This is a genomic window from Stenotrophomonas sp. Bg11-02 (genome assembly GCF_002836635.1).
In the GTDB taxonomy this organism is placed as follows: domain Bacteria; phylum Pseudomonadota; class Gammaproteobacteria; order Xanthomonadales; family Xanthomonadaceae; genus Stenotrophomonas; species Stenotrophomonas lacuserhaii.
On the sequence record NZ_PJAY01000062.1, the window covers coordinates 1 to 103,869 of the forward strand.

Consider the following 103,869-nt stretch of genomic DNA (forward strand, 5'->3'; position numbering starts at 1 on the left):
TGGAAGGCGACGTCGCCGGATCGGAGCGGCCTGGGGTCGAGCAAACCCCACCCGGCCGACGCCCTGACACATTCCGGGGGCTGCCGATCCGCGTTGAAATAAAAGAGGGTGCTGTGGTGGGTGACGACCGTTGGTCGTCACGCTGTTGCGGGCACAAAAAACGCCGGCTTCGCAGCCGGCGTTCTTCAGGATCGCGAGGGTTTTCAGGCCTTCTTGATCAGGTAATCCTCCACCTTCTTGCCCTTGCTGGTCAGCTCGGCCAGCCAGCGCGGCTGCTTGCCGCGGCCGGTCCAGGTTTCCTTGGTGTTGGCCGGGTTGCGGTACTTCGGGGCAACCTTGCCCAGCTTGCGGCCGGCGGTCTTGGACGGTGCCTTGGTCGCGGCCTTGCGGGCGCGCGGTGCCGGTGCGCCGCCGAACAGTTCTTCGATGCTGTAGCCCTCGACCTTGGCCAGCTTCTCCAGCTGGGCGCGGACCTTGGTGATCGGGCGACGCTTGGCGACGATGGTCTGCTGCTTCTTGGCGGTGCGGATCAGTGCACCCAGTTCACGGGCCGACAGACCGGTCAGATCAATACTCATGCAGTGCTCCAGGCAATATGGAAAGGGTCTGCCAGTCCTTGGCTCGGGCCCAAGAGTAATGTGCATTTACTTCAAGCACAAACAGGAAACAGCACATTTGGGGCCAACAGCAAAAGAAAAGCCGGGATTAACCCGGCTTTCAATCTTTTTACCCCAGCAGTTTGCGCATCAGGCTGTCGCGATCCAGGCTTTCGGCCTCGCTCGCGCTGCGTGAGCGATATTCGAAAGTGCCAGCGGCCAAGCCGCGTTCGGAAACCACCACGCGGTGCGGAATGCCGATCAGTTCCATGTCGGCGAACATGGCGCCGGGGCGCAGGCCACGATCGTCCAGTGCGGCATCCAGCCCGCCGGCACGCAGCGATTCCAGCAACTCGGCAGCAGCGCCGGACACGGCGGCGTCTGCCTTGGGATTGATGACGCACACCACCACCTGCCACGGCGCCATTGCCTCGGGCCAGACGATGCCGACCTCGTCGTGGTTCTGCTCAATGGCGGCGGCGACGATGCGCGAAATACCGATGCCATAGCAGCCCATGCTCAGCACCGCGGCCTTGCCATTCTCATCAAGCACGGTGGCATTGAGTGCCTTCGCATACTGGCGGCCCAGCTGGAAAACGTGGCCCACTTCGATGCCGCGGGCAATCTTCAGTTCGCCGCCGTCGCGGGCGCGGTCACCGGCCTGCACATTGCGGATATCAGCGATTTCCGGTTCCGGCAGGTCACGGCCCCAATTGACGCCGGCCAGGTGGAAACCTGCCTCATTGGCACCGACGACAAAATCGGCAAGTGCGGCGACCTCCGGGTCAGCCACGACACGGATCGCCCTGGCCGGACCCACCGGGCCCAGGAATCCGGGCACGCAGCCGAGGTATTCACTGATTTCCGCCTCGGTGGCAAACCGGTGGTCGGACAGGCCGGGCACCTTGGCCAGCTTGATCTCGTTGACCTCGTGGTCACCGCGCACCAGCGCCAGCACGAAGGTCTCCCCGGCCATCAGCGCGACCGATTTGACCGTGCGCTGCAGTGCCAGTCCGAGCAGGGCGGCCACCTCTTCGCAGGTCTTCTGGGTCGGGGTTTCAAGCTTGCGCATCGCCTCGCCGGCGGCCGCACGGGCGGCGGGCTCGGCGGCCACGGCCGCTTCCATGTTCGCCGCATAATCCGAGCCGGTGGAAAACACCAGCGCGTCTTCGCCGGAATCGGCGATGACATGGAACTCCTGCGAGGCGTCGCCGCCGATCGCGCCGGAATCGGCCTGAACCATGCGGAAATCCAGTCCCAGTCGGGTGAAGATCCGACTGTAGGCAGCCTTCATGTTTTCGTATTCGCGGACCAGGTCTTCGTCGTGCAGGTGGAAGGAGTAGGCGTCCTTCATCAGGAATTCGCGCGCGCGCATCACCCCGAAACGCGGCCGGATCTCGTCGCGGAACTTGGTCTGGATCTGGAAGAAATTGACCGGCAGCTGCTTGTAGCTGGACAGTTCCTGCCGCGCGAAATCAGTCAGCGCTTCTTCGGCGGTGGGGCTGTAGCAGAACTCCTGCTCCTTGCGGTCCTTGATCTTCAGCAGCTGCGGGCCGAATTTTCCCCAGCGCCCGGTGGCTTCCCACAGCTCGCGCGGCTGGATCGTCGGGATCTGCAGTTCGACCGCGCCGGCATTTTCCATTTCCTCGCGGACGATGCGCTCGACCTTGCGCAGCACGCGCAGGCCCAGCGGCGACCAGATATACAGGCCGGAGGCGAGCTTGCGGATCATCCCCGCGCGCAGCATCAGCCGGTGGCTGGTCAGCTCGGCGTCGCTGGGGGTTTCCTTGGTGGTGTGCAGGTGGAACTGGGACAGGCGCATCGTCGGCATCATCTAACGGCGGAAGCCGTTATTCTGCCAGCCCGGCGCCTGTCGTGGGCGGCGAGCGGGTTTCAGGCCTGCGGGCAGTAGGCCTTGGCGGCCGCTTCGGCGAGCGCCCGCTGGTTGGCGCGCTGGGTGTCGTCCAGCGCGGTTTCGGCCGTGCCGTCACCATTGGTGTCCTGCATGACCGGACCGCTGCCATCGAGCAGCGCCAGGTTGGCCCGCGCGGTGACGCATTGCGGGGCAAGCGGGGCGTCGGTGGCCGCCGCTGCCGGCGGATTGCCCGGGTCGCGGGTCTGCTGCCGGGTTTCAAAGGCCTTGCCGGCCGGCGGGCTCTCCGAATACTGGGTCACGCCGTTGGCGTCCTTCCATTTGTAAACCGGACCGGCAAACGCCGATCCGCTGGCCAGCAGCAGGAAACTCAAGCAGAACAGGGTACGCATGGAGACTCCAGGCCTGACCGGCGGGAAAGCGTGATTGCAGCACCGCAGCCGTCGGCTGGCAAGTCGATTAAACTCGGGGGATGGATCCCATCACACCGCCGCCGCCGCGTTCGCGCACCATTTACCTGCTTCCCAACCTGTTCACCACGGCGGGCCTGTTCGCCGGGTTCTACGCGATCATCGCCGCGGCGAACGGTGATTTCGTGTACGCCAGCATCGCGGTGTTCGTGGCTGCGGTCATGGACGGGCTGGACGGCCGGGTCGCGCGCCTGACCGGCACCAGCAGCGAGTTCGGCGTGCAGTACGACTCGCTCGCCGACCTGGTCAGCTTCGGCATGGCGCCGGCGCTGGTGATGTACCACTGGGCCCTGTCCTCGCTGAAGTACGACGGTGAGCTGCTGGGCCGCGTTGGCTGGGCGGTCGCCTTCCTGTACGCGGCCTGTGCCGCGCTGCGCCTGGCCCGCTTCAATACCCAGGTGGCGGTGGTGGACAAGCGCTGGTTCGTCGGCCTGGCCAGCCCGGCTGCGGCCGGCCTGATGATGTCCTTCGTCTGGGCTTTCGCTGATGGCACCCTCGGCTGGACCGGTGAGCAGCTGCGCTACGTAGCGCTGGGGGTCACCCTGGTGTCGGCCCTGCTGATGGTCAGCCGGATCCGCTTCTGGAGTTTCAAGGGCGGTGGTGCGAAGGGACCGCGTGCCGACCGCGTGCCGTTCTTGGTGTTGGCTCTGCTGCCGATCGGCATCGCGATTGCGGTGATCGACCTGCCGCGCGTGTTGCTGGCGGTAGGCGTCATCTACGCGCTGTCCGGGCTGGTCATGTGGACCATGCAGCGCCTGCGCAAGCGTCCGGACGCGGCGTGAGTGCCGACCTGCCCGTCCTGTGGACACCGGCCCAGCAGGCCTGGCTGCAGGCGATGGGCTACAGCGTGCTGCATGAAGGCGCGCTGGCGGCCGAGCTGGAGGCCGCGACCGCTGCGGCGAAGGCGATCGAGCCACCTGCGGTTGAACTGAGCGTCGCCCCGGTGGCATCGCGCCCGGCAGTGGCCCGGCAGGCGCCCCCGGCACCGCGCACCGCGCCGGAACCGGTGGCCCCGCGCGTGCCGGTGGCCCCGCGTCCGGCTGGCGTGGATACGATCGGTGCCGCCAGCGATAGCGCGCCGCGCACGGGCACGCTGCGGCGGCCATCGGTCCGCCTGCCGGACCGCCTGCAGATCGCCTTGCTGCGTGCCTCGGGCTGCAATCCCAATGATCCGCAAACACAGGCCTTGATGGACAGCTGGCCACTGGACACGCTGCGCGCCGATCCGGCCGCCAAGCGTGCGCTGTGGCCCGTGCTGCGTGCGTTGCGCAGGAAAGGGCGCGGCGCATGAGCGCGGTGGCCCGTCCCGTGCAGGCCAGCGTGCGTGCATTGCGCGAAAGCGACCTCAATGCGGTCATGGTGATCGAGGAGCGGGGATACCCGTATCCGTGGACGCGTGGCATCTTCCTGGACTGCCTGCGTGCGGGCTATCCGGGCCTGGCGATGGAAGAAAACGGCCTGTTGGTCGGCTATGCACTGTTGAGCATCGCCGCCGACGAAGCGCACCTGTTGAACATCTGCGTGGACCCGCTCAACCAGTCACGCGGTCGCGGGCGGCAGTTGCTGCGCGCCATCGTGGGCCTGGCGCGCGATCGCGGCGTGCAGCGCGTGTTCCTGGAAGTGCGGCCGACCAATACGCCGGCGCTGTCGCTGTACCACAGCGAAGGATTCAACGAGATCGGTCGTCGTCCGCGTTATTACCCCGCTGCCGACGGTCGCGAGGATGCGCTGGTGATGGCCATCGAACTGGTGGCCGACGACATCGACCGGATGCCGCCGCTGTAAGCGGGGGCACATGACGCCCAGCGGCCGTCACTACCGTAGCGGTGGTCAGGTAGCGCCGAGCCATGCCCGGCGAGCGCTTCAGGCCCGATGCTCGTCACCCACCCGATCCCGGGCCCCTTCAGGATGCAATCCGCAGCAGAATCACGCCGGTGACGATCACCCCGCCTGCTGTCCATCGTCCGCGCGGCACGCGTTCGCCGAGCAGGAATGCTGAGATGAGCAGCGCGAACAGGATCGAGGTTTCGCGCAACGCCGAGACCATCGCGATCGGCACCAGGGTCATCGCCCATAGCGCGATGGCATACGACGTCGTCGTGCCGATGCCACCGATCACGCCCAGTCGCCAATGCGCCGCCGCATAGGTACGTAACGCGCCACGCCGGTGGATGAGCGCGCGCACGGTCAGCGGCAGGCCCGACAGCAGGAACAGCCACAGGGTATAGCTGAGTGCATTGCCGGACAGACGGGCGCCGTGAGCATCGACGAGCGTATAGGTGGCAATCATGCCGGCCGTCAGCAGCGGCATTCCCCACTGCGCCCTTCGGGTTCCCAGCGCCATGGCCAGAATGCCGATGCTGATCAGCACGATGCCACTCCACGCCGTCAGCGCAAGCTGCTCACCGAGAAGAAGGCCCACCAGAGCCACCAGGATCGGCGCACTACCGCGCATTAGCGGGTAGGCGACACTCATGTCGACCTGCTGGTAGCAGCGTGCAACCAGGGCGTAGTAGGTCGCCTGCAGGGCGACCGACGCCGCCAGCCATGGCCAGCTGGGCGCATCGGGCAAGGGAAGGAAGGGCAGCAACGCCGCCGATAGCATGGCTGCGCTGCCGGTTACCAGTACCGTCCCCAGCTGTTTGTCGGGCCCGCGTTTGACGATGGCGTTCCAGCTGGCGTGGAGGGCCGCAGCGAGCAGTACCAGCAGGAAAATCGAGAGAGGCATCGCCGGGATGATGCCATGGCCCATCGGTAGCGCCGAGCCTTGCTCGGCGAACGCAGCGGTCCGCCCGAAGCGCGTGACGACCAACGGTCGTCACCTACCCGACGTGACGGCCAGCGGCCGTCACGACCCACGCCGCGCGTCAGAGCTTGGCGCGCTGTTCCTGCAGGCCAGCCAGCTGGGTGGTCCATTCGAGCAGGCGCACGCGTTCCTGCTCGACCACCGCCGCCGGTACCTTGTCGGTGAACTTGGCCAGCTTGGCTTCGCTCTTTTCCTTTTCGCCCTGCACGCGGGCCAGTTCCTTGTCCAGGCGCGCGCGCTCTGCATCCAGGTCCACCAGGCCTTCCAGCGGCACCAGCAGCTTCAGCTCGCCGACGATCGCCGGAGCAGCCGGCGGCGCGATTTCGCCATCGGTCAGCCACTGGATGGTTTCCAGCTTCAGCAGGAACGACAGCGAGGCGGCAAAGCGCTCGATGCGCACCCGGTCCTGCTCCAGCCCGGCCTGCAGGCGCAGCGGTACCAGTCTGGACGGGGCCACGTTGAGCTCGCTGCGCACACGACGCACGGCGCTGATCACCGCCTTCAGCCACTCCACGTCCGCTTCGGCCTGGGCGTAGTCACCGGCGAACTCTTCGGCGCTGGGGTAGGGACGCAGCGACAGCGAATCGCCGCCGATGCCCAGGCGCGGTGCAACCTGCTGCCACAGCTGTTCGGTGATGAACGGGGTCAGCGGGTGCAGCAGGCGCAACAGCGCTTCCAGCACGTACAGCACGGTGTGGCGGGTGCTGTCCGCATCGGCCGCATCGGCGCCGTTGAGGGCCGGCTTGCTCAGCTCCAGGAACCAGTCGCAGAACTCGTTCCAGGCGAACTCGTACAGGCACTGCGCCAGCAGGTCGAAGCGGTAGGCGGCGAAGTGGGCCTGCGCTTCGGCAGTGGTGGCCGCCAGGCGCGCGAGGATCCAGCGCTCGGCATCGGTACGCGGCTTGGGCGCGCCGTCGAACGCAGCGCCTTCGGTGTTCATCAGCGCAAAGCGGCTGGCGTTCCACAGCTTGTTGCAGAAGTTCTTGTAACCCTCGGCGCGGTTCATGTCGAACTTGATGTCACGGCCGTGGGTGGCCAGCGCGGCGATGGTGAAGCGCAGCGCATCGGCACCGTGCGCGGCGATGCCGTCCGGGAATTCCTTGCGGGTGGCCTTCTCGATCTTCTCGGCGGCGCGGGGCTGCATCAGCCCACCGGTGCGCTTGGCCACCAGGTCATCGAGGGAAATGCCATCGATGATGTCCAGCGGATCCAGCACGTTGCCCTTGGATTTGGACATCTTCTGGCCTTGGCCGTCGCGGATCAGGCCAGTGAAGTAGACGTCCTTGAACGGCACTTTGCCGGTCAGGTTGTCGGTGGCCATGATCATCCGGGCAACCCAGAAGAAGATGATGTCAAAGCCGGTGACCAGCACCGACGAGGGCAGGTACCGGTCGAAGCCGCGCTCGGCCATCGCCTGTTCGTTCGGCCAGCCCAGCGTGGAGAACGGCCACAGCTGCGAGGAGAACCAGGTCTCCAGCACGTCGCTTTCCTGGGTCAGTGCCACCTCTGCGCCCAGCCCGTTGGCGGCGCGCACTTCGGCTTCGTCGCGGCCGACATAGCAGGTGCCTGCCTCATCGAACCACGCCGGAATGCGATGGCCCCACCACAGCTGGCGGCTGATGCACCAATCCTGGATGTTGGTCATCCAGTGGCGGTAGGTGTTGATCCAGTTCGGCGGCACGAAGCCGATCGCACCCGGCTTTCCATCGGTACCTTCCACCAGTTCCAGGCCACGCCGCGCCAGTTCGTCCATCTTCACGAACCACTGGTCGGTCAGGTAGGGCTCGATCACCTGGCCGGTACGGTCGCCGCGCGGCACCTGCAGCTTGTGCGGCTTGGTTTCCACCAGCACCGCCAGGTCTTCCAGTTCGGCCAGCACGGCCTTGCGCGCGTCGTAACGGTCCAGTCCGCGGAAGCGTTCCGGCGCATTGTCGTTGATCGCCGCCACCGGGGTGAACAGATTGATCATCGGCAGGTTGTGGCGCAGGCCTACCTGGTAATCGTTGAAATCATGCGCCGGGGTGACCTTGACCACGCCGGTGCCGAAGGCACGGTCGACGTAGTCATCGGCGATCACCGGCACGCTGCGGCCGGTCAGGGGCAGGGTCACGCTGCGGCCGATCAAATGCAGGTAGCGCTCGTCTTCCGGATGCACCATCACCGCGGTATCGCCGAGCAGGGTCTCCGGGCGGGTGGTCGCCACGACCAGGTAATCGCGGGTTTCGCGCAGCGTTTCCACGCCGTCGGCATCGCGCTCGATGTGCTCGTAGGTCAGCCCGTCATCGAGCTTGTAGGCGATCGACCAGAGGAAACCGTCTTCCTCGGCGCTCTCCACTTCCAGGTCGGAAATCGCGGTCTTCAGCACCGGATCCCAGTTGACCAGGCGCTGGCCGCGGTAGATCAGGCCCTGTTCGTGCCAGCGCACGAAGGCCTCGATCACCGCCTGCGACGGCTGCGGGTCCATGGTGAAGGTGCTGCGCGACCAGTCGGCCGACGTGCCCAGGCGGCGCATCTGCCGTTCGATGGTGTCACCGGACTGCTGCTTCCATTCCCACACCTTGCCGATGAAGGCTTCCCGACCCAACGTATCGCGGGTCTCGCCGTTGCCTTCCAGCGCCAGGTTGCGGCCGACCACCATCTCCGTGGCGATGCCCGCGTGGTCGGTACCCACCTGCCACAGCGTGTCGTAGCCGCGCATGCGGTGGTAGCGCACCAGCGCATCCATCAGGGTCTGCTGGAAGGCATGGCCCATATGCAGCGTGCCGGTCACGTTCGGCGGCGGCAGCAGGATGGTGTACGGCTCGCCCTTGCCCGACGGTTTGAAGTGGCCAGCCTTTTCCCAGGCATCGTAAGTGTCCGTTTCAAAGGACGTCGGGTCGTAGCTGGAGTCGAGTCGGGTCATGCGGGGCAACCAGAAGATGTTCGGGGGGAATTCAGGGCGATCGGTCGGCGCATCAAGGGCAGCGCACATCCGGCGCCCGCTTACATATCGTGCTTGGACAGATCGTAACCAGCATCTTTGTACTGCCGCCAGCGCTCGCGCAGCGGCTCGCGCGCGTCCGGGTCGGCCGGGACGACTTCCAGTACGCGCTCGCATTCGCCCATCCAGGGCGTATCGCGCAGGTTGATCACCAGCGGGCGCGCCGGTTCCACGCCACCGGGAACGGCGATCAGCACCATGGCTTCCTCTTCATCCATGTCCTCGCCGGCGATCTGGTGCGGGATGTAGGCCTCCGCATCGAAGGACCACAGCAGCTCGTCCAGCTCTTCGGCCTGGGCCAGGTCACGCGCCAGCACCAGGGTGAACAGCCCGGCATCGTTGGCCTTGCGCGCCAGCTCGCAGACCAGGCGCAACGGCTCGGTCAGGAAGCGGGGCTTGGCAATCAGGTAGAAATCAGCGCGGGGCATGGCGGGGTCCGGGTTGCGGGCGAAGACCCGGTCGAAACCGGGTCGTGTCATGGCCGGCACGGATGCCGGCCACAGAGCGACAGTGGATCAGGCGCGGCCGACCTGGTCCAGCAGCCACTGGCTCAGCAGGCCGACCGGGCGACCGGTGGCCATGCCGCGCTTGCCTTCGTCGCTGGCCACGCCGGCGATGTCCAGGTGGGCCCAGCGCTGGCCTTCGGTGAAGCGCGCCAGGAAGCAGCCGGCGGTGATCGCACCGGCCCAGCGGCCGCCGATGTTGTAGACGTCGGCAAAGCTGGAATCCAGCATCGGCTGGTATTCGTCCCACAGCGGCAGGCGCCAGGCGCGGTCGAACACGTGCTCGCCGGCGGCCAGCAGCTCGTTGGCCAGGTCGTCGTGCTTGGTCATCAGGCCGGCGGTCTGGTGGCCCAGGGCCACCATGCAGGCGCCGGTCAGGGTCGCCACGTCGACCAGCGCGGCCGGCTCGAAGCGCTGCGCATAGGTCAGCGCGTCGCACAGGATCAGGCGGCCTTCGGCGTCGGTGTTGCCGACTTCGATGGTCTTGCCGGACATCGAGGTGATGACATCCGACGGGCGGTAGGCATTGCCGTCGATGGCGTTTTCAACCGCCGGCACCACCACCACCAGGTTCAGCGGCAGCTTGGCCTTGACGGCGGCCACGAAGGTCCCGATGACGTTGGCGCCACCGCACATGTCGTACTTCATTTCCTCGATGCCGCCCTGGGTCTTCAGGTTGACGCCACCGGTATCGAAGGTGATGCCCTTGCCGACCAGCACGTAGGGCTTGGCGTCGCCGCCGTTGCTCCACTTCAGCACCACCAGCCGCGGACGGTTGGCCGAGCCGCGGGCGACGGCCAGCAGCGAGCCCATGCCCAGCGCTTCCATCTGCGTCTCGTCCAGGATCTCCGCTTCGGCGCCGTCGTGCTCGCCGGCGAACTTCACCGCCACGTCGGCCAGGTAGGCCGGGTTGCAGAAGTTCGGCGGCAGGTTGCCGAGCTCGCGGGCGAACTCCACGCCGCTGGCGATGGCCTGGCCCTGCAGCAGGGCCTGCTCGTCACTGCCGGCGATGGCCAGCTGCTGCAGGCCGGCGTCTTCGGCTTTCTTCTTGCCGAAGGTGGCGGTGTAGCGGTAGCTGGCGTGGTCGGCGGCGATGATCGCCTGGCGGATCGCCCAGGCCGCGTCGCGGTCCTTCACGGGCAGGTCGACCAGGGTGAACAGCGCGCTGCGGCTGGCGCCGGTCTTCAGCGCGCGCACGGCGTCGCCGATGGCCTTGAGGTACTGCGGGACGCCGAAGCGGGCGGCATCGCCCAGTCCCACCACCAGCACGCGCGGGGCGCTGACGCCCGGCAGGTCGTGCAGCAGGGCGGTGGCGCCGGTCTTGCCGGACACATCGCCCCGCTGGGCCAGGGCGGCCAGGCGACCGCCACTGGCGGCGTCCAGCGCCTGCGCGGCGGGCGACAGGGAAAGATCGGCGAAGGCGCCGACGACCACGCAGTCGACCCCGGCAGAGGTCGGCGACGCTTGGTTCAGGGTGAATTGCAGGGCCATTGATCAGATTCCGTTGGCATATCCGTACAATCGCGGACCGTTTACGTCCAGCCGGTAGACTGGGCGGACCCGCGAACGAACCTGAGAGTTTAAACCACGGCCCATGTTGAAGCTCGACCGCTATCTATTGGGCGATTTCGTCCAGAGTTTCCTGGCCACCCTGATCGTCCTGCTGGTTGTCAGCGTGGGCGGCGTGCTGGTGGATATCCTTGGCAACATCGCCGACGGGCGCCTGCCTGCCCGCCTGTTGTTCTCCCAGCTGGGCCTGCAGTTCATCGTCTACATGCCGCTGATCCTGCCGTTGGCGCTGATGCTGGGCCTGCTGCTGGCGGTCGCGCGGCTGTACCGCGATTCGGAAATGGCGGTCATCACGGCCATTGGCGTGGGCCCACGCCGCCTGCTCAAACCCTTGCTGCTGCTGGTGCTGCCGGTGGTCGGGCTGATCGGCGCCTGCTCGCTGTGGCTGGGTCCATGGGCCGACCGCACCAGTGAGCAGATGATCGACCAGGCCAACCGCAGCGTACTGATGGCCGGGCTGGAGGCGGGGCGCTTCACCAACCTGTCCAACGGCGGGGTGGTCTATCTGTCTTCCATCTCCCCTGACGGCACCGGCCTGGGCCGGGTGTTCATGAACCGCGCCCGCGAAGGCCGGATCGAGGTCGTATCGGCCGCCAGCGGCAAATTGTTCTTCGAAGGCAAGGACCGCCGCTACCTGCAGCTCAACGATGGCCACCAGATCGAAGGCCCCGCCGACGGCGGCAAGGGCTACCGGCTGGCGACCTTCGCGCGCAACGACGTGGCCATGCCCGACGGTGCGCAGACCCGCCAGTCCAACGATCCCGAACTACTGCCGACCAGCCAGCTGATCGGCGATGAGCGGCCCGAGGCGAAGGCGCAGCTGCACTCGCGCATCGCCCCGCCGCTGATCGCGTTGGCCTTCGCCCTGCTGACCGTGCCATTGGCGCGCAGCTCGCCTCGCCAGCAGCGCTACGGCCGGATGATGCTGGCCTTCCTGGCCTACATGGTGGGCATGAACCTGATGTTCATCGGCACCGGCTGGATTGCCGATGGCAAGGTGCCCAATGGGCTCGGCCTGTGGTGGCTGACCCTGCCGCTGCTGGCGTTGGCGATCTGGATGTACCTGCGTGACGGCCACCTGTCGCGCCCGAAGAGAGTGACCGCATGATTCCGCGTCCGATGCGTTTCGATTACTACCTGGGCCGGGCGGTGTTCGGCACCGTGCTGCTGACCTGGGCGGTGCTGGTGGGACTGGACGTGGTGATGGCGTTCTCCGGCGAGTTCAAGGATGTCGGCAAGAACGGATACACCTTGGGCCATGCGGCGGCCTGGGTGCTGTATACCGTGCCACGCCGCGCCTATACCTTCTTCCCCACGGCGGCGGTGATCGGCTCGCTGATGGGCCTGGGCCAGCTGGCGGCAACCTCCGAACTCACTGCGCTGCGTGCATTGGGCCTGTCACGTCGTCGCCTGAGCCTGTCGGTGGCGGTCGCGCTTTCGCTGTTGACCGGCGCAATGGTGGTCAGCGGCGAAACGATCGCACCGTGGGGGCAGGAACGTGCCGACAACATCCGCATGAGCGCCAAGCGCGGCGGTGACATGTCCGTCGCCCGCTATGCCGGTGTCTGGGCCCGCGAGGGCGATACGTTCCTCAACGCACAGGGTGGTGAAGAGCAACTGGTGGAGGGCGGTGGCACGCGCCTGGTGCTGCACGACGTGCGCATGTACCGCATCGGCCCGGAAGGCGAGATCGTATCGCTGACCCATGCCGCCACCGCCGAACACGATGCGTCCGGTTGGGTGCTGAAGCAGGTGCGCCGGGACATTTTCGGCGAGCGTTCACTGACGCGCGAGGAAGCGCCGAGCGAGAAATGGGATTCGCAACTGGATGCGGCGGCGCTGGCCACCGGTATCTCACGGCCGCGCAACCTGCGCGCGGCTGACCTGCGCACCAGCATCGAATACCGCGAGCGCAACGGCCTGGATGCGCGTGACTATGAAGATGTTTACTGGAGCCGCTGGTTCTATCCGGTGAACGTGCTGGCGTTGTGCCTGGCGGCAGTGCCGTTCGCGTTCGGTTCGCTGCGCAGCGGCGGCATGGGCAAGCGTTTGTTCCTGGGCATCCTGTTTGCCTTGGGGTTCTGGCTGCTGCAGCTGTTCTTCGGGCGCATGGCCGGTGCGTTGAAGTTTGATTACCGGGTGGCGTATGCGTTGCCGCCGATTTTGATGCTGGGTATTTCGGCGATGCTGTTCCGACGCAAGTCGGGTTGAGTGTGTTTGATTGCCGGGCTGCGCCCGGCACCTGCCGAAGCAACGGCAATTGCAAAGGCAACAGCTGCAGGGCTGTTGCGTTGGCGGGGCGGGTCTGCGGGGGCCTTGGTAGCGCCGACCCATGGTCGGCGGAATGTTTCCGCCAACGGCCCGCTGCGCTCGCCGACCATGGGTCGGCGCTACCAGAGCGCCGTGCCGTGTCGGGTGGAGGGAGCCCCTGAGTCAGGGGCGGCCGCGAAACGAGGCACGCAGGATGCAGTCCTTGCCGTCCCCCGACCAGCCCCGCCGCCCGGCACTAAACCCGTAGCCATGAGCAAGCTGTCAGCCGCGAGGGGGTCTCACCCGTTCGACCCACCCACACCCTGCGCAAGCGCCATGAAGTTCGCCTCAAGCGGAAGCCGCGGCGCAGGGCACAGGCCATCCGGGGCAGACACGTCGCGGGACATCCAGTCATCCACGATGCCGCCCAGCAGATCGATCCGCATCGGCAGGGTGATGTGGTCCTCGCCGCGCATTTCGATGTAGTGCGCACGCGGACTGGCCTGGGCCAGCCGGCGTCCCTGGTCCACGCGGATATGCTGGTCCTGGTCACCGTGAAGCAGCAGCACGCAGGCGCGGCTGGCGGCGACCGCACGGCTGACATCCACCTGGTCCAGGTCCACCCCCAGCCGCCGGTTGGCTGCGGCGATCACCGCGTCCATGTCCTGGTCGGCATACCGCCAACGGGCGTACGCCGCCACCGCCTGCGCCTGCCAGCCGTGCGGCTGGCTGGCCAGCAGGTGCGGGATCATGCTGCGGATCGCATCGCCGGCGTTGGCGAAGGATTCCATCGCCACCACGCCCTGCACGTCGCCACCCAGTTTCTCGGCAGCAAACAACGCGGTCGCAGCGCCGTAAGACACCCCGAACAGATACAGCGGACCCTGCACTTCACCGCGGGCACGCAAGGCACGGATGACATCGATCACCTCGTCCGATTCCACCGTTCCATAACCTGCGGGGCCACCGCCTGAGTGACCGTGGTTGCGCAGGTCGATGGTGATGACGCGGTAGCCGGACTGGGCCAGCTGCAGCGACCACGGCAGCATCGCATCGCCGCTCATCATCCAGCCGTGCAGCAGCACCACGGTGCCGCGTGGCGCACGCGCATGGAACGGCCGCGGTGGCTCCAGCCGCAGGTCCATGTCCAGCGGCTCGCCGCCTTCATGGCGCGGGCGCGCATAGCGGTAGCGCAGCCCGTAGTCGCCTGCGTCGAAGGCGCGCCAGAACAGGCGCACGTCCTCACTGCTGGTCACGTAGCCATTCCGGTTGGGCAGGGTGGCGATGGTGGCTGCGATGTGCGCCTGGTCGAGCAACGGCGAGGCACCGCCGGGCGATACCAGACGTTCGCTCAGCGAGGTGGAAGCAGTAGGGGAGCAGGCGGCCAGCCACAGGCACGCGCAGGCCAGCAGCAGGCGCATCATCATCGGGGCATCGAACGGATTGGCCGCACAGGCTACGCAGCGCCCCGGTGTGCGATCTATCGTGGATCGATGACGGCTTGATGACAGTGCGGCGTTGGTTCAGCTACGCGGCCCGGACTCATCGCTTGGAACGGCGGATCATCCGGGTGCCGCTGGCGCGGTCGTGCCAGGTCAGCCGGTCGCGGTCGATCAAGGCCCACCAGAAGCCCAGCCCGGCAAGGCCCAGGGACACGCTGGCAACGGCGTAGCGAACCCACAGCGAGGGAAGCGACGGCGGCTGCACATCATCGCCGGTCACCGCGATCCGCCACGGCCGCATGCCCAGCGTCTGGCCGCCACGGCGCCAGCTCCAGGTGGCATACAGACCGGTAAGCACCCAGCAACACGCCCACAACGCCCACTGCCAGCCGCTGAACGGAGCGATGTTTTCGTGGGTTGTGTGGCCGTTGATGGTGAATGCAACCACGAACAGCGATGCGGCCAGCATCCACAGCGCAAGCGCCGGGAACAGGTCGTACAGCAAGGCGAGCAGGCGCCAGCCAAGCAGGGCAGCAGGGCGCACGGCAGCGGCAGCGGCGGCAGGGGCATCATGCGGATCAGCCATGCGGGGAAGCATACGCAATGCTGGTGGGATGCGCAGCGTGCGGCGTATCCTTCGCCCATGTCCGTTGCTTCCTCGCCTGCCGAACGCCGCCAGCTGATCCAGGCGCTCCCCGAACTCGACGCCGCAGATTCGGTGGCGATCACCCGCTTCCTTGATGCGGCCTGGGCCGAACATGGCCTGGCGCGCGCCAGCGTGGACAGCTACCGGCGGGACCTGGAAGGGTTGGCGCGTTGGCGCAGCGGGCAGGCCGGCGGCCTTGCCGGCGTCGATCGCGCCGGGCTGTTCGACTACCTGGCCTGGCGTACCCGCCACGGGTGGTCGCCGCGCAGCAACGCGCGCCTGCTGTCGGCCCTGCGCGCGTTCTTCGCCGACAGTGTCCGCCGCGGTGCACGCAGCGATGATCCGACCGCCTTGCTGGATCCGCCGAAACTGCCACGGCTGCTGCCCAAGGCGCTGGCGGAAAGCCAGATCGACGCGCTGCTCGCGGCCCCCGACGTCGATACGGCGCTGGGCCTGCGCGACCGCGCGATGCTGGAATTGATGTACGCCGCCGGCCTGCGCGTAAGCGAACTGGTGGGCCTGCCGGCAACCGCGGTGAACCTTCGCCAGGGCGTGCTGCGCGTTACCGGCAAAGGCAGCAAGGAACGGCTGGTTCCGCTCGGCGAGGAGTCCCAGCATTGGCTGGAGCGCTACCTGCAGGAGTCACGACCATCGCTGGCGAACAAGCGCAGCGTGCCGGCCGATACCGGCGGCCAGGTGCCGCTGTTCATCGAGCCGAGCCTGCGCCCGCTCAGCCGCCAGGCATTCTGGCATCTGGTCAAGCGCTATGCGGTGCTGGCCGGGATCGATCCGGTACGGATCAGCCCGCACGGCCTGCGCCACAGCTTCGCCACCCATCTGCTCAACCGGGGAGCCGACCTGCGCGCGTTGCAGATGCTGCTCGGCCACAGCTCACTGTCCACCACCCAGATCTACACGCTGGTGGCGCGCGAGCACCTGCAGAAGCTGCATGCCAAGCATCATCCGCGGGGGTGACCGGCTAGGCGCTGCTGCTGGAGCCCCCGCGTTGCGCGGCAGATGCCGTCCCGGCCCGGTACAGCAGCAGGCGGTCCACGGCTTGCCGTTCAAGTCGAACGGCGTGCTCCTCCCATAACGAAGGCAATGCGTGGTCATTGCAGCTGCGGGGTATGAGGGCGTTCTGGTTGACCTGCTGCCTGATGTACTCCAACAGCTCGAAGGTGCACTGGCAGACCTGTTCGGCGGGTTCGACGTCCGGCTCCCGCAGCGCCAATGCGTCGGCAACTGCGCATTCCATCGTGTCGCGGAACACCTCAAAGCTATTCGGAACCCCACTCCCGCTCCGGGCATGGGCGGCGAGCTGCGTCCATGAAGGGGGTACCGGCCGGACGCTGTCAGGCTCGGCCGGCAGCAACGCAGAGGCCGCGCTGCCCAACATCCGGCGGACAGCATGCCAGGCTTCATCCGGCCCGTCCGGCTGTTGTTCCGCGACGAAGTGCAGGATCTCGCGTGCCGCGCGACGTTCGAGCTGCACCATCTGGTCCAGCGGGCAGCCCGAATCGACCGCTTCCAGATGCGCCAGCCGGCGGACCTGGGCCAGCAGGTCGTCGGAACGGGTGATATGGCCCAGCCATACGGCGTCAGCCAGCATGCAGCGTGCCCGTGCACGAACCATGGCCGGTGCCAGCAGCGCGCCCAGCGCCTGCTTCCTGTCTTCGGTTGCCGCGCAATAGGCGCGTACCAGGACGCTCCGGAATGCCGACGCTGTGGCCACCGGCTGGCGTGCCACCGCCTCATGGCAATCACTGTCGGGCCGCAGCCGTGTGTTGAGCAGCACGTCCTGGCTGGCAAGTCGGCTGGCTTGGCGGTACAGCTGGCCAACGCTAAGGCGTCCTTGGCTGAAGCGGTTGGCGAGCTGTTGCTCCCGATTGCCGATGCCGGTCAAGGCGGCACTGAATCGGGAGGGAGAATAGTGCGCACTGGCCAGCCTGACCTTGGCGGCAAGCTGGTTGAGGACGGTCGCCCGGAACATCAATCCGAGCTGGTTGAGGATCTGCATGAAGCGGCCCGTGGTGTTTTGCAACGAGCTTGCGGCAGGCCTTTTGTGAAAGCTTCCATCAATCGCTCAGGCGATTGCGACACCAACAGCCCATCGCACGAGGCTCAGCCCTGCTGTGCGAGAATCGGGCTCCTTCTGATCCTGCGGGCCCCCGATGTTACGAGTCCTTACTGCCGCGCTGTTCGGCATGCTCAGCCTCAGTGCGTGTGCGCAGCCCGCGCCGCCCGCCGCCAAAACGCCCGCAGCCCCCGCCGCATCGTCACGCGGTGGTGCCGAGCAGAGCGTCCGTGCGGCCTTGACCCAGCTGGATCCCAACTTCAAGCCCGACTACATCGGTGCCGCCCCGTTTCCCGGGTTCCGCGAAGTGGTGGTATCCGGCCAGGTGCTGTACGTGTCCGATGATGGCAAGTACCTGATGCAGTCCCAGCCCTACGACATCCAGGCCAAGGCGCTGGTCAACAGCGAAGGCCTGCTGGCGTATCGTCGCGGCCTGCTGGAGAAGGCCAATCACGGTGACCGCATCGTGTTCGCCGCACCGAATGCCAAGCACACCATCAGTGTCTTCACCGATATCGAGTGTGGTTACTGCCGCAAGCTGCACCAGGATATCGCCGAGCTCAACCGCAATGGCATCACCGTGGAGTACCTCGCCTTCCCGCGCATGGGCCTGGGCAGCAAGGACTACACCGACATGATCTCGGTCTGGTGCGCCAGTGATCGCCGCAAGGCCCTTACCGCCGCCAAGCAGGGCAGCCCGGTACCGGCCAAGAACTGCACCAACCCGGTGGCGATGCAGTACGCACTGGGCCAGCAGCTCGGCGTCAACGGCACGCCGGCGATCTTCGCCGCCGATGGCACCCAGCTGGGTGGCTACCTGCCGCCCGCGCAGCTGAAGGCCGCGCTGGACCGCCGCGCGCGCTGAGCCGATGTTTCCGCAAAGGCGCCGGCCGGTCCGGCGTCTTGGCGGAATCCGCTGCAGTAAACATGCAAGCCGGCGCGGTGAGGCGCGTGCAGGGTAGAGGCCTTCTGCTGGAGATTGCCTCTCATGCTGCCGCGCGCTTCTGCTTCCTCCGTTTCACCGCCCCGTCCGCTGGGCCGATCGCCGGCCCCGCCGCCGAGAGTGCCCATCGCCACCCGCCTGGCCGGCGCTGTGCCGACCGCGATCGCCAACCTGCCGCCGCGACCTGCCACGGCGTGCACGAGGGATACGCGGGACACCCGCCGTGACGACGCCGCCACGGCCATCCGCCGGGTGTCCATCTGCAGTGACGATTCGGATAGCTGGCCGCTGGGCAGCAGCGATGACGCGCTGTTCCTGAAAGCACCCTCGGGCAGCTGGCCGCTGCCGCCGGCCAACGTGTCCCACCTGCGGCCGGCGAAACCTCTCTGATGCTCCGTAAAGCAGACGACGACTCTCCGCAGTGTTCGCGGGGAGCCGTCGCTGGTCTTACTTCAGGCCATCACTGATGCTGCGCGCCAGCGTGCCCTGCGTGTCGTCGCCAGTGAACTCCCAGAAAAACGCCCCGCCCAGTCCCTGGGCTTTGACATAGGTCATCTTGCGGGTCACGTTGGCGGGAGTGTCGTAGCTCCACAGCGTGCTGCCGTTGTAGGCCCAGGTGGCGCCGGCGGTCGTGTCGGTATAGGTCGGCCAGCCCAGGTTCTTCAACACCTTCCAGTCTTCGATGCCGGCCTCATAGGTGCCTGGCGCAGCGCCCGAAGCGGTCTGGTACATGCCGTTGTTGCCGCCGCCCACGCCGTTCCAGCCGCGGCCGTAGAAGCCGATGCCGAGGTTCAGCTTCGACGCCGGAACACCGCGCGCGATGAAGGCTTCGATGGCGTCATTGCTGTTGTACTGCAGCTGGTCGCCAGTGGACGGGTCGGCAGCGGCATTGAACAGCGCCGAGTGATGGTTGGTCCGCGGATCCCACGCGCCGTGGAAGTCGTAGGTCATCACGTTGATGTAATCCAGGTACGGATGATAGGCGGCTGGATTGGTGACCCGGATCTTGTCGATGCCGGCGCCCACGGCGACCGTCAGCAGCAGGCCCGGCCGCACCGCATCGAGCTGGCGGCGGAACTCGGCCAGCAGCGCGGTGAAGTTGGCGTTGTCTTCCGGCGCACCGCAGGCGATGCCGCAGGCGACCGGATACTCCCAGTCGATGTCGATGCCATCGAACACGCCCAATGCTGCCGCCGTGCCGCCCGCGCCATCGGTGACCGGCAGGTTGCCGCGGATGTAGGCGTCGATGCACGAGGCCACGAAGGCCTGGCGGTTCTCCGGGCGGGCGGCGCTGGAGAAGCCGCGCGACCAGGTCCAGCCGCCGAGCGAAATCAGCGCCTTCAGGCCCGGATGCTTGGCCTTCAGCTGCTTCAGCTGGTTCCAGTTTCCACGCAACGGCTGGTCCCAGGTATCGGCACTGCCACTGACGCTTTCGGCGGCGGAGAACGATTTGCTGTAATCGGCGAAGGCATCGCCACCGGCGCCGGTATTGGGGTCCGAAGGCTGGGTGACGCCGACTTCGCAGCGATTGTTGCGTACGTTGCCGAAGGCGTAGTTGATGTGGGTCAAACCCGCTGCCGAGCCGCTGCTGTCGATGTTCTTCACCCGGTAGTTGCGGCCATAGATGCCCCACTGGGTGAAGTAGCCGATGACCCGCTTGCCGGTGGTGCCCCCATCGCCGGCCAGGGTCGTTGCGCTGACCGTACCGCCCTGGGCCGACGCATTGCCGGCATTGTCGCGCGCACGGACCCGGTAGCTGTAGCTGGTGGAGGGCGCCAGTCCGCCATCGATGTAGGACGCGCTGGTGGGTGAGCCGACCAGGCTGCCGTTGCGGTACACGTCATAGCCGGCCACGCCGCTTCCGCCGTTGTTGTCGGTGGATGCGTTCCAGCTGAGGGCAACGCTGTTGGCGGTGCGGGTACCTACGGCGAGCCCGCCAGGCACGCTGGGCGCGGTGGTGTCGCCACTGGCCGCGTTGACGGTGATGGAGATCGTGGCGGTGCTGGCCGTGGCGTTGTTGTTGTCGGTGGCCACCGCGCGCACGGTGTGGGTACCGGCGCTGGCATTGGCCCAGCTGGCACTGTAAGGCGCGCTGGTGTCGATGCCGATGGAGCTGCCACCACGGAAGAACTCGACCTTGCTGATGCTGCCATCGGTGTCGCTGGCGTTGGCGCTGACGTTCACCGTGCTGCCGGCGCTGAAGGTGGCGCCGTTGGAAGGCGAGGTCAGGCTGACCACCGGCGGCTGGTTGCTGCCGCTGCCGTCGCAGGCGCCGAGGTTGGTGTAGTACGGGGCGCCGGCGGGGTGGTCCGGCGGGGCATTCCAGATGTCCTGTTTGGCCTGGTACAGCACCCCGCCTTTCTGCAGGGTGTCGCCGGCGCGGTAGATCTTGGCTTGGTCCCATTGGCCCACGCCCGCGCAGTTGGCGGCTTGCGCCAGCCCAGGCAGGGCGCCACTGATGGCCAGGGCAAGAAGCCACCCGGGGCGGTGCGGGAACGAGCGGGCGGGACGAGCGGCACTGCGTGCAATCGGGTCATGCATGGGATATCTCCGATCGAATCAGATTTTCGCGCGGGTCACGATGACGCCGCGCGTGACGCAGGTCCGCGCGCCGCAGGCAGGCGGCGGAGGGGAGCGGACGACACCGCCACCCTGGGGTGGTCGGTGACGACAACGTTGTCATCAATGCACACCGCAAACCGTGATCTGGTTCCCTGTTTGTGTGTGAAGGTGGTTACGCCTACATTCGCGAGGATTACAGGCGGAAAGTCTCCCGGTGAGGTCGCGCCGATTCACGCCGTGTCAGGTCTGCAGCATTTGCCACGCGGACGATGTCCCAACAGGCATTGATGTCCTCGGTGACGCGCTGCTCGTGCTTGTCCAGCAATTCACTCGCGCGGATGCCTGTCAACGTGTCAAGCATCTCCTTGATCACGCCCTGTTTGATCTCCGCGTCCCTGGTAAAGAGTTCGGCTTCATCAAGCCCCGCGGGATTGTCGGTGAGTACCTGTTCGATTCTTTCGACGTAGTGTTTCCAGGCCGTCTTAAGTGCGGCCCGGATCCGATGCTGCAGTGTCGTATCAACGGCATCCAGCATCCCGGCCACTGACTCCACCAGATCGTTGACCGTTGGTTCATGGATCGAAGACAGAGCCTGCGGAGCGTAAACATCCGTGGCAAGGAGGTCGTCTTTCTCGAACATGTAGTCGTCCGGCGCGACCGAGCCGATGGTGCGCTGCTCGGTCAGCGGACCCTCAACGGCGGTCAGGAGCTGCAACGCATCCTGTCGGGTCCAGAGATGCTCCGCGAGCTGTTGGCGCAGGGCCAGGTTCGACGCCGCCATGTCGGGGCTGTCCAGTGCCTTGGACAGGCAGCTGAAGAAGCAGTCGCCATCGGCCGCGACGTCATCGACGACCGCATCCCGGTCGCGCCGCAGCAGGCTGAAATGACGGTCGTGGCGCAGCAGGATGATCTCGTCGTCCTCTACCTCGGGCAACTCCCCGCCGCCCGGGTAATGATATGCCTCGGGTTGCCCGGGGCGGTAAAGATGGATCGCGTCATTGTCGGCATCCACGATGCGCAGCGCGCGGCCTTCGGGCCAGTCCGCGCTGTCAACGATGAACGGAACCAGGTCGCCAGCGCCTTCGTTCCACACACGCGGTTGCTGGAGCAGCTCCAGGGAGAGGCCGACGCAGAGCAGATCTCGTTGCTGATCGGTGAGCTGTGCCAACCGGGGACAGCCCGGACCAGGCATGCGAACGGCATCGCGAATGTCGCGCAATGTATCCAGCGACACGCTGGCCGGCTGGATGCCAAGTTCCTGGGCAAGCAGCTCGAAGGCGTGTCTGCTGATGGGCGCATGCACAGGCGCCGTTGCAGCCTGGCTGAAAGCGAGGAACGCGGGATCCCGCATGCCGGTGAGAAGCTCGCCGTTGCGTGGCGGCTGTGCGGTGGGTTCTGCGCCGTTGCGGATAGTGGCCACCGGGAATCCGAAATGGCCACTTGAACGCGGGCGACGTATGGCCGGCGAGGTTACCGTTACGGGTAGCGACGTAACGCGCGGCGCCGACAGGTTATCGGGAGAGGTGGTTGCAGGCACGGCGGGCGGATTCCGAAAAGGAGAGGCGTGCGGCAGGCTTCAGCCGTCGGCGTTTCGCGCCTGGGCGATTTCTGTGCTGATGCCCTGCACGGCGACGTCCGCGGTCCGCGTGGCAGCGGTCGCGTTTGCCTGTGCTGCGTAGTGCCCGCTCTGCCACTTCAACCTGATCGTGGCGATCCTGTCCAACGCGCGATCGCCTGCTCCTTCCCCCGGCCTGCTGACCGGCTGCGACGCGGTTGGCGCGCCGGCCGGCACCACCGCTTTCGCAGGTTGCGCCTCGTTTCCTGCCGCCCCGGTGGCGGCTGCGACCAGCACGCCAAAGGTCGATCGCGGCAACGACGCACGCGCGGCGTCGCCGGCCGGACGCTCCATGGCGGTGCGCAGGCCGGGGCCGGCGTTACGCCTGATGGAGGTGAGCGCTTGGTCGGGATCGAACTTGCCGTTCTTCAGGGTGAGGTCGGTGAATGCGCACAGTTTGCGCGTGCTGGCGGGCAGGGTTGGCCGCGCGCTCTGCTCAGCAGCGACCTGCTGCGCAGGGATGAGAAACGAAGACGATTTCGGCCCCCAGGCCCGCATGCCTTGCGCGTAGTTGACCAATCGGTGGGGCACCAGGGGGGTGCGCTGCGCCGGCGATGCGGCCTGCACGGCTGCGCTGGCCTGTACGGTACGCGGCAAGGGTGCAATCGCGCAGTGCATGGGGGGAGGGCTGTAGACGACGCGGATCATGGGGCTTTCGCCTGCAAAGGGAAGGTGGCGCCAGCTTGGCCGCCACCGCGCCGGGACGCTGTCGGAAATCGCGCAGCTGCTGGCTCGCCACGGTCATGTCCGGCCATCGCGGCACCGACCAGCTTCCGATGGATGCCGTAGGGATGCAGTTCGCTTTTCTGCGGGCGCGTGGGATAGCTGTGCGGGGGATGGGGGCAGTGCACCGATGGCCTCGGGATCAGGCCACGCAGCAGGTCGTCAAGGCGTTGCATGTCCGGGCAGTCGCGGCGCCGCGCGGCCATCTGCCGTGCGCAGGCAACGGCCTCTGCGGCCAGGTCCTCCCCATCGGAAGCGCACAGTGACAGGCCGCTGTCGGGTGAGCCGGGCATGCCGTGCAACGGACCCGTAATGGACTTCCACGCACTGGATTCACCCCCGGCCGCGGCATCCCGCGCCTGCTTCAGCGCGACCGCGCGCGCCACCGTGCCACGCACAACGCTGGTGCTGGTGCGGCTGGGCCAGGGCTCGCTGCCGTGGCTTGTATTGCGCTCCAACAGCGGCAGTCCCTGCAGGCTGAGCAGGCCCAGCGGATGATGCTCCTCGCGGCGCACCACGATCTGCTGTTCGCACAACCAGCTCTCCAGATCCAGGCTGGGCTCGAAGCGCTTGCGCACGGCCTCGACGATCCTCGGCGGAGCCGACACCTGCGGCCTCTGCCAAGGGCCGCAGCGGGCCAGCGCGAATACACGCGACGGAGGCAACGGGAGGGCGCCGTACAGCGGCCGGGGCGGTTGAGGGTGCGCTTGCGGTCGCTGCGGCGAGGGTGCGGGGCGTACCAGGCTGAGCGGGTCCGGCTGCCCTTGCCAGAAGCGCATGGCGTTTTCACGCACGGCGCGAAGCCCACCCAGGTCCAGCTGGTGATTGGCGATCCGGCCCGGCCGGCAGTTGACGACATGCCGGGGCACGGGGGCGGGGGCCAGCCCGGCCGCGCTGATCTGGCGCAGGCCTTGCCGCAGCAGGGCGGTCGAGGACAGGCGTCCGGGTGTAGTGGACAGAGTGGTCGCGGAAGCAGGAAGCATGGCAGCGTGCCTGTCGGGAAAGGGGCGATCACCTTCGCGCGTGGTCCGCGCAGCGGCCTCCAGTAATCGGCCATCCGGGCCCGCCGCGCCGCTTCCGGTACACTATCGGGCCCGTTTCCCAACCACGGTTCCCCGGACATGATGGTCCTCGAGGGCGCGCCCGCCCTGTCGGCGTTCCGCCGCGAACGTCTCGAATCCCGCCTGCAGTCCATTGCCGCCGATCTGCGCATCAGCGGAGCCTGGCAGGTCTACTTCATCCAGCCCGACGGGCAGGGCGTGGCCGATACCGCCACGCTGTGCCGGATCCTGGAGGCGCGCGAACGGGCCGAGCCGGTGGCCGAAGGCGCCACCCAGCGCTTCGTGGTGCCGCGCCTGGGTACCCTTTCGCCGTGGTCCAGCAAGGCCACCGAACTGGTACGCGGTGCGGGCCAGCCGGTCAGCCGGGTGGAACGCGGCCTGCGCATCGATGTGCTGGGCTGGCCGACCGACGCGGCGGTGCAGCAGGCGTTGGTGAAGGCGCTGCATGACCCGATGACGCAGTCGGTACTGCAGACGGTGGAGCAGGGCAGCACGCTGTTCTCCACCCCGGCGCGCGGCGAACTGGAACGTGTGGCACTGGATGACCTGGAAGGCGCCAACCAGCGCCTCGGCCTGGCCATGGCGCAGGACGAGATCGACTACCTGCGCGAGCGCTTCGGCCAGCTCGGGCGCAAACCGTCTGACGTGGAGCTGATGATGTTCGCGCAGGCGAACTCCGAGCACTGCCGGCACAAGATATTCAACGCCAGCTGGACCATCGACGGCCACGAGCAGGATCGTTCGCTGTTCCGGATGATCAAGAACACCCACCAGCAGACCCCGCAGCACACGCTCAGCGCTTACAGCGACAACGCTGCGGTGATCGAGGGCCATCCGGCCGCGCGTTATCGTCCGGATCCGGCCAGCGGCGAGTACCGCAGCGAAGCGGTGCTGCCCAGCGCGTTCCAGATCAAGGTGGAAACCCACAATCACCCGACCGCGATCGCTCCGTTCCCGGGCGCGGCGACCGGTGCCGGCGGTGAGATCCGCGACGAAGGCGCGACCGGCCGCGGCGGCAAGCCGAAGGCCGGCCTGACCGGTTTCTCGGTGTCGCACCTGCGCATCCCGACCCTGCCGCAGCCGTGGGAGGCGCCGCGCGCGCTGAACCCGCGCATGGCCCCGGCGCTGGACATCATGCTCGACGGCCCGCTCGGCGGTGCCGCGTTCAACAACGAATTCGGCCGGCCGAACCTGCTCGGTTACTTCCGCACCTTCGAGTTGGCCGAGGGCGGCATCACCCGCGCCTACGACAAGCCGATCATGCTGGCCGGCGGCCTGGGCGCCATCGATCGGGTGCAGGTCGACAAGATTCCATTGCAGGCCGGCGATGCGGTGATCGTGCTGGGCGGCCCGGCGATGCTGATCGGCCTGGGCGGCGGTGCCGCCTCGTCGGTGGCCTCCGGCGAAAGTGCCGAAGACCTCGATTTCGCCAGCGTGCAGCGCGACAACCCGGAAATGGAGCGTCGCTGCCAGGAAGTGATCGACCGCTGCGTCGGCATGGGGCTGGACAACCCGATCAAGTTCTTCCATGACGTTGGTGCCGGCGGCCTGTCCAATGCCATCCCGGAGCTGCTGCACGATTCCGGCGTGGGCGGGGTGATCGACCTGGGCAAGGTGCCCAGCGATGATCCCTCGCTGTCGCCGATGCAGCTGTGGTGCAACGAATCGCAGGAACGCTACGTGCTGGGCGTGGCCCAGGAACGGCTGGCCGAATTCGCCGCGCTGTGCGCGCGCGAGCGCTGCCCGTTCGCCGCCGTGGGCGTGGCGACCACCGAAGAACACCTGGTGGTGGCTTACGGTGCGACGCCGGGCAACATCCCGGCCGACGCTCCGATCGACCTGCCGATGGACGTGCTGTTCGGCAAGCCGCCGAAGATGCATCGTGATACCAGCCACCCGCCGGCGCCGCGCTGGCCGGCGTTGAAGACCAGCGGCCTGGACCTGCATGAAGCCGGCCTGCGGGTACTGGCGCACCCGACGGTGGCGGCGAAGAATTTCCTGGTCACCATCGGCGATCGCAGTGTCGGTGGCCTGACCGCGCGCGAGCAGATGATCGGGCCGTGGCAGGTACCGGTATCGGACGTGGCGATCACCTTGACCGGCTTCGATGGCGTGGTCGGCGAGGCGATGTCACTGGGCGAACGCACCCCGTTGGCCCTGCTGGACGCCGCCGCATCGGCCCGCATGGCTGTCGGCGAGGCGATCACCAACCTGTGTGCCGCCCCGGTGGATGCGCTGGATGAGGTGAAGCTGTCGGCGAACTGGATGGCCGCGGCCGGCCATGAGGGCGAAGACGCGCTGCTGTACGACGCGGTCAAGGCGGTGGGCATGCAGCTGTGCCCGCAGCTGGACATCAGCATTCCGGTTGGCAAGGATTCGCTGTCGATGCAGGCGCAATGGCATGACGCAGGCGAGGCGCACAAGAGTGTGTCGCCGGTGTCGCTGGTGATCACCGCCTTCGCCCCGGTGCTGGACGTGCGCCAGCAGCTGACCCCGCTGCTGCAGCGGGACCTGGACAGCGAGCTGTGGCTGATCGGCCTGGGTGCCGGCAAGCAGCGCATGGGCGGTTCGATCCTGGCCCAGGTGCACGCCGACCACGGTGGCCTGCCGGCCTTCGGTGGCACCGCGCCGGACCTGGATGATCCGCAGCGGCTGCGCGCATTCTTCGAACTGATCCGCGATGCGCGCCGTGACGGCCTGCTGATGGCCTACCACGACCGCAGCGACGGCGGCGCGTTTGCCGCACTGTGCGAGATGGCGTTTGCCTCGCGGATGGGCCTGGACATCCTGCTCGATGCCTGGGGCGATGATCCGTTCCGCAGCCTGTTCAACGAAGAGCTGGGCGCGGTGGTGCAGGTCGCGCGCGAAGACCGGGCGGCGTTCGCCGACCTGGTGGAACGACACGCCCTGACCGAGTGCGCGCAGCGCATCGCGCGGCCGACCACCGCACCGGTGGTGCGTGTATCGCTGCACGGCGAAAACGTGGTCGAGTGGCGCTGGGAAGCGCTGTTCGATGCCTGGTGGTCGGTCACCCATGCCATGCAGAAACTGCGTGACAACCCTGAGACCGCCGACCAGGAGCGCGAGGTGGCACGTGCGTTCAATGCGCCGGGCCTGAAGCCGAAGCTGGGCTTCGACCTGGATGAGGACATCGGTGCGCCGTTCATCAACACCGGCATCCGGCCGAAGGTCGCGATCCTCCGCGAGCAGGGCGTCAACGGCCAGATTGAAATGGCGAACGCCTTTGAACGTGCCGGCTTCAGTGCGTTCGATGTGCACATGAGCGACCTGATCGAAGGCCGCGTGGACCTGCGCGATTTCACTGGGCTGGCCGCCTGCGGTGGCTTCAGCTACGGCGACGTGCTCGGTGCCGGGCGTGGCTGGGCGACCTCGATCCTGGAGCGCAACGCGCTGCGTGATGCGTTCGCGGCGTTCTTCGCGCGCGAAGACAGTTTCTCGCTCGGCGTCTGCAACGGTTGCCAGATGATCAGCCAGCTCAAGTCGATCATCCCGGGTGCCGAGCACTGGCCGCAGTTCCGCCGCAATGCCAGCGAGCAGTTCGAAGCCCGCACCGCGCTGCTGGAAGTGGTGGAATCACCTTCGATCCTGCTGCGCGGGATGGCCGGTTCGCGGCTGCCGGTGGCGGTGGCGCACGGGGAAGGCCGCGCGGTGTTCGACACCGCCGTGGACCAGGCCGCGGCACGGGTGTCACTGCGCTATATCGACGGCGACGGCAACGTGGCCGGCCAGTATCCGCTGAACCCGAACGGGTCCCCTGAGGGCATCACCGGCCTGACCAGTACCGATGGCCGGGTCACGATCATGATGCCGCATCCGGAACGCACGCCACGTGCGCTCAACCTGAGCTGGGCACCTGCTGAATGGCAGGGCGACTCGCCCTGGCTGCGGATGTTCCGCAACGCCCGCGCATGGTGCGGCTGAACCCCGTTCAGTGATGCAGAGCGCCAATTCGCAGGCGTACTGAGAACCCGCCGGGCAGCCGGCGGGTTTTTTCTTGCGGCGCGCCCAATGGACGACGTTGGGCGCCGATGGGTGACTGAACGGGCAGCCTTGCGCCCCATGGAAGCAGGCCGCCTTCTTCACATGAATGCACTGAACCGAGAAGGCAGTCACGTCATTTCTTTTTTCTTCGTCAAGCTATTGACGTTGAGAAAAGTTCACGTTAAACCTTTAGCTCGTTCTGGAAACATTCAGTCAGCCACACCCGCCGGACCGCACGCACCGCTTCACGTTGCACTGCGCGCCGTTCGGCAACTGCAGTAAATCACGCGAACAAACGCCCTCAGGGGACGTTGGGCCATCGGGCCCGGCGGTGGCGTTGCTTTGCCCGAAAACCAGTCCAACCAGGAGTCGTACGCAGATGAATCGGATTTATCGCAAGGTCTGGAACAAAGCACTCGGACAGCTGGTCGTGGCCTCGGAACTGGCCTCTTCCGACCAGCCCGGCAACGTCATCGACAAACGCCGCCGAGGCAGTGGTCCGATCCTGGTGGGCGCCTCGTTGGCGATGGCCTTGGGATGGGGAGCGGCCATGCCGTCGGCCTTGGCCCAGTCCGTTGCAGTCGGTGGCACCGAAGAGTGCACCCTGGCGGACGGCTCGCTGGCGCAATGCGCGGTGACCGGCAACGCAGTGGTTTCCGGTGCGACCGCGGTTGCCGTGGGTGACAGCAGCACCGCCACCGGCCTGTACGCCGTGGCCATCGGCGCCGACGCCATCGCCGGCAAATCGCTTGCGTCCGCCTTCGGTGGCGGCGCGCAGGCCACCGCGACCGGCAGCACCGCACTCGGTGCAGGCAGCGTGGCATCGGCCAGCAACAGCGTGGCGCTGGGCGCGGATTCCATCGCCACCCGCGCCGACAGCGTGTCGGTCGGCAGCGCCGGCAGCGAACGCCAGATCACCAACGTGAAGGCCGGCACGGCCGACACCGATGCGGTCAACGTGGCCCAGCTGGACGAAGTGGCTGCCGTCGCCGACACCACGGCGAAGTATTTCCAGGCCACCGGCAGCGACGATAGCGATGCCGGCGCCTTCGCCGCCGGTGCCAATGCCACCGCCATCGGTGAAGCGTCCAATGCGCTGGCCGATGGCAGCACGGCCCTCGGCAGCGGTGCTGCCGCCGTGGCCAGCAATGCGACGGCGGTCGGTTTCAACGCGCTGGCCAGCGGCCAGAACAGCGCCGCCTTCGGCAACAACGCCCAGGCCAACGGCCCGGGCAGCGTGGCGGTCGGTGGTGCGGCAGTGGACGCCGATGGCAACCCGCTGATCACCAACGGCGGCGTGCCGGTGGATACCGGCGCCACCAGCGCCGGCGTGGGCGCCACTGCGGTCGGCGCCAGCGCCGAGGCAAGCGGTTTTGCGTCGTCTTCGTACGGCCTGGGTGCCTACGCCGGCGGCGCGCAGTCCTCCGCTTTCGGTGCGGTGTCCAATGCGATCGGCGATTACTCCACCGCCATCGGCACCGAATCGGTCGCCACCGGCACCAGCAGCGTGGCCATCGGCGGACCGGCGGACCTGATCCCGGGCCTGGGCTACTTCGTGCAGACCCAGGCCAGCGGCGAATCGGCCACGGCCGTGGGCGCCGGTGCCATCGCCAGCGGTGACCTCAGCCTGGCCAGCGGCACGCTGAGCGAAGCATCCGGCGAGCAGGCCACTGCTGTTGGTTACTTCGCCTACGCCCCCGGCGACCGCGCCAGCGCGCTCGGCGCGCAGAGCTGGGCCAGCGGCGAAGACAGCACAGCGGTCGGCTTCTACAGCACGGCACGGGGGGCCAACAGCGTGGCGCTGGGCGCCAACTCCGAGGCAGTGCGCGCCAATTCGGTCGCGGTCGGCAGCGTCGGCAACGAGCGCCAGATCACAGATGTAGCGGCCGGTACCGAGGCCACCGATGCGGTGAATCTCGAACAGTTGGACGCAGTGGCTGCAGTAGCCGACACCACCGCCAAGTACTTCCAGGCCACCGGCAGCGAAGACAGCGACGCCGGCGCGTTCGCGGCCGGCGCCAACGCCACCGCCATCGGCGAGGCGTCCAATGCGCTGGCCGACGGCAGCACCGCGCTCGGCAGCGGCGCGACCGCCGTCGCCAGCAATGCGACGGCAGTCGGCTTCAACGCGCTGGCCAGCGGCCAGAACAGTGCCGCCTTCGGCAACAACGCCCAGGCCAACGGCCCGGGCAGCGTGGCCGTTGGCGGTGCGGCAGTGGACGCCAATGGCGACCCGCTGATCACCAACGGCGGGGTGCCGGTGGATACCGGCGCGACCAGTGCCGGCGTGGGCGGCACCGCCGTTGGTGCCAGTGCCGAAGCCAGCGGCTTCGCTGCCTCGTCGTACGGTGTGGGGGCCTATGCCAGCGGCGCGCAGGCATCCGCGTTCGGCGCGGTGTCCAACGCCACCGGTGATTTCTCCACCGCCATGGGTACCGGCAGCGCAGCCACGGGCAACAGCTCGGTTGCCGTGGGCGCCGATTCGGTGGCCAGTGGCGGCTACAGCACCGCAACCGGCCAGGCCAGCATCGCCAGTGGCACCAACAGCGTGGCCGTCGGTGGGGCGCTGTTCGGCCTGCTCGCCACCGAAGCCTCCGGCAATTTCTCCACCGCCGTCGGTGGCGGTGCCTGGTCACCGGGTGCCAACAGCACCGCGCTCGGCAATGCGGCCGAGTCACGCGGTGACAACAGCGTGGCGCTGGGTGCCGACTCCATCGCCACCCGCGCGGACAGCGTGTCGGTCGGCAACACCGACCTGCAGCGGCAGATCACCAACGTGGCCGCCGGTACCGAAGGCACCGACGCGGTCAACCTGGACCAGCTCAATGCGGTCGCCGCAGGTGCGGAGAACACCAGCAAGTACTTCCAGGCACAGCCGGAAACCGGCACCGACATCGGTGCATGGGCCGAAGGTGAAGGGGCGTTGGCGGCCGGTTCGGCCAGCAACGCCATCGGTGACGGCGCCGTCGCACAGGGCGCAGGTGCTGCTGCCGTCGGTAACGACAGCGTAGCGGTCGGCCGCAACACCAGTGCTGGCGGCGAAGGTGCGGTGGCCATCGGTGGCCTCGGCCAGGCGTATGACGAATACAACTCGCCGATCTTCAACGACGACGGAACCGCGGTGCTGACCGGCACCAGCGCCAGCGCGGGTTCCACTGCGGTGGGCAACGCGGCGCAGGCTACCGGCCTGGTCAGCAATGCCTTCGGCTCCGGTGCACAGGCCACCGGCGACAACAGCTTCGCCGGCGGCAACAAAGCGCGCGCAACCGGCGGCTACAGCGTGGCGATCGGTGACAGCGCGTGGGCCAGCAGCGATGAAAGCACGGCCGTAGGTGGCTACAGCTTCGCCACCGCGGCAGGTGCAACGGCGTTCGGTTCCAGCGCATGGGCGACGGCGACCAATGCCTCCGCGTTTGGTCCGGCGGCTTGGGCCAGCGGCAGCGGGTCGACCTCCATCGGTTACAACAGCTGGGCCGATGGTGCCAGCTCCACGGCGGTCGGCCGCGGTGCATTCGGCTACGGTGACTACAGCGTCGCCCTGGGTTACCAGGCGCTCGGCAACACCATTAACAGCATCTCCATCGGCACCAATTCCGAAGCGCTGGGCGAGAGTGCCATCGCGGTCGGTGCGGGCAGCAGCGCCGCCGGTGACAACAGCGTGGCGCTGGGTGCAGGTTCGATCGCTGATCGCGAACGCAGTGTCTCGGTCGGCAGTGCCGGCAGCGAGCGCCAGGTCACCAACGTGGCAGCGGGTACCCAGGGTACCGACGCGGTGAACCTGGACCAGCTGGAAGCCGTGGCGGCAGCAGGCGAAACCACCAGCAGGTATTTCCAGGCCAGCGGCAGCGCAGACAGCGATGCGGGTGCTTTCGTCGAAGGCGAAAACGCCTTGGCCGCGGGCGAGGCCAGCAATGCCATCGGCGATGGCGCCGTTGCACTAGGCAGCGGCGCGACAGCGATCGGCAGCAATGCCGCCGCGGTGGGTTTCAATGCCTTGGCCTCGGGTGAAAATGCCAGCGCCAGCGGCTTCAACGCACAGGCCACGGCGGCCAACGCCATCGCCAGCGGCGCCAACGCCGTGGCATCCGGCGAGTACGCCACGGCCAATGGCGCAGAGAGCCTGGCGTCGGGTGAAATGAGCGCCGCTTTCGGCGCTGGCAGCATGGCCACCGGCGCCGGCAGCACCGCCAGCGGCGTACTGGCTGAAGCCAGCGGCGAAGAAGCCGTCGCCGTAGGTTACTTCAGCACCGCCGATGGCAGCGGTGCCACCGCAGTGGGTTCCGAAGCGGTCGCCATCGGCACGACCGCCGCCAGCTTCGGCTTCGCCGCTGAAGCGACCGCCGGCTACAGCACGGCGGTGGGCGGTTACGCGCAGGCGTCGGCGTTCAACGCCACGGCGCTGGGCAGCTTCGCCGATGCATCGGGCGCGAACTCGGTGGCGCTCGGCGGGGACTCGGTGGCCAGCGGTGCGTACAGCACGGCGGCCGGCCAGGCCAGCATCGCCAGTGGCACCAACAGCGTGGCCGTCGGTGGCGCGCTCGGTGGGCTGTACGCCACCGAGGCATCGGGCAACTACTCCACCGCAGTCGGTGGCGGCGCATGGGCGTCCGGGGTCAACAGCACCGCGATCGGCAATGCGGCGATATCCGCAGGGCTCAACAGCGTCGCGCTGGGTGCAGACTCCATCGCCGACCGCGACAACAGCGTGTCGGTCGGTGGCGGTGGCGCCACCCGGCAGATCACCAACGTGGCCGCCGGCAGCGAGGCCACCGATGCGGTGAACCTGGCCCAGCTGGAAGCCGTCGCCGCGGCCGGTGCAACGGCCAGCAAGTACTTCGCCGCCAGCGGCAGCGAAGACAGTGACGCCGGTGCGCTGGTGGACGGCGAGAATGCGCTGGCGGCAGGCGAAGCCAGCAATGCGCTGGGGGACGGTGCGATCGCGCTGGGCAGTGGCGCGACCTCGGTGGGTGCCAATGCCTCGGCAGTCGGCTTCAATGCCCTGGCGGCAGCAGCGAATGCCACCGCCAGCGGTGCCAACGCGGCCGCATCGGCCGAGTACGCTACCGCCAACGGTGCAGAGAGCGTGGCATCGGCTGAAACCAGCTCGGCGTTCGGTGCCGCCAGCGTGGCCAGTGGCACCGGCAGCACCGCTGCTGGCGCCTTGTCCGAAGCATCGGGCGTGGAGTCGGTGGCAGTGGGCTACTTCAGCAGCGCCGCCGGCGATGCGGCGACGGCCGTCGGTGCGGAGAGCAGCGCCAACGGCAGCGTGGCCGCCAGCCTCGGCTTCCGTGCCGACGCCAGCGGCGACTTCAGCACGGCAGTCGGCGGCCTCTCGCAGGCCAGCGCCTTCAACGCCACCGCGGTCGGCAACTCGGCCGTGGCCTCCGGTTCCGGCTCGCTCGCCCTTGGCGGTGACGCGCTCGCCAGCGGCGCACGCAGCGTCGCACTCGGTGCCGGTTCTCAGGCGCTGGAAGCGAACGTGGTGTCGGTCGGCGGCGGCAACGGAGCCAGTGCACCGGCGACCCGTCGCATCGTCAACGTGGCCGATGGTCGCCTGACCGCCGACAGCAGCGATGCGGTGACCGGTTCGCAGCTGAGCACCACCAACCAGCGCGTGGGTGCGGTGGAAACCAAGGTCAGCGATATCGACAACCGCATCGGCGGGCTGCAGACCACCCAGGCAAACACCCTGGCCTACGATGACTCCGAGCACGGCAAGCTGACCTTCGGCGGGGCCCAGGGCACGGTGGTGGACAACATCGCCGCCGGCAGCATCAGCGGCGACAGCCGCCAGGCGGTCAACGGTGGCCAGCTGTTCCAGTCGCTGGCCAATGCGGCCAGCATGCTGGGCGGTGGCGCCAGCGTCGGCCTGCAGGGCGTGTTCGTCGCGCCGAACTACATCATCCAGGGCAGCACCTACAACAACGTCGGCGACGCCTTGACCGCGCTGGACAGCCGGGTTTCCAACCTGGGCCAGAGCCTGGCTTCGGGTACGCCGGTCAGCACCGCACCGTCGCCGGCCGCCGGTGGCAGCGGCCCGTCCACGGCCGCCGGCGGCACATTGCCGGTCGCCACCCCGAGCGCGGACGTCAGTGCGCAGGCGGTGGTGGGCCAGGGCGCGCTCGCCAGTGGTGCAGGCGCCACGGCGATCGGCCTGGGGGCAACGGCCTCGGCGGACAATTCGGTGGCACTGGGCCAGGGCTCGGTCGCAGACCGCGCCAACTCGGTGTCGGTCGGCAGCGTTGGCAACGAACGCCAGGTGACCAACGTCGCCGCCGGTACCCAGGCCACCGACGCGGTCAACAAGGGCCAGCTGGACAGTGGCGTGGCCTCGGCCAACAGCTACACCGATTCGCGCGTCAAGTCGGTTGCCGACAGCTTCGACGTGTTCAAGGGCGATGTCGACGGCAAGCTGCGCAACATGGACCGCCGCATCGACCAGCAGGGCGCGATGAGCGCGGCGATGCTCAACATGGCCACCAGTGCGGCCGGTGTGCGCACCCAGAACCGGGTCGGCGTCGGTGTCGGCTTCCAGGGCGGCGAGTCGGCTTTGTCACTGGGCTACCAGCGTGCGGTCAGCGACCGCGCAACGGTGACCTTCGGCGGCGCGTTCAGCAGTGATGACAGCTCGGTAGGCGTCGGTGCCGGCTTCGGCTGGTAACGCCTGGCCGAGCGCAGAAACAACGCGGCGACCGTCCGGTCGCCGCTGGCCAGTGAAGCCTGAGGGGGCGGGTCACGGCAACCCTGGCGAGGCCAGCCAGGGGTAGTTGCAGGGAGTAAGGCCGCAGGTTTGGTTCCACCATCGACCCAGAAGAGGATTTCGACGTGATCAACAAGCAGAACCTTCGCATCAACGTACTCGCCGCTGCCGTACTGTCGCTGACCGCAGGCGCGGGCATGGCCCAGGCCGCCGACCTGAAGGTCAGTGCGCCGCAGCAGGTCCCCACCGCGCAGCAGCAGGCGGCGAACGGCATCATCGTCAAGTACAAGGCCGGCAGCAGCGCGGCGAGCAGCAGCGCAGCCAAGGTGGCGGTCGTCAATGGTGCGCTGTCGCGTGCCACGTTGTCCGGCAACCGCGGGACCGCCAGCGCCCGCGCTGCCGCGTTCAGTCCGCAGCTCGCCCGCCGGCTCGGCGTGGGAGCCGACCTGATCCGCCTGAAATCCCGCCTGGCCGGTGCCGACCTGGACAAGGTGCTGGCGGAACTGCGCGCCGACCCGGCCGTACAGTACGCCGTGCCGGACGCACGCATGTATGCCATCGACGCCGGCACGCCGGCGCGCGCGCGCGCCGTCGTACAGGCTGACGCAACGCCGGCCCTGGTGCCGAACGATCCGTACTACGCGCAGTACCAGTGGCATCTGAACAGCGCCACCGGTGGCATCAATGCACCGGCTGCGTGGGATGTGGGGGCCGGCGAAGGCGTGGTGGTGGCGGTGCTGGACACCGGCATCCTGCCGCAGCACCCGGACTTTGCCAGCGGCGCGCTGCTGCCCGGCTACGATTTCATCAGTGATGCGGAAACGTCGCGTCGTGCGACCGACGAGCGCGTCCCCGGTGCGCTGGACATGGGCGACTGGGTCGAGAACGACAATGAATGCTACGACGGCTCGCTGGCCGAAGACAGCTCGTGGCACGGCACGCACGTGGCAGGCACCATCGCCGAGGCGACCAACAACGCGCTCGGCATGGCCGGCGTGGCGCACAAGGCCAGCGTGCTGCCGGTGCGCGTGCTGGGCAAGTGCGGTGGCTACCTGTCCGACATCGCCGATGCGATCACCTGGGCATCAGGCGGCACCGTCGCTGGCGTTGCGGCCAATACGACCCCGGCCGACATCATCAACATGAGCCTGGGTGGCGGCTCGGCCTGTGATCCGCTGTACCAGGATGCGATCAATGGCGCAGTATCGCGCGGCACCCTCGTGGTGGTCGCGGCCGGCAATTCGGCCTCCAATGCGGCCAACTTCCGCCCGGCCAGCTGCAGCAACGTGATCGCGGTCGGTGCGAGCCGCATCACCGGCGGCATCGCCTCCTATTCCAACTTCGGTACGGTCGTCGACCTGTCCGGACCGGGCGGCGGTGGCGGTGTCGATGGCAACCCGGGCGGCTACGTGTGGCAGGCCGGTTACAACGGCACCACCACCCCGACCTCCGGTGCCTACAGCTACATGGGCATGGCCGGCACCTCGATGGCTTCGCCGCATGTGGCCGGCGTGGCTGCCCTTGTGCAGGGCGCGCTGGCCGCTGCGGATCGCGATCCGCTGACCCCGGCAGAGATGGAGACGCTGCTCAAGCAGACCGCGCGTGCGTTCCCGGTCACCATCCCGGCCGGTACGCCGATCGGTACCGGCATCGTCGATGCAAAGGCGGCCCTGGATGAAGCATTGAAGGAGCCGTGCACCGAAAACTGCGCACCGCCTGCCACTCCGCTGACCAACAAGGTCGCCGTGGCCGGCATCGCCGGCGCCAGCGGCAGCGAGAAGCTGTACAGCTTCGTCGCCACGGCCGGCAAGCCGGTCAGCTTCGTCACCTACGGCGGCACCGGCAATGTGTCGCTGCACGTGGGCGCGGACACCGGCACCTCGACCGTGGTGTACACCGCCAAGTCGACACGTGCAGGCAATGCCGAAACCGTGCGCATCACTGCGCCGGTGGCTGGCACCTACTACGTGAAGCTGGCCGGTGACGCGGCGTTCTCCGGTGTTTCGCTGCTCGCCACGCAGTAAGTCATCACGTTGACCTGGACGGCCCGCCAGCTTGCTGGCGGGCCTTTTTATTTGACGCAATCGAGATTTTCCCGCGCTGAACGGCTGTGACCGATGGCGAACTGCTAAAGTCTGGACGATTGCAGGCGAGGCACTTTGTGAACGCAGTAGCCGACCAGGTCAACGTGGACACCATCGAAACGTCGCTGATCGACGCGCTGCTCCTGCGCGGACGGTTGAAGGATGCCGATCTGGTCCGCGCCCGCACCCTGCATGCCGAATCCGGTGGCAGCCTGCTGTCGCTGCTGGTCCGCCTGGGTCTGGTGTCCGAACGCGACCAGGCGCAGGTCAGTGCCGAGGTGCTCGGGGTGCCGTTGCTGGAGGCACGGCAGATGCCGGAAACACCCCCGTCGTCGCTGGTCGACGCCTTGCCGGTGACGCTGCGCTTCCTCAAACAGTTCCACGTCTGTCCGGTTTCGCTGGATGAACAGGGCCTGCTGCTGTGGCAGGCCGACGTGCATGATCCGTATCCCTGCCAGGCCATCAGCCTGGCCATGGGCGTGGACGTGCACCCGCGGGTGGGCCAGCGTTCGGAGATCGACGACCAGATCGAGCGCTGGTTCGGCCAGGGCCGCAGCGCCATGGGCGCGATCGTTGAAACCGCAGATGGCGAAGGGGCGGCGGTGGATGACATCGAACACCTGCGTGACCTCGCCTCCGAAGCACCGGTGATCCGGCTGGTGAACCTGGTCATCCAGCGTGCGGTGGAACTGCGCGCCTCGGACATCCACGTCGAACCCTTCGAAACGCGCCTGAAGGTGCGCTACCGCGTCGACGGCGTGCTGATCGACGGGGAAAGCCCGCCGTCCAACCTCACCGCTGCGGTGATCAGCCGCATCAAGATCATGGCGCGTCTGAACATCGCAGAACGTCGCCTGCCGCAGGATGGCCGCATCATGCTGCGCGTGCAGGGCAAGGAGCTGGACCTGCGCGTCAGCACCGTGCCGACCGCGCATGGCGAAAGCGTGGTGATGCGCCTGCTGGACCGCGAGACCGTGGTGTTCGACTTCCATCGCCTCGGCTTCACCGATGAATTCCTGCCGGCATTCCGCAAGGTGCTCGAGCAGCCGCACGGCATCCTGCTGGTCACCGGGCCGACCGGTTCGGGCAAGACCACCACGCTGTATACGGCGTTGAGCCAGCTCAATACCGCCGACGTCAAGATCATCACCGTCGAAGATCCGGTCGAGTACCAGATCGAAGGCATCAACCAGATCCAGGCCAAGCCGCAGATCGGGCTGGACTTCGCCAATGCGCTGCGAAGCATCGTGCGCCAGGATCCGGACATCATCATGATCGGCGAAATGCGCGACCTGGAAACCGCGCGCATCGCGATCCAGTCCGCGCTCACCGGCCACCTCGTGCTGTCCACGCTGCACACCAACAACGCGGCCGGTGGCATCACCCGCCTGCTGGACATGGGCGTGGAGGACTACCTGCTGACCTCCACCATCAACGGCATCCTGGCCCAGCGCCTGGTGCGCCGGCTGGAGCCCACCCATGCCGAACGGTATCCCGCCTCGCCGGAGGAAATCGAACGCTTCGACCTGCGTCGGCTGCAGCCGGAAGGCACCATCCATCTCTACCGTCCGCGGCCATCGGCGCTGGCGCCCACCGGGTACTTGGGGCGCACCACGATCGTCGAATTCCTGGTCATGAACGATGAACTGCGGCGCGCGGTGATGCGTCGCGATGGCATGGGTGAAATCGAACGCATCGCCCGCAGTGGCGGCATGCGCACCATGTACGAAGATGGCCTGCTGAAGGCGCTGGCCGGCCAGACCACGCTGGAAGAAGTCCTGCGCACCACCGAGGAAAGCTGAGCATGCCGGTGTTCCGATACAAGGCACTGGATGCGCAGGGCGAAGTAGTGGATGGCCAGATGGAAGCGGCCAGCCAGGCCGAACTGGTGGTCCGGCTGCAGGAGCAGGGCCACCTGCCGATGGAAACCCGCCTGGCCAGCGAAGGCGGCCTGGAGGCGGGGCGCCTGCGCGGCCTGTTCAAGCAGCGTCCGTTCCAGGGCGCCGCGCTGCTGCAGTTCACCCAGCAGTTGTCCACGCTGCTCGGTGCCGGCCAACCGCTGGACCGCGCCCTGACCATCCTGCTGAGCCTGCCCGAAGACGAACGCTCGCGGCGCGTGGTCAGCGAGATCCGCGACACCGTGCGCGGCGGCGCTTCGCTGTCCAGTGCGCTGGAACGCCAGCACGGACTGTTCTCGCGCCTGTACATCAACATGGTGCGCGCAGGCGAAGCCGGTGGCAGCCTGCACGACACGCTGCAGCGGCTGGCTGATTACCTGGAACGCAGCCGCGCGCTGCAGGGCAGGGTGGTCAATGCGCTGATCTACCCGGCGATCCTGCTGGTGGTGGTCGGCGGGGCGCTGCTGTTCCTGCTCGGCTACGTGGTGCCGCAGTTCGCGCAGATGTACGAAAGCCTGGATGTCACCCTGCCGTGGTTCACCCAGCTGGTGCTGCAGATGGGCCTGCTGGTGCGTGATGGCTGGATCTTCTTCATCGTGGTGCCGGCGCTGCTGGCCTGGCTGGGGGAACGCAAGGCGCGGCAGCCGGCGTTCCGGCTGGCGCTGGATGGCTGGCTGCTGCAGCGCAAGGGTATCGGTGGCCTGCTCGGCAAACTGGAGACCGCGCGGCTGGCCCGCACCCTGGGCACCCTGCTGCGCAATGGCGTGCCGTTGCTGGCGGCGCTGGGCATCGCGCGCAACGTGCTGGGCAACCGCGCGCTGGCCGCCGACATCGACCTGGCCGCCGATGAAGTCAAGAACGGCAACGGCCTTTCCGCCGCATTGGCACGTGGCAAGCGCTTCCCCCGCCTGGCGCTTCAGATGATCCAGGTCGGCGAGGAATCCGGTGCACTGGATACCATGCTGCTGAAGACCGCCGACACCTTCGAGCAGGAAACCGCACGCAGCATCGACCGCATGTTGTCGGCGATGGTGCCGGCGATCACCCTGGTGCTGGCCTCGGTGGTGGGGCTGGTGATCATCGCCGTGCTGGTACCGATGTACGACCTGACCAATGCCATTGGCTGACCCTGTTTTCCCCGTGGAAAGGAACCCCTGACGATGCGACACCGTCCCCTGAAAGCTTTTACCTCCGCTCGCCGCCAGTCCGGCATGAGCCTGCTGGAGATCATCATCGTCATCGTGCTGATCGGCGCGGTGCTCACCCTGGTGGCCAGCCGCGTGCTGGGTGGTGCCGACCGCGGCAAGGCGAACCTGGCCAAGGCCCAGGTGCAGACCGTTGCCAGCAAGATCGACAACTACCGCCTGGACACCAATCGCCTGCCTGGCAAACTGGATGAACTGGTCACCGCGCCCAGTGGCGTGAACGGATGGATGGGCCCCTACGCGAAAGCATCGGACCTGGACGATCCATGGGGCCGGCCGCTGGATTACCGTGCCCCCGGCGAGAGCCAGGACTATGACCTGATCAGCCTGGGCAAGGATGGCAAGCCGGGTGGCACCAGTTTCGATGCGGACATCCGCTACGAACAGTGATGCAGCCAAGGGCCCGCACATGCCGGGGCTGAGCCGCCTGCGCCTGCAGCCGATGCCCGCGCGCCACCCGCGCGTGGGCGGCATGTCGCTGCTGGAAATGCTGCTGGTCATCGCGCTGATCGCACTGGTCGGGCTGGTCACCGGCGGCATGTTCGCGCGTGGCATGTCCGGCGCCCAGCTGCGCAATGCCGGCAAGGAGCTGGCCAGCCAGCTGCGCCTGACCCGCGCCGAAGCCATCGCGCGTGGTTCCGTGCAGCGCTTCGTCATCGAGCCGCGTGCGCGCCGCTGGGAAGGAGCGGGCGGACGCAGCGGCAGCCTGCCCGAATCTCTGCAGGTGAGCTTCGAGGGGGCCGCGCAGCTTCAGCCGGGCGCGGGGCGTGGCGCGATCGAGTTCCATCCCGATGGCGGCTCCAGTGGTGGCCGTATCGTGCTGAAGCGAGGAGACGCCCGGTGGCGCATCGACGTGGGATGGCTGACCGGCGAAGTACGCTCCGCTCCGGATGCGGCCCCGTGACACGCGCCCGGTACGCAATGCGGGTACGTCGCCGCGCGGGCGGTTTCACCCTGCTCGAAGTACTGGTGGCGTTCGCGCTGCTTGCCATCGCGTTGACCCTGCTGTTGGGCACCCTGTCCGGCGCCGCGCGACAGGTCGGGCAGGCCGATGTGCGCACCCGCGTGGTGCTGCACGCACAGTCCCTGCTGACCAGCGTGGGCATCGAGTCGCCGCTTCGCGAAGGCCAGCAGCAGGGTCGCTGGGAGCAGGGCCGCTACCAATGGCAATTGCAGGTACGTCCCTACGTGGAAGCACGTGATACGCCCGTGCCGCCCGCACAGGCGCAGGCATCGGCCGGCCCGCGCCTGGTGGAGCTTGAACTGCAGGTGCGCTGGACCCAGCCGCGCGCCGGTGAACTGCGCTGGCGCACGCTGCGCCTGTTGCCGCCGATGCTGGAGGCAAGCCCATGAATCATCGCCCGTCAGGCTTCACCCTGATCGAAGTATTGCTGGCCACCGCGCTGTTGGCTGCCGGGCTCGCCTTGGCCTTCGTCACCGTGCGTTCGGCAATGACCATCAGCCAGCGTGGCGAAGCGGTGGCCGCCGACAACGAGCGCATGCGTGCGGTGCAAGGTCTGTTGCGACGGCAGTTGAGCCAGGCGCTGCGCAGTCGCATCGAGCCAGCCGATCCTGCGCGGGAACCGCTCTATTTCATTGGTGAAGCACAGCGCCTGCGCTTTGTTTCCGAGGTCCCGGGCTACCTCGGGCGCGGTGGATCCTACGTGCATGACCTGCAGGTGGTGCGCAGCGGGCAGGGCGTTCGGCTGCAGCTGGGGCTGGTGATGGTGCAGGACGGCGTGCAGATCCAAGAGCGTCCCGCGCGCGCGCCGGAGCCGCTGGCCGATGGCCTGCGCCAGGTAACGCTGCGCTACCGCGGCCGCGACGAAACCAGTGGCGGATTGAGCGATTGGGTGGACACGTGGCCGGATACGCGCCGTCCGCCGTTGCTGGTTTCCGTGCAGGTGCAGCCGCTGCGCGGACCGGCGTGGCCGGAGCTGCGCGTGGCGCTGGAAAACGGCGGCCAGGAGCAGGCGCGATGACCGCCGTGCCAGCCCGTCGCCAGCGCGGTGCGGCACTGGTACTGGTGCTGTGGCTGATTGCCTTGCTGACCGCGCTGGTCGGCGCCTTCGCCTTGTCGGCGCGTATCGAGCAACTGCAGCAGCGGGTGCAGGACGACACCGGTCGTGCGCAGGAAATCGGCCGGGCGGGGGTGGCGTATGCCATGTCCCGGCTGCGCGCCGATTCCGCACGTCCCCCTTGGCAGCCCGATGGACGGCCGTATCGTTGGCAGTTCGACGGTGCCAAGGTGGATATCCGGATTGAAGACGAAGGCGGCAAGATCAACCTGAACCTGGCCGACGCCGCCTTGCTCGAGGGTTTCCTGCGCGCGCTGCAGGTCGACCCGCAGCAGGCAACGCAGCTGGCCGGTGCGATCATCGACTGGCGCGACGCCGATGACCTCAGTCCCGCAGGAGGCGGCGCTGAGCTGGGCGACTATGTCGCCGCCGGCCTGCCGTACGGCCCGCGCAACGCCCGCTTCGAGACCCTTGGCGAGCTGCAGCGGGTGCTGGGAATCAGCCCGGCGCTGTACCGCCAGATGCGCCCGATGTTGACCCTGCACAGCCGCCAGTCACGCCCGGACGGACGCTTCGCGCGCGGCCCGGTGTTGACCGCGCTGGGCCTGGATGCCGCCCTGGTGCTGGCCCAGCGGGAGCAGGAATGGAGCGGCGCCGACGATCCGTCGCGTCCCGCCTCTATTGCCACCGGCAGTGGCACCTATAGTATCGACTGTCGGGTCACGGATGACCGGGGTCGCATCGCCAGCAGCCGGGCCGTGGTGCGCAATGCCCAGAGCGTGGCGATGGGGCGGGCTTACACAGTGCTTGAATGGGAACAGGGAATGGCATCGCAATGACAGCGTGGCAGCAAGGATTCAGGCAGGTAACGACGCAGGTAGCGCCGCGAGCCAGCCATTTCCTGCACTGGTGGCGGACTTCACTGCTGGCCTGGTTGCCGGCCCGCTGGCAGTGGGCACTTGGCTGGGCGCCAGCGCGGCTGCTGCTGCGGCAACAGGATGACCAGTTGCACCTGGAACGTGAGATCGGCACCCAGCGGCTGGCGGTGGCCACGCTGCCATGGCCGTGCCAGGCCGCCGCGCTGGCCACTGCACTGCCGCCGCGCCTGCAGCGTCTGCCGCGTTACTGGCTGTTGGATGGCGGCCAGGTGCTGCGCCGCACGCTGCGGGTTCCGGCTGCTGCAGCGGGTCGCCTGCTGGACGTGATGGGTTTCGAAATCGATCGGCAGACCCCATTCACCGCCGACCAGGTGAGCCACGACGTACGCCTGTTGGGTGATGCCGGCGCCGGCCAGCTGGATGTCGAGCTGGTGGTCCTGCCACGCGCGCGCCTTGAGCAGTGGCAGCAGGAGGTGGGCAGCTGGGCCGATGCAGTCAGTGGCATCGACGTGATGGATCGCGCTGGTGAACCGTTGAAGGTGAACCTGCTGCCGCCTCCGTTGCGCCGACACATGCGCAATCCCCAGCTGCGGCTGGAGCTGCTGCTGGCGGTGGCCGCGCTGGTGATGTTGCTGCTGGCGGGCAGCCAATTGCTGCATAACCGCGAACAGGCCGCCGATACGCTGCGTGCGGAAGTCGAGCGCAGTGCGCGCAACGCACGTGGCGTGGCCGATGAACGCGCGCGCCTGCAGGCGCTGGTGGATGGGGCACGCTTCCTTGACGAGGAGCGCGACAAGCGACCGACGATGCTGGCGGTATGGAATGAACTGAGTCGGAAGCTGCCCGATGGCAGCTTCCTAGAAAAGATCGGCGTGGAGAACCAGCAACTGCAGTTGATCGGGCTGAGCCGCGAGGCCAACCAGCTGGTGCCGCTGCTGCAGCAGTCAGCGCTGTGGCAGCGGGTGAACCTGACCGGCGTGCTGCAGGCCGATGGAACCGCAGGCGGCCGTGACCGCTTCACCTTGACCGCCGAGCTGCGTGCTTCGGCCAACGCTGCCGCCGCCATGGCGAAGAAGGGAGCGGCCGATGCCGGTGCAAACGACGCCCCGTGACCGCTGGCTGGCGCTGGCGCTGCTGCTCGCCGTGCTGGTGCTGGCCTACCTGCTTCTGGTCCACCCCTTCTTTACCGTGCCGTGGCGCGCGATCGACCAGGAAATCGTCGCATTGCAGGAACGCCAGCACCGTGTGCAGGTACAGATCGACCAGCGACCGGAGGTGAGCGCGCGCCTGCAGCAGGTGCAGCAGGCGTTGCGTGAGCGTCCTGGCTTCCTGCCCGAAGCCACCGCCGAGGCCGCGGCGGCGGCATTGTCCTCGCGCGTCCAGGACGCGGTGCTGTCCGCCAGCCCGGGCAACCGCGGCTGCGTGGTCAGCAATCGCACGCCGATGCCGGACAACCGTACCGAGGCCAGCTATGTCCGGGTCGCCTTGCAGGTCAGGTTGCGCTGCGGCGTGGATGAAACGGCCAGCGTGCTGCACGCGCTGGAAACCGGGGCGCCACGCCTGTTCGTGGAAAACCTCAACATGCTTGCGCAGCGCTTCCAGCAGTCCACCGAGGAAGCCGGTACCGGCCTTGACGTGTCCTTCGAGCTGATCGGTTATCTGCAGCCGGGAATCGCCGATGCCGGCGCGGCCCCTGGCTCTATGGGAGATGACGAAGCGGCAGCCGCGGCAACGGAGGCGGCGCCCGCGCCGGCCACCGCCGAGGTCGATGCCGCCGACAGCCCGCCTGCCGACGTGGAGCAGACCGATGCAGAGTGAGCGCTTCAGCCTGCGCGGCGCGATCCTGCTGGGGCTTGCCCTGCTGGCGGCGGCGGCCTGGTTGGCCACGGTGCTCGGTGCGGGTACCCGCATCCGTGGCCAGGACAACAGCGAGGTGGCGGCGCCCCGCCTGCCAACGCTGCCTGATGCTGCGGCTGATCCGATGGCCGCACCGTCCAGTTTCAGCGCCATCACCGAGCGTCCGGTATTCGCCGAAGACCGCCGGCCGCATCCGTTCCGCCTGGGGGGGCAGCAGCAGGCTACGCCCGGTGGTGCATTGCGCTTGACCGGCGTACTGCTCAGCGGCAGCTTCGGCATGGCCACGCTGTCCGGCGACAACAACCGTTCGCTGCGCCTGCGCCTCAATGGCGAGGCGCTCGAAGGCTGGCAGCTGCTGGCGCTGGAGCCGCGCCGCGCGACCGTACTTGGCCCCGACGGTGCGCAGGTGCTGGAACTGGCGGTGTTCGATGGCCAGGGCGGGCAACCGCCTACCCAGCTACGCGATCCGCGAGCGCCCGCCGGCGCGGCACGGCCGGGCACCGTCGTGCCGTCCCCCGCCGCCGCTGCGGCACGCGCAGGGCAGGGGAGCCCGGCGGCGGTTCCTGCAGCTGCCGCGCCCACGCCTGCCGCCAATGGAGCGCCTGCCAACCAAGGGCCCAGCGAAGAGCAGATGCGCGCCATCCGCGAACGCATCCGTGCCCGCCGCGAGCAACTCCAGCAGCAGCAACAGCAACAGCAACGCCAGTCGACGCCGCCCCCCGGCGGCGCTGCCAACCCTTAGAGTGAAAGCATGAACCTGCGTTTCCCCAGCTGCTCTTTCGCCCTCGCCCTGCTGGTCGGATGCACGACGGTGCCCACGCCGGACGTGCAGCGCAAGGCGCGTTTCGATACCGGCATCAGCACCCCGACCGAGACCCTCGAGACGGAAGAGCAGGGCGCGCCCAAGGCCGTGATCCGACGCGGCACCGGCACGATGATCAACCGGAGTGCCGCAGCGGCGCGGTCACCTGCGCTGGCGCAGGCCAGCAACGGCGATGCCACGTTCAATTTCGAAGGCGAGTCGCTGCATGCGGTGGTCAAGGCCATCCTGGGCGATCTGCTGGGACAGAACTACGTCATCGCGCCTGGCGTGCAGGGCACGGTGACGCTGGCCACGCCCAAGCCGGTGTCCGGCGCGCAGGCGCTCAACCTGCTGGAGATGGTGCTGGGCTGGAACAACGCCCGCATGGTCTACAGCGGCGGCCGCTACAACATCGTCGCCGCCGACCAGGCGCTTGCCGGCACGGTGGCGCCGAGCACCGCGCCAGCGGCCAATGCGCGTGGATTCGAAGTGCGCGTGGTACCGCTGCAGTACATCTCCGCCACGGAGATGAAGAAAGTGCTGGAGCCCTACGCCCGGCCCAACGCGATCGTGAATGTTGACAGCGGACGCAACGTCATCACCCTGGGCGGCACGCGGCAGGAACTGGAAAACTACCTGCACACCGTGCAGATCTTCGACGTCGACTGGTTGTCGGGCATGTCGGTGGGCGTGTTCCCGATCAGTTCCGGAAAGGCCGAACAGGTCTCGGCCGATCTGGAAAAGATCTTCGGCAAGGACAGCGAGACCCCCAGTGCGGGGATGCTGCGCTTCCTGCCGCTGGAAAATGCCAATGCCGTGCTGGTGATCACCCCGCAGGTGCGCTACCTGGACCAGATCCAGCAGTGGCTGGATCGCATCGATACCGCCGGTGGTGCGCCGCGGCTGTTCTCCTACGAACTGCGTTACGTCAAGGCGCGCGATCTTGCCGAACGGCTGGCAGAGGCCTTCGGCAGCAGCGGTAGCAGTCGTGGAGGCGACAGCGGCGCCTCGCTGGCACCGGGTGGCACCAGCTCGCGGATCGACGGGGGCGACAGCCGCGCGCAGGACGCCGGACTGGACAGCAGTGCGCTGGGTACCTCCGGCAGCGGCGCCGGCCAGGGTGGTGCTTCGATGAACCTGCCGCAGCGCCAGTCAGGCAACGCCAGCGTCACCCTGGAGATCGCCGGTGACACGGTCGGCGTGTCCGCCGTGGAAGAAACCAACACCCTGCTGGTGCGCTCCACGCCGCAGGCCTGGCGATCCATCCGCGAGGTGGTGGAAAAGCTGGACGTGATGCCGATGCAGGTGCATATCGAAGCCCAGGTCGCCGAGGTCAGGCTGACCGGTGAGTTGAGCTACGGCGTGAACTGGTACTTCGAGAACGCCGTGCAGGGCGCCGGGTATACCGGCGCGGCGGTCGGCGCCACGCTGCCCAATGCGGCAGGCCGCGATATCTGGGGGACCTTCTCCGGTGCGGTCACCGGCGGCAGCGGACTGGGCTGGACCTTCCTCGGGCGCAATGCCGCCGCGGTGGTCAGCGCGCTGGACAAGGTGTCCGATGTCCGGCTGCTGCAGACGCCCTCCATCTTCGTCCGCAACAACGCCGAAGCGACCCTCAACGTGGGTGAGCGGGTGCCGATCACCAGCACCTCGTTCAACAGCGGCGTGGGCGGTGGGACCTACGGCCAGGTGCAGTACATCGATACCGGCGTGATCCTGAAGGTGCGGCCACGGGTGACCCGCGATGGCACGGTGTTCCTGGATATCGTGCAGGAGGTGAGCAACGCCGAGGCGGTCGCCAGCACCTGCGACCAGGCCAGCGGCGGCTGCAATCCGCGCATCACCACGCGCAAGCTGGCCACCGAAGCGGCGGTGCAGAGCGGCGATACGATCATGCTCGCCGGACTGACCACCGACTCCGGCACCGACAGCAGCAGCGGCATCCCCGGCCTCAGTCGTATTCCGGTGCTTGGCGCACTGTTCGGCAGCAAAGGGCGCAACAGCGGGCGCTCGGAAGTCATCGTGCTGTTGACCCCGACCATCGTCCGCAACGGCCAGGAATCGCGCGACCTGACCGACGAATACAGCCGTCGCTTCCGTGCGATGGAGCCGATCAACGCCCCGCGCGCGAAGTAAATCACGACAAGGACGGTCGCATTGCGGCCGTCTTGCTTGCTACGCTGGCCGCACATGGCTGTGGCAACCGCCCGCCGTGCATCCACCAGCGGAGGCGGGATGGGGGCGATCGTGTTGTTGCCGTTGGGCGTGGACGACGCTGCGTTGGACCGCAGCCTGGCGGCCTTGGATGCAGCCACCCCGCCCGGTACCGCCGTATGGCTGGCCGACGACGCACAGGCCGGACCGCGTGCGCAGGCCGTGGTGGAACATTGGCTGGCCCACACGCCGCTGCAGGCCGAGTACACGCGGCGTGCGCGGCCGTTGGGTGAAGTGGCCCATCTGGATGAGATGCTGCGCGCCTGCGCGGGGCTGGACGTGGCAGTGCTGGCGCCGGACAGCGTGCCGGGACCGGGCTGGCTGGAGCAGCTGCAGGCCTGCTTTGCGCGCGATGCCTCGATCGCCACGGCCACGCCGTGGTGCAACGCCGGCGAGACCGTTGCATGGCCGCGGATGGGAGAGGTCAATGCCATGCCCGACGCGCTTGAAACACTGTCCCGGGCATGTGCCGACATGCCGCCCAGGTATCCGGAACTGCCCTCGGCGGTGACCCACGCGGTGCTGGTGCGGGGCACGGCGCGGCAACGTGCGGGCGGACTGGACGCGGACAGTTACGGCGGCTGGAGCGCGGCGCTGATCGACCTGGGATTGCGCATGGCCGGACTGGGTTGGCGCAACGTGCTGTGCGAGACCGCCTTCGTCGCCCGCGCCGACGAGGGCGGCCACGCGCCGGGGGACCTGGAAGCGCTGGCCAGTCGCTGGCCGGCGTGGACGCCGCGGCTGGCCGATTTCCTGATGCACGATCCGCTGCGTGCTGCACGCGAGGACCTGCAGCTTGGCTACCAGCGCGCGATAATGCCGAAGGCGCAGGGCGATCTGTTCGGCGTCGCCCCGCCGCCGCAGGAGCCGCCCGCTTGAACCCCGCCATCGTCGCCGTCGTCGTCACCTACCAGAGCAGCACGACCATCGAGGACTGCCTGCAGCGCCTGCGCGACGCGCGCGGCATCGCCGAGATCCGCGTGGTGGACAACGGATCGACCGACGACACGGTGGATATCCTGCAGCGGCATGCCAGCCATGACCCGCGCGTGCGCTTCATCGCCAACCCGGACAACCCCGGTTTCGCTGCCGCCAACAACCAGGGCGCCGGCGATTCCAGCAGCCCGTGGCTGGCCTTCATCAACCCTGACGTGATGGTGGAAGCGGAGACCCTGGCCCTGCTGTGCGAGCGCGCGCAGGCGCTGGGCGACTGCCTGCTGGGCGTGGAGCAGGTCGATGAGAACGGCCGTGCCGACGATGCGGTGCGCCGTCGCGACCCAGACTTCCTGGCCATGCTGCGCTCGCCCGGGAGCGGGTCGAAGCTGGCCATCGCACGTGATCCCAGCGTGGCGATGCAGCGCGTGCCGGCGATCTCCGGTGCGGTGATGCTGATGTCGCGCGTGCTGTTCGAACGCATCGGCGGTTGGGATGCCGGCTACCGGCTGCACGCCGAAGACCTTGACCTGTGCCGTCGCGTGCGCGAGGCCGGCGGCGTGGTGGCCATCGCCAACGACCTGCAGGTGCTGCACGTACGCGGCGTGTCCAGCCGCTCGCGGCCATTCTTCGTGGAATGGCACAAGCATCGTGGGCTGTGGCGATACTTCCAGCGCTTCGAAGCGCGGCAGCGCAGCCTGCCGGTGCGGGTGGCGGTGTGGGGGGCGATATGGGCGCACGCGGTATTGCAGGTGCCCAGGCTGCTGCGAGCGGCGTAGCCCCTCGTGGTGGCGGTTGCTTCAGGTGGCCGGGTTGGCGCCGGGTGGTGGGGCTGGGCGGGGGACGGCAAGAGCCGCTCCTGCGGGCCTCGTTTCGCGCCATCCATGGCGCGGGTACACGTCATCGCATTCGCGCTGCCGCTCCCACGGTTTGCTGCGCAAACCATGGGCCCCTCCTCACCAACGCCCACACCCCGCCGCTTCGCGGCCGCCCCTGACTCAGGGGCTCCCTCCACCCGACACGCTACGGGGCCCCGGTAGCGCCGAGCCGTGCTCGGCGAGCGCAGCGGGCCGTTGGCGGAAACATCCCGCCGACCATGGGTCGGCGCTACCAGGACCGCATGGTCCAAGGCGGCCATGGACCTGTCGAAGGTGGGGCGGGGTGGGTTGGCGGGAACGCTCATCCGCATGGATGCGGATGGCGAGCCTCCAAGGACGGATTCACGGCGATTCCCACCCATCCACCCCGCCCCACCAACGCAACAGCCCTGCAGCCATTGCCGTTGCCCTTGACGTTGCCTCTGCGGGCGCAGGGCCGCAGGCCCGGCACCAACCCCCGCACGCGGCGCATAATGGCGGCATGATCATCCAATCCCTGCTCGACACCGACCTGTACAAATTCACCATGATGCAGGCGGTGCTGCACCAGTACCCCGGCGCCACGGTGCAGTACCGGTTCAAGTGCCGCACGCCAGGCATCGACCTGGCGCAGTTCATCGGCCAGATCGACGAAGAGATCGACCACCTGTGCAGCCTGCGCTTCAGCAGCGAAGAACTGGATTACATGCGCGGCCTGCGCTTCGTGAAGCCCGACTTCGCCGACTTCCTCGGCCTGTTCCACCTGGACCGCAAGTACATCAGCCTGCGTGCCTCGGACAGCGTGCCCGGCGAGATCGAGCTGGACATCACCGGGCCCTGGCTGCACACGATCATGTTCGAAGTGCCGCTGCTGGCGATCATCAACGAGGTGTGGTTCCGCAACACCACCACTGCCGACATCGCCGAAGGCGAACGACGGCTGCAGGCCAAGGCGGCGCTGCTGCGTGACACCCCGGGTTTCGAACACTGCCGCGTCGCGGACTACGGCACGCGCCGGCGCTATTCGCGCGATTGGCATGCCCGCCTGCTGCCCTTGCTGCGTGACGCGCTGGGAACCCAGCTGGTCGGCACCAGCAACGTACATTTCGCCCGCCTGTACGGCATGACGCCGCACGGCACGATGGCTCACGAGTACCTGCAGGCGTTCCAGGCGATCGGTCCGCGCCTGCGCGATTCGCAGGTAGCCGCGCTGGAATCATGGGCGCGCGAATACCGCGGTGACCTTGGCATCGCGCTGTCCGACGTCGTCGGGCTGGATGCGTTCCTGCGCGATTTCGACATGTACTTCTGCAAGCTGTTCGACGGGGTGCGGCATGATTCCGGCGACCCCTTCGACTGGGGTGACCGCATGCTGGCGCATTTCCAGCAGCGCCGCGTCGATCCGCGCAGCAAGGTACTGGTGTTCAGCGATGGGCTGGACATCGAAAAGGTCATGCGCCTGTTCGATTACTTCCGTGGCCGCTGCCAGGTCGCCTTCGGCGTCGGTACGCACCTGACCAATGACCTCGGTCCGACGCCGCTGAACATCGTGATCAAGATGGTCCGCTGCAATGGGCAGCCGGTGGCAAAGCTGAGTGATTCGCCCGGGAAAAGCATGTGCGACGACCCGGGTTACCTGGCCTACCTGCGCCAGGTTTTCGAGTTACCGCCAGCGCTCTGATCCGCGCGGACTTCCGCTGCGCTCGCCGAGCATGGCTCGGCGCTACCGAGGGGGTTGGGATCGCCGAGTAGCGCCGAGCCATGCTCGGCGAGCGCAGCGGCAATGCGGTCACTCCAGCGCGTAACGCAGCACGAACAGGCCGGCCACCAGCCAGACCGCGGGATGCACCTCGCGCCAGCGCCCGGTGCCAGCCTTCAATGCGGCGTAGGCAATGAAGCCGAATGCCAGCCCATTGGCAATGGAGTAGGTGAACGGCATCGCCAGCGCGCACAGCGCCGCCGGCACCGATTCGGTGAGGTCATTCCAGTCCACCTCCACCAGCTCGCGCAGCATCAGGCCAGCCACGAACAACAGGGCAGGGGACGTGGCATAGCCGGGCACCATCGCCGCCAACGGCGAGAACAGCAGGGCAGCCAGGAACAGCGCGGCGACCACCAGCGCGGTCAGTCCGGTACGCCCACCCACCTGCACGCCGGACGCGCTCTCTGCGAAGGCGGTGGTGCTGCTGGTGCCCAGCAGCGAACCGGCGACGATGGCGGTGCTGTCGGCCAGCAGCGCCCGGCCGAAGCGCTTCTGCGCGCCGGGCAGTTTCAGCAGGCCGGCCCGGCCGACCACGCCGTACAGCGTGCCGGTGGCATCGAAAACTTCCACCAGCACGAACACCAGCACCACCTGCAGCAGCACCGCCAGCGGCGCGCCGCCGTCGTGGTGGAGCAGGCCGGGCAGGTCCAGCTGCAGGAAGGTCGGGGCCAGGCTGGGCGGCAACGAAACCAGCCCCTGGTACTGCACGCTGCCGAGCAGCCAGCCGGCGCCGGTGACCGCCAGGATGCCGATCAGGATGGCGCCACGCACGCGGCGTGCCTCCAGCACGGCGATCAGCAGGAAGCCGGCAAGCGCCAGCAGCGGCGGGGCGGTGTTGAGGGCGCCCAGCGCCACCAGCGTGTCTTCGTTGCCGACGATCACCCCGGATTTCTGCAGGGCGATGATGGCCAGGAACAGACCGATGCCGGCCACGATCGCTGAACGCAGCGATGCCGGTATGCCCGCCACCAGCCAGGCGCGCACGCCGGTCAGCGACAGCACCAGGAACACCAGCCCGGAAATGAACACCGCCGCCAGTGCCTGCTGCCACGGCAGGCCGGCGGCACCGACCACGGTGAAGGCGAAGAACGCATTCAAGCCCATGCCCGGTGCCATGCCCACCGGGAAGTTGGCGGCGAAGGCCATCACCAGCGAGCCCAGCGCGGCGGCCAGGCAGGTGGCCACGAATACCGCGCCAGCATCCATGCCGGTGGTGGACAGGATGTCTGGATTGACGAAGACGATGTAGGACATCGTCAGGAATGTGGTCAGGCCGGCCAGCAGCTCGGTGCGCACGGTGGTGCCGTGCTGCTGCAGCTGGAACAGGCGTTCGAGGAGGGCCATGGAAGTCTCGTGACGATAAGGTGTCACGACCAACGGCCGTGACCTGCCGGAATGTAAACGGCCGCGCAGTGCGCGGCCGTTTTTCCTTCTTATTTAAGCGCCTTGAAGCGCAGGCGCTTGGGCGCAGCGTCGTCGCCCATGCGGCGGCGCTTGTCTTCTTCGTACTCGCGGTAGTTGCCCTGGAAGAACTCCACGTGCGAATCGCCTTCGAAGGCCAGGATGTGCGTGGCGATGCGATCCAGGAACCAGCGATCATGCGAAATGACGAACGTGTTGCCGGGGAACTCCAGCAGCGCGTCTTCCAGCGCACGCAGGGTTTCGATGTCCAGATCGTTGGACGGTTCATCGAGCAGCAGCACGTTGCCACCCTGCAGCAGGGTCTTGGCCATGTGCAGGCGGCCACGCTCACCACCGGACAGCGAACCGACCAGCTTCTGCTGGTCCTGGCCCTTGAAGTTGAAGCGGCCGATGTAGGCGCGCGACTGGATCTCCACGCCGTTGATGTTGAGGATGTCCAGCCCGCCGGCGATTTCCTGGAAGACGTTGTGGTTGCCCTCCAGCGCGTCGCGGCTCTGGTCCACGTAGGACAGCTTGACGGTCGGGCCGACCACGATCTCGCCGGTATCCGGTTTTTCCTGGCCGGTGATCATCTTGAACAGGGTCGACTTGCCGGCGCCGTTGGGGCCGATGATGCCGACGATGGCGCCGCCCGGCACCAGGAAGTTCAGGTTGTCGAACAGCAGGCGATCGCCGAATTTCTTCGAGACGTTCTTGAACTCCATCACCGCATTGCCGAGGCGCTCGCCCGGCGGGATGAAGATTTCATTGGTCTCGTTGCGCTTCTGGTAATCGACCGACTGCAGTTCTTCCAGGCGGGCCAGGCGGGCCTTGCCCTTGGTGCGGCCGCCCTTGGCATTCTGGCGCGACCATTCCAGTTCCTTCTGGATGGCCTTCTGGCGCGACTTCTCCTGGTTGTCTTCCTGCTTCAGGCGCTCGTCCTTCTGGGTCAGCCAGTCGGTGTAGTTGCCCTTCCACGGAATGCCGCGACCGCGGTCCAGTTCCAGGATCCACTCGGCGGCGTTGTCCAGGAAGTAGCGATCATGGGTGACCGCCACGACGGTGCCGGTATAGCGCGCCAGGAACTGCTCCAGCCATTCCACCGATTCGGCATCGAGGTGGTTGGTCGGCTCATCGAGCAGCAGCATGTCCGGCTTCTGCAGCAGCAGGCGGCACAGTGCCACGCGGCGCTTCTCACCACCGGACAGGGTGCCGACGATCGCTTCCCATGGCGGCAGGCGCAGTGCATCGGCGGCCACGTCCAGCTGGTTTTCCAGGGTGTGCGCATCGCCGGCGGCGAGGATCGCCTCCAGGCGCTCCTGTTCCTTGGCCAGCTTGTCGAAGTCGGCGCCTTCCTCGGCATAGGCCAGGTACACCGCGTCCAGCGCGGCCTGTGCCTGCAGCACCTCGCCCACGCCTTCCTCGACCGATTCACGCACGGTCTTGGTCGGGTCCAGCTCAGGTTCCTGCGCCAGGTAACCGACCTTGATGCCGGCCTGCGGGCGGGCCTCGCCCTCGAAATCGTTGTCCACGCCGGCCATGATCTTGAGCACGGTGGATTTGCCCGAACCGTTCAGGCCCAGCAGGCCGATCTTCGCCCCCGGGAAGAACGACAGCGAGATGTCCTTGATGATCTGCCGCTTGGGCGGAACCACCTTGGACACGCGGTTCATGGTGTAGATGTATTGCGAGGACATGCAGTCTCCCAGAGGGTCGATCCACCGGACCGAGAGCGCTGGCCGGCGGAAAACGGAATATTTGACCCACGATTATCGCCGATCCCCCCTTTCACTGCCATGGCAGGCGGCGGGGGGTTCAGCCATGGGGGAGCACCGACGGGGCAGGGGCCGTAAGGACCACACCTGAAGGCCGCTATCCCGACTGTGGCAGACCGGGGCACCGATCAGGCTGGTGGCTCCAACCCATGGAAATCACGCATGAACCTCATCCGTACGTTGTTGATCACCGCCCTGCTGCCGCTGTCGGCTGCCGCCCAGGTGGCCCCGCCGCTGCTGCCATCGAGCCTGACGCTGCGGGATCTGGAGCTCGCCTCCGGAAGCCTGCGTGAATTCGAGATCGAGGTGGCACGGACAGAAAAGTGGTTGCCCTATGAACTGGTCGCCGCAGCGGACAGCGCCGGTCTGTCAGGCACCCTGCTGATCTCGCACGCTGATGGGCAGCCGCTGCGGGAGGTCGTGCTGGATGGCAAGCGCATCGTCGGCGGCCTGGTGACGCTGCCCTCCAGTGCCTCCGCGCGTCGGCTGCGGGTCAGCCTGCGCGGCGGCGCGGAGGACATGCGTGCCGACCTCGCGCTGACCCCGCAGCGCCCCCAGCTCAAGTCCGGCCAGGTCGTCCCGGTATTTCCCCGTCGAATGGCAGCGGATTCCTTCGCCGAGACCCTGGAGCTGCGGCTGACCAAGCCCTCCGATGTGGACCTGCGCACCTGGGGAGGCAGTGCCGCGGTGACATTGCAGGTGAAAGGAGAGGCGATGGGAGGCGGCTTCCCGGTAGCGGTCTGCAAGGATCAAGGAGATGCGTGGCGGCGTTGCCTGTTGCCCCGCCTCGGGCCGGGCGTGTACTGGGTATCCGTTGAAGGAACCGGTGCACCGGTCAACCTGCTCGGAAGCTGGACGGCAAGCCAGGGCGAGGAAATACCTGCCGGAATCTGAACAGGGGTTCCGGCTGACGCATTGGTAAGCGTTTCCAGCCGGAATACATTCAGATCGCATGGGCAATATGGACATCACCCACCCACCCAGCAGAGGTAGACAATGCGCATCAATCGATTCCTGGCCGGTGCCGTTGCCTCCGTACTGGCCTTTGCGGCGGTCAGCCCGGCATTCGCCGATGACAACCGGCATCGTGGCCATGATCGTCGCGAGTGGCGCGATGACCGTCGCGATGATCGCCGCGACCACCGCAATGATCGTCGCCAGGCACGGCACGACTGGGGTGACGACCGCCGACATGACCGCCGCCATTGGCGCGATGACCGGCGCCATCCCGGCTATTACCGCCCGGCCCCGCCACCGCGCGTGGTCTATCGGCCCGCCTATCGTCCGGCGTATGGACCGGGCCCTGGCTATGGGTGGAAAGTCGGCCACCGCTATCGCGATTATTACCGTGGCCCGATCTACGTGGTGAACGACTACAACAGCTATCACGTCCGTCGCCCGCCACGCGGTCACCATTGGGTGCGGGACGACCGCGGCAACCTGTTGCTGGTTGCCATCGCCACCGGGATCCTGGCCGACTTCGTGATCAACGGCCGCTGATAGCGCAGGCCCGGGCAGGGAAGCTGATACGCGACGGCGCCGATGGGGCGCCGTCGTCGTTTGTGGGGAAGCCGGCATTGGCCCCCCTCCCGGCGCAGGCACTACAATTGGCAGCCTTGCTGTCCCTTTCCTGCCTGCCCCCGGAGAAACCGATGTTCCCGCGCGACGTCCGAATCGAAAGCTACGATCCCGAACTGGCCAAGGCCATCGCCGATGAGTCCCAGCGCCAGGAAGACCACGTCGAGCTGATCGCCAGCGAGAACTACGCCAGCCCGATGGTGATGGAAGCCCAGGGCAGCCAGCTGACCAACAAGTACGCCGAAGGCTATCCGGGCAAGCGTTATTACGGTGGTTGCGAATACGTCGATATCGCCGAACAGCTGGCCATCGACCGTCTCAAGCAGCTGTATGGCGCCGACTACGCCAACGTGCAGCCGCACAGCGGATCGCAGGCCAACCAGGCGGTTTATTTCGCCCTGCTGCAGGCCGGTGACACCATCCTGGGCATGAGCCTGGCCCATGGCGGCCACCTGACCCATGGGGCCAAGGTGAACGCTTCGGGCAAGCTGTTCAATGCGGTGCAGTACGGTGTGAACGACCAGGGCCTGATTGATTACGACGAAGTGGAGCGCCTGGCCGTCGAGCACAAGCCGAAGATGGTCGTCGCCGGGTTCTCGGCCTATTCGCAGGTCGTTGATTGGGCGCGTTTCCGTGTCATTGCCGACAAGGTCGGTGCGTATCTGTTCGTCGACATGGCGCACGTGGCGGGTCTGGTCGCCGCCGGCGTCTACCCGAGCCCGCTGGAGCATGCCCATGTGGTGACCTCCACCACCCACAAGACCCTGCGCGGTCCGCGTGGCGGCATCATCATCGCCAAGGGCGCCAGCGAAGAACTGGTCAAGAAGCTGCAGTCGATCGTCTTCCCGGGTATCCAGGGCGGCCCGCTGATGCACGTCATCGCGGCCAAGGCCGTGGCGTTCAAGGAAGCGCTGGAGCCTTCATTTGCCGCCTATCAGCAGCAGGTGGTGAAGAATGCCCAGGCGATGGCGAAGACCCTGATCGCACGTGGCTACAAGATCGTTTCCGGCGGCACCGAAAACCACCTGATGCTGGTCGACATGATCGGCAAGGACGTGTCGGGCAAGGACGCCGAAGCGGCCCTCGGCAAGGCCCACATCACGGTCAACAAGAACTCGGTCCCCAACGACCCGCGTTCGCCGTTCGTGACCTCCGGCCTGCGCCTGGGGACCCCGGCGGTGACCACCCGTGGCTATGGCGAACAGGACTGTGTAGACCTGGCCAACTGGATCGCCGATGTGCTGGACGCACCGGCGGACGACGCGGTGATCGCACGCGTGCGCGAGGCGGTCAGCGCGCAGTGCCGCAAGTATCCGGTGTACGGCTGAGCGATCGGGACTTCCGCGGTCGGGCGATGACGCCTGACCGCGCGCCTGCCTCACGCCATGGGCAGCTCTTGTTTGCTGCTCATGGCCTTCTCAGGTACCGTTGCGACGCCGCCATGTCCATCGCATGACGTTTCCGAGACTCAAGGCGCCCCATGCATTGTCCGTTCTGCCAACATGCCGATACCCGTGTAATCGATTCGCGCGTCTCTGAAGACGGCGCGACGATTCGTCGTCGGCGTGAGTGCGAGGCCTGCAGCGAGCGCTTCAGTACGCTGGAAACCATCGAGCTGAAGCTGCCGACCATCGTCAAGGGCGATGGCAGCCGCGAAGCGTTCGAAGCGCGAAAAGTGCGTGCCGGCTTCGACCGCGCGCTGCAGAAGCGTCCGGTGCCGGAAGACAAGATCGAAGCGGCGGTGCGTTCGGTGATCCACCAGCTGCGCATCTGCGGCGAGCGCGAAGTGCCCTCCATCCGCGTCGGCGAGTTCGTGATGAACGAACTGCGCAAGCTCGACCATGTCGGCTACGTGCGCTTCGCTTCGGTCTACCGCAGCTTCGAGGATGTCGCGGACTTCCGCGAAGAAATCGAGAAGCTGGAGCGGGATCTGCCGGCCAGCACCGGGCAGCTGCAACTGCTGGGGGATGTGATCGCCCTGACCAAGAAAAAGAAAGGCTGACGCGCACCGCTGCGCGCCTGCGCCCAAGGAGCACCGATGAGCGCCTTCTCCGCGCTGGACCACCTGCACATGGCCAGTGCCCTGCGGCTAGCCGAACGCGCCGCCTATACCACCCGCCCCAACCCGATGGTCGGTTGCGTGATCGCCCACGGCGAGCAGGTGGTCGGACATGGCTGGCATCAACGCGCCGGCGGTCCGCATGCCGAAGTGTTCGCACTGCGCGAAGCGGGCGAGCAGGCGCGTGGCGCCACCGCCTACGTCACCCTTGAACCGTGTGCGCATTTTGGCCGCACGCCACCCTGTGCATTGGCACTGATCGAAGCCGGCGTCAGCCGCGTCGTGGCCGCTCTGCGCGATCCATTCCCGCAGGTCGATGGTGGCGGTTTCGATCTGCTGCGCGCAGCGGGGATCGAGGTCCATGAAGGGCTGATGGCCATGCAGGCACGGGAACTCAACCGCGGTTTCCTGTCGCGCGTCGAGCGCGGCCGCCCGTGGGTGCGGGTCAAGCTGGCCGCCAGCCTGGACGGCCGCACGGCGATGGCAGATGGCAGTTCGAAATGGATCACCGGGCCGGCCGCGCGCGAGGACGTCCAGCATTGGCGGGCGAGGGCCGGTGCGATCCTGACCGGTGCCGACACCGTGCTGGCCGACGACCCGATGCTGACCGTGCGCCTCCCCGGGGTCGACGTGCAGCCGCCGTTGCGCGTGGTGCTCGATGCACGGCTGCGCTCGCTGGAATGTACGCGGGTGCGGGAAGGCGGAGCGCCGACGTTGTACCTGCACGACCCCGCCATCACGGCCCCTGACGCAGCCGATGCGCAGTTCGCCAGCGTGCCCAGCGTGGGGGGGCGGCTGGACCTGGGCGCGGTGCTTGCCCTGCTCGCAGCGCAGGGCGTCAACGAAGTGCACACCGAAGCCGGTGCGACGCTTGCAGGTGCCTTGATGTCCGGCGGCTGGATCGACGAGCTCCTGCTTTACCAGGCCCCGACCCTGCTCGGCGAGCAGGGCCTGCCGTTGTTGTCAGGACTTGGCATCCAGGCCATGACGCAGCAGTTGCGCATGCAGGTCATTGAACAGACACGGGTGGGAGAGGATCAGCGTGTTCTGCTGCGTCCGCAGTCGCGTTGACGCCAAGGGGCATGTGCCCGTCCGGGGCGCGGCTTGACGTGCCGCGGGGAGACGTGGCTTTCGAACGTCCGACCAGCTTCCTGTTGTTGCGCCAATCATTCCCGCTGACTTTGAACACCAGCAGTTCGCGGTCCCGGGGATTATAGAAAGCAGTGAGAAATGTCTCGCGGGATGCTGCGCCGCTCAGGTACACCGGAATCGTGCCGACTGTTTTGTATTTTCCCGCCGAGCCGTGCAGATGTCCGGCGAAAATGCCGAGAATGAGATCTTCATTGTCCTTCATGAGCTGCCGGAAGCGCGGACTATTGGGCGACTGCCAGTCTGCATAAGGTGGTTTGTGCATGTTGAGGATGACATCCTTGCCTGCTGCGCGCGCCCACTTCAGCTCCGTCTCGAGAAACCCAAGCGAGTCGTTGATGATGAACGTCCTGCGAGCGGATTCGTACCTCACGCTGTAGGTCGGTTCGTTCTGCAGCTGGATCGCCAGGATGTCACCCAGAACCAGGGAGTAAGCCAGGCTGCCACGATGCATTTCCCAGCCGTTGTCTTTGACCGAGTAGTCGAATGCGCGTGTGGGGTAGCTTCTTGCCCAGCCCGCCATGTCCTTGTACATGTCCCGCGCGCAGCCGTTGTCGGCGCAGTCGTTCACGTTGTTCTGGTAGTCGTGGTTGCCGAGATTGGCGTAGAAATTCCGTCGATAGAAGTCCTTGAACGGGTGGTTGTACATGTAGTCCCGTTCCCCGCCATGGCCGAATGCGGTGATGTCACCGTTGAGGAACAGCGGTACGTTGTCCAGCCCGCCGAACTTGATCCGGTATTCCATCGTGGCCAGTGCCTGGCGGTTGATGAAGAGTTTGGAACGACGCACCGTCTCGTCGTTGCTCTCAGGCTCGCCAGAGTCCGATTTTTCGGTCCACGGATGTTGCGTGTCGGAGATGAAGACGAAATCCTGCAGCACCGGCTCGGAGGATGAGACCGGGAAGGGCAGCAGGCAGGCAAGAGCGGCGGACAGAAGCCAGCGGACGTTGCCGTGCGGGAGAGGCAAGGACCAGGAAGCGCTGCAGGACATGGCGGTACTCCTTCGGGGATGCCGTCCATCAGACACGCGCTGGCAAGGCACTGCAGTCGGTGGAATGCCCGCGCGGCCTGGAGGTCGCAGGTGGGCAGGCTGGCCGCGTGGCGGCCCGGACAGGGCCCACCGTCATCGTGGGTCGCAGATGGCCCGGATGCTGTCGGCACTTCCGCACCCTTCAACACGAGCAGAAAAAAAATGGGCTCCCGAAGGAGCCCATCATGTCCAGCCTGGAGCGACAGGATCAGAAGCTGGCGCGGACGCCGGCCGAGTACTGGGTCACGTCTTCGATGACCTGCACTTCGCCCACCACGCCCCACATCGGGGTGATGTTGATCTGGCCGCCGACGTTGCCGACCCAGGTGCCGTCCATGTCGCTGCCGTCCATGTAGCCGGCTTTCAGCCAGGCTTCGGTGCGCGCCGACGGCTTGCCGCGCACGCCGAAGGTGCCGCGGGCGGCGTTGAAGTGGTCCTTCTGGCGTACGGTGGCGAAGCCGGTTTCCTTCAGGGTCAGTTCGGCGTTCTGGCGGGTCCAGGCGATGTCGGCGGTGAAGTCCACGCGGTCGCTCATGCCCATGTGGTAACCGATACCGAACTCGGGCTGGTCCAGTTCCAGCTTCAGGCTGCCGCCATCGAAGCCGTAGGACTTGGACACCTGCGACCAGGCGCCGAACAGGTAGACCTGCGGTGCGATCGCGAACGAGCCACGGATATAGCCGCCGTCGACCTTGGGGTCGTCCAGGAAGTCATCGTTGACCTGGAACTGGGTCCAGCCTGCCTCGACGTAGGTGTAGCTCAGATCGTCGGCGGCGAAGGCCGACAGCGGCGACAGGGCGAGCAGGGAGGCGGCCAGCAGCATCTTGCGCATGCGTGAATTCCTTGAGGTTGCGTTCCATTGCAGGCAGCCGGTCCGACCGCCCGGGGCGACGTCGTTGTCGCACTCGGCGCGGATTCTAACGAAACTTTCACAAAAAGCGAGCCTTCAGCCTCATTTGTTACACTAGGCCCGCCGGTTCGCCGGTATACAAACGTCTTCAGGGCGGGGTGCGATTCCCCACCGGCGGTAGGTGCCCGACACGGCACGAGCCCGCGAGCGCTCCGGCAGGGTCATCCCGGCAGGAGGTCAGCAGATCCGGTCGGATGCCGGAGCCGACGGTCATAGTCCGGATGAAAGAAGACGGTGCCACGGAACCTTGCGGTGCCGTGCGTGCCTGTTTGCCTTGCGGCGTTTTTCGCTCACTCCTGCGGAGAACGTTACTTGTTTACTGGAATCATTGAAGGCCTCGGCCACTTGGCCGCCCGCGAAACCCTCGGCGGCGATGTCCGCTTCACCTTCCACGTCGGCAGCCTGCCGTTCGACAACGTCCAGCTGGGCGAAAGCATCGCCATCAACGGCGTGTGCCTGACCGTGATCGCCTTCGACGCGCAGACCTTCCAGGCCGATGCATCGACCGAAACGCTGGGGCTTACCACCCTGGGCCAGCTGGCCGAAGGCGCGGTGATCAACCTGGAGCGCGCCATGCGCCCTACCGACCGGCTAGGCGGACATCTGGTCAGCGGGCATGTCGATGGCCTGGGGCAGGTCCTGTCCATCCATGACGACGCACGCGCGCAGCGCTGGCGCTTCGCCGCCCCGGCCGCCCTGCGCCGCTACATCGCAAAGAAGGGCTCGATCTGCGTCGACGGTGTCAGCCTGACCGTCAATGAAGTGGACGAGGAGGGGTTCGACGTCGCCCTGATCCCGCATACCGTCTCGCACACTGCGTTCTCCAACACGGCGGTCGGCAGTGCGGTGAACCTGGAAATCGACCTGGTCGCCCGCTACGTGGAACGCCTGCTGGGCGAAGGAGCACGCGCATGAATTTCGCCCCGATCCCCGAGATCCTGGAAGACATCCGCCAAGGCCGCATGGTGGTCATCGTCGACGACGAAGACCGCGAGAACGAAGGCGACCTGATCATGGCCGCCGAGCTGGTCAAGCCCAGCGACATCAACTTCATGGTGACCCACGGCCGCGGACTGGTGTGCCTGCCCTTGACCCGCGAACGGGCAGCCGACCTCGGCCTGGCGCCGATGGTGCAGGCCAATACGGCGCAGTTCCAGACCAACTTCACGGTCAGCATCGAGGCCGCCGAGGGCGTGACCACCGGTATTTCCGCGTATGACCGTGCCCACACCATCCGCACTGCGGTCAAGCCCACCGCCAAGGCCAGCGACCTGCACCAGCCCGGCCACATTTTCCCGCTGATCGCCCAGCCGGGCGGGGTGCTGACCCGCGCCGGCCACACCGAAGCCGGCGTGGACCTGGCGATGCTGGCCGGGCTGGAACCGGCCGGCGTGCTGGTGGAAATCCTCAACCCGGACGGCAGCATGGCGCGGCGGCCGGAACTGGAAGTGTTCGCCCGCGAACATGGCCTGAAGATGGGCTCCATCGCCGATCTGATTGCCTACCGGCTGGCCACCGAAAAGACCGTCGAGCGCGTCGATGAGCGGGAAATCGACACCGAGTTCGGTGCCTTCACCCTGGTCACCTACCGCGACCGCATCGCGCATGACCTGCATTTCGCGCTGGTCCGCGGCACCCCGGATGCCGATACCCCCACCCTGGTGCGGGTACAGGTGGAAAACCCGCTGGCCGACCTGCTGCACTGGCGCCGTGATGATTTCGGCGTGGCCGCGACCGATGCGCTGCGCGCTATCGCCGCGGCAGACAGCGGCGTGATGGTGGTGCTGTCGGCACCGCGCGATGGCGAGGCCCTGCTGGCACGCCTGCGCCAGCAGCCGCAGCCGATCGCCCCGGGCAAGGACAAGGATGTAAGCCAGTGGCGCCGCAATGGGGCCGGTGCGCAGATCCTGTCCGACCTCGGGCTGGGCAAACTGCGCGTGCTGGGCACGCCGCGCCGCCAGGTCGGGCTGGCCGGCTATGGCCTGGAAGTGGTTGAAACGCTGGGCTGCTGAGCCCGGCATGGCGCGGGCGGGCTCACGGAGGACCCGCCCACAGCCCGCGCGCGGTAAACTTGCCCTCTCTTACGTACCCCATACCCGCACATGAGCCATTTCGAAGGCGATCTTCGCTCTCCCGGATCGGCGCGCCTGGCCATCGTGGCCAGCCGCTGGAACGCCCGCATCACCGACGCGCTGGTCACCGGCGCGCGGCAGAGCCTGGCCAGCAATGGCATCAGCGAAGAGGCCGTGGATGTCATCCGGGTGCCCGGCGCCTGGGAAATCCCGCTGGTCGCCGCGCGCCTGGCCGCTGCCCATCAGCATGCTGCCATCATCACCCTGGGCTGCGTGATCCGTGGCGACACCCGTCATTATGAACACGTGGCCGACCGCTGCGCCGAGGGCCTGATGCGCGTGCAGCTGGACTTCGGCGTGCCGGTGCTGAATGGCGTACTGGCGGTGGAACGTGCCGAGGATGCCGAAGCACGTGCTGGCGGCAGCCATGGCAACAAGGGTGAAGAGGCCGCCTTGGCGGCCTTGGAAATGATCAATCTTCTGGAGCAGCTGCCATGAACAACCATTCCCAGGGCAGGCCGTCCGGCAGACCCGTACGCCGTGACGGCGTCGATCCCGTGCTGCGTTCGCGCGCACGTCGCCGTGCCGTGCAGGCCATCTATGCCTGGCAGATCTCCGGCGGAAATGGCCAGTCACTGGTCGCCCAGTTCGCCCACGAACAGGCGCGCGAAGTCGCCGACCTGGCTTACTTCGAGGCGCTGGTGCACGGCGTGCTCGACAACCGTCGCGATATCGACCAGGCGCTGGCGCCGTACCTGGACCGCACCATCGAAGAAGTCGATGCGATCGAACGGGCGGTGCTGCGGCTGTCCGCCTACGAACTGCGCTTTCGTGCCGACATTCCGTACCGCGTAGTGATCAACGAGGCCATCGAATCGGCCAAGCGCTTCGGCTCCGAACACGGCCACACCTATGTCAACGGCGTGCTGGACCGTGCCGCCGTCGAGTGGCGCAAGACCGAAAGCGGCCACTGACCCGTGATGGCGGCGGACGACGTCCGGCGCCACGGACACCTCGTATGTCCCTCGCCGAATTCGCCCTGATTGACCGTATCCGCGCCCGTAGCAAGGGGCGCGATGACATCGTGCTGGGCATCGGCGACGACGCGGCGCTGCTGCAGCCGCTGGCCGGACACTGGCTGGCGGTGACTGCCGACACACTCAACAGCGGCGTGCATTTTCCGCCGGAAACACGCCCCGCCGACATCGGCTGGAAGACCCTTGCGGTGAATCTTTCCGACCTGGCGGCGATGGGCGCCACCCCCGCGTGGGGCACGCTGGCGTTGTCCCTGCCGGAAGCCAGCGCGGCGTGGATCGATGCCTTCGCCGACGGCTTCTTCGCACTGGCCGATGCGCATGACTGGCGGCTGATTGGTGGCGATACCACGCGCGGCCCGCTTTCGTTGTCGGTGACCGCGTTCGGCCAGGTACCGCACGGGCAGGCCTTGCGGCGCGGTGGCGCGCAGGTGGGCGACGACATCTGGGTGAGCGGCACGTTGGGTGATGCGGCCGGTGCGCTTGCGCTTTGGCAGCGTGGTGAGCTGGACGTCACCCGGCCTGCGGCGGATGCGGAGACCGAGTTCCTGCGCCAACGCCTGCTTCGGCCTGTGCCGCGCGTGCAGCTGGGGCTTGCGCTGCGCTGTATCGCGACCGCTGCAGTCGATGTGTCCGACGGATTGATGGCAGACCTGGGGCATATTGCACTACGCAGTGGCGTGGCGGCCCATGTCGACGCCCATCTGCTGCCTTGCTCGACGGCGCTGCAGCGTGTGCTGGGTAACGAGGCTGCGCGCTCCTGCGCACTGCAGGGGGGGGATGATTACGAGCTGTGCTTTACTGCGGCCGTTACCAGTCGGCAGCGCCTGTTGGCGCTGTCCGGTGAGCTTGGCATATCGCTGACGCGCATCGGCGCGATGCTGCCGGGCGAAGGCGTTCACTGCCCAGGATCAGGAGCGGTACACGGCTACGTACATTTCCTTTCCCCGCCCATGGCGGCCGGCGATCAGTCGTAGTCAGCGGTCAGTATCGCTTTCCCCTGCACGCTACCGGGCGTCAACGCACCTGCGATCCGAACGTAGCGTGCGGTCAACTCGATGTTCTGATCACCGGCATGCGGGCCTGCATGCGTCCATTGGTTGCCAAAGTGCACAGGCTGGCCATTACGCAGCAACTGCACCGCAATGCCTGTGCCGCTGTGGGATGGCGTCGGCGTAAGGATGCTGCCTTGGTTGCCGGCGTCCAGCGCATCGTGAAGCGTCAAGTTGACTTTGATGCCATCGCGCGGGCAATTCATCAGTACGTTCAATGGTGTGTCGCCGGTCGACGCGCCCACCGTGGGGAATTGGTCTGCCGACGCTGGGCTCAGCTGCAGGGCGGTATCGAACAGGACACAGGTGCGCGCGGGAATCACCAGGCTGAATGACAGGCTGTGCTGCAATGAGCCATTGGCGGGGAAACTCGGCATCGTGGTGACGGCGCTCAGGGTTGTCGGAGCGACGTTGGTCATCGCCCCGCCGCGCGAATAGATGTAATAGCCCAGGCCGAGGTTCATGTTCACGTCGCCGCCGTGGCCGCTCTTCACCTGGAACGTGTTCGTCGCGTCTGCCCGGTAGGGGGTGTTATCCGTGCCGGCAGGCGCACCGGCACTGTATTTGACGAAATTGAACACGATCAGCGGCGAATCCGGTCCCCAGCCAAAAGCAGGATACGGACGCCCATTGAATGTGATGTCGCGGACATACGTCAGTCCCGCCATTTGGGGGGCACTCTGTATGTCGATGTCCGTCACTCGTGGGCAGTTGGTGAACAGCAGGCCGCCGCCTCGCCCGTTGCTGACAGTATGCAGCAGCACATCCGGGCGTGTCTCATCCGCTATCTTGATCTCACCGCCACTTATCAGGTCGCTGCCCTGTACCACGTTGCAGGCGTGCAGGGTGCCGCTGATGAAGGTGCCCGCGGCGACAATGCAGCGCAGTGTGCGCATGGCCATGCCTGTTGTTCCATGCATGCGAGGGTGACGGATGCTCATGGTGGGCTCCTCGCAGCCGCAATGGCCGTGTCATCTGCTGGCCGCGCGTGCGCCTTCGCTTCGCGCTCCGCACCATGGTCGTCCAGCCACGCGTAGCTGATCGTCGCAGGGCGTGTATCCGTGTCCGGCAAGGCGACATGCAATGTGCCGAACGGTGCCACCATCTCCGCAGCAAGCTCTTTTCCATCTGCAAGGGAGATGCGGGTCAGTGTCACGTGATAGGGGCTGGGATTGTGGACGCGCAACTGCGGCGCGCCGTCAGGTGCGGTCGACCAGCGCAGGCCTGCCGCCGCAGCCGCAGGTTGCCCAGGTAAGCCTGCCGGGCGGAAGAACAGCTTCATGCGCGAGCGCACAGCGAACTGCAGCAGATTGCTGCTTTGGGCCTCTCGCGGTTTCGGGGGAATGTCCAGCAGATTGAAATAAAACAGCGACTCGCGATCTGAAGCCAGTGCAGGGTCAGCCGGGTGCGGCGCGTAGGTGAGGCGGTAAGCCTGGCTTTGCTGGTCCTGGATCAGGCGCGGCTCCACCGGCGTCAGCTGGAATGGCGTGCGGATGTCGTCGGGCGATCGTCCCGCATCGCCCGCATCGATCCACACCTGCACCAGCGCGGGTACGTTGCCGTTGTTACGGGCGGTGACCGTGACGTCGTTGCCGCGGCGTGCATCAAGCACCACGCGCGTTCCGTCAACGACCACGGCTGCCGACGCCGGCGAGATCAGCATCGCCGCAAGAAAGGGCGGGAACCAGCACTGAGTACGCTGCATGAGGGCGACCTTGAAAAAGAAGGCATCGGAGATCTTCATGGATAGGCCACCACGAGCTCGACGGATGCAGCGGCGGTTCCTGCGGTGGCATCGCCTACGGGAGATGCATGCCAGGCAGTAAGGTCGACACGGGTCCGTGCGCTGCGTTGCACGCGCTGCCAGCGGCCACCCGATTCCCCGTTCGGCCAAGGTGTGCCTTGGGCATCGAGGATGGCGACGTCGACATGGCGCAGCCCATCAATCCGGATGTCCAGCGGTGGGTCGCCACCGGATGCCGGGCAGGCCAGGAACACGCTGAAGTCCTTTCGGCCAGCCCGTGCATTGGCGTTGACCACGGCCGGGTCGACGCGCCCGGTCAGGACCGCAAGCGCGGGGTGACTGGCCTGGACCTCGCAGGTCGAGGTGACCAGCTCGCCGCGTATCTGCAGCGGCAAGGCCCCAGCCGCGAAGGAGACAGTCGTGCCAAGCAGGCCCGTGACAAAGCAAGGCAGGAGATTCATCAGGGGAAAGTCCGAAGAGGAAGGCGTGGCGGCACGGTGACGGCACTGCGGTTCCGGAAGTGTTATCGACCTTGCCTGTCGCCGATATGAGCAAAGGTGCAAGTTCAACACGGCGAGTTTCTATCGGGATATGTCGGTCAATCGATAACTCTCCATGCCAGTGCAGATTGCAGAAAACCTGATGTGAGCGTGGGTGGAATCCCCCTAACTTGCGGCGCATTCGTCCTCTTCTGCGGAATACTCCGCAACTCCCATGCGTAACACGCTCCCGCTTCTTCTGCCCTTGGCCATCACCTTGGCGCAGCCTTCCGTCGGGCGCGCTGCAGGACGTGACGAAGGCCGATATGTGTTCAACGAAGGATTTCTGGTCGGCAATCTTCCAGCCAGTGCGCAGTCCTATGCGGATGGCGCCTCATTGCCTGCGGGAATCCATCGCCTCGAGATCCGCATCAACGGTGTGCTGGACGATACGAGCGATATCGACATCGATCCGCAGGGACGCGCGTCCTGCCTGCCGCTGGATACCCTGCAGCGTCTGCCATTGCGCCCTGCGCTGCGCGAAGCGCTTGACAAGGCGGGCGCGTGTGTTGATCTATCCACGCAGGTGGAAGGCGCCCGTGTCACGGTGGATGCCGCCACCCTGCAGCTGCGGATTTCAGTGCCGCAGGGCGCGCTGGACGCCGGCCCCCGTGGTCATGTCGCCCCAGCGCAGCGCGATCAAGGGCTGACCGCCGGTTTCATCGATTACATGTTCAACCATCATGCCGCTGCACAGCGCAGCGCGGACTATCTCGGCGTCGCGGCTGGCCTCAATGCGGGGGCATGGCGGCTGCGCCACCGGTTCTCACTGAGCCGCCGCCGCGGTGGCCTGGTCCATCAGGCTTACGCCACTACGTTGCAGCGTGATCTGGCCGACTGGAACGCCCGGCTTGTAATGGGGCAGGGCGCCACCAGCAGCAGCCTGTTTCCTTCCATCCCATTCATCGGTGCAAGCGTGGTGACGGACGAGCAGATGCTGTCGGATTCACAACGTGGCTACGCGCCGGTGGTAAGGGGAAGTGCAGAAAGCAGCGCCCTGGTCACGGTCCGCCAGAACGGGCAGGTCATCCGGGAGCTGAGCGTGGCGCCGGGGCCTTTCATCATTGACGACCTCTACCCGACAGCCTACAGCGGCGACCTGCAGGTCACCGTAACCGAAGCGGATGGCCATGAACGACGGTTTGACGTCAGTTTTTCCGCCGCGCCCTTGGCGCTGCGCTCAGGTGCATCGCGCGTGGATGTGTCTGCCGGGCAGCTGGAAATTCCACATGCAGGATACCGGGACACGCCGCTGCGGACAGGCCGGCGTTTCGTCGAAGCCACCTACGCGCGCGGCCTGTCCAATACAGTCACTGCATTGGCCGGCGCGCAGTGGGCAGAGCACTATCATGCCGCTTCGGCAGGCATCGCCCTTAACACGCGCATCGGTGCGTTCGGTTCCGATCTCACCTCTTCTTCTGCACGGCCGCCAGGTGTCGCTGCGCGCTCAGGCTCCAGTGTCCGCCTGAACTACCAACGCTATATTTCCGGTACGGCTACCCGGCTTGGGCTGTCCTCTTCGTGGACATTGGCACGGGGTTTCTCCGGCCTGGCCGATCATATTGAGCCCTACAGTGGGGGCGAGGAAACGAAGACCGAGCGCTCCCGTCTGCATTGGAACATCAACCAGCGACTGGGCGACTACAGTCAGTTCTACCTCATGGGCAGCCAGAGCACCTCGTGGCGACATGCTCAAGGTCACCTGCAGTATCAGCTTGGATTGCAGCAGTCACTGGGCAGCGTGAACATCGACGTGTCCGCGACGCGCAGCGACTCCGGTGACGGCCGCCAGGATGTGCGTTACGCGATTGGCATGAGCATGCCACTGGGCCGCGCGATGCACGCTCCGCGGCTGATCACGCGCCTGGACCGCGCGGACACCGGATCGCGGCAGAGCTTTGATCTCAGCGGGACCCTCGGTGCTGCAGATCCTTTCAGCTACGGTGCATCGGTGAGCCGGGGCAGCCATGGCGATACCGGCCATCTCAGGGGGGCATGGCAGTCGAGCCATGGCCGATTCCATGCCAGTGCGGGGCATGCGGAACAGGGCACGACGCGTTCGCTGGGCGCGGCGGGCAGTCTGGTGCTTCATGCGGGGGGGCTCAACGCGGGCCCGGCGAGCCCCGGTACGCTGGTGCTGGCCCATGCCGCCGGTGCGGAGGGCGCGCGCGTGGGCCTGGGGGGCGACATCCGCATAGCGCGTAACGGCTACGCGGTGCTTCCGCATGCTAGCCCCTATCGCTGGAACCGTATCGAGCTGGACCCGAGTGGCCTGCCGCTCGATGTCTCTGTGCTACGGACCTCGCAACAGGTCGCGCCCACGGCTGGCAGCATCGCGCCAGTAACGTTCGATGTACGTCGCGATCGCGTGTTGTTCATCGATGCCGTCGACTGGCTGGGCCGCCCGCTGCCCTTCGCGGCCGTGATTCACGACGAGCAGGGACGGGCCGTGGGTGCGGTAGGTCAAGGCAGTGTGATCCAGCTGCGCGGCGCGCATACACGTGGCGTACTGACCGCCCGAGTCGACGGCCGGGCTCTCTGCCGGCTTGTCTATGAACTTCCTGAGACCCCCGATACACACGGGCTGGAATGGATCCAGGCCACCTGTACGCATACGGGGTCCATGGATTGAATCTTTCTTTTCTTCAACTCCTCTTTGAAAGGACTGCGTCATCATGTATTTCCGTACTCTTGCTTCTTGCCTCGTTGTGACAGGTGCCGGCGCGTGTGTCGTCCTGCCTGCGCCTGCGCCTGCGAGCGCGGCTACCCTGACCATCAGCGGTCAACTGCGGGCAGGCACCTGCTCGCTGAGCGTACCTGCGGTGACGCTCCCCGCCATGCCGGCCAATTCACTGAAGGAAGGCGACAACAGCCTGGTCGAAGTCGATCTCGCGTTGACGGGTTGTGTGGGCGTCAAGAAGGCCACCCTCACGTTCGAGGGCACCGCCGCTCAGAACGACGGCGATCGCTGGCAGAACACCGGCGCTGCCGAAGGGGTGTCCTTGTCGCTGCTGAAAGAGAAAACTGGAACCACCTACATCAAGAAGGGCGATACCCAGGTGCTGACAGTGGCCGCGGACAAGGCCACCTTCCCGATGCGCGCCGGCTACTTCTACACGAAAGGTTCCGCTCTGGCGGCCGGCACGGTGGCTGCCAGCATCACGATTACTGCGGCGTATGAATGATGGCGGGTAGCGAGCGTTGGCTGCCTGATCCTGCACATTTCAACCAGATCATTCGAGTGTGTAGCCCCGTGCATCTCTATCGGCGATGCATCGCATCCTTCAGCACCGGCGGGAAGGCTGCGGCCACGACTGCCTGCGACTGACTCCCGCGGGAGCACTACGTGGTCGGCGGCAACACCTTGCCCGGGTTGAGAATCCCATCCGGATCCAGCGCGGACTTGATCGCGCGCATCGCCAGCAACGTTTCGGGGGTAAAGGCCTGTGCCATGAATCCACGCTTGGCCAGGCCGATGCCATGCTCGCCGGAGAGCGTGCCTTCCAGCGCCAACGTCAAGGCGAAGATCCGCGGCAGCGCGGCCTGCGCGCGCGCATTCTCATCCACATTGTCCGGGTGATACAGGATGTTGACGTGCAGGTTGCCGTTGCCGGCATGCCCGAAGGTCACGATGGTCAGATCGAACTCGGCCGCCAGTGCCTGCACCCCGCTCACCAGCGCCGGAATGCGTGACACCGGCACCACCACGTCTTCGTTGATCTTGCCCGGCGCGATGCTGCGCAGCGCAGGTGAAAGTGCCTTGCGCGCCGCCCACAGCTTTTCCCGCGCGGCGCCTTCCATCGCCACGTCCAAGGCCAGCATGCCTTCGCCTTCGGCTGCGTTGGCCAAGGCCTGCAGCAGGTAGGGCAGGGTGTCATGGTCGCCATCGGCTTCGATCAGCAGCATCGCGCCGGCGTCCGGCACGTCGGCGCCGTTGAGCCGCAGCAACTGCAGGCTGCGCGCGTCCATGAACTCCAGCCGCGTCGGCACCACGGGTTGCCCCATCACCCGCGACACCGCCTGCGCGGCAGCGTCGGCATCGCGATACAGCACGCGCAGCCCTGCCTGGGCCACCGCCACCGGGGTCAGCTTCAGGGTGGCTTCCACGATGACCGCCAGCGTGCCTTCACTGCCCACCAGCAGGTGGGTCAGGTCATACCCGGTGGCATCCTTGGTATAGGCGCCACCGCAGCGGATCAGATCGCCATTGCCGGTCACCGCCACCAGCCCGAGCACGTTGTCGCGGCTGGTGCCGTACTTCACCGCGCGCGGCCCACCTGCGTTGCAGGCCAGGTTGCCGCCGATGCTGCAGATGTCCGCACTGGACGGGTCGGGCGCCCAGAACAGGCGATGTGGGGCCAGTGCCTGCTGCAGATCACCGTTGAGTACCCCGGGTTCCACCACGGCGCAGCGATCGCCCGGACGAATGGAGAGGATCCGGTTCATGCGCGCCAGGGACAGCACGATGCTTCCCTGCAGGGGGACTGCGGCACCGGTGGTGCCGGTGCCGGCGCCGCGCGCGACCAACGCCACGCGATGCGCGCGGCAGGCCTGCACGATCGCCTGCACCTGCTCGCGGTTGCAGGGCAGGGCGACCGCGAGCGGCCGCTGGCGGCGCCAGGAGTTGTCCTGCGCATTGGCGTCCAGCGCGGTGGAATCGGTGCGCCAACCGTCTGTGCCGAGCAGCAGTGACAGTTCGGCAACCAGCGTGGCGGGCAGTTCGGTGTGCATGGTGATTCCAGCGGAAACCAAAGGATGGGGCGCTCAGCTGTCCAGCCGGAACGCATCGCGCAACCACTGCAGGCGGGGCGGGTCGCCGCTGGCCTGCACCACGTCGAAGCGGCACGGCTGTGCGCACAGCGCCGGATGCGCCTGCAGGTACAGCTGCGCGGCCAGCACCAGCCGCTGCTGCTTGCGGCTGTCCACCGATGCGGCGGCACCGCCGAAATCCGCGCGTGCGCGATAGCGCACTTCGACGAACACCACCGTGCCGCCATCGTTCATCACGCGGTCCAGCTCGCCGCCGCGGAAGTTGACGTTGCGGTCCAGCACCTGCAGCCCAGCCGCGCACAGCAGGCGCTCGGCGGCCGCTTCGACCGCCGCGCCACGCCGCGCCCTGTCAGTTGGCATTGGCGATCGGCATCGGCCGTCCGCCACTGAAGGTCGACCACGCCGGCACGCGCAGGATGTTGCCACCGCCGTCCAGGTACAAGGTGCCGGTGGCGCCGGACAGCCCGCCCTGGGCGGCCAGCGATTCCATGTACGCGCTGATCTTCCACGCATCGAAACCGAAGGCGAACAGCCGGCCGGCCGCACCGCGTGCGCTGGGCAGCATCTGGCCGGCGGTGCCGGCGCTGGGCAGGCCGGCCACGCCGCGCACGTTCCAGGCTTCGTTCGGATAGATGATGCCGTCCAGTGCCACGTCTTCTTCCGGCTTGCCGCTGCCCACGGTCAGCTGCGATGTACCCACGCGGGTGCCGCCGCCGACGCCGGCGAGGGCAAGCTGCGGTGCCAGCTGGCGGGCCTGCGGTGCACGCACCGCCAGCAGCACGCCGTCGGCCTGCCCGGCTGCGCGCAGGCGCGCGCTGATGTCGCCCACGGGGTCGGCCACCCCGATGGTGGCCAGCACCTGGCCGCCGCGCTGGGTGAAGCGTTCGGCGAACGCGGCCGCGGTGCGGCGGCCGGTGTCATCACTGCTGTGCAGCACGATCACCTTGGCGCGTTCGCGGCCACGCAGGTATTCGGCGGCCATCACCCCATCGTCTTCCGGCGCCAGCGAAAAGCCCGCGCTGCCGGCCGGCGGCGCATCCTTGCCGCGGTTCAGCGCCAGCACCGGTACCGGCAACTGGGCGCGGCCGTAGACGGCATCCACTTCGTCGCGTCCCAAGGGGCCGACGATGAAATCCACGCCGCTGGCCACGGCCCGGTCGTAAGCCGACAGGGCACCGGCCGGGGTCCCGGCGGTGTCGATGAAATCAATCTCCGGCTTGCGCCGGGTTTCACCGTAGTAACCGGTCAGCAGGCCATCGCGCACCGGCTGTGCGGCCGTGGCGAGGCGGCCGCTCAATGGCAGCAGCACGGCCAGTTTCACCGGCGGACGGTAGCCGTCGCTCATCGCCGGGGGACGCTTGCTGGTGTCGAACTGGGCGCTAGCCGCGTCGCGGTCGAACGGACGCGGCAGCGGCATGCCGCGCGCGATCAAGGCGCGGCCGGCGAAGTTGTACAGCGGATCATTGGCCGGCAGAGCCGCCGCGCGCGACTGCAGCGTGGCATCGTCCAGCGTACCGAGCAGGCCGACGATGGCCGCCTGGTTGTCCGTGCGGGGTTTGCCTGCCAACCCGACATGCGCACGGGCACGCTCCTGGGCGGCGCCGAAGTTGTCGCCGGTGGCCTGCAGCGCAGCGGCGCGGGCCAGCTGCCAGCGCGATGCCAGCGCCGGCAGCAGTTCGGTGGCCGGTTCTGACAGCGCGGCCAACGCCTGCGCGGGCTGCTTGTCGGCCAGTGCCAGTTCGGCGGTGGTCAGCAGATAGCGCTGGCGGCTGGCGGCGGACAGCTGCCGCGGCTGCAGCTGGGACAGCAGGCTGCGCGCGCGCGTCGCATCGCCGGCTTCGTGCCAGGCAAAGGCAGCGTCGGCCAGCGCGTTGCTGCGTGCGGCGCCACGCAGGGTGCCGGCCAGGCTTTCCAGCTGCATGGCGGCATCGCGCGGACGGCCTTGTTCAATCAGCAGCAGGGCCTGGCTCTGGGCCGGTGACTCCGGTGCACTGGTCAGGCTGGTGGTGGCGCAGCCGGCCAGCAACAGCAGCGACAACGACAGGGCGGAGATCCGGACGACAGGCTTGTTCATGATCGGGTCCATGCAGGAGGGGCAGCGGCGTTGGCCGGGTACACGCTAGGATTCTACCCTTGACCTTGGAGTGCCGCTGAAATGACCGTTGCCACGCTGTATGTCGTTGCCACCCCGATCGGCAACCTCGCCGACCTGAGCCCACGCGGGCAGGAGGTGCTGCGCACGGTGGCGGCAATCTGTGCCGAAGACACCCGGCGCACCGGCCAGCTGCTGTCCCATTTCGGCATCTCCCAACCGCTGGTGGCCCTGCACGACCACAACGAAGAGGTGCTGGCGCAGCGCATCGTGGCCCGCCTGCAGGCCGGCGAGTCACTGGCGCTGGTCAGCGATGCCGGGACCCCGCTGGTCAGCGATCCGGGCTTCCGGCTGGTGCGCGCGGCGCGCCAGGCCGGGATCCGGGTCAGCCCGGTTCCCGGTGCGTGCGCGGCCATTGCCGCACTCAGCGTGGCCGGCCTGCCCAGTGATCGCTTCACCTTCGAAGGCTTCCTGCCGGCCAAGGCCAGCGGACGTCGCGATCGGCTGCAGGGCCTGGCCGGGGAACTGCGCACGATGGTGTTCTACGAATCCTCGCACCGCATCACCGAGTCGCTCGCCGACATGGCCGCGGTCTTCGGCGGCGAGCGGCCGGCGGTGCTGGCGCGTGAGCTGACCAAGCTGTTCGAAACCGTGCTCGACGGTGACCTGCACAGCCTGCAGCAGCAGGTGGATGCCGATGAGAACCAGCGCAAGGGCGAGTTCGTGGTGATGGTGCAGGGCGCCGCCGATGACGAGCAGGCACAGCTGGCCCAAGGCCGTCGCGTGTACGCCACCCTCAGCGAGCACCTGCCGCCGTCCACTGCGGCCAAGCTGGCGGCCGAGCTGACCGGTGCCCCGCGCAAGGCGCTGTACGGCAGCTGATCATCGCGCCCCCGGAAATGGGCGGATGTGGGAGAATGCACGCGGCGGAGTCGGCCAGACAGTCGCGTCATCCTTCGGGATGCCGAGGAAAGTCCGGGCTCCATAGGGCAAGGTGCCAGGTAACGCCTGGGCGGCGCAAGCCGACGGAAAGTGCAACAGAAAGATACCGCCGAACGGCCTTCGGGCGCGTGGCAAGGGTGAAATGGTGCGGTAAGAGCGCACCGCGAGTCTGGCAACAGACCGGTACGGCAAACCCCACCTGGAGCAAGACCAAATAGGGACCTCATGGCGCGGCCCGCGTCGGGTCCGGGTAGGTTGCTTGAGCGTTGCGGTGACGTAACGCCTAGAGGAATGACTGTCCACGACAGAACCCGGCTTATCGGCCGGCTCCGCCACCTTCCATCGCATTCGCCGCGCCCCCTTTGCCAAAGGGGGCTTTGGGCCCCGTGCGTTATTGGAAACCGAGCTGATCCTGGCCCAGGGCCACGCCCTGCGGGCCGAACCGTCGTTCGTGGATGGCACCCCGCCCATCGTGGTCGATCAGGATGAGGGTGCTGGAGCGGGTGCCGTAGTCGTCGCCACGGATGAAGGCCGGGCTGAGCCAGCGTTCCCGTTCCAGTCCGATCCCGGTGTCCGGCAGCTCAGCATCGGCAGGCCGGTGCTCATCGGCCAAGGCCGTCCACAAGGGCTCCAGTGACGAGGTGTCGCTATCGGTCCACGCCCCAAGCGCATCCATCAGTCGTCGCGTCTTCGGCCATGGCGCGTCCAGCGCGCCATTGGACAGGCCGTGGATGCCGGCTGCCAGCTGCTGTTGTTCGGGCGGATGGTTGCCGAGGAACTGCACGGACTGCGCGTCTGCCAGCAGCAGGTTGAACGGGGCGTACGTTGCGGCAACGCGCGACAGCCGGTCGGCGTGCACGGCTGCCGCTGCGCTGCCGCGCAGGTAATCGGCAACCAGCGCGCCGCGCGACGGCCCGGTCTGTGACGCCAGCGGATCGCGCACATTGGTGACCACCGCCATCCGCGCGCCCGCACCGACCCCTGCCCACCCGCCGCCTGAGCGCAGGTCACGCCCGCCCATCACCTGCGGCGTGTCGGTCCAGCGGGACAGTGCGGCGGTTGGACGAGCGTGGAATTCATCGCGGTTACCGACCATCACCAGCCGCCAGCGCGGGTGGTGCAGCCAGGACAGGGCAAGCAGGCACATGCCCCGCATTGTGCTGTTTTGCGCAGTCGCCTGCTACGGAATCGGCACGGTCAATGAATGCGCGGGCGCGACTTCACGCCCTCTGCACACCCATGAACTTCGGCGAAATCCGAAAATTTGAGACGAAACAGCCACTTGTGGATAAGCCTTGAACAAGTCTCTAAAGATCGCTGCAAGCTATTGATGGGACAGGTGATTTCCTTGTCCAAAAGTTGTTGACAACCCTTTGACCGCTGATAAGGTGGGCAACAGAGGGAAAACCGGGTCTTTTGTGGTTTTTCGTGGTTCAATGTTTCATCACGCTGAAGGAAAGGTGCACGCGTCGTGTTTCAGGGCGAGACGGCCATCACAGTTGACGATAAAGGGCGCATGGCGGTTCCGACCGTTCATCGCGACCTCGTCGCGCGCGTGAGCAACAACCGCCTGGTCCTGACCTACAACCCGTTCGAATCCGGCTGCCTCTGGCTGTATGCCGAGTCCGAATGGGAGCGCGTCCGTGACGACGTCATGGCCAAGCCGAACACCCAGCGGGTAGTACGCCTGCTGCAGCAGAAACTGGTCGGTTCGGCCGCACATCTGGAGCTGGACGGCAATGGCCGCATCAGCATCCCCGCCAGCCACCGCGGCGCGGTGGGTATCGAAAAAAAGGCGGTATTGCTGGGCATGGGTGACAAATTTGAACTGTGGAGCGAGCAGGCACACCGCGCATTGATCCAGCAGACGTTGTCTGACGAGGATCTGGGCGATGGGCTTCTCGATCTGAAATTGTGAGCCGGGGTGCCCGGGTGCGCGGAACAGCGCAGACCGGTCACCTCCCGGTGTCGCAGTCGCCGGCGGGTCATCTGCCGGTGCTGTACACCCAGGTCCTTGAAGGCCTGAGGGTGATCGAAGACGGAACCTACCTGGACGGCACGTTTGGACGGGGCGGTCATGCCCGTGGCGTGCTGGAACAGCTCGGTGAGGGCGGCCGCCTGCTGGTCATGGACAAGGATCCTGATGCGATCGCCGTGGCCGAGCGCGACTTCGCGCCGGACCCGCGCGTGTCGATCTTCCGTGGCAGCTTCGCCCAGCTGCTGCAGTGGGACCAGACGGCCGCCGGCCTGGATGGGGTGCTGTTCGACCTGGGCGTCTCCTCGCCCCAGCTGGATGTCGCCGAGCGCGGTTTCAGCTTCGGCAAGGACGGACCGCTGGATATGCGGATGGACCCGGACAGCGGCGAAAGCGCGGCCCAGTGGCTGGCACGCGCGGACGACACCGAGATCGCTGACGTGCTGTGGACTTATGGCGAAGAGCGCCAGAGCCGCCGCATCGCCCGTGCGCTGGTCGCCCGCCGGCAGAAGCAGCCTTTCGCCCGCACCGCCGAACTGGCCGAGGCGATCGCCTCGGTGATGCCGCGCGGCAAGGACAAGATTCACCCTGCCACCCGCAGCTTCCAGGCCATCCGCATCCATATCAACCGCGAGCTGGCCGATCTCCAGGCCGGCCTGGACGCGGCCGTGCAACGGCTCAAGCCGGGTGGCCGGCTGGCCGTGATCAGCTTCCATTCGCTGGAAGACCGCATCGTCAAGCAATACATGAACCGGTTGGCCAAAGCGCCTCCGAGCAATCGTCGCCTGCCCGAACAGCAGGCCTTCGTGCCTACGCTGGACCTCATCGGCGGCGCCATCAAGGCCAATGACGACGAACTGTCCGGCAACCCGCGCGCGCGCAGTGCGGTGCTGCGCGTGGCACAGAAGCGTGAGGTCGCCGGATGAGCCGGTTGATCCTGATCGTGCTGCTGGCCTGCACGGTCGCTTCGGCGATCGGGGTGGTGTTCGTGCGCCATCGCCATCGCCAGACCTTCATCGAGCTGGCCCGTGCCGAGCGCGTGCGCGATGAGCTGAACATCGAGTTCGGCCGGCTGCAGCTGGAACAGGCCACCCTGGCCGAGGCCAACCGGGTCGACCAGGTGGCGCGTGAGAAGCTCGGCATGAAGTTCCCGGAAGCCGCCGACGTGGTGGTGGTCCGCCCATGAACAAGACCGGCCGCAACCGTCCCCGCAACGCCTTCAACCTGCGCCAGCGGCTGCGCTGGGTCGCGTTGGCGCTTGGGCTGTGTTCGGTCTCGCTGGTCGGTCGTGCCGCCTACGTGCAGTTGATCAACAGCGATTTCTACCAGCGCCAGGGCGAGGCGCGCTACCTGCGCGAACTGCCGATCAAGACCTCGCGCGGGATGATCACCGACCGCAACGGCGAGCCGGTGGCGGTCTCCACGCCGGTCGCTTCGATCTGGGTCAATCCGCAGGAACTGCTGCGCACGCCGGACCGCATTCCGGAGCTAGCCACTGCGCTGGGCCTTTCGGTGGACGACCTGAGCAGCCGCCTGAGCCAGAAGGCGGACAAAGAGTTCATGTACCTGCGTCGTCGCATCAATCCGGACGATGCGGAGAAAGTGGTCGCGCTGAAGATCCCCGGTGTTGCCGCACAGCGCGAGTTCCGTCGCTTCTACCCGCAGGGCGAGGCGATGGCCCACGTGCTCGGCTTCACCAACATCGACGATCGCGGCCAGGAAGGGCTGGAGCTGGCCTTCGACGAATGGCTGCGCGGCGAACCCGGTGCCAAGCGGGTGATCCGCAACCGCAAGGGCGAAACGGTGGAAAGCGATCTGCTGCGTGCCGCCACGCCGGGCAAGGACCTGACCCTGAGCATCGACCGGCGGATCCAGTTCCTGGCCTACCGCGAGCTGCGCAACGCGCTGATCGCCAACAAGGCGGCGGGCGGTTCGATCGTGATCATGGACGTGGCCACCGGCGAAGTGCTGGCCATGGTCAACCTGCCCACCTACAACCCGAACTCGCTGGATGGCGCGGTGCCGGACACGCGGCGCAACCGCGCGGTGACCGACCTGGTCGAGCCGGGCTCGACGATGAAGCCGCTGACGATCGCGTCCGCGCTGCAGGCCGGCGTGGTCACCAAGGACACGATCATCGACACCAATCCCGGCTACATGTCGCTGGGGCGTTACACCATCCGCGACGTGCCACGTAACAACGGCGTGCTCAACGTCACCGGCGTGATCACCCGCAGCTCGAACGTCGGCGCGGCCAAGGTCGTGGCCAAGATGACCGACCAGGTGTTCTACGATTCGGTGCACAACTTCGGCTACGGCAGCCGCCCCGGCAGTGGCTTCCCCGGTGAATCCGGTGGTGTGCTGCCGCGCCCGGCGCGCTGGAGCGGTTCGTCAAAGACCACCATGTCCTACGGTTACGGACTGTCGGTGACCCCGTTGCAGATCGCCACGGCGTATTCGGCGCTGGGCAACGGCGGCCGGCTGATTCCGCCGACCTTCGTCAAGGGCCAGCACAACGAAGCGCGCCAGGTAGTCGATGCGGAAGTCGCCAAGGAAGTGGTGGCGATGATGGAAACGGTGGTCACCCAGGGCGGCGCCAAGCAGGCTGCGGTACTCGGCTACCACGTGGCCGGCAAGACCGGCACCGCACGCAAGGCCGGCCCCGGCGGCTACGAACGCGGCCATTACAACGCGCTGTTCGCCGGCGTGGTGCCGGCCAGCAACCCGCGCTTCGCCACGGTGATCGTCATCAACGATCCGCAGGCCGGCAAGTACTACGGCGGGCTGGTCTCGGCGCCGGTATTCCATAACGTGATGGACGGTGCGCTGCGCCTGATGGACGTGCCGCCGGATGACATCCAGTCCTGGCTGACGGCGCAGCAGTCGGGCAAGACCGGGCATTCTGCTTCGGTGCTGCCGACGCCACCGGCCGATACCGTGCTGCCCGCCGATGCCGCCGCAGAATTCGATGCCGCGCTGCCGACCGCCGCGCAGGCCCCTGCGCCTGCCTCCGCACCGACGGGAGGCACGCAATGAGCCGTTCCGTGCTGCTGTCGACCCTGCTTCCCGATCTGGCCCTGGCAGGCCGCGATGTGACCATCACCGGCCTGGTGATGGACAGCCGCGCGGTCCGTGCAGGCGATGCCTTCGTGGCGATCGCCGGCTTTGGCGCGCATGGCCTCGGCTTCGTCGACCAGGCGCGTGGCGCTGGCGCCTCGGCCATCCTGTTCGAACCACCGGCGCCGCAGGAACTGCCCGCACCGGCCGACGCCATCGCCGTGCCCGGGCTGCGCGCGCGCATGGGCGCGATGGCCGACCAGTTCCACGGCGCGCCTTCGCGCGCGATGCGCATGGTCGGGGTGACCGGCACCAACGGCAAGACCTCCACCGTGCAGTTGCTGGCCCAGGCCTGGCACCTGCTGGGCACCCGCAGCGGCAGCATCGGCACCCTCGGCGCCGGGCTGTTCGGCGATGTGCAGCCGACCGGCTTCACTACCCCGCTGGTGCTGCAGATGCACGCCCTGCTGGCCGAGCTGCGTGATGCCGGCGCACAGGCAGTAGCGATGGAAGTCAGTTCGCACGCGCTCGACCAGGGCCGCGTGGACGCGGTGCACTACGACGTGGCGGTGTTCACCAACCTCACCCGCGACCATCTGGATTACCACGGCGACATGCATACCTATGGCGCAGCGAAGGAGCGGTTGTTCCACCGCCCCGGCCTGCGTGCCTCGGTGGTCAACCTCGACGATGGCTTCGGCCGCGAACTGCGCGCGCGCCTGCCGGCCGGCCAGCAGGCGATCGGCGTGAGCTCGCGCGGTGCGGCTGGCGCTGCGGTGCGTGCGTGCGACATCGTGCTGGACGGGCAGGGGCTGGCCTTCGCCCTGCAGATCGACGAAGACAGCGCTGACGTGCGCTCGCCGCTGCTCGGTCGTTTCAACGTGGACAACCTGCTGGCCGTGGCCGGCACCCTGCATGCGCTGGGCCATCCGCTGGCCACCATCGCTGGCGTGCTGGGCCAGCTGCAGCCGATCCATGGGCGGATGAACCGCCTTGGCGGCGCAGCGGGCGAGCCCACCGTGGTCATCGATTACGCACATACCCCGGATGCGCTGGAACAGGCGTTGTCCAGCCTGCGTGGCCACGTCGCCGGCCAGCTGGCCTGCGTGTTCGGCTGCGGTGGCGAGCGTGATGCAGGCAAGCGCCCGCAGATGGCTGCGATCGCCGAACGCCTGGCTGACCGGGTGATCGTGACCGACGACAACCCGCGCGGCGAAGACGGCGACCGCATCGTGGCCGATATCCTCGCTGGCTTCCACACGGCGTCTGCGGTTGTCGTGCAGCGTGACCGCGCACGCGCCATCGGCGCTGCGGTAGCCGCGGCAGGCGACGGCGATATCGTGCTGGTCGCCGGCAAGGGCCATGAGCCCTACCAGGAAATCAACGGCGTCCGACATGCCTTCGATGACACCGACGTGGCCGCCGCTGCGTTGGCCTCACGTGTGCACGGGGAGGGAGTGGCATGAGGCGCACCCTGCTTTCGCTGATCGCGCATTGGGCCGGCGGCGAGATCCATGGCGATGACGTCGCCATCGATGCCATCAGCAACGACACCCGGCAGATGAGCCCCGGCAGCCTGTACGTGGCGCTGCGCGGGGAGCGCTTCGACGGGCACGATTTCGGCACCGACGCGCAGGCACGCGGCGCCAGCGCGCTGCTGGTTGAACGCCTGCTGCCGCTGGACCTGCCGCAGGTGCTGGTAGCCGACAGCGAGCTGGCCCTTGCCCGCATCGCCGCCGGCATGCAGCGTGATCGCAACACCGGCGTGTTCGCCATCACCGGCAGCAACGGCAAGACCAGCGTCAAGACCCTGCTGCTGGATATCCTGCGCCAGCATGCGCAGGTGGCACACAAGGTGGTGCACGCCAACCCGGGCAACTTCAACAACGAGATCGGCCTGCCGCTGGCGGTGATCGCAGCGCCGGAAGATGCCGACTTCGCAGTCTATGAAATGGGCGCCGGCAAACCCGGAGACATCGCCTACCTGACCGACATCGTGCGTCCGCGCTGGTCACTGGTGAACAACATCGCCGCCGCGCACCTGGAACGCATGGGCAGCCTGCAGGGCGTGGCCAGCACCAAGGGCGCGATCTACGCCGCGCTGCCGGCCGATGGCGTGGCGGTGATCAACGCCGACGACGCCTTCGCGCCGTGGTTTGAACAGCATTTCATCGGTACCCCGCCGCGTTGTGGTGTGCTGCGTTTCGGCCTGGACCACAGCGCGGACGTGTCCGCCTCGGCGATCCGCTTCGATGCCGCAGGCAGCCATTTCCTCCTGCACACGCCGGCAGGCGAGGCGGAGGTGGCGCTGCCGCTGCCGGGCCGCCACAACATCGGCAATGCGCTGGCAGCCACCGCGCTGGCGCTGGCGGCAGGTATTCCGTTGCAGCACATCGTGGCCGCGCTGGCGGTCACCGAACCGGTGCCGGGCCGGCAGATCGCCCACCGCCTGCCCAACGGCGCGGTGCTGGTGGATGACAGCTACAACGCCAATCCCGGTTCGCTGGCGGCGGCGATCGATGCGCTGGCCAGCAGTGGCCAGGACGCCTGGCTGGTGCTCGGCGACATGCGCGAACTCGGCCCGGACGCGGTGGCACTGCATGCGCAGGCCGGCCAGCGCGCGCGCCAGGGCGGCATCAAGCGCCTGTATACGCTGGGTCCGCTCAGCGCTGCCGCGTCGGCTGCATTCGGCGACGGTGGTCGGCATTTCCAAACCCATGACGCACTGGCGCGCGCGCTGCAGGACGACCTGCATGCCGGCGTGCGCTGCCTGGTCAAGGGATCCCGTGGCAGCGCCATGGACAAGATCGTGAAAGCGCTGCTCGCGCAAGGAGAGGAAGCCCCCCATGTTGTATGAACTGGCTCGATGGTTGCAGCAGCTGGAGAGCTCGTTCGGGCTGTTCAACTACCAGACGTTCCGCGCCATCCTGGCCGCGTTGACGGCGCTGTTCCTGTCGCTGTGGATGGGCCCTGCGGTGATCCGCCGGCTGGCCCAGTTCAAGGGTGGCCAGCCGATCCGCACCGATGGCCCGCAGACCCACTTCGCCAAGGCCGGCACGCCGACCATGGGCGGCTCGCTGATCCTGCTGACCGTCACCCTGGCGGTGCTGGCCTGGGCCGACCTGAGCAACCGCTACGTGTGGCTGGTGCTGGCGGTGATGATCTGTTTCGGCGCCATCGGCTGGTACGACGACTGGATCAAGATCGTGCGCCGCGACCCCAACGGCCTGAAGTCACGCTACAAGTACCTGCTGCAGTCGATCTTCGGCCTGGCCGCCGGCCTGTTCCTGTACTTCACCGCCGACGTGCCGTCCGCGCTGACCTTCTACATCCCGATGTTCAAATCGGTGGCGCTGCCGCTGGCCGGCATCAGCTTCGTGGCCATCGCCTATTTCTGGATCGTCGGGTTCTCCAACGCGGTCAACCTGACCGACGGCCTGGACGGCCTGGCGATCATGCCGACCGTGCTGGTGGCCTGCGCGCTGGGCGTGTTCGCCTATGCATCGGGCAACGTGGTGTTCTCCAACTACCTGCAGATCCCGCAGATCCCGGGCGCGGGCGAACTGGTGATCATCTGCGCGGCGATTGCCGGCGCCGGCCTCGGCTTCCTGTGGTTCAACACCTATCCGGCCATGGTGTTCATGGGTGACATCGGCGCACTGGCGCTGGGCGCGGTGCTGGGCACCATCGCGGTGATCGTGCGCCAGGAACTGGTGCTGGTGATCATGGGTGGCGTGTTCGTGGTTGAAACGCTGTCGGTGATGATCCAGGTCGCCTCGTTCAAGCTGACCGGCAAGCGGGTGTTCCGCATGGCCCCCATCCACCACCACTTCGAACTGAAGGGCTGGCCGGAGCCGCGCGTGATCGTGCGCTTCTGGATCATCTCGGTGGTGCTGGTGCTGGTCGGCCTGGCCACGTTGAAGGTGCGCTGATGAATGACCTGTCGCGCCAGGCAACACGCCTTGAAGCCATCGGAGGCCACTTCGACAAGTGGCTGCTCGGCGCGATCATCGCGCTGACCGGGCTGGGCGTGGTGATGGTCGCGTCCAGCTCGATCGCGCTGATGAGCAGCCCGTTCTACTACCTCAACCGCCACCTGATCTTCCTGGCGGTGGGCATCGTGCTGGCCGGGCTGGCCATGCGCACCGAACTGAAAACCATCGAGCAGTACAACCAGCTGCTGCTGCTGGGCTGCTTCGCGCTGCTGATCGTGGTGTTCATCCCCGGCCTCGGCAGCAGCGTCAACGGCGCCCGGCGCTGGATCAACCTGGGCGTGTCCAAATTCCAGACCGTTGAAGCGGTCAAGGTGCTGTACATCGTGTGGCTGTCCAGCTATCTGGTGCGCTTCCGCGACGAGGTCAACGCCACCTGGCCGGCGATGCTCAAGCCACTCGGCGTGGCCGGTGCGCTGGTGGTGCTGATGCTGCTGCAGCCCGACTTCGGTTCGTCCACCCTGCTGCTGGCGATCACCGCCGGCATGCTGGTGCTGGGCGGGGTCAACATGCCGCGCATGTCCATGCCGATCATCTTCGGGATGATCGGCATGACCGCGCTGGCGATCTTCGAACCCTACCGCATGCGCCGTATCACCTCCTTCCTGGATCCGTGGGCCGACCAGCAGGGCGATGGCTACCAGCTGTCCAACGCGCTGATGGCAGTAGGCCGCGGCGAGTGGACCGGCGTCGGCCTGGGCAACTCGGTGCAGAAGCTGTACTACCTGCCCGAAGCGCATACCGACTTCATCTTCTCGGTGACCGCAGAAGAGCTGGGCTTCATCGGCACCTGCCTGATCGTGGCGCTGTATGCGCTGCTGGTGGGACGGACGATGTGGCTGGGCATGCGCTGCGTGGAAATGAAGCGCCACTTCTCCGGCTACATCGCCTTCGGCATCGGGCTGTGGATCAGCATGCAGAGCTTCGTCTCGATCGGCGTCAACCTGGGCATCCTGCCGACCAAGGGCCTGACCCTGCCGTTGATCTCCTCGGGTGGCTCCAGCGTATTGATGACCTGCGTGGCGATGGGCCTGCTGTTGCGCGTTTCCTATGAACTGGACCGCGCCGAGCGCCGCCACGCGGTGCGCATGGGCGGTGGAGACGATGCCAGCGAGGACGTGGTGCGCGCACCGGCCGGCGCCGCGCCCGCCGCCGTGCCGGGCCGCGTGACCAACGTTGCCAGCAGCCAGGAGACCAGGCCGGACGCACCGGCGCAGGGAACCGCCCCGCGTGGCACCAGCCGCCTGCAGACGCGCATCGAACCGACCTTCGGGAGGTTGTCATGAGCGCCCGCGCTCCTGCCGATCGCCCGGTGATGATCCTGGCCGGTGGCACCGGCGGGCACATTTTTCCCGGCCTGGCCGTGGCCCGCGTGCTGCGCGCGCGCGGCGTTCCGGTGACCTGGCTGGGCGCGGTGGGGCAGATGGAAACACGCCTGGTGCCGCAGCATGACCTGCCGATCGACACGCTGGACATCGCCGGCCTGCGTGGCAAGGGCAAGCTGGCCCTGCTGGGCGCGCCGTGGCGGTTGCTGCGTGCGATCCGCCAGGCCGGTTTCATCCTGCGTGACCGCAATCCGCGCGCGGTGATCGCCTTCGGCGGGTATGCCTCCGGCCCCGGTGGCCTGGCCGCGCGCCTGCACGGCCTGCCGCTGCTGGTGCACGAACAGAACCGTGCACCGGGCATGACCAACCGCTTCCTGTCGCGCTTCGCGCAGCGCGTGCTGACCGGTTTCCCCGGCAGCTTCGCCGCGCGCGAAGAAGCGGTCGGCAATCCGGTGCGTGCCGAGATCGCAGCCATCTCACCACCCGAACAGCGCTTCGCCGGCCGCAGCGGCCCGCTGCGTGTGCTGGTGGTGGGTGGCAGCCAGGGTGCGCGTGCACTCAATACCGGCGTGCCGCAGTCCATCGCCGCCCTGGGTGCGGCGTACCCGGTGAGCGTGCGCCACCAGAGCGGCGAGAAGATGCATGCCGAAGCTGTGGAGGCCTACGCCAAGGCCGGCGTCGAGGCGGAGATCACGCCTTTCATTGCCGACATGGCCGACGCCTTCGCGTGGGCGGATGTGGTGGTCTGCCGTTCCGGCGCGTCCACCCTGGCCGAGCTGTGCGCGGTCGGCGTGGGCAGTGTGCTGGTGCCGTTCCCGGCCGCCGTCGACGACCACCAGACGCGCAATGCCGAGTACCTGGTCGAGCGCGATGCGGCCGTGCTGTTGAAGCAGGGCGACGCGCTGGTCAGCGGCATCACGTCACTGTTGCGTGAACTATCCGAAAATCCCGCCCGCCGCATGCAGATGGCGAAAGCCGCACGTGCGCTGGCCAAGGTCGATGCCGCAGAGCGCATCGCCGACATCATCCTCGAGGAAGCTGTATGAACAACGTGCCGCGCCACCGCGCCGACACCACGCGGAGCTGCGCATGATCCGCCGCCTGCACGACACCAACGACCTGGTGCGCGCTTTCCCGCGCGTGCATTTCGTCGGCATCGGTGGCACCGGCATGAGCGGCATCGCCGAAGTGATGCTGACGCTGGGTTATGAAGTGTCCGGCTCGGACAACGCCGACAATGCCGCGACCCGTCGCCTGGCCGGACTCGGCGCACGCATCATGCGCGGCCACTCGGCCGCCAACGTGCTCGGCACCGATTGCGTGGTGGTGTCCAGCGCGATCCGCGAAGACAACCCGGAACTGATGGAAGCGCGCAGCCAGCGCATCCCGATCATGCCGCGCGCGGCGATGCTGGCCGAACTGATGCGCTTCCGTCGCGGCATCGCGGTGGCCGGCACGCACGGCAAGACCACCACCACCAGCCTGACCGCGGCGGTGCTGAGCGAGGGCGGGCTGGACCCGACCTTCGTCATCGGCGGGCAGCTGCTGGCCGCCGGTGCCAATGCCAAGCTGGGCAGTGGCCAGTGGCTGGTAGCCGAAGCGGACGAGAGCGATGGCAGCTTCCTGCGCCTCAATCCGCTGATGTCGATCATCACCAACATCGATGCCGACCACCTGGAAAACTACGGCAACGACTTCGCCCGTGTGCAGGCGGCGTTTGCCGAATTCCTGCAGCGACTGCCGTTCTACGGCCTGGCCGTGCTGTGCATCGATGATCCGGAGGTGGCCGCGCTGGCGGCCAAGACGCCGCGTCACGTGATGAGCTACGGCCTGAGCGACCACGCCGATGTCCGCGCGGAAAACGTGGTGCAGGAAGGTTCGCGGATGCGCTTCACCCTGCGCCTGCCGCAGGGCACCAGCCAGGAAGTGGTGCTGGCGCTGCCCGGCAAGCACAACGTGCTCAATGCGCTGGCCGCGGCCGCCGTCGGCTGGCAGCTGGGCGTGGCCCCGGATGCCATCGCGCGCGCGCTGCAGAGCTTCGCCGGCGTCGGTCGGCGCTTCAATGACCTGGGCGAAGTCACCACCGCCAGCGGTGCCAAAGTCCGCGTCATCGACGATTACGGCCACCATCCCAGCGAGCTGGAGGCGGTGTTCGCCGCCGCCCGCGGTGGCTGGGCCGACAAACGTCTGGTGGTGGCCTTCCAGCCACATCGCTACAGCCGTACCCGCGACCAGTTCGACAAGTTCGCCGCGGTGCTTTCCAGCGTCGATGCGCTGGTGCTGAGCGAAGTCTACCCGGCCGGCGAAGAGCCGATCGCCGGCGCCGATTCCGAAGCGCTGGCACGCGCGATCCGCGCGCGCGGCCGCGGTGAACCGGTGGTGGTCGGCAAGGCCGCCGAGCTGGCGCACGTGCTGCCCGACGTGCTGCAGGACGGTGACCTGTTGCTGATGATGGGTGCAGGCGATATCGGCGCGGTGGCACAACAGATCGCCAGCGAAGGCTTCAGCGTGGAGGCCCAGGCATGAGCGGCTTGCCTTTCCCGGCCCCGCGCAGCAGCGATCCGGCCGATTTCGGTCGCGTCGGCGTGCTGCTCGGCGGTACCTCCAGCGAGCGCGAAGTGTCGCTGGATTCCGGCCGCAATGTGCTCGAAGCACTGCAGGCGCGCGGGGTGAACGCATTCGCCATCGATGGCATCCCGGCCCTGGCCAAGGCGCTGGCCGCCGGCGAGGTCGACCGGGTGTTCAACATCCTGCACGGTCATAACGGCGGGGGCGAGGACGGCATCGTGCAGGGCCTGCTGGAAGCCTTCGGCGTGCCGTACACCGGTTCGGACGTGCTGGGTTCGGCGTTGAGCATGGACAAGATCCGCACCAAGCAGGTGTGGCTGTCCGTCGGCCTGCCCACCCCGCAGTACCGCAGGGTGACCGCCGCGGACGTACACGCTCAGGCCGCCGAGCTGGGCCTGCCGGTAGTGGTCAAGCCGGCCAACGAAGGCTCCAGCGTGGGCATCAGCCGGGTCTTCGACGATGCCGGCCTGGACGAAGCCGTAGCGCTGGCCACGCGCTACGACGGCCAACTGCTGATGGAACAGATGGTGGTCGGTGACGAGCTCACCGTCGGCATCCTCGGCGATGTCGCGCTGCCGTCGATCCGCATCGTGCCCAAGGGCCAGTGGTACGACTACGAAGCCAAGTACAAGGCCGACGATACCCAGTACCTGTGCCCGGGCCTGGACGGCGCGGACGAACAGGAGATCGGCCGCCTCGCGCTGGCCGCCTTCCGCGCCGCCGGCTGCCGGGGCTGGGGTCGGGTGGACGTGATGCGCGACCGCACCACCGGCCGCCTGTTCCTGCTGGAAGTGAACACCGCCCCGGGCATGACCAGCCATTCGCTGGTGCCCAAGGCCGCCGGCCAGGCCGGTATCGGTTTCGAAGAACTGGTCTGGCGCGTGCTGGAACAGACCCTGGCCGATCCATCGCAGGAGAATCGCCACGCATGAACGCGGTGCTGCGCATCTTCGTCTGGCTGATCGCCCTGTCCGTGGTGGCATTGCCCGTGGTGGCCGTGCTCAACGGCTGGGTGGGCGCCGAACGCTGGCCGTTGGCCAAGCTGCGCGTGCACGGTGAGTTCAAGCGGGTGCCGGCAGAACAGCTGCAGAAGGTGCTGCTGCCGTATGCGCATGCCGGCTTCTTCGCGGTGCGCCTGCAGGATGCCCAGGACAGCATCGAGCGCCTGCCGTGGGTGGAAAGCGCCCGCGTGCGCAAGCAGTGGCCGGATGTGCTCGAAGTGACGCTGATCGAGCACAAACCGTTCGCACGCTGGGGCAATGATCGCCTGTTGTCCGAGCAGGGCAAGCTGTTCCCCACACCGAAGAAGCTGGCCGACCTGCAGCTGCCGCAGCTGGATGGGCCGGACAGCCAGACCGAAGAAGTGGTGACCCTCTACAACGACGCCCGTTCGATGTTCGCCCCGTCCGGGCTGGACGTGACCCGCCTGAGCATGGATGCACGCGGCAGCTGGTCGCTGCTGCTGAGCAACGGGACCGAAGTGGTGGTGGGCCGCGACGACGCGCGTTCGCGCCTGCAGCGCTATGTACGTGTGTTGCCGCAGTTGGCCAGCCAGGCCGCGCCGATCGAGCGCGCCGACCTCCGATACACCAATGGCTTCACCCTCAGCTGGGGTGAACCACCGGCCGCAGCGCCGAAGAAAACGCAGGACAGGACATGAATCGCAAGGGTGACAAATCGTTGATCGTCGGCCTCGACATCGGCACCTCCAAGGTGGTGGCGCTGGTGGGCGAGTACTCGCCCGGCAACCCGATCGAGGTGATCGGCATCGGCTCGCACGAATCGCGCGGCCTCAAGCGCGGCGTGGTGGTGGACATCGAGTCGACCGTGCAGTCGATCCAGCGCGCGGTGGAAGAAGCCGAGCTGATGGCCGGTTGCGAGATCCGCTCGGTGTATGCCTCCATCTCCGGCAACCACGTGCAGTGCAAGAACTCGCCCGGCATCGTGCCGATCCGCGACGGCGAAGTGACCTGGGGCGACCTGGACCGGGTACTCGATGCGGCCAAGGCCGTGGCGATCCCGGCCGACCAGAAGATCCTGCACGCCATCCCCCGTGAGTACGTACTGGACGATTCGCAGGAAGGCATCCGCAATCCCGTCGGCATGACCGGCGTGCGGCTGGAAGTACACGCCCACCTGGTGGTGTGCGCGCAGTCCGCGGCGGCCAACATCAGCAAGTGCGTGCAGCGCTGTGGCCTGCAGGTGGACGACCTGGTGCTGTCATCGCTGGCTTCCAGCGTGGCCGTGCTGACCGCCGACGAGCGCGAACTGGGCGTGGTGCTGGTGGACATGGGCGCCGGCACCACCGATATCGCCGTGTTCGTGCAGGGCGCGATCTGCCATACCGCTTCGTTGCCGATCGCCGGTGACCACGTCACCAACGACATCGCGCACATGCTGCGCACGCCGACCCCGGAAGCGGAGCAGATCAAGGTGCGTTACGCCTGCGCGCTCGCCCAGCTGGCCACCGCCGAGGAAAGCATCCAGGTGCCGAGCGTGGGTGATCGTCCGCCGCGCCGCATGCCGCGCCACGCACTCGCGCAGGCGGTGCAGGGCCGGTACGAGGAAATCTTTGAAATGGTGCAGGCCGAACTGCGCCGTTCCGGCTTCGAAGAACTGGTGCGCGCCGGCATGGTGCTCACCGGCGGTGCGTCGAAGATGGAGGGCGTGGTCGAACTGGCCGAGGAAATGCTGCAGATGCCGGTACGCGTGGGCATTCCACAGCACGTCACCGGTCTGGGCGAAGTGGTCGGCAACCCTGTCCACGCAACCGGCGTCGGCCTGCTGCTGATGGGCAGCCAGATCGAGCATCCGCGCCGGCCGTCATTGCCGGCCGGACGCGCGGGAAGCATGTTCAAGAAACTGAAAACCTGGTTCCGCGGCGAGTTCTGACCGCGGCCATGCCGGCCCCGCCCGGCTGCTTTGAAACGCAACACCGCAACACACGGCAACACACGGCAACAACAAACCACTACAGCCGCAACGGCGGCATGCAGCGGAAGGCAGGATGCCTCCCCCGCCACATGCCAAAGGAAGCGGATACAACCGAGGACACGGACATGGCGCATTTTGAACTGATCGAAAAGATGGCACCCAATGCGGTGATCAAGGTGGTTGGCGTGGGCGGCGGCGGCGGCAACGCCGTGGCGCACATGGTCAACTCAGCGGTGGACGGGGTGGAATTCATCACCGCCAACACCGACTCGCAAGCCATCAAGAATTGCGGTGCGAAGCTGCAGCTGCAGCTGGGCACCAATGTCACCAAGGGCCTGGGCGCCGGCGCGAATCCGGAAGTCGGCCGCCAGGCCGCGCTGGAAGACCGCGAGCGCATCATGGACGCGCTGCAGGGCGCGGACATGGTCTTCATCACTGCCGGCATGGGCGGTGGCACCGGTACCGGCGCTGCGCCGGTGGTGGCGCAGCTGGCCAAGGAAATGGGCATCCTGACCGTGGCCGTGGTCACCAAGCCGTTCCCGTTCGAAGGCCGTCGCCGCATGCAGGTCGCGCTGAAGGGCATCGAGGAACTGAGCCAGCACTGCGACTCGCTGATCACCATTCCCAACGAAAAGCTGATCACCGTGCTGGGCCGCAACGCCACCATGATCCAGGCCTTCCGTGCCGCCAACGACGTGCTGCAGGGCGCCGTGCAGGGCATCGCCGACCTGATCGTGCGTCCGGGCCTGATCAACGTCGACTTCGCCGACGTGCGCACCGTCATGTCCGAAATGGGCCTGGCGATGATGGGTACCGGCACCGCCCGCGGCGATGACCGCGCGCAGGCTGCCGCCGAATCGGCCATCCAGAACCCGCTGCTGGACGATGTGAACCTGGCCGGCGCCAACGGCATCCTGGTCAACATCACCGCCGGTGCGGACTTCACCATGGCCGAGTTCGACGAGATCGGCCGCACCATCGACGGCTTCGCATCGGAAGATGCCACCGTCGTGGTCGGCACCGTGCTGGATCCGGACATGCAGGACGAAGTGCGCGTCACCGTGGTGGCCACCGGCCTGAACCGCGTGGTCGCCGGCAAGACCCAGCGTCCGGGCGAGCGTGCACCGATCAAGCTGGTCCGCAACGCCACCACCGGCCAGCCGGAGTTCTCCGACTTCGACAACGGCGGTGATGCGGTTTCCAAGGCCGTCGGTGGCGTGGGCCTGGGCCTGCGTCGGGCCAGCAGCGACAGCGTGGCGACGTCCTCGTCGGCCTCCTCGTCGTCCGCTTCCAGCAGCTCCACCACGCAGACCGCTGAACTGCCCAACGACTACCTGGACATCCCGGCGTTCCTGCGCCGCCAGGCGGACTGATCGCCGGCGCCGGGGTTGTCCTCCCCGGTCGCCAGCACCATGTCCTGCACTACAGGCGCCGGGCCAGGATGGGCCCGGCAGCCCTGTCATGCATGAGCTTTACCTGCATCGCGCCGTGACCCGCCTGGCTTCAGCCGGGGTAGGGCCGGTCGCGTGTTAATCTGTCCCACCCCCTTGGGCAGGCCATCGCGGCCCGCCGCATGCACCTGGCCACACCCCATGATCCCGCAACGTACCCTCAAGAACACGATCCGCGCTACTGGCGTTGGCCTGCACAGCGGTGACAAGGTCTACATGACCCTGCGCCCGGCACCGGTCAACCATGGCATCGTGTTCCGTCGCGTGGACCTGGATCCGGTGGTCGACGTGCCGGCCAAGGCCGAGCTCGTCACCGAAGTGACCCTGTGCACCGGCCTGACCTGCAACGACGCCAAGATCCAGACCGTCGAACACCTGATGTCGGCACTGGCTGGCCTCGGCGTGGACAACATCATCGTCGAACTGTCCTCGGCCGAGCTGCCGATCATGGACGGTTCGTCCGGCCCGTTCGTGTTCCTGCTGCAGTCGGCAGGCATCATTGAACAGGATGCCGCCAAGCGCTTCATCCGCGTGCTGAAGACCGTCGAGGTCACCGAAGGCGACAAGGTCGCGCGCTTCGAACCTTATGAAGGCTACAGGCTGGGCTTCACCATCCAGTTCGACCACCCGATGATCCCAGCCAAGCAGTCGCGGCAGGAAATCGAGTTCTCCACCGCGGCCTACACCAAGGAAATCTCACGCGCGCGCACCTTCGGCTTCATGCGTGACCTGGAATACATGCGCGAGCGCAACCTCGGCCTCGGTGGGTCGATGGACAACGCCATCGTGCTCGACGAATTCCGGGTGCTGAACGAAGACGGCCTGCGTTACGCCGACGAGTTCGTACGTCACAAGATCCTTGACGCGATCGGCGATCTTTACCTCGCCGGTGGCCAGGTGCTGGGCGCTTACGAAGGATTCAAGTCGGGCCATGCACTGAACAACAAGCTGGTGCGTGCGTTGATGGCCGATGCGACCGCGTGGGAATGGGTGAGCTACGACTCACCGGCGGCGGCCGAACCTGTCGCCTATGGCGCGCCCGCCTACGCTTGAAAAAGCCGTTCTGCATCAACAGTTTGACGCCGCCCCCCGGGCGGCGTTCCGCGTTCTGGCGATGCCAAAAGTGACGCAACGGGTCCAAGCGCCCAGCGCGTCACAGTTTGTGAACCTGTTCCGCTAAAAGACTGAACTTAACGTTTAAATAACAAAACCCTAACGACTGAGCGGCCTTCCGCCGTTAGGATGCCCCACGGTCCTCGTAAAGTTTCACGCCGCTTCCACGGAAGCAGGCGGTGCGGGGAGGCGGAGCCGGAGGCTTCGCGGTCATCAGGACCTGGACGGTTTCGTGTCCTGGAGGCTAGCCAAGGCGTCGCGTAGTCCTTTGTGCGTGGCGGCTGAAACTGCGTGGGGTCCGTTCCGGTTGTCGATCGCTGGGGAGCGTGGTGGAGCGGGGGATGCAGTCTTGATGGTCACTTTGGTGGCCTTCAGCCCGATGGACCGGGCCGCGTTGATCAACTGTGCTTCGGCGAGCCGCACCTTGGCGTGCCACACAGGGGATTCAACGAGAAAAACGAGGTGCTCGTCGTTCACGTTGGCCAGCCGGCAATGGCTGCGCAGGCTGGGCGGCAGATGGGGGCGCAACTGCAGGTCCAACGCATCGAGCCACAGGGCGCGACGCAGCGGGTTCCCGCTCTTGTCACCCATGACTGCATCCAGTGCCGGTTTCGGTGCTGAGGCAGGACGGGTACTGGATTTCGGCTCAGACATGAAAACTCACTGATGGCATTTAAAAAGATCGTAATCAAAACGCGTGATGGAAAGGCAAAAACGCCACTTGCGCGTCTTCGCTTCTATTTCGAGGATCGCCCCCGCGCCCTGTTGGGCAGCGTGCTGGGCATGGGCTGCATTATCGGCTTCGCCGGTGGAATGGGCGCCAACCTGCTCGGCGACTCCCGCCTGCAGGCCAAGGTCGACCGCCAGGAACGCGAACTGGCGCAGGTCCGCCTGCAGTCACAGACCGAAGTCAACGCCCTCGCTGCCCGCCTCGGCGAGCTGCAGGCGCAGGCCACCCGGCTCAACGCCCTGGGTGAGCGCCTGACCCAGATGGGCAAGCTGGAAGACGGTGAATTCGACTTCCAGGAAACTCCCGGCCTGGGTGACGGCGATTCAGATGGCCCGACCGTGGACATCCCGGTCAAGGACATCAACGCCGACTTACAGGTGCTGGAGCAGCGGTTCGCTGCTTCAGGCAGCCAGCTTTCGGTGATGGAATCGCTGATGTTCGACCACCAGCTGCAGCAGAACGCCGTGCCCTCGCGCATGCCGATCCGCAACAGCTACGTGACCTCCAGCTTCGGCACCCGCGCCGATCCGTTCGGCCGCGGTGCGCGCAGCCACAAGGGCATCGATTTCCATGCCAAGGTCGGCGACCCGGTGATGTCCGTGGCCGAGGGCGTGGTCAGCTTTTCCGGTGTGAAGGGCGGCTACGGCAACGTGGTGGACGTCGACCATGGCAACGGCTACGTCACCCGCTATGCGCACAATTCGCGGCTGGTGGTGAAGGTCGGTGACCTGGTCCGTGCCGGGCAGGAAGTGGCCAAGGCCGGTTCCACCGGTCGTTCCACCGGTGCCCACGTGCACTTTGAAGTCTGGGAAAGCGGCCGGGTGGTCAATCCCCGCAAGTTCCTCGGCGATGGCGGCAACACGCCGGTGGGGCGCGTTTCCCGCGGCTGACGGGTATGGGGTGCCGGGCATGGCCATGCGCCCCCCGCGAACCGCCAAGCGCTTGAAACCCCCGGCCTCCATCCCAAGTTACAATGGGTGATGCCATCGACGGGGCGCTGGGCGCCCCGTTTCGTTTGCGGCGGGCGGATTCCTGAAGGGAGCCGTGCCGGCGTTCACCTGACAACCGGTTCCCTCAATGATCAACAGCCTGCTTACCCGCGTTTTCGGCAGTCGTAATGAACGACAGCTGCGCCAGCTCAACCGCATCGTCGCCAAGGTCAATGCGCTGGAGCCGGACATGGAGAAGCTCAGCGATGTGCAGCTCCAGGCCAAGACGCCGGAGTTCAAGCAGCGCATCGCCGAAGGCGAGGCCTTGGACAAGGTGTTGCCGGAAGCGTTCGCGGTCTGCCGTGAAGCCAGCCGCCGCGTGCTCGGCATGCGCCACTACGATGTGCAGCTGATCGGCGGCATGGTGCTGCACCTGGGCAAGATCGCCGAGATGCGCACCGGTGAAGGCAAGACCCTGGTGGCGACCCTGCCGGTGTACCTGAACGCGCTGGAAGGCAAGGGTGTCCACGTGGTCACGGTGAACGACTACCTGGCCCGCCGTGACTCGGCGCAGATGGGCAAGCTGTACAACTGGCTGGGCCTGAGCGTGGGCGTGGTGTACCCGGGCATGCCGCACGGCGACAAGCGCGAAGCCTACGGTTCGGACATCACCTACGGCACCAACAACGAATTCGGTTTCGACTACCTGCGCGACAACATGGCGCTGTCCAAGGCCGACCGCTACCAGCGCGGCCTGCACTACGCCATCGTCGATGAAGTCGACTCCATCCTGATCGACGAAGCGCGTACCCCGCTGATCATCTCCGGCCCGGCCGATGATTCGCCGGAGCTGTACATCCGCGTCAACCGCATCGTGCCGAACCTGGTCAAGCAGGAAAGCGAAGAGGGCGACGGCGACTTCTGGATCGACGAGAAGGGCAAGCAGGTCCACCTGTCCGAAGCGGGCATGGAACACGCCGAGCGCCTGCTGGTGGAAGCCGGCATCCTGGATGCCGAAACCGAAGGCCTGTACGCGGCGCAGAACCTGACCGTGGTGCACCACCTCAACGCCGCCCTGCGCGCGCACGCCATCTACCAGCGCGACGTGGATTACATCGTGCGCGATGGCGAAGTGGTCATCGTCGATGAGTTCACCGGCCGCACCCTGGCCGGCCGCCGCTGGTCCGATGGCCTGCACCAGGCCGTGGAAGCGAAGGAAGGCGTGCCGGTCCAGCGCGAAAACCAGACCCTGGCCAGCATCACCTTCCAGAACCTGTTCCGCATGTACGGCAAGCTGTCCGGCATGACCGGCACCGCCGATACCGAAGCCTTCGAATTCCAGAGCATCTACAACCTGGAAGTGGTGGTCATCCCGACCAACCGCCCGACCATCCGCAAGGATTCGCCGGACCAGGTGTTCCTCAACCGCCAGGGCAAGTTCAACGCGGTGCTGGCCGACATCCAGGAATGCAACAAGCGCGGCCAGCCGGTGCTGGTCGGCACCACCTCGATTGAAACCTCGGAGATGCTGTCCGAACACCTGCGCAAGGCCGGCGTGCACCACGAAGTGCTCAACGCCAAGCAGCATGACCGCGAAGCGACCATCGTCGCCAACGCCGGCCGTCCGGGCGCGGTGACCATCGCCACCAACATGGCTGGTCGCGGTACCGACATCGTGCTGGGTGGCTCGCTGGAAACCGAACTGCACGAGATGGGCGAAGAGGCCAGCGACGCAGAGCGTGCCAGCGCCAAGGCCGAATGGCAGAAGCGCCATGACGCGGTCAAGGCGGCCGGCGGCCTGCACATCGTCGGTACCGAGCGCCATGAATCGCGCCGTATCGACAACCAGCTGCGTGGCCGTTCCGGCCGCCAGGGCGATCCGGGTTCGTCCCGTTTCTACCTGTCGCTGGAAGACAACCTGATGCGCATCTTCGCCTCGGACTGGGTGCAGAAGGCGATGCGCATGATGGGCATGAAGGAAGACGACGTCATCGAAGACCGCCTGGTCAGCCGCCAGATCGAGAAGGCGCAGCGCAAGGTGGAAGCGCACAACTTCGACATCCGCAAGAACCTGCTGGACTTCGACGACGTCAACAACGACCAGCGCAAGGTGATCTACGCCCAGCGCGACGAACTGCTGGACGCCGAGTCGGTGAAGGACAACGTCGATGGCATCCGCGACGATGTGATCTTCGACATCGTGGCGCGCTTCGTGCCGCCGAACTCGATCGACGAGCAGTGGGACCTGCCGGGCCTGGAAGCCACGCTGCTGTCTGATTTCGGCCTGGAAATGTCGGTCACCGACCTGGTCAGGCAGCACGAGGAGCTGGACGCCGAAGGCATCGCGCAGAAGGTGCAGGAGCGCGTCAACGCACACTTCGAGGCGAAGGAAACCGGCGTCGGCCCGGAGACCATGCGCGCGCTGGAAAAGCACGTCATGCTGACCGTGCTCGACCAGAGCTGGAAGGAACATCTGGCACGCATGGATTACCTGCGCCAGGGCATCTACCTGCGTGGTTACGCGCAGAAGCAGCCCAAGCAGGAGTACAAGAAGGAAGCCTTCGAGCTGTTCTCCGGCATGCTGGAAGACGTCAAGCGCGAAGTGGTGACCATGCTCTCGCGCGTGCGCATCCGCAGCGACGAGGAAGTGGCGGCACTGGAAGCGGCCGAACGCCAGCAGGTACAGGCGCGCCTGAGCCAGTCGCAGTTCCAGCACCAGGATGCCGGCGGCTATGGCGCCGACGAAGAAGCTGCACAGGTGCAGGCCGCACAGCAGGATGGCCTGTCGCAGGGTGGCGAGCCGAAGATCGGTCGCAACGATCCATGCCCGTGCGGCAGCGGCAAGAAGTACAAGCACTGCCACGGTCAGTTGAGCTGATTCACCCTCGCTGGTGCAGATCGAAAAGAACCCCGCGCAAGCGGGGTTTTTTTTGCGCTGCAAGCGTCACGCCGGCGTGTCGCTATTGCCGCGCCGGCGGCAATCGAGTGTCGTTATTGCCATCAAAACAGGCGCAGAACTGCAGGAAATGCGCGACCACAAATGCATCACCTGCGATATGCCTCATGTGATTGATGTCACCTATTGGAGCCAATCAGAGTTCTCTGACGTTCGTGTCGGGTGCATCCCCACACGAAAGTGGGGAGCACCCCCTCGGAATTTCCTGACATGGCCCTTACGGTCACTGGCCCCGCGCGTTCTTCCACACGCAGGGTTCCAGCGCGCATCCCCCGCGCGCGACGCGCTCACCCGCGTCTTGATCGTCATCCCAAGGAGCTTCATGAACAGGATTTACCGTCTGGTCTTCAACCGCGCTACCGGTGCCATGCAGGTGGCCTCTGAACTTGCGTCCGGCACGTCCTCGTCGGCCCGCAGCGTCGGTGCAACACGCCGTCGCTCACCGCTCGGCGTCGCCGTGGTTGCCGCGCTGTGCGTGGGTGCCGCTGCGGCACCTTCCGCATTCGCGGTGCCCTACGACTTCACCAGCGATGAAGTCATCGGCGACACCCGTGTCTACGCCGACGGCTTCTTCATCGGCAACACCGGCACGGTGGCGATCGACCTGGTCGGCAGCGGCACGTTGACGTCCAATGGCCTGGTATCGCTGGGCACCGTTGCCGGCGCCGATGGCACCCTGCGGGTGATCGGCCCGACCGCTTACCTGCAGATGACCGGCGCGGCGCTGCGTATCGGCGAGGCCGGCAGCGGCACCCTGCAACTGCTCGACGGTGGCACGGCCACGTCCAACAACACGGTGTCGCTGGGTTATGGCGCCGGCGGTACCGGCAACGCGCTGGTACGTGGCGCCGACTCCAGCCTGACCGCACGCCAGCTGCTGGTCGGCCGCCAGGGCATCGGCACGCTGGACATCGATGGCGGTCGCGTCACCAGCACGATGGCATATACGGTAGTGAACAACTTCGGCGTCAGCCTCGGCTCGGACACCGCGGGCAGCGGCACGATCAACGTCCGCAACGGCGGCGAGCTTCTGGTTACCGACAACAATCTGCTGGTCGGCCAGGTGGGCCAGGGTCGCCTCAACGTGGACGGTGGCCGCGTCGAAGCCGGTCGCGGCATCTACGTTGGCGCAGGCACGCAGTCCGGTGCCAGCCAGGGCGGTCGCGGCGAAATCACCGTCAGCGGCGGCGGCCAGCTGGTGTCGCAGGACCTGGTGCTTGGCACCTCCAACAACGCGACCGGCACGCTGACCGTCAGCGGCGCGGGATCGGTGGTCGACGCCACCACCGTGCGGGTGGGCCAGAACGGTGACGGCACGCTACGCGTAGAGGCTGGCGGGGTGGTCACCGCCGACGAAGTCAATGCGGAAAAGTACGACGCACTGGGCAGCGGTGACTACGGCCAGGCCGGCAGCATCGTGGTGACCGGTGCCGGTTCGGCGATCCGCGCCGCGCGCGTGGATGCGAGCAACCATCTGCTGCTGGAAGCCGGTGGCCTGATCGAATCCGATCGCGCGGCGATCAAGGACAGCTTCGGCCCGACCGCCAGCACCGCCCTCATTACCGGCGCGGGCACCGCATGGACCAACACCGGTGCGATGGCCATCAGCACCAACCTGGACGTGCTGGACGGTGCGGTCATCCGCAGTGATTCGGTCAACATCAGCGGCGGCCTCAACGACGTCACCATGACGCCGGCGTTGCTGGACGAACAGGTGCGCGTCAGTGGCGCCGGATCGGCCATCGAAGCGGTGAACGGCCTGACGGTCGGCGCGGTGCTGATGCGCGGTCCGTACGGCATGCTGAGTGTGAACAACGGTGGGCGGGTGGCCGGTGGCAGCGGCATCCTGCTGGACCAGAGCGGCTACCTGGTGCTGGGCGGCGGCATGGCGACATGGTCGGTGGCCGATGGCGGCCCGCAGTGGCTGGCCGCCGAAGAAGCCGGCACGCTGGATGGCGCAGCGATCTCGATGGACAGCAACGCCGGCGGCCTGGTGTTCAACCACACCGGTGACATCACCCTGGGCAACACCATCCAGACCGTTTCTACGGGATCGTCCAATGCCCACCTGCACGGCGGCGCGCTGACCCAGGTGTCGGGCAACACCACGCTCGATGGCGACCTGCGCGCGTTCGGTGGCGACATCACCGTCAACGGCGGCAGCCTGGTGATCAACTCGGACATGTACGCGGGCGAAGGCTACACAGGCCCCAGCCAGGCTCTGCAGCAGCAGATCGACGTGCGTGGCGGCACGCTGGTGCTGAACGGTGCGGCAGGGTTCCAGCAGACCATCGATTTCGGTGCGGGACTCGGCAGCGAGGTGCGTCGAAGCTCGCTGGCTGAAGTAAGCGGCAGCGGCGTGCTGGCCGGCAATGCGACGGTCGGCACCACTTATGTGCGCGATGGCGGCACGCTGTCGCCGGGCCACGCCGGTGTCGGCACGATGACCATCGACGGCGACCTGTTCTACAACGCCAACGCGCTGCTGCCCGAACAGGTCGCGAACAAGGCCTTCTTCGACGTGGACGTGCTGGGCAACGGACAGGCCGACCTGCTGACCGTGGCCGGCAAGGCCTACATCGGGCGAGGTGCCAACGTTGGCCAGATGGGCGACACCGGTGTGCGTGTCACCGCGCTGGATCCGGCCACCAGCTACCAGGATGGACAGACCTACACGATCCTGAGCGCGGCCGACGGCGTGGCCGGTACCTTCGACGACGTGATCTCGCGTTCGGCGTTCCTGGATACCTCGCTGAGCTATACCGCCAACGATGTGCGCTTGAACATTGCCGTAAAGGGCACCGGCCCGGTCGATCCGCCGGTGGACCCGCCGGTGGACCCGGTCGACCCGCCGGTTGAACCGCCGGTGGATCCGATCACCCCGCCGGTCGATCCGGTCACCCCGCCGCCGCAGGTCTTCGTTACCGCAGCGACGACCGGCAACCAGCTGGCCACGGCCGCCGCGCTGGATACGCTGCAGCAGTCCGGTGATGCACTGGCGCTGTACAACCGCCTGCTGATGCTGGATGCGGACAGCGCCCGCCTGGCGTTCGATGACCTGTCCGGCGAGATCCACGCCAGCAACCGTGCGTTGCTGCTGGAAGACCGCTTCCTGCGCGATGGCATCAGCCAGCGCCTGCGCAGCGGCATGCCGGCCGGCGACGGCCCGTCTGCCTGGATCGGTGGCAGCGGTGCCACCAGCCAGCGCGACGGCAACGGCAGCGCCGCGCGCACCCGCGACCACCGCCAGGGCCTGATGGCCGGTGCCGACTGGAGCATCGGCGAGCGCTGGACCTTCGGCGTGGCCGGTGGCCCGGAGTCGCTGCGCCAGCAGGTCAACGCACGCAACGCGACGACCGACGTGGACGCCGTACACAGTGGCCTGTATGCCGGTTTCCGTGGCGACAACGCATACCTCAACGGCGGCGCCAGCTATGCCGACTACGAGCTGGATACACGGCGTACGGTCGGTGCGGGCACGGCGTGGGGGCAGACCCTGTCCAACCGCCGCGATGCGCATGCTGTTTCCGGTTTCGTCGAAGGTGGCTGGGATTTCCAGCTCGACGATGCGTTGACGCTGACTCCGTACGTGGCAGTGGCCTACACCCGCCTGTCCACCGATGCCGGCATCGAAACCGGGGGCAATGCCGCCCTGGCGATCGCTGCCAGCAAGGACGAAGCATGGACCACCACGGCCGGCGTGCGCGCCGCGTGGGACATCAGCGGCGGCCAGCAGGACGGTGCGCGACTGGAGGCCGGGCTGGCCTGGCAGAACGCGGCCGGTGAGCTGCGCGCGGACTCGACCCATCGCTTCGTGGCGGGCAGCGACAGCTTCACCGTGCAGGGCCTGCCGCTGGCGCGCAACGTCGGCATCGCCGAGCTGGGCGTATCGGTCAATACCTCCAGCCGCAGCCGCCTGTCCTTCGCCGCGCAGGGCCGCGCCGGTGACGGCCAGCGCGAAGTCGGTGCACAGCTGAACTGGAACGTGGCGTTCTGATCCCTCGCTGAGCGCCAGCAGGACGGCAACGGGCTCCTTCGGGAGCCCGTTGTCGTTCGGCCGGTCCGATGCCGCCGAGCATGGCTGGGCGCTACCCGGTAGTGACGGCCGCTGGCCGTCAGGCGGTTGCCCCGGTGGGTGGCGACCGTTGGTGGTCCGGTGGGTGACGACCGTTGGTCGTCACGGCCTTCCCATGCAGCTTGCGTCACGTCCGCCATTTTCGGCATGCTGCCTCCATGTCCCCCCCCAAACGATCCATCCATGTGGTGGCTGGCGTCATCACCGATGCGCGCGGCCGCGTGCTGCTCAACCGTCGCACTGAACACAGCGATCTGGCCGGCCTGTGGGAATTCCCGGGCGGCAAGCGCGAACCCGGCGAAAGTTCCGAACAGGCCCTGGCTCGCGAACTGCAGGAAGAACTCGGCATCGAGGCGGACGTCGGCGCTTGGCTGATGGACGTGCCGCAGTCCTACCCCGACAAGGACCTGGTGCTGGAGGTGCGGCACATCCGCAGCTGGAAGGGCAGCCCGCGCGGCCGCGAAGGCCAGGCGATCACCTGGGTGGCGCCGGAAAAGCTGGGACGCTACTCGATGCCGCCGGCCGACCTGCCGGTAGTGGCCGCGCTGCGCCAGCCCGACCGCTACCTGATCACGCCGCCGCCAGCCGACGACGACAGCGACCAGCGGCGCTGGAGCGAGCAACTGCGCCGTGCCCTCGCCGACGGGCACCAGCGCATCCAGCTGCGCCTGCCGCCCGATCATCCGCAGCGCGTGGCGCTGTGCGAAGCGGCGGTGCGCGGCCACCGCCGTGCCGGGCAGTGGCTGCTCAACCGCGATATCGAGCTGGCCCGCACGCTTGGTGTTGGCGTGCACCTGGGGGCCGAGCAACTGGCCACCCTGCAGGAGCGACCGCTGCCGGCCGATCAGCTGGTGGCGGCGTCCTGCCATGACCTGGCGCAACTGCAGGCCGCGCAACAGCTGGGGTGTGACTTCGTGGTGCTGGGGCCGGTGCAGGCGACGGCCAGCCACCCCGGTGCGGAGCCGATGGGATGGGAGCGCTTCTCCGCCCTGCGCGCGCAGGTGGCCCTGCCGATCTATGCGCTGGGCGGACTGGGTGCCGATGACATCGTCACCGCCCGCCGCCACGGCGCGCAGGGCATCGCTGCGATCCGTGGCTTTTGGCCCGCCTGACCGGCTGACCGATCGATCGACCGACCAACCGACCAACCGACCAACCAACCGACCAACCGACCAACCGACCAACCGTCCAACCGTCCGACCGACCGTCCGGTAGCGCCGAGCCATGCTCGGCGAGCGCGCGGCGCGGCCTGCGTCCGGCATCGGGAACCCGGAACGGAACGCCGCCGAGCATG

Annotated in this window: 82 protein-coding genes, 1 other RNA gene, 1 pseudogene and 1 riboswitch; of the genes and pseudogenes, 58 read left to right on the top strand and 26 right to left on the bottom strand. The window is 67.2% G+C overall.

Features of this window, described 5'->3' with window-relative positions; translation table 11 throughout:
- Positions 1 to 215 precede the first annotated feature (215 nt).
- The 3 genes and pseudogenes from CXG43_RS12935 to CXG43_RS12945 form a co-directional block, all read right to left on the bottom strand.
- A pseudogene (locus tag CXG43_RS12935) lies at positions 216 to 578 on the bottom strand (H-NS histone family protein); the annotation flags it as partial.
- Positions 579 to 726: 148 nt separating this feature from the next.
- Positions 727 to 2,418, bottom strand: a complete 1,692-nt coding sequence (locus CXG43_RS12940) for a proline--tRNA ligase (protein WP_101100290.1) — start codon at positions 2,416 to 2,418, stop codon at positions 727 to 729.
- A 71-nt stretch (positions 2,419 to 2,489) separates the two neighbouring features.
- Positions 2,490 to 2,861, bottom strand: coding sequence for a DUF4124 domain-containing protein (locus tag CXG43_RS12945; RefSeq protein WP_042615516.1), 372 nt, complete (start codon positions 2,859 to 2,861; stop codon positions 2,490 to 2,492).
- Positions 2,862 to 2,941: 80 nt separating this feature from the next.
- Between CXG43_RS12945 and pssA the strand changes: the two genes are divergently transcribed.
- Genes pssA through rimI form a run of 3 tightly spaced genes read left to right on the top strand, consistent with a single transcriptional unit; the run spans position 2,942 to position 4,724 of the window.
- On the top strand, positions 2,942 to 3,721 hold the full coding sequence (pssA, locus tag CXG43_RS12950; protein ID WP_101100291.1) for a CDP-diacylglycerol--serine O-phosphatidyltransferase: 780 nt from the start codon (positions 2,942 to 2,944) through the stop codon (positions 3,719 to 3,721).
- Positions 3,718 to 4,230 carry a hypothetical protein gene (locus CXG43_RS12955; RefSeq protein ID WP_101100292.1) on the top strand — a complete coding sequence of 171 codons (513 nt, stop codon included), beginning with the start codon at positions 3,718 to 3,720 and terminating at the stop codon, positions 4,228 to 4,230. Before pssA ends, CXG43_RS12955 begins: the two co-directional genes overlap by 4 nt.
- The gene (rimI, locus tag CXG43_RS12960; protein WP_101100293.1) at positions 4,227 to 4,724 is read left to right on the top strand and encodes a ribosomal protein S18-alanine N-acetyltransferase; all 498 of its coding nucleotides are present in this window, start codon (positions 4,227 to 4,229) and stop codon (positions 4,722 to 4,724) included. Before CXG43_RS12955 ends, rimI begins: the two co-directional genes overlap by 4 nt.
- A 118-nt stretch (positions 4,725 to 4,842) precedes the next feature.
- Here the strand turns inward: rimI and CXG43_RS12965 are convergent, their stop codons facing one another.
- The 4 genes from CXG43_RS12965 to CXG43_RS12980 all read right to left on the bottom strand — a co-directional run bounded on the left by CXG43_RS12965 (position 4,843) and on the right by CXG43_RS12980 (position 10,719).
- Entirely contained in the window at positions 4,843 to 5,667 is an 825-nt protein-coding gene (locus CXG43_RS12965) for a DMT family transporter (RefSeq protein WP_101100358.1), read from the bottom strand.
- A gap of 139 nt (positions 5,668 to 5,806) precedes the next feature.
- On the bottom strand, positions 5,807 to 8,647 hold the full coding sequence (locus CXG43_RS12970) for a valine--tRNA ligase (RefSeq protein ID WP_101100294.1): 2,841 nt from the start codon (positions 8,645 to 8,647) through the stop codon (positions 5,807 to 5,809).
- Between the two features lie 80 nt (positions 8,648 to 8,727).
- Positions 8,728 to 9,153: a DNA polymerase III subunit chi gene (locus CXG43_RS12975; protein WP_101100359.1), complete on the bottom strand. Its 426-nt coding sequence runs from the start codon at positions 9,151 to 9,153 to the stop codon at positions 8,728 to 8,730.
- A gap of 87 nt (positions 9,154 to 9,240) precedes the next feature.
- Positions 9,241 to 10,719 (bottom strand): leucyl aminopeptidase, encoded by a 1,479-nt coding sequence (locus CXG43_RS12980; protein WP_101100295.1) that lies wholly within the window; start codon positions 10,717 to 10,719, stop codon positions 9,241 to 9,243.
- Positions 10,720 to 10,822: 103 nt separating this feature from the next.
- On the opposite strand from CXG43_RS12980, the gene lptF reads away from it, so the two are divergent.
- Both lptF and lptG read left to right on the top strand, forming a co-directional pair.
- The gene (gene lptF / locus CXG43_RS12985; RefSeq protein WP_042615077.1) at positions 10,823 to 11,905 is read left to right on the top strand and encodes an LPS export ABC transporter permease LptF; all 1,083 of its coding nucleotides are present in this window, start codon (positions 10,823 to 10,825) and stop codon (positions 11,903 to 11,905) included.
- The gene (gene lptG / locus CXG43_RS12990; RefSeq protein WP_101100296.1) at positions 11,902 to 13,008 is read left to right on the top strand and encodes an LPS export ABC transporter permease LptG; all 1,107 of its coding nucleotides are present in this window, start codon (positions 11,902 to 11,904) and stop codon (positions 13,006 to 13,008) included. Before lptF ends, lptG begins: the two co-directional genes overlap by 4 nt.
- Before the next feature lie 338 nt (positions 13,009 to 13,346).
- Here the strand turns inward: lptG and CXG43_RS12995 are convergent, their stop codons facing one another.
- Together CXG43_RS12995 and CXG43_RS13000 are read right to left on the bottom strand one after the other, a co-directional pair.
- On the bottom strand, positions 13,347 to 14,474 hold the full coding sequence (locus CXG43_RS12995; RefSeq protein WP_101100297.1) for an alpha/beta fold hydrolase: 1,128 nt from the start codon (positions 14,472 to 14,474) through the stop codon (positions 13,347 to 13,349).
- 115 nt (positions 14,475 to 14,589) lie between these two features.
- Positions 14,590 to 15,075, bottom strand: a complete 486-nt coding sequence (locus CXG43_RS13000; RefSeq protein ID WP_101100298.1) for an RDD family protein — start codon at positions 15,073 to 15,075, stop codon at positions 14,590 to 14,592.
- 57 nt (positions 15,076 to 15,132) lie between these two features.
- Between CXG43_RS13000 and xerD the strand changes: the two genes are divergently transcribed.
- Complete coding sequence (xerD, locus tag CXG43_RS13005; RefSeq protein WP_101100299.1) at positions 15,133 to 16,110, top strand: site-specific tyrosine recombinase XerD; 978 nt, start codon at positions 15,133 to 15,135, stop codon at positions 16,108 to 16,110.
- A 4-nt stretch (positions 16,111 to 16,114) separates the two neighbouring features.
- Here xerD and CXG43_RS13010 read toward each other — a convergent pair whose 3' ends face one another.
- Positions 16,115 to 17,152, bottom strand: coding sequence for a hypothetical protein (locus tag CXG43_RS13010; RefSeq protein ID WP_157825012.1), 1,038 nt, complete (start codon positions 17,150 to 17,152; stop codon positions 16,115 to 16,117).
- Positions 17,153 to 17,306: 154 nt separating this feature from the next.
- Here CXG43_RS13010 and CXG43_RS13015 point away from each other — a divergent pair, with 154 nt between their 5' ends.
- Together CXG43_RS13015 and CXG43_RS13020 are read left to right on the top strand one after the other, a co-directional pair.
- A complete protein-coding gene (locus tag CXG43_RS13015; protein ID WP_101100301.1) occupies positions 17,307 to 18,074 on the top strand; it encodes a thioredoxin fold domain-containing protein in 768 nt (255 codons plus the stop codon).
- Positions 18,075 to 18,272: 198 nt separating this feature from the next.
- Positions 18,273 to 18,542, top strand: a complete 270-nt coding sequence (locus CXG43_RS13020) for a hypothetical protein (protein ID WP_101100302.1) — start codon at positions 18,273 to 18,275, stop codon at positions 18,540 to 18,542.
- 57 nt (positions 18,543 to 18,599) lie between these two features.
- Here CXG43_RS13020 and CXG43_RS13025 read toward each other — a convergent pair whose 3' ends face one another.
- The 4 genes from CXG43_RS13025 to CXG43_RS13045 all read right to left on the bottom strand — a co-directional run bounded on the left by CXG43_RS13025 (position 18,600) and on the right by CXG43_RS13045 (position 24,035).
- Positions 18,600 to 20,693 (bottom strand): glycosyl hydrolase family 18 protein, encoded by a 2,094-nt coding sequence (locus CXG43_RS13025; RefSeq protein WP_101100303.1) that lies wholly within the window; start codon positions 20,691 to 20,693, stop codon positions 18,600 to 18,602.
- 214 nt (positions 20,694 to 20,907) lie between these two features.
- Positions 20,908 to 22,134 (bottom strand): hypothetical protein, encoded by a 1,227-nt coding sequence (locus tag CXG43_RS19175; RefSeq protein WP_157825010.1) that lies wholly within the window; start codon positions 22,132 to 22,134, stop codon positions 20,908 to 20,910.
- Positions 22,135 to 22,290: 156 nt separating this feature from the next.
- The gene (locus CXG43_RS13040; RefSeq protein WP_157825008.1) at positions 22,291 to 22,977 is read right to left on the bottom strand and encodes a hypothetical protein; all 687 of its coding nucleotides are present in this window, start codon (positions 22,975 to 22,977) and stop codon (positions 22,291 to 22,293) included.
- On the bottom strand, positions 22,974 to 24,035 hold the full coding sequence (locus CXG43_RS13045) for a hypothetical protein (RefSeq protein ID WP_101100307.1): 1,062 nt from the start codon (positions 24,033 to 24,035) through the stop codon (positions 22,974 to 22,976). The genes CXG43_RS13040 and CXG43_RS13045 overlap by 4 nt, the downstream gene beginning before the upstream one ends.
- A 138-nt stretch (positions 24,036 to 24,173) precedes the next feature.
- On the opposite strand from CXG43_RS13045, the gene purL reads away from it, so the two are divergent.
- The 17 genes from purL to pncB all read left to right on the top strand — a co-directional run bounded on the left by purL (position 24,174) and on the right by pncB (position 51,242).
- Positions 24,174 to 28,055 carry a phosphoribosylformylglycinamidine synthase gene (gene purL, locus CXG43_RS13050; RefSeq protein ID WP_101100308.1) on the top strand — a complete coding sequence of 1,294 codons (3,882 nt, stop codon included), beginning with the start codon at positions 24,174 to 24,176 and terminating at the stop codon, positions 28,053 to 28,055.
- A gap of 439 nt (positions 28,056 to 28,494) precedes the next feature.
- Positions 28,495 to 34,776: an ESPR-type extended signal peptide-containing protein gene (locus tag CXG43_RS13055; protein WP_101100309.1), complete on the top strand. Its 6,282-nt coding sequence runs from the start codon at positions 28,495 to 28,497 to the stop codon at positions 34,774 to 34,776.
- Positions 34,777 to 34,940: 164 nt separating this feature from the next.
- Positions 34,941 to 36,839: a S8 family serine peptidase gene (locus CXG43_RS13060; protein ID WP_101100310.1), complete on the top strand. Its 1,899-nt coding sequence runs from the start codon at positions 34,941 to 34,943 to the stop codon at positions 36,837 to 36,839.
- A gap of 137 nt (positions 36,840 to 36,976) precedes the next feature.
- A complete protein-coding gene (gene gspE / locus CXG43_RS13065; RefSeq protein WP_101100311.1) occupies positions 36,977 to 38,701 on the top strand; it encodes a type II secretion system ATPase GspE in 1,725 nt (574 codons plus the stop codon).
- Between the two features lie 2 nt (positions 38,702 to 38,703).
- The gene (locus CXG43_RS13070) at positions 38,704 to 39,924 is read left to right on the top strand and encodes a type II secretion system F family protein (RefSeq protein ID WP_101100312.1); all 1,221 of its coding nucleotides are present in this window, start codon (positions 38,704 to 38,706) and stop codon (positions 39,922 to 39,924) included.
- Positions 39,925 to 39,957: 33 nt separating this feature from the next.
- Positions 39,958 to 40,392, top strand: coding sequence for a type II secretion system major pseudopilin GspG (gene gspG / locus CXG43_RS13075; RefSeq protein WP_223181789.1), 435 nt, complete (start codon positions 39,958 to 39,960; stop codon positions 40,390 to 40,392).
- 19 nt (positions 40,393 to 40,411) lie between these two features.
- On the top strand, positions 40,412 to 40,906 hold the full coding sequence (locus CXG43_RS13080) for a GspH/FimT family pseudopilin (protein ID WP_101100314.1): 495 nt from the start codon (positions 40,412 to 40,414) through the stop codon (positions 40,904 to 40,906).
- 17 nt (positions 40,907 to 40,923) lie between these two features.
- Positions 40,924 to 41,355 (top strand): prepilin-type N-terminal cleavage/methylation domain-containing protein, encoded by a 432-nt coding sequence (locus CXG43_RS13085; RefSeq protein ID WP_101100315.1) that lies wholly within the window; start codon positions 40,924 to 40,926, stop codon positions 41,353 to 41,355.
- Positions 41,352 to 41,984 carry a prepilin-type N-terminal cleavage/methylation domain-containing protein gene (locus tag CXG43_RS13090; protein WP_101100316.1) on the top strand — a complete coding sequence of 211 codons (633 nt, stop codon included), beginning with the start codon at positions 41,352 to 41,354 and terminating at the stop codon, positions 41,982 to 41,984. The genes CXG43_RS13085 and CXG43_RS13090 overlap by 4 nt, the downstream gene beginning before the upstream one ends.
- Positions 41,981 to 42,859 (top strand): type II secretion system protein GspK, encoded by an 879-nt coding sequence (locus tag CXG43_RS13095; RefSeq protein ID WP_101100317.1) that lies wholly within the window; start codon positions 41,981 to 41,983, stop codon positions 42,857 to 42,859. Before CXG43_RS13090 ends, CXG43_RS13095 begins: the two co-directional genes overlap by 4 nt.
- The gene (locus tag CXG43_RS13100; RefSeq protein WP_101100318.1) at positions 42,856 to 44,010 is read left to right on the top strand and encodes a PilN domain-containing protein; all 1,155 of its coding nucleotides are present in this window, start codon (positions 42,856 to 42,858) and stop codon (positions 44,008 to 44,010) included. The genes CXG43_RS13095 and CXG43_RS13100 overlap by 4 nt, the downstream gene beginning before the upstream one ends.
- Complete coding sequence (gene gspM, locus CXG43_RS13105; RefSeq protein ID WP_101100319.1) at positions 43,985 to 44,716, top strand: type II secretion system protein GspM; 732 nt, start codon at positions 43,985 to 43,987, stop codon at positions 44,714 to 44,716. Before CXG43_RS13100 ends, gspM begins: the two co-directional genes overlap by 26 nt.
- Positions 44,706 to 45,497: a general secretion pathway protein GspN gene (locus CXG43_RS13110; protein WP_101100320.1), complete on the top strand. Its 792-nt coding sequence runs from the start codon at positions 44,706 to 44,708 to the stop codon at positions 45,495 to 45,497. Before gspM ends, CXG43_RS13110 begins: the two co-directional genes overlap by 11 nt.
- A 9-nt stretch (positions 45,498 to 45,506) precedes the next feature.
- Positions 45,507 to 47,693 carry a type II secretion system secretin GspD gene (gene gspD, locus CXG43_RS13115; RefSeq protein ID WP_101100321.1) on the top strand — a complete coding sequence of 729 codons (2,187 nt, stop codon included), beginning with the start codon at positions 45,507 to 45,509 and terminating at the stop codon, positions 47,691 to 47,693.
- A 99-nt stretch (positions 47,694 to 47,792) separates the two neighbouring features.
- Positions 47,793 to 48,650, top strand: coding sequence for a glycosyltransferase (locus CXG43_RS13120; protein ID WP_101100322.1), 858 nt, complete (start codon positions 47,793 to 47,795; stop codon positions 48,648 to 48,650).
- Entirely contained in the window at positions 48,647 to 49,483 is an 837-nt protein-coding gene (locus CXG43_RS13125) for a glycosyltransferase family 2 protein (RefSeq protein ID WP_101100323.1), read from the top strand. The genes CXG43_RS13120 and CXG43_RS13125 overlap by 4 nt, the downstream gene beginning before the upstream one ends.
- A 580-nt stretch (positions 49,484 to 50,063) precedes the next feature.
- Entirely contained in the window at positions 50,064 to 51,242 is a 1,179-nt protein-coding gene (pncB, locus tag CXG43_RS13130) for a nicotinate phosphoribosyltransferase (RefSeq protein ID WP_101100324.1), read from the top strand.
- A 108-nt stretch (positions 51,243 to 51,350) separates the two neighbouring features.
- On the opposite strand, the gene CXG43_RS13135 is transcribed toward pncB, so the two are convergent.
- Together CXG43_RS13135 and ettA are read right to left on the bottom strand one after the other, a co-directional pair.
- Complete coding sequence (locus CXG43_RS13135; protein ID WP_101100325.1) at positions 51,351 to 52,667, bottom strand: NCS2 family permease; 1,317 nt, start codon at positions 52,665 to 52,667, stop codon at positions 51,351 to 51,353.
- 89 nt (positions 52,668 to 52,756) lie between these two features.
- On the bottom strand, positions 52,757 to 54,421 hold the full coding sequence (ettA, locus tag CXG43_RS13140) for an energy-dependent translational throttle protein EttA (protein WP_057507783.1): 1,665 nt from the start codon (positions 54,419 to 54,421) through the stop codon (positions 52,757 to 52,759).
- Positions 54,422 to 54,661: 240 nt separating this feature from the next.
- On the opposite strand from ettA, the gene CXG43_RS13145 reads away from it, so the two are divergent.
- The 5 genes from CXG43_RS13145 to ribD all read left to right on the top strand — a co-directional run bounded on the left by CXG43_RS13145 (position 54,662) and on the right by ribD (position 59,207).
- Complete coding sequence (locus tag CXG43_RS13145; RefSeq protein WP_101100326.1) at positions 54,662 to 55,393, top strand: hypothetical protein; 732 nt, start codon at positions 54,662 to 54,664, stop codon at positions 55,391 to 55,393.
- Positions 55,394 to 55,495: 102 nt separating this feature from the next.
- A complete protein-coding gene (locus CXG43_RS13150) occupies positions 55,496 to 55,999 on the top strand; it encodes an RcnB family protein (RefSeq protein WP_101100327.1) in 504 nt (167 codons plus the stop codon).
- A gap of 152 nt (positions 56,000 to 56,151) precedes the next feature.
- Positions 56,152 to 57,405, top strand: a complete 1,254-nt coding sequence (gene glyA, locus CXG43_RS13155) for a serine hydroxymethyltransferase (protein ID WP_101100328.1) — start codon at positions 56,152 to 56,154, stop codon at positions 57,403 to 57,405.
- Positions 57,406 to 57,557: 152 nt separating this feature from the next.
- Positions 57,558 to 58,079, top strand: coding sequence for a transcriptional regulator NrdR (nrdR, locus tag CXG43_RS13160; RefSeq protein WP_101100329.1), 522 nt, complete (start codon positions 57,558 to 57,560; stop codon positions 58,077 to 58,079).
- 36 nt (positions 58,080 to 58,115) lie between these two features.
- Positions 58,116 to 59,207 (top strand): bifunctional diaminohydroxyphosphoribosylaminopyrimidine deaminase/5-amino-6-(5-phosphoribosylamino)uracil reductase RibD, encoded by a 1,092-nt coding sequence (gene ribD / locus CXG43_RS13165; protein WP_101100330.1) that lies wholly within the window; start codon positions 58,116 to 58,118, stop codon positions 59,205 to 59,207.
- On the opposite strand, the gene CXG43_RS13170 is transcribed toward ribD, so the two are convergent.
- A complete protein-coding gene (locus tag CXG43_RS13170; RefSeq protein WP_101100331.1) occupies positions 59,146 to 60,276 on the bottom strand; it encodes a metallophosphoesterase in 1,131 nt (376 codons plus the stop codon). The genes ribD and CXG43_RS13170 overlap by 62 nt on opposite strands.
- Positions 60,277 to 60,523: 247 nt before the next feature.
- Positions 60,524 to 61,147, bottom strand: coding sequence for a hypothetical protein (locus CXG43_RS13175; protein WP_101100332.1), 624 nt, complete (start codon positions 61,145 to 61,147; stop codon positions 60,524 to 60,526).
- A gap of 158 nt (positions 61,148 to 61,305) precedes the next feature.
- Positions 61,306 to 61,462, top strand: a riboswitch (FMN riboswitch).
- 75 nt (positions 61,463 to 61,537) lie between these two features.
- Between CXG43_RS13175 and CXG43_RS13180 the strand changes: the two genes are divergently transcribed.
- The 5 genes from CXG43_RS13180 to thiL all read left to right on the top strand — a co-directional run bounded on the left by CXG43_RS13180 (position 61,538) and on the right by thiL (position 65,308).
- Entirely contained in the window at positions 61,538 to 62,140 is a 603-nt protein-coding gene (locus CXG43_RS13180; protein WP_101100333.1) for a riboflavin synthase, read from the top strand.
- Entirely contained in the window at positions 62,137 to 63,237 is a 1,101-nt protein-coding gene (gene ribB, locus CXG43_RS13185; RefSeq protein WP_042613629.1) for a 3,4-dihydroxy-2-butanone-4-phosphate synthase, read from the top strand. The genes CXG43_RS13180 and ribB overlap by 4 nt, the downstream gene beginning before the upstream one ends.
- 90 nt (positions 63,238 to 63,327) lie before the next feature.
- The gene (ribH, locus tag CXG43_RS13190; RefSeq protein ID WP_101100334.1) at positions 63,328 to 63,795 is read left to right on the top strand and encodes a 6,7-dimethyl-8-ribityllumazine synthase; all 468 of its coding nucleotides are present in this window, start codon (positions 63,328 to 63,330) and stop codon (positions 63,793 to 63,795) included.
- A complete protein-coding gene (gene nusB, locus CXG43_RS13195; protein ID WP_042613631.1) occupies positions 63,792 to 64,271 on the top strand; it encodes a transcription antitermination factor NusB in 480 nt (159 codons plus the stop codon). The genes ribH and nusB overlap by 4 nt, the downstream gene beginning before the upstream one ends.
- Before the next feature lie 44 nt (positions 64,272 to 64,315).
- A complete protein-coding gene (thiL, locus tag CXG43_RS13200; protein WP_101100335.1) occupies positions 64,316 to 65,308 on the top strand; it encodes a thiamine-phosphate kinase in 993 nt (330 codons plus the stop codon).
- On the opposite strand, the gene CXG43_RS13205 is transcribed toward thiL, so the two are convergent.
- The 3 genes from CXG43_RS13205 to CXG43_RS13215 are packed head-to-tail and all read right to left on the bottom strand — an operon-like array spanning position 65,299 to position 67,588.
- Entirely contained in the window at positions 65,299 to 66,324 is a 1,026-nt protein-coding gene (locus tag CXG43_RS13205; protein ID WP_101100336.1) for a fimbrial protein, read from the bottom strand. The two genes, thiL and CXG43_RS13205, sit on opposite strands and share 10 nt — an antisense overlap.
- A complete protein-coding gene (locus CXG43_RS13210) occupies positions 66,321 to 67,127 on the bottom strand; it encodes a fimbria/pilus periplasmic chaperone (protein WP_332870931.1) in 807 nt (268 codons plus the stop codon). The genes CXG43_RS13205 and CXG43_RS13210 overlap by 4 nt, the downstream gene beginning before the upstream one ends.
- Positions 67,124 to 67,588 carry a hypothetical protein gene (locus CXG43_RS13215; protein WP_157825141.1) on the bottom strand — a complete coding sequence of 155 codons (465 nt, stop codon included), beginning with the start codon at positions 67,586 to 67,588 and terminating at the stop codon, positions 67,124 to 67,126. The genes CXG43_RS13210 and CXG43_RS13215 overlap by 4 nt, the downstream gene beginning before the upstream one ends.
- Positions 67,589 to 67,841: 253 nt before the next feature.
- Here CXG43_RS13215 and CXG43_RS13220 point away from each other — a divergent pair, with 253 nt between their 5' ends.
- Together CXG43_RS13220 and CXG43_RS13225 are read left to right on the top strand one after the other, a co-directional pair.
- Positions 67,842 to 70,298 carry a fimbria/pilus outer membrane usher protein gene (locus CXG43_RS13220; protein ID WP_101100338.1) on the top strand — a complete coding sequence of 819 codons (2,457 nt, stop codon included), beginning with the start codon at positions 67,842 to 67,844 and terminating at the stop codon, positions 70,296 to 70,298.
- 43 nt (positions 70,299 to 70,341) lie between these two features.
- Positions 70,342 to 70,851, top strand: coding sequence for a fimbrial protein (locus CXG43_RS13225; protein WP_101100339.1), 510 nt, complete (start codon positions 70,342 to 70,344; stop codon positions 70,849 to 70,851).
- Positions 70,852 to 71,008: 157 nt separating this feature from the next.
- On the opposite strand, the gene CXG43_RS13230 is transcribed toward CXG43_RS13225, so the two are convergent.
- From CXG43_RS13230 to CXG43_RS13240, 3 genes are read right to left on the bottom strand one after another with little or no spacing between them, the layout of a single operon-like run.
- Positions 71,009 to 72,397, bottom strand: coding sequence for an FAD-linked oxidase C-terminal domain-containing protein (locus CXG43_RS13230; protein WP_101100340.1), 1,389 nt, complete (start codon positions 72,395 to 72,397; stop codon positions 71,009 to 71,011).
- Positions 72,398 to 72,430: 33 nt separating this feature from the next.
- Entirely contained in the window at positions 72,431 to 72,796 is a 366-nt protein-coding gene (locus CXG43_RS13235; protein ID WP_101100341.1) for a YraN family protein, read from the bottom strand.
- Positions 72,786 to 74,510 carry a penicillin-binding protein activator gene (locus CXG43_RS13240; RefSeq protein ID WP_101100361.1) on the bottom strand — a complete coding sequence of 575 codons (1,725 nt, stop codon included), beginning with the start codon at positions 74,508 to 74,510 and terminating at the stop codon, positions 72,786 to 72,788. Before CXG43_RS13240 ends, CXG43_RS13235 begins: the two co-directional genes overlap by 11 nt.
- Before the next feature lie 81 nt (positions 74,511 to 74,591).
- Between CXG43_RS13240 and rsmI the strand changes: the two genes are divergently transcribed.
- Complete coding sequence (gene rsmI / locus CXG43_RS13245) at positions 74,592 to 75,410, top strand: 16S rRNA (cytidine(1402)-2'-O)-methyltransferase (RefSeq protein ID WP_101100342.1); 819 nt, start codon at positions 74,592 to 74,594, stop codon at positions 75,408 to 75,410.
- Between the two features lie 46 nt (positions 75,411 to 75,456).
- An RNA gene (gene rnpB / locus CXG43_RS13250) (RNase P RNA component class A) lies at positions 75,457 to 75,805 on the top strand.
- A 56-nt stretch (positions 75,806 to 75,861) separates the two neighbouring features.
- On the opposite strand, the gene CXG43_RS13255 is transcribed toward rnpB, so the two are convergent.
- A complete protein-coding gene (locus tag CXG43_RS13255; protein ID WP_101100343.1) occupies positions 75,862 to 76,617 on the bottom strand; it encodes an NRDE family protein in 756 nt (251 codons plus the stop codon).
- A gap of 324 nt (positions 76,618 to 76,941) precedes the next feature.
- Here CXG43_RS13255 and mraZ point away from each other — a divergent pair, with 324 nt between their 5' ends.
- The 15 genes from mraZ to lpxC all read left to right on the top strand — a co-directional run bounded on the left by mraZ (position 76,942) and on the right by lpxC (position 93,825).
- Positions 76,942 to 77,388, top strand: a complete 447-nt coding sequence (gene mraZ / locus CXG43_RS13260; protein ID WP_042613641.1) for a division/cell wall cluster transcriptional repressor MraZ — start codon at positions 76,942 to 76,944, stop codon at positions 77,386 to 77,388.
- Positions 77,389 to 77,402: 14 nt separating this feature from the next.
- Positions 77,403 to 78,371 (top strand): 16S rRNA (cytosine(1402)-N(4))-methyltransferase RsmH, encoded by a 969-nt coding sequence (gene rsmH / locus CXG43_RS13265; protein WP_101100362.1) that lies wholly within the window; start codon positions 77,403 to 77,405, stop codon positions 78,369 to 78,371.
- Positions 78,368 to 78,631, top strand: coding sequence for a cell division protein FtsL (gene ftsL, locus CXG43_RS13270; protein ID WP_042613642.1), 264 nt, complete (start codon positions 78,368 to 78,370; stop codon positions 78,629 to 78,631). Before rsmH ends, ftsL begins: the two co-directional genes overlap by 4 nt.
- A complete protein-coding gene (locus tag CXG43_RS13275; protein ID WP_101100344.1) occupies positions 78,628 to 80,481 on the top strand; it encodes a penicillin-binding transpeptidase domain-containing protein in 1,854 nt (617 codons plus the stop codon). Before ftsL ends, CXG43_RS13275 begins: the two co-directional genes overlap by 4 nt.
- Positions 80,478 to 81,968: a UDP-N-acetylmuramoyl-L-alanyl-D-glutamate--2,6-diaminopimelate ligase gene (locus CXG43_RS13280; RefSeq protein ID WP_101100345.1), complete on the top strand. Its 1,491-nt coding sequence runs from the start codon at positions 80,478 to 80,480 to the stop codon at positions 81,966 to 81,968. Before CXG43_RS13275 ends, CXG43_RS13280 begins: the two co-directional genes overlap by 4 nt.
- Positions 81,965 to 83,359, top strand: a complete 1,395-nt coding sequence (gene murF, locus CXG43_RS13285; RefSeq protein ID WP_101100346.1) for a UDP-N-acetylmuramoyl-tripeptide--D-alanyl-D-alanine ligase — start codon at positions 81,965 to 81,967, stop codon at positions 83,357 to 83,359. The genes CXG43_RS13280 and murF overlap by 4 nt, the downstream gene beginning before the upstream one ends.
- Positions 83,349 to 84,434 carry a phospho-N-acetylmuramoyl-pentapeptide-transferase gene (gene mraY / locus CXG43_RS13290; protein ID WP_057507808.1) on the top strand — a complete coding sequence of 362 codons (1,086 nt, stop codon included), beginning with the start codon at positions 83,349 to 83,351 and terminating at the stop codon, positions 84,432 to 84,434. The genes murF and mraY overlap by 11 nt, the downstream gene beginning before the upstream one ends.
- A complete protein-coding gene (ftsW, locus tag CXG43_RS13295) occupies positions 84,434 to 85,780 on the top strand; it encodes a putative lipid II flippase FtsW (protein ID WP_101100347.1) in 1,347 nt (448 codons plus the stop codon). Before mraY ends, ftsW begins: the two co-directional genes overlap by 1 nt.
- Complete coding sequence (murG, locus tag CXG43_RS13300; RefSeq protein WP_101100348.1) at positions 85,777 to 86,865, top strand: undecaprenyldiphospho-muramoylpentapeptide beta-N-acetylglucosaminyltransferase; 1,089 nt, start codon at positions 85,777 to 85,779, stop codon at positions 86,863 to 86,865. Before ftsW ends, murG begins: the two co-directional genes overlap by 4 nt.
- A 43-nt stretch (positions 86,866 to 86,908) precedes the next feature.
- A complete protein-coding gene (gene murC / locus CXG43_RS13305; protein ID WP_101100349.1) occupies positions 86,909 to 88,345 on the top strand; it encodes a UDP-N-acetylmuramate--L-alanine ligase in 1,437 nt (478 codons plus the stop codon).
- Positions 88,342 to 89,319: a D-alanine--D-alanine ligase gene (locus CXG43_RS13310; protein ID WP_101100350.1), complete on the top strand. Its 978-nt coding sequence runs from the start codon at positions 88,342 to 88,344 to the stop codon at positions 89,317 to 89,319. Before murC ends, CXG43_RS13310 begins: the two co-directional genes overlap by 4 nt.
- Positions 89,316 to 90,047, top strand: a complete 732-nt coding sequence (locus tag CXG43_RS13315; RefSeq protein WP_101100351.1) for a cell division protein FtsQ/DivIB — start codon at positions 89,316 to 89,318, stop codon at positions 90,045 to 90,047. Before CXG43_RS13310 ends, CXG43_RS13315 begins: the two co-directional genes overlap by 4 nt.
- Positions 90,044 to 91,279 (top strand): cell division protein FtsA, encoded by a 1,236-nt coding sequence (ftsA, locus tag CXG43_RS13320; protein ID WP_042613652.1) that lies wholly within the window; start codon positions 90,044 to 90,046, stop codon positions 91,277 to 91,279. The genes CXG43_RS13315 and ftsA overlap by 4 nt, the downstream gene beginning before the upstream one ends.
- Before the next feature lie 167 nt (positions 91,280 to 91,446).
- Complete coding sequence (gene ftsZ, locus CXG43_RS13325) at positions 91,447 to 92,694, top strand: cell division protein FtsZ (RefSeq protein WP_101100363.1); 1,248 nt, start codon at positions 91,447 to 91,449, stop codon at positions 92,692 to 92,694.
- Between the two features lie 219 nt (positions 92,695 to 92,913).
- The gene (gene lpxC / locus CXG43_RS13330) at positions 92,914 to 93,825 is read left to right on the top strand and encodes a UDP-3-O-acyl-N-acetylglucosamine deacetylase (protein ID WP_101100352.1); all 912 of its coding nucleotides are present in this window, start codon (positions 92,914 to 92,916) and stop codon (positions 93,823 to 93,825) included.
- Between the two features lie 273 nt (positions 93,826 to 94,098).
- Here lpxC and CXG43_RS13335 read toward each other — a convergent pair whose 3' ends face one another.
- Positions 94,099 to 94,539, bottom strand: a complete 441-nt coding sequence (locus CXG43_RS13335) for a DUF721 domain-containing protein (RefSeq protein ID WP_042613655.1) — start codon at positions 94,537 to 94,539, stop codon at positions 94,099 to 94,101.
- Between the two features lie 12 nt (positions 94,540 to 94,551).
- Here CXG43_RS13335 and CXG43_RS13340 point away from each other — a divergent pair, with 12 nt between their 5' ends.
- From CXG43_RS13340 to CXG43_RS13355, 4 genes are all read left to right on the top strand, one after another.
- The gene (locus tag CXG43_RS13340; protein WP_101100353.1) at positions 94,552 to 95,505 is read left to right on the top strand and encodes a M23 family metallopeptidase; all 954 of its coding nucleotides are present in this window, start codon (positions 94,552 to 94,554) and stop codon (positions 95,503 to 95,505) included.
- 187 nt (positions 95,506 to 95,692) lie between these two features.
- A complete protein-coding gene (gene secA, locus CXG43_RS13345) occupies positions 95,693 to 98,422 on the top strand; it encodes a preprotein translocase subunit SecA (RefSeq protein WP_101100354.1) in 2,730 nt (909 codons plus the stop codon).
- A gap of 400 nt (positions 98,423 to 98,822) precedes the next feature.
- Positions 98,823 to 102,497 (top strand): autotransporter outer membrane beta-barrel domain-containing protein, encoded by a 3,675-nt coding sequence (locus tag CXG43_RS13350; RefSeq protein WP_232767788.1) that lies wholly within the window; start codon positions 98,823 to 98,825, stop codon positions 102,495 to 102,497.
- A 236-nt stretch (positions 102,498 to 102,733) separates the two neighbouring features.
- A complete protein-coding gene (locus tag CXG43_RS13355) occupies positions 102,734 to 103,687 on the top strand; it encodes a Nudix family hydrolase (RefSeq protein WP_101100356.1) in 954 nt (317 codons plus the stop codon).
- Positions 103,688 to 103,869 lie beyond the last annotated feature (182 nt).

What these genes read in the sequence shown, in the direction of transcription:
- CXG43_RS12940 (WP_101100290.1), bottom strand. Translation starts at nt 2,418, where the DNA reads ATGCGCCTGTCCCAGTTCCACCTGCACACCACCAAGGAAACCCCCAGC.
- CXG43_RS12945 (WP_042615516.1), bottom strand. Translation starts at nt 2,861, where the DNA reads ATGCGTACCCTGTTCTGCTTGAGTTTCCTGCTGCTGGCCAGCGGATCG.
- pssA (WP_101100291.1), top strand. Translation starts at nt 2,942, where the DNA reads ATGGATCCCATCACACCGCCGCCGCCGCGTTCGCGCACCATTTACCTG.
- rimI (WP_101100293.1), top strand. Translation starts at nt 4,227, where the DNA reads ATGAGCGCGGTGGCCCGTCCCGTGCAGGCCAGCGTGCGTGCATTGCGC.
- CXG43_RS12965 (WP_101100358.1), bottom strand. Translation starts at nt 5,667, where the DNA reads ATGCCTCTCTCGATTTTCCTGCTGGTACTGCTCGCTGCGGCCCTCCAC.
- CXG43_RS12970 (WP_101100294.1), bottom strand. Translation starts at nt 8,647, where the DNA reads ATGACCCGACTCGACTCCAGCTACGACCCGACGTCCTTTGAAACGGAC.
- CXG43_RS12975 (WP_101100359.1), bottom strand. Translation starts at nt 9,153, where the DNA reads ATGCCCCGCGCTGATTTCTACCTGATTGCCAAGCCCCGCTTCCTGACC.
- CXG43_RS12980 (WP_101100295.1), bottom strand. Translation starts at nt 10,719, where the DNA reads ATGGCCCTGCAATTCACCCTGAACCAAGCGTCGCCGACCTCTGCCGGG.
- lptF (WP_042615077.1), top strand. Translation starts at nt 10,823, where the DNA reads ATGTTGAAGCTCGACCGCTATCTATTGGGCGATTTCGTCCAGAGTTTC.
- lptG (WP_101100296.1), top strand. Translation starts at nt 11,902, where the DNA reads ATGATTCCGCGTCCGATGCGTTTCGATTACTACCTGGGCCGGGCGGTG.
- CXG43_RS12995 (WP_101100297.1), bottom strand. Translation starts at nt 14,474, where the DNA reads ATGATGATGCGCCTGCTGCTGGCCTGCGCGTGCCTGTGGCTGGCCGCC.
- CXG43_RS13000 (WP_101100298.1), bottom strand. Translation starts at nt 15,075, where the DNA reads ATGGCTGATCCGCATGATGCCCCTGCCGCCGCTGCCGCTGCCGTGCGC.
- xerD (WP_101100299.1), top strand. Translation starts at nt 15,133, where the DNA reads ATGTCCGTTGCTTCCTCGCCTGCCGAACGCCGCCAGCTGATCCAGGCG.
- CXG43_RS13010 (WP_157825012.1), bottom strand. Translation starts at nt 17,152, where the DNA reads ATGCAGATCCTCAACCAGCTCGGATTGATGTTCCGGGCGACCGTCCTC.
- CXG43_RS13015 (WP_101100301.1), top strand. Translation starts at nt 17,307, where the DNA reads ATGTTACGAGTCCTTACTGCCGCGCTGTTCGGCATGCTCAGCCTCAGT.
- CXG43_RS13025 (WP_101100303.1), bottom strand. Translation starts at nt 20,693, where the DNA reads ATGCATGACCCGATTGCACGCAGTGCCGCTCGTCCCGCCCGCTCGTTC.
- CXG43_RS13040 (WP_157825008.1), bottom strand. Translation starts at nt 22,977, where the DNA reads ATGATCCGCGTCGTCTACAGCCCTCCCCCCATGCACTGCGCGATTGCA.
- CXG43_RS13045 (WP_101100307.1), bottom strand. Translation starts at nt 24,035, where the DNA reads ATGCTTCCTGCTTCCGCGACCACTCTGTCCACTACACCCGGACGCCTG.
- purL (WP_101100308.1), top strand. Translation starts at nt 24,174, where the DNA reads ATGATGGTCCTCGAGGGCGCGCCCGCCCTGTCGGCGTTCCGCCGCGAA.
- CXG43_RS13055 (WP_101100309.1), top strand. Translation starts at nt 28,495, where the DNA reads ATGAATCGGATTTATCGCAAGGTCTGGAACAAAGCACTCGGACAGCTG.
- CXG43_RS13070 (WP_101100312.1), top strand. Translation starts at nt 38,704, where the DNA reads ATGCCGGTGTTCCGATACAAGGCACTGGATGCGCAGGGCGAAGTAGTG.
- gspG (WP_223181789.1), top strand. Translation starts at nt 39,958, where the DNA reads ATGCGACACCGTCCCCTGAAAGCTTTTACCTCCGCTCGCCGCCAGTCC.
- CXG43_RS13080 (WP_101100314.1), top strand. Translation starts at nt 40,412, where the DNA reads ATGCCGGGGCTGAGCCGCCTGCGCCTGCAGCCGATGCCCGCGCGCCAC.
- CXG43_RS13085 (WP_101100315.1), top strand. Translation starts at nt 40,924, where the DNA reads ATGCGGGTACGTCGCCGCGCGGGCGGTTTCACCCTGCTCGAAGTACTG.
- CXG43_RS13090 (WP_101100316.1), top strand. Translation starts at nt 41,352, where the DNA reads ATGAATCATCGCCCGTCAGGCTTCACCCTGATCGAAGTATTGCTGGCC.
- CXG43_RS13095 (WP_101100317.1), top strand. Translation starts at nt 41,981, where the DNA reads ATGACCGCCGTGCCAGCCCGTCGCCAGCGCGGTGCGGCACTGGTACTG.
- CXG43_RS13100 (WP_101100318.1), top strand. Translation starts at nt 42,856, where the DNA reads ATGACAGCGTGGCAGCAAGGATTCAGGCAGGTAACGACGCAGGTAGCG.
- gspM (WP_101100319.1), top strand. Translation starts at nt 43,985, where the DNA reads ATGCCGGTGCAAACGACGCCCCGTGACCGCTGGCTGGCGCTGGCGCTG.
- CXG43_RS13110 (WP_101100320.1), top strand. Translation starts at nt 44,706, where the DNA reads ATGCAGAGTGAGCGCTTCAGCCTGCGCGGCGCGATCCTGCTGGGGCTT.
- gspD (WP_101100321.1), top strand. Translation starts at nt 45,507, where the DNA reads ATGAACCTGCGTTTCCCCAGCTGCTCTTTCGCCCTCGCCCTGCTGGTC.
- CXG43_RS13120 (WP_101100322.1), top strand. Translation starts at nt 47,793, where the DNA reads ATGGGGGCGATCGTGTTGTTGCCGTTGGGCGTGGACGACGCTGCGTTG.
- pncB (WP_101100324.1), top strand. Translation starts at nt 50,064, where the DNA reads ATGATCATCCAATCCCTGCTCGACACCGACCTGTACAAATTCACCATG.
- CXG43_RS13135 (WP_101100325.1), bottom strand. Translation starts at nt 52,667, where the DNA reads ATGGCCCTCCTCGAACGCCTGTTCCAGCTGCAGCAGCACGGCACCACC.
- ettA (WP_057507783.1), bottom strand. Translation starts at nt 54,421, where the DNA reads ATGTCCTCGCAATACATCTACACCATGAACCGCGTGTCCAAGGTGGTT.
- CXG43_RS13145 (WP_101100326.1), top strand. Translation starts at nt 54,662, where the DNA reads ATGAACCTCATCCGTACGTTGTTGATCACCGCCCTGCTGCCGCTGTCG.
- CXG43_RS13150 (WP_101100327.1), top strand. Translation starts at nt 55,496, where the DNA reads ATGCGCATCAATCGATTCCTGGCCGGTGCCGTTGCCTCCGTACTGGCC.
- glyA (WP_101100328.1), top strand. Translation starts at nt 56,152, where the DNA reads ATGTTCCCGCGCGACGTCCGAATCGAAAGCTACGATCCCGAACTGGCC.
- nrdR (WP_101100329.1), top strand. Translation starts at nt 57,558, where the DNA reads ATGCATTGTCCGTTCTGCCAACATGCCGATACCCGTGTAATCGATTCG.
- ribD (WP_101100330.1), top strand. Translation starts at nt 58,116, where the DNA reads ATGAGCGCCTTCTCCGCGCTGGACCACCTGCACATGGCCAGTGCCCTG.
- CXG43_RS13170 (WP_101100331.1), bottom strand. Translation starts at nt 60,276, where the DNA reads ATGTCCTGCAGCGCTTCCTGGTCCTTGCCTCTCCCGCACGGCAACGTC.
- CXG43_RS13175 (WP_101100332.1), bottom strand. Translation starts at nt 61,147, where the DNA reads ATGCGCAAGATGCTGCTGGCCGCCTCCCTGCTCGCCCTGTCGCCGCTG.
- ribB (WP_042613629.1), top strand. Translation starts at nt 62,137, where the DNA reads ATGAATTTCGCCCCGATCCCCGAGATCCTGGAAGACATCCGCCAAGGC.
- ribH (WP_101100334.1), top strand. Translation starts at nt 63,328, where the DNA reads ATGAGCCATTTCGAAGGCGATCTTCGCTCTCCCGGATCGGCGCGCCTG.
- nusB (WP_042613631.1), top strand. Translation starts at nt 63,792, where the DNA reads ATGAACAACCATTCCCAGGGCAGGCCGTCCGGCAGACCCGTACGCCGT.
- thiL (WP_101100335.1), top strand. Translation starts at nt 64,316, where the DNA reads ATGTCCCTCGCCGAATTCGCCCTGATTGACCGTATCCGCGCCCGTAGC.
- CXG43_RS13205 (WP_101100336.1), bottom strand. Translation starts at nt 66,324, where the DNA reads ATGAGCATCCGTCACCCTCGCATGCATGGAACAACAGGCATGGCCATG.
- CXG43_RS13210 (WP_332870931.1), bottom strand. Translation starts at nt 67,127, where the DNA reads ATGAAGATCTCCGATGCCTTCTTTTTCAAGGTCGCCCTCATGCAGCGT.
- CXG43_RS13215 (WP_157825141.1), bottom strand. Translation starts at nt 67,588, where the DNA reads ATGAATCTCCTGCCTTGCTTTGTCACGGGCCTGCTTGGCACGACTGTC.
- CXG43_RS13220 (WP_101100338.1), top strand. Translation starts at nt 67,842, where the DNA reads ATGCGTAACACGCTCCCGCTTCTTCTGCCCTTGGCCATCACCTTGGCG.
- CXG43_RS13225 (WP_101100339.1), top strand. Translation starts at nt 70,342, where the DNA reads ATGTATTTCCGTACTCTTGCTTCTTGCCTCGTTGTGACAGGTGCCGGC.
- CXG43_RS13230 (WP_101100340.1), bottom strand. Translation starts at nt 72,397, where the DNA reads ATGCACACCGAACTGCCCGCCACGCTGGTTGCCGAACTGTCACTGCTG.
- CXG43_RS13235 (WP_101100341.1), bottom strand. Translation starts at nt 72,796, where the DNA reads ATGCCAACTGACAGGGCGCGGCGTGGCGCGGCGGTCGAAGCGGCCGCC.
- CXG43_RS13240 (WP_101100361.1), bottom strand. Translation starts at nt 74,510, where the DNA reads ATGAACAAGCCTGTCGTCCGGATCTCCGCCCTGTCGTTGTCGCTGCTG.
- rsmI (WP_101100342.1), top strand. Translation starts at nt 74,592, where the DNA reads ATGACCGTTGCCACGCTGTATGTCGTTGCCACCCCGATCGGCAACCTC.
- CXG43_RS13255 (WP_101100343.1), bottom strand. Translation starts at nt 76,617, where the DNA reads ATGTGCCTGCTTGCCCTGTCCTGGCTGCACCACCCGCGCTGGCGGCTG.
- ftsL (WP_042613642.1), top strand. Translation starts at nt 78,368, where the DNA reads ATGAGCCGGTTGATCCTGATCGTGCTGCTGGCCTGCACGGTCGCTTCG.
- CXG43_RS13275 (WP_101100344.1), top strand. Translation starts at nt 78,628, where the DNA reads ATGAACAAGACCGGCCGCAACCGTCCCCGCAACGCCTTCAACCTGCGC.
- CXG43_RS13280 (WP_101100345.1), top strand. Translation starts at nt 80,478, where the DNA reads ATGAGCCGTTCCGTGCTGCTGTCGACCCTGCTTCCCGATCTGGCCCTG.
- murF (WP_101100346.1), top strand. Translation starts at nt 81,965, where the DNA reads ATGAGGCGCACCCTGCTTTCGCTGATCGCGCATTGGGCCGGCGGCGAG.
- mraY (WP_057507808.1), top strand. Translation starts at nt 83,349, where the DNA reads ATGTTGTATGAACTGGCTCGATGGTTGCAGCAGCTGGAGAGCTCGTTC.
- ftsW (WP_101100347.1), top strand. Translation starts at nt 84,434, where the DNA reads ATGAATGACCTGTCGCGCCAGGCAACACGCCTTGAAGCCATCGGAGGC.
- murG (WP_101100348.1), top strand. Translation starts at nt 85,777, where the DNA reads ATGAGCGCCCGCGCTCCTGCCGATCGCCCGGTGATGATCCTGGCCGGT.
- murC (WP_101100349.1), top strand. Translation starts at nt 86,909, where the DNA reads ATGATCCGCCGCCTGCACGACACCAACGACCTGGTGCGCGCTTTCCCG.
- CXG43_RS13310 (WP_101100350.1), top strand. Translation starts at nt 88,342, where the DNA reads ATGAGCGGCTTGCCTTTCCCGGCCCCGCGCAGCAGCGATCCGGCCGAT.
- CXG43_RS13315 (WP_101100351.1), top strand. Translation starts at nt 89,316, where the DNA reads ATGAACGCGGTGCTGCGCATCTTCGTCTGGCTGATCGCCCTGTCCGTG.
- ftsA (WP_042613652.1), top strand. Translation starts at nt 90,044, where the DNA reads ATGAATCGCAAGGGTGACAAATCGTTGATCGTCGGCCTCGACATCGGC.
- ftsZ (WP_101100363.1), top strand. Translation starts at nt 91,447, where the DNA reads ATGGCGCATTTTGAACTGATCGAAAAGATGGCACCCAATGCGGTGATC.
- lpxC (WP_101100352.1), top strand. Translation starts at nt 92,914, where the DNA reads ATGATCCCGCAACGTACCCTCAAGAACACGATCCGCGCTACTGGCGTT.
- CXG43_RS13335 (WP_042613655.1), bottom strand. Translation starts at nt 94,539, where the DNA reads ATGTCTGAGCCGAAATCCAGTACCCGTCCTGCCTCAGCACCGAAACCG.
- CXG43_RS13340 (WP_101100353.1), top strand. Translation starts at nt 94,552, where the DNA reads ATGGCATTTAAAAAGATCGTAATCAAAACGCGTGATGGAAAGGCAAAA.
- secA (WP_101100354.1), top strand. Translation starts at nt 95,693, where the DNA reads ATGATCAACAGCCTGCTTACCCGCGTTTTCGGCAGTCGTAATGAACGA.
- CXG43_RS13350 (WP_232767788.1), top strand. Translation starts at nt 98,823, where the DNA reads ATGAACAGGATTTACCGTCTGGTCTTCAACCGCGCTACCGGTGCCATG.
- CXG43_RS13355 (WP_101100356.1), top strand. Translation starts at nt 102,734, where the DNA reads ATGTCCCCCCCCAAACGATCCATCCATGTGGTGGCTGGCGTCATCACC.